At 70.2% G+C, this 85,012-nt stretch carries 82 protein-coding genes and 1 tRNA gene; 42 read left to right on the plus strand and 41 right to left on the minus strand.

All coding sequences use genetic code 11. The features are described 5' to 3' along the window. From CTKZ_RS04375 to CTKZ_RS04405, 7 genes are all read left to right on the plus strand, one after another. The coding region (locus CTKZ_RS04375) for an FtsB family cell division protein (protein ID WP_235843332.1) at positions 1-598 on the plus strand (598 nt) is incomplete at its 5' end. Positions 599-713: 115 nt separating this feature from the next. Beyond that, the gene (locus CTKZ_RS04380; RefSeq protein WP_124341800.1) at positions 714-1,217 is read left to right on the plus strand and encodes a DUF501 domain-containing protein; all 504 of its coding nucleotides are present in this window, start codon (positions 714-716) and stop codon (positions 1,215-1,217) included. 96 nt (positions 1,218-1,313) lie between these two features. Continuing rightward, on the plus strand, positions 1,314-2,267 hold the full coding sequence (locus tag CTKZ_RS04385) for a Ppx/GppA phosphatase family protein (RefSeq protein ID WP_124341801.1): 954 nt from the start codon (positions 1,314-1,316) through the stop codon (positions 2,265-2,267). 157 nt (positions 2,268-2,424) lie between these two features. Further along, entirely contained in the window at positions 2,425-2,781 is a 357-nt protein-coding gene (locus CTKZ_RS04390; protein ID WP_124341802.1) for a PadR family transcriptional regulator, read from the plus strand. Continuing rightward, complete coding sequence (locus CTKZ_RS04395) at positions 2,778-3,959, plus strand: hypothetical protein (protein ID WP_124341803.1); 1,182 nt, start codon at positions 2,778-2,780, stop codon at positions 3,957-3,959. The genes CTKZ_RS04390 and CTKZ_RS04395 overlap by 4 nt, the downstream gene beginning before the upstream one ends. A 92-nt stretch (positions 3,960-4,051) precedes the next feature. Beyond that, the gene (locus CTKZ_RS04400; protein WP_235843337.1) at positions 4,052-5,557 is read left to right on the plus strand and encodes a GH1 family beta-glucosidase; all 1,506 of its coding nucleotides are present in this window, start codon (positions 4,052-4,054) and stop codon (positions 5,555-5,557) included. A 133-nt stretch (positions 5,558-5,690) separates the two neighbouring features. After that, the gene (locus CTKZ_RS04405) at positions 5,691-7,193 is read left to right on the plus strand and encodes an NAD(P)/FAD-dependent oxidoreductase (RefSeq protein WP_124341805.1); all 1,503 of its coding nucleotides are present in this window, start codon (positions 5,691-5,693) and stop codon (positions 7,191-7,193) included. Positions 7,194-7,251: 58 nt separating this feature from the next. Here the strand turns inward: CTKZ_RS04405 and CTKZ_RS04410 are convergent, their stop codons facing one another. After that, complete coding sequence (locus CTKZ_RS04410) at positions 7,252-8,052, minus strand: alpha/beta fold hydrolase (protein WP_235843338.1); 801 nt, start codon at positions 8,050-8,052, stop codon at positions 7,252-7,254. Between the two features lie 98 nt (positions 8,053-8,150). On the opposite strand from CTKZ_RS04410, the gene CTKZ_RS04415 reads away from it, so the two are divergent. The 3 genes from CTKZ_RS04415 to CTKZ_RS04425 all read left to right on the plus strand — a co-directional run bounded on the left by CTKZ_RS04415 (position 8,151) and on the right by CTKZ_RS04425 (position 10,761). Further along, positions 8,151-8,224 (plus strand) — tRNA-Leu (locus CTKZ_RS04415). 283 nt (positions 8,225-8,507) lie between these two features. Then, positions 8,508-9,614: an ImmA/IrrE family metallo-endopeptidase gene (locus CTKZ_RS04420; protein WP_124341807.1), complete on the plus strand. Its 1,107-nt coding sequence runs from the start codon at positions 8,508-8,510 to the stop codon at positions 9,612-9,614. A 187-nt stretch (positions 9,615-9,801) separates the two neighbouring features. Then, on the plus strand, positions 9,802-10,761 hold the full coding sequence (locus CTKZ_RS04425) for a hypothetical protein (RefSeq protein ID WP_124341808.1): 960 nt from the start codon (positions 9,802-9,804) through the stop codon (positions 10,759-10,761). On the opposite strand, the gene CTKZ_RS04430 is transcribed toward CTKZ_RS04425, so the two are convergent. Continuing rightward, positions 10,758-10,946 (minus strand): hypothetical protein, encoded by a 189-nt coding sequence (locus tag CTKZ_RS04430; protein WP_124341809.1) that lies wholly within the window; start codon positions 10,944-10,946, stop codon positions 10,758-10,760. The genes CTKZ_RS04425 and CTKZ_RS04430 overlap by 4 nt on opposite strands. Before the next feature lie 645 nt (positions 10,947-11,591). Between CTKZ_RS04430 and CTKZ_RS04435 the strand changes: the two genes are divergently transcribed. Then, complete coding sequence (locus tag CTKZ_RS04435) at positions 11,592-12,926, plus strand: YopA family protein (protein ID WP_124341810.1); 1,335 nt, start codon at positions 11,592-11,594, stop codon at positions 12,924-12,926. Positions 12,927-13,111: 185 nt separating this feature from the next. Here the strand turns inward: CTKZ_RS04435 and CTKZ_RS04440 are convergent, their stop codons facing one another. The 3 genes from CTKZ_RS04440 to CTKZ_RS04450 form a co-directional block, all read right to left on the minus strand. Next, positions 13,112-13,306, minus strand: coding sequence for a YegP family protein (locus tag CTKZ_RS04440; protein WP_124341811.1), 195 nt, complete (start codon positions 13,304-13,306; stop codon positions 13,112-13,114). A 431-nt stretch (positions 13,307-13,737) separates the two neighbouring features. Beyond that, complete coding sequence (locus CTKZ_RS04445; protein ID WP_124341812.1) at positions 13,738-14,208, minus strand: hypothetical protein; 471 nt, start codon at positions 14,206-14,208, stop codon at positions 13,738-13,740. 137 nt (positions 14,209-14,345) lie between these two features. Further along, positions 14,346-15,647 (minus strand): AlbA family DNA-binding domain-containing protein, encoded by a 1,302-nt coding sequence (locus CTKZ_RS04450; RefSeq protein ID WP_124341813.1) that lies wholly within the window; start codon positions 15,645-15,647, stop codon positions 14,346-14,348. Between the two features lie 1,236 nt (positions 15,648-16,883). Here CTKZ_RS04450 and CTKZ_RS04455 point away from each other — a divergent pair. Both CTKZ_RS04455 and CTKZ_RS04460 read left to right on the plus strand, forming a co-directional pair. Beyond that, positions 16,884-18,074: an ATP-binding protein gene (locus CTKZ_RS04455; RefSeq protein ID WP_160142824.1), complete on the plus strand. Its 1,191-nt coding sequence runs from the start codon at positions 16,884-16,886 to the stop codon at positions 18,072-18,074. A 233-nt stretch (positions 18,075-18,307) separates the two neighbouring features. Continuing rightward, complete coding sequence (locus CTKZ_RS04460; RefSeq protein ID WP_503825968.1) at positions 18,308-19,201, plus strand: DUF6615 family protein; 894 nt, start codon at positions 18,308-18,310, stop codon at positions 19,199-19,201. A gap of 315 nt (positions 19,202-19,516) precedes the next feature. Here the strand turns inward: CTKZ_RS04460 and CTKZ_RS21400 are convergent, their stop codons facing one another. The 5 genes from CTKZ_RS21400 to CTKZ_RS04480 all read right to left on the minus strand — a co-directional run bounded on the left by CTKZ_RS21400 (position 19,517) and on the right by CTKZ_RS04480 (position 28,121). Further along, positions 19,517-19,672, minus strand: a complete 156-nt coding sequence (locus CTKZ_RS21400; RefSeq protein ID WP_160142825.1) for a hypothetical protein — start codon at positions 19,670-19,672, stop codon at positions 19,517-19,519. Between the two features lie 313 nt (positions 19,673-19,985). Next, on the minus strand, positions 19,986-21,275 hold the full coding sequence (locus CTKZ_RS04465) for a DUF2399 domain-containing protein (protein ID WP_124341816.1): 1,290 nt from the start codon (positions 21,273-21,275) through the stop codon (positions 19,986-19,988). Further along, positions 21,272-25,399 carry an SbcC/MukB-like Walker B domain-containing protein gene (locus tag CTKZ_RS04470; protein ID WP_124341817.1) on the minus strand — a complete coding sequence of 1,376 codons (4,128 nt, stop codon included), beginning with the start codon at positions 25,397-25,399 and terminating at the stop codon, positions 21,272-21,274. The genes CTKZ_RS04465 and CTKZ_RS04470 overlap by 4 nt, the downstream gene beginning before the upstream one ends. After that, a complete protein-coding gene (locus CTKZ_RS04475) occupies positions 25,396-26,592 on the minus strand; it encodes a DUF2398 family protein (RefSeq protein WP_124341818.1) in 1,197 nt (398 codons plus the stop codon). Before CTKZ_RS04475 ends, CTKZ_RS04470 begins: the two co-directional genes overlap by 4 nt. Then, positions 26,589-28,121, minus strand: a complete 1,533-nt coding sequence (locus CTKZ_RS04480) for a DUF2397 family protein (RefSeq protein WP_124341819.1) — start codon at positions 28,119-28,121, stop codon at positions 26,589-26,591. Before CTKZ_RS04480 ends, CTKZ_RS04475 begins: the two co-directional genes overlap by 4 nt. A 627-nt stretch (positions 28,122-28,748) precedes the next feature. On the opposite strand from CTKZ_RS04480, the gene CTKZ_RS04485 reads away from it, so the two are divergent. Together CTKZ_RS04485 and CTKZ_RS04490 are read left to right on the plus strand one after the other, a co-directional pair. Then, positions 28,749-29,294, plus strand: a complete 546-nt coding sequence (locus tag CTKZ_RS04485) for a KwaA family protein (RefSeq protein WP_124341820.1) — start codon at positions 28,749-28,751, stop codon at positions 29,292-29,294. Positions 29,295-29,302: 8 nt separating this feature from the next. Then, positions 29,303-30,283, plus strand: a complete 981-nt coding sequence (locus CTKZ_RS04490; protein ID WP_124341821.1) for a hypothetical protein — start codon at positions 29,303-29,305, stop codon at positions 30,281-30,283. Positions 30,284-30,901: 618 nt separating this feature from the next. Here the strand turns inward: CTKZ_RS04490 and CTKZ_RS04495 are convergent. The 3 genes from CTKZ_RS04495 to CTKZ_RS04505 form a co-directional block, all read right to left on the minus strand. Next, positions 30,902-31,213 (minus strand): histone-like nucleoid-structuring protein Lsr2, encoded by a 312-nt coding sequence (locus tag CTKZ_RS04495; RefSeq protein ID WP_160142826.1) that lies wholly within the window; start codon positions 31,211-31,213, stop codon positions 30,902-30,904. A gap of 727 nt (positions 31,214-31,940) precedes the next feature. Beyond that, positions 31,941-32,426, minus strand: a complete 486-nt coding sequence (locus tag CTKZ_RS04500) for a hypothetical protein (protein WP_124341823.1) — start codon at positions 32,424-32,426, stop codon at positions 31,941-31,943. 30 nt (positions 32,427-32,456) lie between these two features. After that, the gene (locus tag CTKZ_RS04505) at positions 32,457-33,656 is read right to left on the minus strand and encodes a NucA/NucB deoxyribonuclease domain-containing protein (protein ID WP_124341824.1); all 1,200 of its coding nucleotides are present in this window, start codon (positions 33,654-33,656) and stop codon (positions 32,457-32,459) included. Between the two features lie 1,138 nt (positions 33,657-34,794). On the opposite strand from CTKZ_RS04505, the gene CTKZ_RS04510 reads away from it, so the two are divergent. Further along, a complete protein-coding gene (locus CTKZ_RS04510; protein WP_124341825.1) occupies positions 34,795-35,205 on the plus strand; it encodes a hypothetical protein in 411 nt (136 codons plus the stop codon). A 623-nt stretch (positions 35,206-35,828) separates the two neighbouring features. Here the strand turns inward: CTKZ_RS04510 and CTKZ_RS04515 are convergent. After that, on the minus strand, positions 35,829-36,077 hold the full coding sequence (locus CTKZ_RS04515; protein WP_124341826.1) for a helix-turn-helix domain-containing protein: 249 nt from the start codon (positions 36,075-36,077) through the stop codon (positions 35,829-35,831). Positions 36,078-36,596: 519 nt separating this feature from the next. Between CTKZ_RS04515 and CTKZ_RS04520 the strand changes: the two genes are divergently transcribed. Genes CTKZ_RS04520 through CTKZ_RS04540 form a run of 5 tightly spaced genes read left to right on the plus strand, consistent with a single transcriptional unit; the run spans position 36,597 to position 39,201 of the window. Continuing rightward, entirely contained in the window at positions 36,597-37,319 is a 723-nt protein-coding gene (locus CTKZ_RS04520; protein WP_124341827.1) for a hypothetical protein, read from the plus strand. Beyond that, complete coding sequence (locus tag CTKZ_RS04525; protein ID WP_124341828.1) at positions 37,309-37,755, plus strand: hypothetical protein; 447 nt, start codon at positions 37,309-37,311, stop codon at positions 37,753-37,755. Before CTKZ_RS04520 ends, CTKZ_RS04525 begins: the two co-directional genes overlap by 11 nt. Continuing rightward, positions 37,755-38,435: a hypothetical protein gene (locus CTKZ_RS04530; RefSeq protein WP_124341829.1), complete on the plus strand. Its 681-nt coding sequence runs from the start codon at positions 37,755-37,757 to the stop codon at positions 38,433-38,435. The genes CTKZ_RS04525 and CTKZ_RS04530 overlap by 1 nt, the downstream gene beginning before the upstream one ends. Next, complete coding sequence (locus CTKZ_RS04535) at positions 38,428-38,964, plus strand: hypothetical protein (protein WP_124341830.1); 537 nt, start codon at positions 38,428-38,430, stop codon at positions 38,962-38,964. Before CTKZ_RS04530 ends, CTKZ_RS04535 begins: the two co-directional genes overlap by 8 nt. A gap of 33 nt (positions 38,965-38,997) precedes the next feature. Further along, the gene (locus CTKZ_RS04540) at positions 38,998-39,201 is read left to right on the plus strand and encodes a hypothetical protein (RefSeq protein ID WP_124341831.1); all 204 of its coding nucleotides are present in this window, start codon (positions 38,998-39,000) and stop codon (positions 39,199-39,201) included. A 360-nt stretch (positions 39,202-39,561) separates the two neighbouring features. Here CTKZ_RS04540 and CTKZ_RS04545 read toward each other — a convergent pair whose 3' ends face one another. From CTKZ_RS04545 to CTKZ_RS04560, 4 genes are all read right to left on the minus strand, one after another. Next, a complete protein-coding gene (locus tag CTKZ_RS04545) occupies positions 39,562-39,873 on the minus strand; it encodes a histone-like nucleoid-structuring protein Lsr2 (protein ID WP_124341832.1) in 312 nt (103 codons plus the stop codon). A gap of 181 nt (positions 39,874-40,054) precedes the next feature. Beyond that, complete coding sequence (locus CTKZ_RS04550; RefSeq protein WP_124341833.1) at positions 40,055-41,017, minus strand: hypothetical protein; 963 nt, start codon at positions 41,015-41,017, stop codon at positions 40,055-40,057. Positions 41,018-41,025: 8 nt separating this feature from the next. Then, positions 41,026-41,463, minus strand: coding sequence for a hypothetical protein (locus tag CTKZ_RS04555; protein WP_124341834.1), 438 nt, complete (start codon positions 41,461-41,463; stop codon positions 41,026-41,028). Positions 41,464-41,780: 317 nt separating this feature from the next. Continuing rightward, positions 41,781-42,224, minus strand: coding sequence for a hypothetical protein (locus CTKZ_RS04560; RefSeq protein WP_200829636.1), 444 nt, complete (start codon positions 42,222-42,224; stop codon positions 41,781-41,783). Between the two features lie 195 nt (positions 42,225-42,419). Between CTKZ_RS04560 and CTKZ_RS04565 the strand changes: the two genes are divergently transcribed. Then, positions 42,420-42,920 carry a hypothetical protein gene (locus CTKZ_RS04565; RefSeq protein WP_124341836.1) on the plus strand — a complete coding sequence of 167 codons (501 nt, stop codon included), beginning with the start codon at positions 42,420-42,422 and terminating at the stop codon, positions 42,918-42,920. 265 nt (positions 42,921-43,185) lie between these two features. Here CTKZ_RS04565 and CTKZ_RS04570 read toward each other — a convergent pair whose 3' ends face one another. The 4 genes from CTKZ_RS04570 to CTKZ_RS22580 all read right to left on the minus strand — a co-directional run bounded on the left by CTKZ_RS04570 (position 43,186) and on the right by CTKZ_RS22580 (position 47,923). Then, on the minus strand, positions 43,186-43,563 hold the full coding sequence (locus CTKZ_RS04570; RefSeq protein ID WP_124341837.1) for a hypothetical protein: 378 nt from the start codon (positions 43,561-43,563) through the stop codon (positions 43,186-43,188). A gap of 439 nt (positions 43,564-44,002) precedes the next feature. Then, on the minus strand, positions 44,003-44,554 hold the full coding sequence (locus CTKZ_RS04575; protein WP_124341838.1) for a hypothetical protein: 552 nt from the start codon (positions 44,552-44,554) through the stop codon (positions 44,003-44,005). Beyond that, positions 44,541-46,787: a DNA/RNA non-specific endonuclease gene (locus CTKZ_RS04580; protein WP_124341839.1), complete on the minus strand. Its 2,247-nt coding sequence runs from the start codon at positions 46,785-46,787 to the stop codon at positions 44,541-44,543. The genes CTKZ_RS04575 and CTKZ_RS04580 overlap by 14 nt, the downstream gene beginning before the upstream one ends. Positions 46,788-47,590: 803 nt before the next feature. Next, the gene (locus CTKZ_RS22580) at positions 47,591-47,923 is read right to left on the minus strand and encodes a MerR family transcriptional regulator (protein ID WP_124341840.1); all 333 of its coding nucleotides are present in this window, start codon (positions 47,921-47,923) and stop codon (positions 47,591-47,593) included. A gap of 214 nt (positions 47,924-48,137) precedes the next feature. On the opposite strand from CTKZ_RS22580, the gene CTKZ_RS04590 reads away from it, so the two are divergent. The 5 genes from CTKZ_RS04590 to CTKZ_RS04610 all read left to right on the plus strand — a co-directional run bounded on the left by CTKZ_RS04590 (position 48,138) and on the right by CTKZ_RS04610 (position 51,809). Continuing rightward, positions 48,138-48,452: a hypothetical protein gene (locus tag CTKZ_RS04590; RefSeq protein WP_124341841.1), complete on the plus strand. Its 315-nt coding sequence runs from the start codon at positions 48,138-48,140 to the stop codon at positions 48,450-48,452. A gap of 15 nt (positions 48,453-48,467) precedes the next feature. Next, positions 48,468-49,028 (plus strand): hypothetical protein, encoded by a 561-nt coding sequence (locus CTKZ_RS04595; protein ID WP_124341842.1) that lies wholly within the window; start codon positions 48,468-48,470, stop codon positions 49,026-49,028. Between the two features lie 281 nt (positions 49,029-49,309). Beyond that, positions 49,310-50,083: a peptidoglycan-binding domain-containing protein gene (locus tag CTKZ_RS04600; protein WP_160142827.1), complete on the plus strand. Its 774-nt coding sequence runs from the start codon at positions 49,310-49,312 to the stop codon at positions 50,081-50,083. After that, entirely contained in the window at positions 50,080-50,715 is a 636-nt protein-coding gene (locus CTKZ_RS04605; RefSeq protein ID WP_124341844.1) for an ABC transporter ATP-binding protein, read from the plus strand. Before CTKZ_RS04600 ends, CTKZ_RS04605 begins: the two co-directional genes overlap by 4 nt. Then, positions 50,712-51,809, plus strand: a complete 1,098-nt coding sequence (locus CTKZ_RS04610; protein WP_124341845.1) for an FtsX-like permease family protein — start codon at positions 50,712-50,714, stop codon at positions 51,807-51,809. Before CTKZ_RS04605 ends, CTKZ_RS04610 begins: the two co-directional genes overlap by 4 nt. Before the next feature lie 23 nt (positions 51,810-51,832). Here the strand turns inward: CTKZ_RS04610 and CTKZ_RS04615 are convergent, their stop codons facing one another. From CTKZ_RS04615 to CTKZ_RS22715, 3 genes are read right to left on the minus strand one after another with little or no spacing between them, the layout of a single operon-like run. Continuing rightward, a complete protein-coding gene (locus CTKZ_RS04615; RefSeq protein WP_124341846.1) occupies positions 51,833-52,897 on the minus strand; it encodes a CU044_5270 family protein in 1,065 nt (354 codons plus the stop codon). After that, positions 52,894-53,430, minus strand: coding sequence for an RNA polymerase sigma factor (locus CTKZ_RS04620; protein ID WP_160142828.1), 537 nt, complete (start codon positions 53,428-53,430; stop codon positions 52,894-52,896). The genes CTKZ_RS04615 and CTKZ_RS04620 overlap by 4 nt, the downstream gene beginning before the upstream one ends. An 18-nt stretch (positions 53,431-53,448) precedes the next feature. Then, positions 53,449-53,976 (minus strand): peptidase inhibitor family I36 protein, encoded by a 528-nt coding sequence (locus tag CTKZ_RS22715; protein WP_124341848.1) that lies wholly within the window; start codon positions 53,974-53,976, stop codon positions 53,449-53,451. A gap of 104 nt (positions 53,977-54,080) precedes the next feature. On the opposite strand from CTKZ_RS22715, the gene CTKZ_RS04630 reads away from it, so the two are divergent. Further along, positions 54,081-55,240 (plus strand): IS3 family transposase gene (locus tag CTKZ_RS04630; RefSeq protein WP_124341879.1). Its coding sequence is split into 2 segments (ribosomal slippage): positions 54,081-54,359 and positions 54,362-55,240, totalling 1,158 coding nucleotides; the frame shifts between segments, so codons are not numbered across the junction. Between the two features lie 258 nt (positions 55,241-55,498). Here the strand turns inward: CTKZ_RS04630 and CTKZ_RS04635 are convergent. The 4 genes from CTKZ_RS04635 to CTKZ_RS04650 form a co-directional block, all read right to left on the minus strand. Next, on the minus strand, positions 55,499-56,281 hold the full coding sequence (locus CTKZ_RS04635) for a hypothetical protein (RefSeq protein ID WP_124341849.1): 783 nt from the start codon (positions 56,279-56,281) through the stop codon (positions 55,499-55,501). Next, positions 56,278-56,862 carry an RNA polymerase sigma factor gene (locus tag CTKZ_RS04640; protein WP_124341850.1) on the minus strand — a complete coding sequence of 195 codons (585 nt, stop codon included), beginning with the start codon at positions 56,860-56,862 and terminating at the stop codon, positions 56,278-56,280. Before CTKZ_RS04640 ends, CTKZ_RS04635 begins: the two co-directional genes overlap by 4 nt. Positions 56,863-57,514: 652 nt before the next feature. After that, a complete protein-coding gene (locus tag CTKZ_RS04645) occupies positions 57,515-57,829 on the minus strand; it encodes a YegP family protein (protein WP_124341851.1) in 315 nt (104 codons plus the stop codon). Between the two features lie 48 nt (positions 57,830-57,877). After that, a complete protein-coding gene (locus CTKZ_RS04650; RefSeq protein WP_124341852.1) occupies positions 57,878-58,528 on the minus strand; it encodes a DUF4352 domain-containing protein in 651 nt (216 codons plus the stop codon). Between the two features lie 295 nt (positions 58,529-58,823). Here CTKZ_RS04650 and CTKZ_RS04655 point away from each other — a divergent pair, with 295 nt between their 5' ends. The 4 genes from CTKZ_RS04655 to CTKZ_RS04670 all read left to right on the plus strand — a co-directional run bounded on the left by CTKZ_RS04655 (position 58,824) and on the right by CTKZ_RS04670 (position 62,070). After that, a complete protein-coding gene (locus CTKZ_RS04655) occupies positions 58,824-59,984 on the plus strand; it encodes a sensor histidine kinase (RefSeq protein WP_160142830.1) in 1,161 nt (386 codons plus the stop codon). An 18-nt stretch (positions 59,985-60,002) separates the two neighbouring features. Further along, positions 60,003-60,665 carry a response regulator transcription factor gene (locus CTKZ_RS04660; protein ID WP_124341854.1) on the plus strand — a complete coding sequence of 221 codons (663 nt, stop codon included), beginning with the start codon at positions 60,003-60,005 and terminating at the stop codon, positions 60,663-60,665. A gap of 92 nt (positions 60,666-60,757) precedes the next feature. Next, complete coding sequence (locus CTKZ_RS04665; protein WP_124341855.1) at positions 60,758-61,201, plus strand: PASTA domain-containing protein; 444 nt, start codon at positions 60,758-60,760, stop codon at positions 61,199-61,201. 92 nt (positions 61,202-61,293) lie between these two features. Further along, positions 61,294-62,070: an Ltp family lipoprotein gene (locus tag CTKZ_RS04670; RefSeq protein WP_124341856.1), complete on the plus strand. Its 777-nt coding sequence runs from the start codon at positions 61,294-61,296 to the stop codon at positions 62,068-62,070. A gap of 482 nt (positions 62,071-62,552) precedes the next feature. Here CTKZ_RS04670 and CTKZ_RS04675 read toward each other — a convergent pair whose 3' ends face one another. Continuing rightward, on the minus strand, positions 62,553-62,903 hold the full coding sequence (locus CTKZ_RS04675; RefSeq protein WP_124341857.1) for a hypothetical protein: 351 nt from the start codon (positions 62,901-62,903) through the stop codon (positions 62,553-62,555). A 1,020-nt stretch (positions 62,904-63,923) separates the two neighbouring features. On the opposite strand from CTKZ_RS04675, the gene CTKZ_RS04680 reads away from it, so the two are divergent. From CTKZ_RS04680 to CTKZ_RS04690, 3 genes are all read left to right on the plus strand, one after another. Beyond that, the gene (locus tag CTKZ_RS04680; RefSeq protein ID WP_124341858.1) at positions 63,924-64,376 is read left to right on the plus strand and encodes a hypothetical protein; all 453 of its coding nucleotides are present in this window, start codon (positions 63,924-63,926) and stop codon (positions 64,374-64,376) included. Between the two features lie 171 nt (positions 64,377-64,547). Then, positions 64,548-65,600 carry a hypothetical protein gene (locus CTKZ_RS04685; protein WP_124341859.1) on the plus strand — a complete coding sequence of 351 codons (1,053 nt, stop codon included), beginning with the start codon at positions 64,548-64,550 and terminating at the stop codon, positions 65,598-65,600. Positions 65,601-65,608: 8 nt separating this feature from the next. Next, a complete protein-coding gene (locus tag CTKZ_RS04690; RefSeq protein ID WP_124341860.1) occupies positions 65,609-67,360 on the plus strand; it encodes a hypothetical protein in 1,752 nt (583 codons plus the stop codon). A 263-nt stretch (positions 67,361-67,623) separates the two neighbouring features. On the opposite strand, the gene CTKZ_RS04695 is transcribed toward CTKZ_RS04690, so the two are convergent. After that, positions 67,624-68,022 carry a VOC family protein gene (locus CTKZ_RS04695; RefSeq protein ID WP_124341861.1) on the minus strand — a complete coding sequence of 133 codons (399 nt, stop codon included), beginning with the start codon at positions 68,020-68,022 and terminating at the stop codon, positions 67,624-67,626. Positions 68,023-68,102: 80 nt separating this feature from the next. Between CTKZ_RS04695 and CTKZ_RS04700 the strand changes: the two genes are divergently transcribed. Beyond that, positions 68,103-68,624 (plus strand): flavodoxin family protein, encoded by a 522-nt coding sequence (locus CTKZ_RS04700; protein WP_124341862.1) that lies wholly within the window; start codon positions 68,103-68,105, stop codon positions 68,622-68,624. Between the two features lie 98 nt (positions 68,625-68,722). Here the strand turns inward: CTKZ_RS04700 and CTKZ_RS04705 are convergent, their stop codons facing one another. The 4 genes from CTKZ_RS04705 to CTKZ_RS04720 all read right to left on the minus strand — a co-directional run bounded on the left by CTKZ_RS04705 (position 68,723) and on the right by CTKZ_RS04720 (position 71,954). Beyond that, positions 68,723-69,949, minus strand: coding sequence for a saccharopine dehydrogenase family protein (locus CTKZ_RS04705; RefSeq protein ID WP_124341863.1), 1,227 nt, complete (start codon positions 69,947-69,949; stop codon positions 68,723-68,725). Then, positions 69,946-70,305 (minus strand): HNH endonuclease, encoded by a 360-nt coding sequence (locus CTKZ_RS04710; RefSeq protein WP_124341864.1) that lies wholly within the window; start codon positions 70,303-70,305, stop codon positions 69,946-69,948. The genes CTKZ_RS04705 and CTKZ_RS04710 overlap by 4 nt, the downstream gene beginning before the upstream one ends. A 158-nt stretch (positions 70,306-70,463) precedes the next feature. After that, complete coding sequence (locus CTKZ_RS04715; protein WP_124341865.1) at positions 70,464-71,330, minus strand: siderophore-interacting protein; 867 nt, start codon at positions 71,328-71,330, stop codon at positions 70,464-70,466. A gap of 168 nt (positions 71,331-71,498) precedes the next feature. Next, positions 71,499-71,954, minus strand: coding sequence for a MarR family winged helix-turn-helix transcriptional regulator (locus tag CTKZ_RS04720; protein WP_124341866.1), 456 nt, complete (start codon positions 71,952-71,954; stop codon positions 71,499-71,501). A gap of 73 nt (positions 71,955-72,027) precedes the next feature. Here CTKZ_RS04720 and CTKZ_RS04725 point away from each other — a divergent pair, with 73 nt between their 5' ends. Further along, positions 72,028-73,266 carry an MFS transporter gene (locus CTKZ_RS04725; protein WP_124341867.1) on the plus strand — a complete coding sequence of 413 codons (1,239 nt, stop codon included), beginning with the start codon at positions 72,028-72,030 and terminating at the stop codon, positions 73,264-73,266. Positions 73,267-73,268: 2 nt separating this feature from the next. Here the strand turns inward: CTKZ_RS04725 and CTKZ_RS04730 are convergent, their stop codons facing one another. The 3 genes from CTKZ_RS04730 to CTKZ_RS04740 all read right to left on the minus strand — a co-directional run bounded on the left by CTKZ_RS04730 (position 73,269) and on the right by CTKZ_RS04740 (position 76,333). Next, positions 73,269-74,375 carry a serine hydrolase domain-containing protein gene (locus tag CTKZ_RS04730; RefSeq protein WP_124341868.1) on the minus strand — a complete coding sequence of 369 codons (1,107 nt, stop codon included), beginning with the start codon at positions 74,373-74,375 and terminating at the stop codon, positions 73,269-73,271. Between the two features lie 150 nt (positions 74,376-74,525). Continuing rightward, positions 74,526-75,392 carry an ABC transporter permease subunit gene (locus CTKZ_RS04735; RefSeq protein WP_124341869.1) on the minus strand — a complete coding sequence of 289 codons (867 nt, stop codon included), beginning with the start codon at positions 75,390-75,392 and terminating at the stop codon, positions 74,526-74,528. Further along, positions 75,389-76,333 carry an ABC transporter ATP-binding protein gene (locus CTKZ_RS04740; protein WP_124341870.1) on the minus strand — a complete coding sequence of 315 codons (945 nt, stop codon included), beginning with the start codon at positions 76,331-76,333 and terminating at the stop codon, positions 75,389-75,391. The genes CTKZ_RS04735 and CTKZ_RS04740 overlap by 4 nt, the downstream gene beginning before the upstream one ends. 241 nt (positions 76,334-76,574) lie before the next feature. On the opposite strand from CTKZ_RS04740, the gene CTKZ_RS04745 reads away from it, so the two are divergent. The 4 genes from CTKZ_RS04745 (at position 76,575) to CTKZ_RS04760 (ending at position 81,943) form a co-directional block, all read left to right on the plus strand. Further along, entirely contained in the window at positions 76,575-77,399 is an 825-nt protein-coding gene (locus tag CTKZ_RS04745; protein WP_124341871.1) for a Bax inhibitor-1/YccA family protein, read from the plus strand. A gap of 88 nt (positions 77,400-77,487) precedes the next feature. Beyond that, complete coding sequence (locus CTKZ_RS04750; RefSeq protein ID WP_124341872.1) at positions 77,488-78,894, plus strand: cystathionine beta-synthase; 1,407 nt, start codon at positions 77,488-77,490, stop codon at positions 78,892-78,894. A gap of 206 nt (positions 78,895-79,100) precedes the next feature. Then, positions 79,101-80,135, plus strand: a complete 1,035-nt coding sequence (locus CTKZ_RS04755; protein WP_124341873.1) for an acetylxylan esterase — start codon at positions 79,101-79,103, stop codon at positions 80,133-80,135. Positions 80,136-80,251: 116 nt separating this feature from the next. Further along, positions 80,252-81,943 carry an AMP-binding protein gene (locus CTKZ_RS04760; RefSeq protein ID WP_124341874.1) on the plus strand — a complete coding sequence of 564 codons (1,692 nt, stop codon included), beginning with the start codon at positions 80,252-80,254 and terminating at the stop codon, positions 81,941-81,943. Between the two features lie 128 nt (positions 81,944-82,071). Here the strand turns inward: CTKZ_RS04760 and CTKZ_RS04765 are convergent, their stop codons facing one another. Beyond that, the gene (locus tag CTKZ_RS04765) at positions 82,072-82,668 is read right to left on the minus strand and encodes a TetR/AcrR family transcriptional regulator (protein ID WP_124341875.1); all 597 of its coding nucleotides are present in this window, start codon (positions 82,666-82,668) and stop codon (positions 82,072-82,074) included. After that, a complete protein-coding gene (locus tag CTKZ_RS04770) occupies positions 82,661-83,503 on the minus strand; it encodes an alpha/beta fold hydrolase (RefSeq protein ID WP_124341876.1) in 843 nt (280 codons plus the stop codon). The genes CTKZ_RS04765 and CTKZ_RS04770 overlap by 8 nt, the downstream gene beginning before the upstream one ends. A gap of 114 nt (positions 83,504-83,617) precedes the next feature. Here CTKZ_RS04770 and CTKZ_RS04775 point away from each other — a divergent pair, with 114 nt between their 5' ends. Continuing rightward, the gene (locus CTKZ_RS04775; RefSeq protein WP_124341877.1) at positions 83,618-84,025 is read left to right on the plus strand and encodes an FKBP-type peptidyl-prolyl cis-trans isomerase; all 408 of its coding nucleotides are present in this window, start codon (positions 83,618-83,620) and stop codon (positions 84,023-84,025) included. Positions 84,026-84,171: 146 nt separating this feature from the next. On the opposite strand, the gene CTKZ_RS04780 is transcribed toward CTKZ_RS04775, so the two are convergent. After that, positions 84,172-85,012 (minus strand): D-arabinono-1,4-lactone oxidase (locus CTKZ_RS04780; protein ID WP_124341878.1); only part of this gene is annotated, 841 nt, incomplete at its 5' end.

Here is an 85,012-nt window from a genome sequence, read left to right on the forward strand (position 1 = left end):
CGTCGGATCGCCGCCCAGCAGCTCGCGTCCGGCCGCACGGCCTGGCGCGTCCGCCCGCCCGGCGTCGCGCGGGCCGTCGTCGACGCCGCCGCGCGGCACGCCCCGCGCCGAGCGGGTGCAGGTGCGCCTGCCGCGGCTGTTCACCGTGCGGGTCCTCGTCTTCTCGCTCGTGCTGCTGCTCGCGTTCGTGCTCGTCTACCCGACGCTGCACTCCTACCTCCAGCAGCAGCAGGAGCTCGCGCAGCTCCGTGCGCAGGTCGCCGCGGCCGAGCAGCGCAACGGCGACCTCGAGGCCGAGAAGGGCCGCTGGGACGACCCGGCGTACGTCGCCGCGCAGGCCCGTGAGCGGCTGTCGTTCGTGCTGCCGGGGGAGAAGGCGTTCCGCGTCCTCGACCCCGAGACGGTGCCGGACACACCCGCCGTCGACCCGGGGCCGTCGTCGACCGTGCTCGACGAGAGCGCGACGCAGCCCTGGTACACCTCGGTGTGGCAGTCGGTCGAGATTGCCGGGACGGCACCGAGCCAGGAGCGCGCGCCGACCACCGAGCAGCCCGCGACGCCCGAGGGTGGCGGCCAGGAGCCGGCGCCCACACCGTAGGGACGCGTCGCGGCGTGCCCCTGGCGGTACGGCTGCGGGTCGGCGTCGGGGGAGAATGCGTGCAGCGGGTGCCGCGTCGGCGCCCGGACCCCGTCCCCGACCCGATCGGACCGTCGTGACCCCGACCGCCGCCACCGCCGTGACCGACCAGGACCTCGTCGTGCTGGCCGAGCAGCTCGGCCGTCCCCCGCGCGGCGTCGTCGGGATCGCCGCGCGCTGCGTCTGCGGGCGCCCGCTCGTCGTGCGCACGGCGCCCCGGCTCGACGACGGCACGCCCTTCCCGACGACGTACTACCTCACGTGCCCGCCCGCGGTCGCGGCCGTGAGCACGCTCGAGGCGTCGGGGCTGATGAAGGACCTCACCGCGCGGCTCGCCGAGGACGAGGAGCTCGCGGCGGCCTACCGGCGCGCCCACGAGGCCTACCTCGCGGACCGCGAGGAGCTCGGGCACGTCGAGGAGATCGCCGGGATCTCGGCGGGGGGCATGCCGACGCGCGTGAAGTGCCTGCACGTCCTCGCGGGGCACGCGCTCGCGGCGGGACCGGGCGTCAACCCGATCGGCGACGAGGTGCTCGACCTGGTCCGCGACGAGTGGCGCCCCGACCGCTGCACCTGCTGACGACGACCGTCGACGTCGCGGGCGACGCATGACACGGACCTCGTGACGCCCTGCGACGGGCGCGAGGACCCGCGCGCCGGATGGGAGGATGTGCCGGTGACGCGTGTGGCTGCCATCGACTGCGGGACCAACTCCATCCGGCTCCTGGTGGCCGACGTCGACCCCGACGCCGGGACGCTGGTCGACCTCGACCGGCGCATGGAGGTCGTGCGGCTCGGCCAGGGCGTCGACCGCACCGGCCGGATCGCCCCCGAGGCGCTCGCGCGCACGCTCGACGCGGCCCGCCGCTACGCGGACGTGTGCGACGACCTGGGGGTCGAGGCCGTCCGGTTCGTCGCGACGTCGGCGTCACGCGATGCCGAGAACCGCGGGGACTTCGTCGACGGCGTGCGCTCCCTGCTGGGCGTCGAGCCGGAGGTCGTCGGGGGCGAGGAGGAGGCCGCGCTGTCGTTCCGCGGTGCGACGGGCGTCCTCGCCGCGACGCACCCCGGGCCGTTCCTCGTGGTCGACCTGGGCGGCGGCTCGACCGAGCTCGTGCTCGGCACGTCGGCGCCCGAGGCCGCGTACTCGATGGACGTCGGCTGCGTCCGGCTGACCGAGCGGCACCTGCTGTCCGACCCGCCGACGGCCCACGAGGTCGCGGGTGCGCGTGCCGACGTCGCCGCCGCGCTCGACGTGGCCGCGGGCGTCGTGCCGCTCGGCAAGGCCGTGACGCTCGTCGGGCTCGCCGGGTCGGTGACGACGGTGACCGCGCACGCGCTGGGGCTCGACCGCTACCGGCCGGAGCGCATCGACGGCGCGGTGCTGCCCGTCGACACCGTGCTCGCGGCCTGCGACGACCTGCTGGGGCGGTCCCGTGCGGACCGCGCGGCGCTCGGCTTCATGCACCCCGGCCGCGTCGACGTCATCGGTGCGGGCGCGCTGGTGTGGCACGACGTCGTGACGCGCGTGCGCGACGAGGTGGCCGCGGTGGGCGGTGAGCTCAGCGAGGTCGTGACGTCGGAGCACGACATCCTCGACGGCATCGCCTGGAGCGCCGTCCCCGCCTGATCGGGTTCCCGCGGAGGCCCCGCACGACACGCTGCGGAAACCCACCGCTAGTGCGCACTGTGTACTAGTGTGCGCCGTGCGGGAGCCTGGAGGGAGGTTCCCGCACCAGACACGACGGCCCCGCGCCACGGGAGCCGTGACGGGACGGAGGCGGCCGATGGACACGACCCAGCTGCTCAAGGGGGTGCTCGACCTCGCGGTGCTCGCGGTCGTCGCCGACGAGGACGGGTACGGGTACGACGTCGTCCGCCGGCTGCGAGCCGCGGGCATCGAGGAGGTCGGCGACGCGTCCGTCTACGGCACGCTCCGCCGCCTGTACTCGTCCGGCGCGCTGACCTCGTACGTGGTCCCGAGCGACGAGGGGCCGCACCGCAAGTACTACGGCATCAACGCGCAGGGCCGGGCGATGCTCGAGGCCCAGCGCAAGGACTGGCAGGAGTTCGCGGGCACCATGGCCCGCCTGCTGGACACGGACGTCCCGGGCGCTGCGCGGGGCCGGAAGGGAACGCGATGAGCACGCAGGCCGTCACCTCGGACGTCGCGCAGTACGCCGCGGCGGTCCGCCAGCACCTCGCGGGACTCACGCCCGAGCAGGTCGAGGACCTGACCGACGACCTCGAGCTCGACCTCCAGGACGCGCTCGACGACGACCGCCGCGTCGGCCACGGCCGCACGCTCGCGGACCTGCTCGGGACGCCCGAGGCGTACGCGACCGACCTGCGCACCGCCGCGGGCCTCGACGCGCCCGCGCCGCAGCGTGCGCGTCGTCCGGTCCGCGACGCGCTCATCTGGCCGGTCCGCCGCGGGCGCGAGCTCGGGCGCCGTGTCCTCGCGACACTCCGGCAGCACGCGTGGTGGTCGCCCGTCGAGTCGTTCGCCCTGTCCCTGCGGCCGGTGTGGTGGGTCGCGCGCGCCTGGGTCGTCTACGTGCTGGTCGTCGCGCTGCTCGTCGGCGGCTATCAGTGGGTCCCGCACACGGCCTGGACGTGGCTGCTGCTCGGGGCCGCCGTGGTCGCGAGCGTGCAGTGGGGACGCGGCTCATGGGTGGCGTCCCGGCGGACCAGGTGGATGCCGCTCGTCGCGAACGCCGTCGCCGTCGTCGCGATCCTGCCCGTCCTGTCGACGCTGCAGAGCGACGTCCGGACCGCCCGCTGGTACCCGACGACCTCCGCGGGGACCGCGGTCGAGTACCGCGACCAGATGGTCGACGGCGTGGTCGTCGACGGCGTCCAGGTGAGCAACCTGTTCGTCTACGACGCCGAGGGCAACCCGCTGAGCGACGTGCAGATCTTCGACGACCGCGGGCGGCCCGTCCGCACGACGTTCGACGAGGGCTGGGAGCCGTGGACGCTCCCGGGTGTCGACGAGCCGTGGCAGTTCGTCGGTGCGACGGCCGAGGACGGTCGGACGCGGTGGAACGTCTACCCGCTGCGCGGCGGCCCGTCGTCGCAGTTCACGTACGACGACGAGGGCGGCCGCATGGTGCTCAGCGTCGGCTCCCGCGCGGGCCTCCCGCCGCTCCCGTTCGCGAAGGCGCCCGCGGTCGACGTGCCCGCGGCGCAGGGCGCGACGTCGTCGGGCGGGACGGTCGTCGCGGACGGTCAGGACGGCGCTGCCGACGCGGGTGCCGACGCCGGGACGCCGTCGCCGCAGCCGACCGGCCCGGTCGTCGGTGAGACGTCCGGCCCCTGACGCACCCACCTCGCGCCGGTCGGCCCGCCGACGGCGTCTCTGGTCCCGCCGGGCTCTGGACGGCGGGTCGTCGCGGCGGGAGCATGCGGGACGTGCCCGATCGCCGCGCCCGCCCGACGTGGACGTCCGCCCGGCCCGTCTCCCGCCGCGACGTCCTGCGGCTCGGCGGGGGAGCGCTCGCGCTCGGCGCGCTCGCCGCCTGCACGCCCGGGTCCGACGGGTCGCCGCCGGTCGTGAGCGCCACGCCGACCTGGACGCCGCCCGCGGAACCGATGCGGCTGCCGGACGGGTTCGTGCTCGGCGCGGCCACCTCGGCGTTCCAGGTCGAGGGCTCGACGACGGCCGACGGCCGCGGCACCTCGATCTGGGACACGTTCGCCGCGCAGCCGGGGAACGTCCGCGGCGGTGCGACGGGCGACCCGGCCGCGGACCACTACCGCCACTGGGCGCAGGACGTCGACCTCATGGCGGACCTCGGCCTCGACGGGTACCGGTTCTCGGTCGCGTGGCCGCGCATCCAGCCGACGGGCTCGGGGGCGGTGAACCAGGCGGGCGTCGACTTCTACCGGCGCCTCGTCGACCTGCTGCTGGAGCGCGGCATCGAGCCCGCGGTCACGCTGTACCACTGGGACCTGCCGCAGCCGCTGCAGGACCGCGGGGGCTGGGCAGCGCGGGACACGGCGTCGCGGTTCGCCGACTACGCGGCGATCGTCGTCGACGCCCTGCCGGACGTCACGGGCCCGTGGCTGACGATCAACGAGCCGAAGACCACCGCCTACGTCGGCTACGGCAGCGGGTACCACGCGCCGGGCGTCAGCGACGTCGACCAGATGGTGGCGGCCGTCCACCACCAGCTGCTGGGCCACGGGCTGGCGGTGCAGGCGTTCCGCGCGTCGGGCGTGGCCGGGCGGATCGGCATCGCGCTCAACCTGCAGCCCGTCTACGCCGCCGGGGCGGGCGCGGACGACGCGGCCGTGCGCGCGGACGCGGTCGAGAACCGGCTCTTCCTCGACCCCGTCCTGGTCGGCGCCTACCCGGACGACGCGCTCGGCGACCGGCCCGGTCAGATCCCGGCCGACCCGGCCGTCCTGGACGCGCTCGTGCGCGAGGGCGACCTCGCGACGATCAGCGCCCCGCTCGACGTGCTCGCGATCCAGTACTACGGGGTCACTGGCGTCGACAGCGGCGGGCAGAACGTGCAGCTGTACCCGACGTCGGACGCGCCCTGGCAGCAGGTCCACCCCGAAGGGCTCTACGAGACGCTGACCCGCGTCCGCGACGACTACCCCGGCGCGCCGCCGCTCGTGATCACGGAGAACGGCATCCCCGACCGCACGCCCGAGGGTACGACGGACGACCCCGAGCGTGTCGCGTTCCTGCGCGCGCACCTCCAGCAGGTGGCCCGGGCGGTCGACGACGGCGTCGACGTGCGGGCGTACTACGCGTGGTCGCTGCTGGACAACGTCGAGTGGGCCGAGGGGCTGGACCAGCGCTGGGGGCTCGTGCACGTCGACTTCGAGTCGCAGGAGCGCACGCCGAAGGCGAGCGCGCGCTGGTACGCCGACGTCGTCGCGCAGCACGCCGTCCCGCTGGCCTGACCGGCGTCGACGCGGCGCCGCAGCCGCCGGGCGGCAGCCGTGAGACCAGGCTCACAGCCGTTTCCCAGGCCGTGTGCGCAGCGTCACCGTCCACCGGACGGCATGGTTCGACGGTGGCGGATACCGTGGAGATATGCCGACTTCTGCCCAGACCCCGGTCGACGCCGCACCCGCGGCCGGTGCGGTCGTCCCCCGTGGCAAGCCCCGCAAGGTCCCGCGCGTCGTGATCCTCGGCGGCGGCTCGGTCGGTCTCACGACCGCCCGCCGTCTGCGCAAGCGACTCGGCAAGCGCGAGGCTGCGATCGTCGTCGTGGACCCGCGCCCGTACATGACGTACGCGCCGTTCCTGCCCGAGGCCGCGGCCGGCTCGATCGACGCGCGCAACGTCGTCGCCCCGCACCGCCGCGCTCTCAAGGGCGTCGACGTGCTGCAGGGCAAGGTGTCGCAGATCCACCACGCCGAGCGCACGGTCGAGATCACGCCCGAGGAGGGCGACCCGTACTGGATCACGTACGACCACCTGGTCGTCGGTCTCGGCTCGGTCGCCCGCACGCTGCCCATCCCCGGCCTCGCGGAGCAGGGCATCGGCTTCAAGAACGTGGAGGAGGCCATCGCGGTCCGCAACCACGTGCTCAACCGGATCGACGTCGCCTCGAGCACCTGGGACCCGGAGCTGCGCAAGCGCATGCTCACGTTCGTCTTCGTCGGCGGCGGGTTCGCCGGCATCGAGGCGCTCGCCGAGGTCGAGGACATGGCGCGCTACTCGGTGCGCCACTACAACCAGATCGAGCAGGAGGAGCTGCGCTTCGTCCTGGTCGAGGGCTCGCCGCGCATCCTCCCCGAGGTCAGCGAGGAGCTCGGCGGCTACACGCTCGAGCAGCTGCGCAAGCGCGACATCGAGATCTTCCTGTCGACGTTCCTCAACTCGTGCGTCGACGGGCACGTCGTGCTCTCGAACGGCCAGGAGTTCGACGCCGAGACGATCATCTGGACCGCGGGTGTCAAGGCCAACCCCGTCCTGCAGCAGTCCGACCTGCCGCTCGACAAGATGGGCCGCGTCACCTGCAACCCCTTCCTCCAGGTCGTCGACGCCGACGGCACGCCCGTCCCCGACGCGTACGCCGCGGGTGACTGCGCGGCCGTGCCCGACCTGTTCAACCCCGGCCAGTTCTGCCCGCCGAACGCGCAGCACGCGGTCCGCGAGGGCAAGCACCTCGGTGACAACCTCGCGCGTGTGCTCCGCTCGGCCGAGCTCACCGAGTACAAGCACAAGAACATCGGCGCCGTCGCGTCCCTCGGCATGTACAAGGGCGTCGCGCAGATGTTCGGCAAGATCAAGGTCCGCGGTGTGCTGGCGTGGTTCCTGCACCGCACGTACCACGTGTACGCGATGCCGACGATCAACCGGAAGCTGCGCATCATGGCCGGCTGGACCGGATCGATCCTGCTGCGCCGCGAGGTCGTCGCGCTCGGCTCGGTGCACGACCCGCGCGCCGAGTTCCGTGCCGCCGCCGTCCCGCCGAAGCCGCGCGCCGTCGACACGGCCGCGCTGCCGCCGCAGAAGGCCGAGGCGGGCTCGCCCGCCGAGAAGCAGCAGGCGACGGGCAGCGGCCAGGCCGCCAAGAGCGCCAGCTGACGCACGCCGTCCGCCGACGAGGCCCGGCTCCCCACGACGGGGGCCGGGCCTCGTCGCGTCAGGACCGCTCCGCCGCCTCGACCGCGACCTCGTCGAGCCACGCCGCGAGCGCGGCCGCCGTCGCGCGCGGCTGGTCGAGGTGCACGTTGTGCCCGGCGGCGTCGAGCACGACGTACGACGCGCGCGGGTAGTGGTCGAGCCGCCGCCACGCGTCGGCGTACCCGACGACGTGGTCCTGCCGCCCGCACAGCACCAGCGTCGGTGCCGTGAACGGCTCGGGCGACGCGTCCTCGGGCTCGACGTCGAACGGGTACCGCGCGCGCAGGACGTCGAGCGCGTCCTGGTCGGCGTCGTCCTCGCCTGGCTGCACGAACCGCCGGTACGCGTCGAGGCCCGCCGCGGACTCGACGACCGCCATCGCGCGGTATCCGCTCGCGACCACCGGGTCGACGCCGGTCAGCGCCGCCGGGTCCTCCCGCAGGACGGTCCGCGGGGGCAGGACGCGCGCGTCGACCTCCCCGGCCCAGAGTCCCGCGACCGTCGCGAGCCCGAGCACCTGGTCGCGCAGGTCGTGCGCGAGGCGCCGCGCCATCATCCCGCCGTACGAGCTGCCGACGACCGCGAACGGCTCGTCACCGAGGCGCTCGCGCACCGCGTCGCGCACCGCGCCCGCCACGTCCTCGCTGCTGCGGACGCTGCCGAGCGGCGTGCGGGCGGTCCAGGGCAGCGACACGTAGAGGCGACGCCACGGCCCGTGCGCCGCGAGCACGGGGTCGAGCGGCAGCATGATCCGGTGGTCGACGCCGAACCCGTGGATCATCACGACCGGGATCCCGGCTCCGCGCTCCTCGATGTGCACGCGCAGGACCCTAGGACGGACCACCGACAGCGCCGGGTACGGCGCTGGCAGGATGAGCGTGCACGTCGCCCGCCGCGCTCCCATGACGCTCGGGCGGCGCCCCCGTAGCCCAATCGGCAGAGGCAGCCGGCTTAAACCCGGCCCAGTCCGGGTTCGAGCCCCGGCGGGGGCACGGACGTGTGGTTGGGGAAACGCGCGCATTGGGGTTGGCGAAACTCAAACACGCCGTGACCTGCGGAAATGCCCGTTCGCTGCCTGCGCCAAAGACGTTGGCGGTCGGCGCTGAGGCACCCAGATGTCCCGCTGCGCTCGATCGAGCCGTAGTCGACGGACCCTTCTGCATGGCGTGTCAGGAACCAGTTGGCTAGCTGCGCCTCGTCAGGATTGCGGCGGATGCCCGGCAAATATGCCGCGGATGATGCCAATGTGATGCCAGCTGTAGTACTGTCCTCTTCATGAACGTACCCAGCGCGGATCCCGCCGTGCTCACATCGAGCGCCGACCGGCGCACGCTGTGCTTGGTGCGCGAGGCGAAGGGCTGGACGCAGCGGGAGCTCGCGTCGCGCGCGAACGTGAACCAGTCGACGATCTCCAAGTCGGAGAACGGTCTGATGGAGCTCAAGGGGCAGGCGCTGCGCGCGGTGGCCGATGCTCTTGATTGCCCCCCGCAGCTGCTGACGCACCCCGCCCCGCTCTTGGGGCTCGACGTCTCCTGTCTGCATCACCGGCGTCGTTCGTCGCGGCTGACGGTCGCGTCCAAGAACAAGATCGAGGCGGTCGCGCACCTGTCTCGGCTGTCCGTCGAGAACCTCCTGTCGGGCTACCACGAGCAGACCGTTGCTGTGGAGCGCGTCGCCGAACTCGACCCGCCGGACCCCGTGGACGTCGCGGCTGACGTTCGAGGCCGTCTCGGCTTGGCGCCCGGGCCGGTACCCAACCTGGTCGCGGCGCTGGAGCACGCGGGTGTCGTCGTGTTCGAGCGGCCCCTGGGGTCGAGCGCTCAGGATGCGGTGTCGTCCTGGCCGCATGGTTCTGACCAGTTCCCGCTGCTGATCGTGAACAGCGGCCTGAGCGGCGACCGGCAGCGGTTCACCATCGCGCACGAGCTCGGGCATGTGGTCATGCACCGCATCCCGGGCGAGGACCAGGAGGCCCAGGCGGACCAGTTCGCCGCGTCGCTCCTCGCCCCTCCCGAGCAGATCCGGCCCGCCCTGACCGGTCTGACGACGGCGCAGTTCCGTCGCCTCGTCGAGCTCAAGCCGGTGTGGGGAATGTCGGTGGCTGCCCTCGTGCGGCGCGCTCGCGACCTGGGCGAGATCTCCGACCGGCAGTACCGCGAGTTCCAGCTCCGTCTCACCAGCCTGGGGTGGAAGACGTCCGAGCCGATCGACATCCCCGCCGAGCACCCGACGACCCTGCGGAACGTTCTGGCGCGTCGCCTGGCGGCCGGGCAGCCGGTCGCGGATCTGGCGCGGACGGCGCTGATGACCGAGAGCAGCTTCCGCCGGTACTTCCCGATCCCAACGCGCTGCGGCGCGCTGACCGCCGAGAACGGTGCCTGACATGGCTGATGCTGCGACACCGACCCCTCCCGTTTCGTTCGCACCGACGCGTCGTGCGCGTCTGGTGCCGGGCCGTGAGCTGTACGCGGGCCGTCCCGCTCTGTCAGTCCAGATGGAGGCGACTGCGACGGAAGTCGTGAGGGGGGCTCGTCTGTGTGTCGAGTCGGCCCTCGGTGGGGTCATCACGATGCCGTCAGGCCGTCAGCCGAGCCTCGAGCGCCTCACCGAGACGCTGACGGCATTCGGGGCTGTCACCGGTGACGTCAGCGACACCCTCGTCGACGCGAACCGGTACGCGGGGAAGAAGCGCATCAGCGGCCCGAGCAGCCTGGACGTCGCCTGGGTCGACGCCCAGCTGCGCAACGGGCAGCGGTACGCGCTCACGGACTCGCCGTACATCCCCGACGGCGACTTCGCTGCGCTGAACAGCACCCTCAGTCAGGGCCGGGACATGCGCCGGGCCGTAGTCGTGAACCTGCCGATCAGCTACCTGTGGCTGAAGAACAGGGCCCGCGAGCTGCGGGAGGCCATCAACCGGGCGGGCGTGCCGGTGGCGCTCACGGTCGAGCACGCCAGCGACTCGATGGGTGTGCAAGCTGTCGTCCGGGGTCTCGTGCACGTGCTCGGCGCCGAACCCCCGGTCCTGCTGCTGCGCTGTGACGCGTCCGCTGTCGTCGCGATCCCGTACGGCGCCGCCGGCGGCGCGATCGGCACCAAGACGAGCCTGCGTCACCTGTACCCGCTGCCCGCACCAGGGGCGAAGGGTGGAGGTCGCCCGGCGCGTGTGGCCGTATGGGTTCCTCGGCTGCTGTCGTACAAATCGCTCGAGGTGGTCGCCGACGTGGTGCAGTACCCGGGCATCCCGCAGTATCTCGTGTGCGACTGCACGTCCTGCGATGGACTCACCCTGGACCGGGTCACCGACGAAGCCCAGGCGTACGACCACTCTCTGCGGGCTCTGATGGAGTTCGCGACCACTCGGTTGGGGGTCGAGCGGTCGCCTGCGCTGCAGCGCCTTGCGTTCTACGAGGCGGGGAAGTCGGCTCAGTTCGCGCACATGGACATCGAGTCGTCCACCGGTGTGCCGTTCGAAGCGCCGGCTTTCCTGGGGGCGTGGAAGGTGGCCTATGAGGAGCTGAACGCTTAGGCGGAACGTAGTGCGATGTCGAACAGTTGCTCTTCGCGCAGCATGCGTTGGAAGTGCACGTGACCGCCTGGCGGCTTCCACTGACCGCCGTCCACAAGCAGGTCGGCACTGCCGCCTAGCGCGGCGACCACGCTGTACCCGTAGAGGTCGCAGTGCATCAACTCGACCGTGTCCAGCGCATCCATCGCGGGTAGGAGCGCAGCGACAGGGCCTGTCGTGTGTAGTCGACCCAGCGCACTACGGAGACGCCTGCCCGAACTCAGGACAAGGAATCCTTCGATCCTTAAGGGTCGGGCGGGCGCTGCCACGTAAGAGTCATCGGAAGCTCCCGACCACCAGCCGCGATCCAGGATCGGTCCTAGGCGGTGCGCGCTACGGGCATGCCATGCCGACGCGTCAATCGATACGACAGGGACGACGGGAGCATCAGCGAGCCACACCATAGGCAGCGGGTAGCCCCGCCACTTGAGTGTTCGGATCGCTGCTGCCACCGCGCCCTCGACCTGAAGCCGAGACCACAGACCAACTGGTGCCGAGGCCCGACGGAGCGCCTCGGTGCCTGTTCCGGCGTTCACGAGCGCGTCCCGCACTGTGCGGTCAAGCGTTGGTGTCATCGTCCGGCGGAACGGGTCGGCGTACTCATGGTCGGCACGGTACCTGCTGACGCGTACGCTCACGCGGTTGAGAGTGATGTTCACGCCCTGCGGTGCGTGTCATGGTTGCGAACAGATGCCCGCGTGCGGGTCCGAAAGCTAGGTCTGGCGATGGCGCGAGACCGGGGAGGGGGTCGATGAGCATCGTGACCCGCATGAGCGCAACAGTGTCCTGCGATGACTGCTGATGCTGTCGAGTTGGCGTACCCGCCTATCACTGGCCTCTTGCCGTATGGGCCGCCTTCCGACCTGATCCAGCTCTTCCGCGGAGACATCCGCTTGAAGTCCTCGCAAGGCTCCTCGGACGTGCGGCCGGGGGAGATCGTCCTCATGATCCGGTCAGGGTCGCACCTGCTGTGGTCGATCGACGACGACGGGAACAGCCATCTTCCACGTAGTTGGACCTATCGCGGCAGCCGCGAGTCCACGGCTCTCGCCCTGACTTTCCTGGGCACGCCGATGGAGCTGGAAGTCCACCACAATGGTCATGGGCGTGGGTTCATCGGTGGCGCGACGGTCGGCGGCGACGACGTTGATATCGACGAAGTGATCGTCCAGTGGGGCAACCTTGAGCCGCTACGCGGCGCGACCATGCTGCGCGCCGAACAGCCGGACGGGGGATGGGTGGAGTGGCCCGGACGTTGGTCGCGGGACTTCGCGGGCTGGTCCGTCAGCCTCGACGAGCGCCACGATGTGCGCGCTGCACTCGCCAGCGCCAAGGAGAACCGCCTGAACGTGCTCACGCACACGATGCGTGTGAGGCGTTCGGATGGTGCAACGTTTCGCCGTGACGACGTCACGCAGTTCCTCGACGGGCTGCAGATCGCGTTGAGCTTCGCGCTAGGTCGATGGGTAGCGCCAGTGCTCCCCGTTGGCCGCATGGACGGGCGCGCAGTTTGGGCGCTGTTTGCCGCGCCACACGTCGACACGCCCGCAAAAGCCCACAGTCGATGGTGGGTGGAGTACCGGCCCGAGGACCTCGACGAGTACCTTGAGCTCTTCCTCGCACGCTGGATGAACCCGACCCGGAGGCACTCCCTGCAGTTCCTGACGGCGTCCGTCATCGCCGCCGGCGAGTCGGGCTTCGTTGAGCAGCGAATCATGACGGCTGTCGCCGCGCTCGAGCACCTAAGTGATCTCGCGGAGACGAACCGCAGTTCGGACCGAAACCGGCAAGCGGACAAGCGTCTGCGACGCCTACTTACTTCAGCCCATGTGCCCTGCCAGATCTCCAGGCTCCATCAGCCGCTGCTAGCCGCCTACGCCGGGCAGGACGATGGCCCGAAGGTGCTGCTTCGCATCCGCCACGCCATCACCCACGGAGGCAGCCCTGCCTCTTTGTACGAGACGCGCGGGATGCTTGGTGAAGCTTCGAGACTCGCCAGCAGGTATCTCGAACTCGCACTCCTGCACCATCTGGGCTACATGGGTCACGTCACCGACCGCACCATCACCACGCGATGGAGCGGCGACAGTGAACTCGTCCCGTGGGCCAGGTCCGAGGCCCTGTGATGTCGGGCATGGCCAGAGCGTCGGACGCGACTCTCACCCCGCCCGTGCGCGGTGCATTCGCTGGTGCGCGGACCGCTCCTGCGCGTACCACCCGACGGGAATCGGCATTGCCCTCGCACAGGTGGCATGAGAGCGGCTCACGAGTCGTCAGGAATCCGGCATACGATCCGCCGCGGGGCGAAGCCCTACGTCGTCGGCCGAATGATCCGCTTGTCGGCGTCGCGATAGGCACCCCCGATAACGGCGTCGGCCATCGCGCGAGCATCCTTCTCGTTCGAGTAGCCCTGCCCGCCATCGGTCGCGATGATCTGGCCGTTGTCGGCAGTCAGACGCCACGCCCACCGTCCGTCGGCGCGCGTGTAGAGCAATCGAGTCGCCATGGAAATCTCCTCTATTCAGTGGAACCACCGTAGATCGGAGATTTACCCTGCGGCATCGCCTCGACGGGTGGTGTGCGATGGCGTTGCGGACCGAAAGTACTCTTCGATACTCGCGCGGGTAGGTCGAGCGCCACCCTGATTGACGAGAGCGATGTAGGCGAGGGTGCGGTGGGCGTCATCCGACACGATTTCCATGGGGCGAGGTAGGAGGCATTCCGGGTTGGGTAGCGCACGCCCACGTAGCGTCGACCGCACCGCCCGCCGCCGTCCACACTGGCTCCGGGCGACGAGAGCGTGCCGTCGCGGAGTATGTCCTTGAGAGTAGGCCGGTAGAGGGAACCGCTGGGCCCTGGACGCAACGGACCCGGGCGCGCTGTACGTCGAGTCGCGCGCTCGTGGGTGCTGGCCTCGACGGGCCTGTGTTGCGCCGCTCAGCGGATGCGGTTCCAGAGGGCCGCGCCTCGTAGGGCGTCGAGCACCGCGCGCTCAAGTGCGACTGACTGCGCCGCGTCGATGACTGAGGTCCAGCACACGTCAAGTTCGGCTCGCCGGACGGCCATCGCGCTCCAGTCTTGAACTGTCAGACGCGTGCCCGCCTCGATCTCGACGAGCCGTGCGCGAACCCACTCCGTGTCCTGAAGAGCGCGCTCGAGTGCGAGGTTGCCCAGGCCGCTGTGCGGGGCGCGGCCCGACACGTAGATCGTGAGACGACCACGAAGTCCCCTGCCGCTGCGTTCGCCGGCGCGGCCGGCGTAGACCAGGACCGAACCTTGGCGAAAGAGGTAAACCCCGGGCGTGGGTGGCGCCGTGCGAACGACGTCGGGAGTGAATGGCGACCAAGCCGACCATGCGGCTAGCTGTGCGACGTTGTTTGGAAGGGGGCCGCTCGACGTCTCTGTCACGACGTAGACGGTAGGGCCACCACGCGCGTGGCGATCAAAAGATCGGGGGTACTGCCTTCTAGCACCGCGGCGTCCGGTCGCTGCAGCCGGCCGACATGTCCGCCACGCAACCGTTCACAACGTCCAGCCGTCTCAAGTCACGGCACGCGCGTGAGCACTTCCCGAGCCCGCGCGAAGTCCAGATCCACGAGACTAACCTCGTCGTCGACCTGCAGGTCGATGTACAGCCGCTCCATCGGCGCCCGGAAGCGCGCCATGAGGTCGCCTTCGTCAGCCAGTGGGCCGAGTTGACGGACTGAACCGGTCCACGGGTTCCCAGGCGTGGGCAACGTGTCGGCGTCCGTCAGGTCGATCGCGCGATCGAACGGGCGGTTGGCGGTCGTGACCCAGCAGTCGAGGTCGTCAACGGCGGCTGGCGTGCCTCCCATCCAGGACGCGACGACGGGAAGCAAACCATCTTCGACTGTACGCACGGCACATCCAGCGGCTGCGATGAAGTCGTGCCGCTGCACAACCGGTAGCGTCGATGCGTCTTGCGGGGTCGATGGGACGTTCGCACTGAAGTCCACCGCGAACGCGACCTGGCGCCCGCTGACGCGGACGTCCAACGAGATTCGGTGAGGGTTCGGCTCGCTGGGAACGGCAAGGTGTGCCGCGTATCGGCTCGCGCTGCGTGAGTCGTCGGTCATCGTCGGACGCTCGGAGAGGTTTCGCACGAGGTGAGGCGCGTTGAGCCCCGCGAACGTGGCCAGTGGCGACTCTTCGATGATGTTGGCGAGAGTTGCCCGTTCGCGTCGTCCTAGCGTGATTGTTCGGGCGGGCGCTAGCCGTGCGTATGCAGCGGTCGCTACTCGGACGGTGAAGGACGGCGTGGGGTCTTGCGACCGGACGTCGCCGTCAGGTGCGAAAGTCGTTTGAACGCTGTACATCGGGGCATCCGTCGGTGAAGTGGAGCGTCGTGCGACGAGTTCGAGGATCTGGTCGTGCGTGGCGTTGACAGTTCGGCCCGGCTGACGGATGGGCACCTGCCCGTTGAGCGCGACCGGAAGGAGCGCAGGCTGCGCTTGAACGCGAATCACCAGCACGACCCGATCGGTTCCCGGGATCGGCACTGGCGCGATCTCCGGGCTGAACCTCGGCGTGAGGGACGACTGGCACTGGTTCAGCACCCGCATGGCCGTGTCGGCCGGGACGCCGGGCGCGTTGTCAAAGTCTGGTTCGTTCTCGTCGACTCCGAGGAGCACGATCCCGCCTGCTGTGTTCGCTAGCGCGGCGATCGCCCGCACGACGTTCGTCGAGTGGATTTCACGCTTGAACTCCAAAGCCGCGCTCTCCTGAAAGAGGCGATCCGCAAGCTGTCCACGCATGAACGAGCGCAGAAGGTCGGCGTCGATGTCGTCGATGTCGGCGGTGAAGATCGTCCATGGCTGCGCAGCCATCGCATACTCCTGGCGAGTTGTGTCCCGGGGACATGAGCATCATGTCGAATCAGGCCCCCTTCCGAGTGCCGAACTGGCACACCGGCGCCGCACTCGAGGGAAGAACGGCACCCGAACACTCGCATCGTCGACGCGAGGTAGGTCCAAGTCATGCCAGATGCGTCGCGTCGGGACCGCGCGGATCGCTCGGGTGCCGAGCGCGATGCTCGGCAACGAGCCACCACTCCCGGCCTGACGCCGGCTCGGTTCGACGCACTAGCCATGCAGTCAAGCCAGTCGCCGAGATGGTCGGCGGAGCAACCCCGAGAGCTTCCGGACCTGTGCTGCGGCGGGATAACGCTGGTCGAGGCCCCAGCCGCGGTGGGCCGAGTGAGACGCGATGCCGACGCCGGCCCCATCCCCGCGGACGGCTGCCGTGAGGGTGCGTGCGCACGTCGTGCCCTCGCGTGGCAGCGTGCTGACCTGTAATAACGCTCCGCACAACTGGGAAGGCGAGCGTCACCCCGACGCGCGTTGGGAAGGCCCGAGCGTTCACGTGGCGCTCCTGTGGGTGGGGGGTAGGGACTCTTGTGCCGGGCGGCCACCCGTGCAGTTCGCCCGCGCGCCTTCCATCCGGCGCCGTAGGGATTCGTCCGAACTTCTTGACGTGGGTGCGCACAATCGAGCCCGTTAAGGGTGCTCGTAGCGGTTCGCCGAGGAGCGGCTCGCCCGCATAAGCTGCCCAGTCGACCGATCGCACCCACGCAGCAATCCTGTGCGGTGGCGCGCCAGCGCACGACCGACCGTCGAGGCCGACAGGCCGAGTCGGCGCCCGATCCAGACCGGAACCCGACGGCTGAGCATCCGCTCGATTCGCACCCGTTGCTCGACGCACGGCGAGGTGCGGCCGGGTGGTCGCGCGCCATGCCGTGGTGCGTGAGGCGCCCATCTCCGCGGTCACGTGCGCGACCGGGCGACCGGCCGCGAACCGCGAGACGAGCACGAACGTGTCTGCCGGGGTCAACCGGGCATTGGCATGAGACACGAGAGACCTCCGTTGGCCACACGGGGTTCCGTCAGCAGTTTCGGCTCGACCCGGAGGTCTCTCGTCACATCAAAGAATGCTCGTGGTCAGTGCAACGAGGCGGGCCGCGTGCTACGGCGACCGTGAACCAGCGCGGAATGAAGTCGACGACTCGTCTGAGGTTGTATAGTCGCGTCTATGGGAAAATATAGAGTTACCTGGGGTGGTGGTACGTGGACGACGCCCGCAATCCCTACACGCCCGGAGCGGGGCTAAAACCCGTCGAACTCGTTGGGCGCGACCCACAACTGCGCGCGGTAGCTGTGCTCCGCGAACGAACCGCGAACCAGCTCGTCGGGCGTTCGGTCATGCTTCATGGCCTTCGAGGCGTGGGCAAGACCGTGCTGCTGCGCGAGATGCAGAACCGGCTGGAAGCAGCCGACTGGCTGACGGTGGCAATCGAAGCCCAATCGGAGAGACGCGCAGGGCAGCAGGTGCGGCGTCAGCTGGAGCGCGGCCTCGTTGCGGGCGCGCGTCGCATGCAGACCCGGGCCGAGCGGTTCAGCGACAAGCTGCACACGGCCCTCGCTACGATCTCGTCGTTCACCGTCGACGTGGGCGTGAAGCTGAAGGTCGACCTGGAGCCGACCAAAGGCAGGGCTGACTCTGGCGATCTCGAGCTCGATCTCCCCGAGCTCGTCGCCGACATCACGCCTGCACTACAGGCGGCTGGGATCGGATTCGCCGTCTTCGCGGACGAGATTCAAGATCTTGACCGCGAGACCCTCGCTGCGTTGCTCTCGACGCAGCACCAGGCAGTGCAGCAGGGATGGCCGTTCTACCTGTTCGGTGCGGGCCTCCCGAGCGTCCCAGCCACACTGGCTGATGTCCGGCCTTACGCCGAGCGCCAGTTCGAGTACCACTCCATCGGTCAACTATCGAAGGCCGAGGCCGCAGAGGCTTACGCGGGTCCGGCTGCTCGCAGCGGGGCACGCTTCGACACCGATGCGCTCAGTTCGTTGGTGGATGCCTCCGCGGGCTACCCATACTTCGTTCAGGAGTTCGGCGCACACACGTGGCGTGCGGCCGCAGGACCCGAGGTCATCACGGTCCAGGACGCGATTCTTGGACGCCTATCCGGTGGCGAGGCACTTGACTCGGGTTTCTTCCTCGCTCGCTGGGAACGGGCCACAAAGTCTGAGCAACGGCTCATGCAGGCAATGGCGCTCGACAGCGGGCCTTCCGCGGTGCAGGACCTTGTGAGCCGACTCGGCAAGCGGAAGTTGCAGGACTTGTCGGTGACGCGCAGTGCCCTGATCGCCAAGGGCTTGCTGTACGCGCCGGCACGAGGCGAACTGGCGTTCACCGTCCCTCATATGGCTACCTACATCATGCGTCGCGACGACTGGTCCGTTCACGGCTGACCACCCGTCGTATCCACGCCAGCTGGGTCATGGACCGCTGCTGCAGCAGTAGCGTTGTCGGCGCTGGGAACGACGCAACAGCTAGCGGTGCCGTCGATGACCGCTGGTGCCTCAGAGCGAGCCCGCAGATTGCGGCAGGGCGTGTCGGCCGTGTCTCACCTGGTCGCTCCATCTAGGTGACTGGGACGAGGATCTGGGTCGCAGGCGCGCACGGGTGCTGCACGCTGGGTGTCGTGACTGCGCACCTACTCTCTCCGGCTGGGCTATCGCTCAAGCAAGCGTTGGCGTTCCAAGAGCAACAAGCCGGTCATGACATCGCGTGCGCGCGAATGCTCAGGACGCCCTACCAAGAGGAGACGGTCACCGAGAGACTTCTTCTCGGTCTCGCTCAGGACCGCCGTGCTAGCGGGATCACCGCGACCGCCTACAGCAAGCCCGTTGAGGGCCGAATCGGTGCGGACTGGCTGTGGACGTTCCGTGGACGAACTGGTGGGATGACCGGCCTCCTGGTGCAGGCGAAGCTTCTGACCGTGCGTCCTCACCATGCGTACGCGATCGGGCAGGCAGCGTCGCGGGGCGCTCGCACCAGAGCCGGCAACGAGGATCTAACTCAGTTGCAGGTGCTTCTCGACCACGCGGCGCAACTTGGACTGCCTGCGGCCTACGCCCTGTACAACGACTCGGCATCCGCCTCGCATTACGCCCAGCAGTGCCCATGGCAGCGCGTGTTAGGACCACTGGGAGGTATCGCGCTGTGTGGTGCGAATCTCGCAGCCGCACTAGTCGAGGCCTCGGCGCCCTGCGTGCCCGCTCACGCCTTCGAGACCTTGGCGCGACCGCTGTCGTGCGCGCTCGCGTGCCAGGACCACGTCAGCGGCCGTCAACTGGCTGAACCCCTCGACGAGACGGTGCATAGCGCGTTGCGAGCACAGTTCTATGCGTACGGCGGGCCGGGCGTCGAGTCGAGCCAACAGGAGTTCAGTCAAGGCCTACTGCGAAGACTCTTTGAGGCCAGCCGGACGTTCGACGAACCCGAAGCGGGCGAGGAGTTCCTGAACGCGGTGCTCGACGACACCGGACTCGCTGGCGTGGTGTGGGTGTCGGAGGGTGACCCGAGCAATAGCTAGAGACGCGCTCTCGACCCCCACCGCCGCACACGCACAGCACTCGGCGGCGCCGTGCTCATCGACCGGGGCAACGACCTCACGCCGCCGCGGTCTGGTCGGCAACGAGTCCCAGGTGCGCTACCGCCGCGTCCGGCGTGCCGTCATAGTGGACATGTATCGATGTAGCTCAACGCCGTATTCTGCGTTCGCCAGTCCAGGTTCGTTACCGCACGATTAGTCCGAGCTGACTCGACACAGCCCTCGCGCCATCCCCTTCACGCGCTCCTTGCGCGCCACATGTAGTGCCGGGAGTCGCCCTCCCGTATCGGCACGCGGTCAGCCCTTGTTCCGGCAGTGCTCGCAACGGCGGTAGCCGTTGGTCCCGCTGCGCTTGTTCTGCCAGGGGATCTGCTGCCCCGACGGGCAGTCGTCGTGGTCGTGGTAGACGTCGGGGTCGGTCGGGTTGGTCGAGTGGTACGGGTTGACCTTCACGGCTTCGGCCTCCTTGCCGAGCGCACCCGCCCTGTGCGGGGCGTTGTCCCGACCGTAAGGAACCAGGACGTGGGCGCGGAAGGCCTCAAACCGGGTGAAACTGGGGTGCGGCGAGGACGCTCCTCCGCGCTGTGAAGGAGGCCCGTGGCATCGTCGACCAATGGCTGACCAACGTTCGGTGGAGCATCTGCCTGCCCAGGAACAGGCGCGCGACGAGTGGCGTTGGTCGTAACCGTGTCGTGGGCTGAGTGGTCGTGGCGTTGGTGCCCGCTTGCGGGGGCGCAGTCCGTGGGCTCGGCGAGCGCTTGGTAGGTCAGTGCACGCGGCCGGCCGAGATGTCGGCCATTAGGTCATCGACGAGCACCTCCTCGTAGGCGGCCTGTCTGCGGTTGCGCATCTCTACGGCGAGGGCTGGATCCCACGGGGTCTCACCGACGACGCGGTTGAGTGCGGCAAGCGGGTCGGCTCCCGCCAGCGTCAGCGAGCGCATGTAGTCGTCCGCACCCATGCGCCAGGGGACGGCGCCAGCTATTGCCGCAAGCATGTCGCGCACGTGCCGCAGGCCTGCCTGGTCGAAGTCCGCTCGGACGGCGACGCGCCATCCCGCGACCGGCAAGAGGGCGAGCGCTCCGAGCTCGCGGGACGACGGGGTTCCGTTGATGCAGATGACCGGCGAGTCGCCCTCGACATAGCGGTCCGCGGCGGCGGTCAGGATTGACGGGTTCTCAGTCACGAAGACCAGCTGTCCAGCTGCGCGCGGTCCGCCCCAAGAAGGCGCTCGGACGAGCTCTCGGGGCGGGATGGTGACGAGGGAACCTGCGGGAATCGACCAGCCGGCGGGGAGGACGCCCAGACAGCTGACGCCGCCGATGACGTCGTCGCTGTGCACGCCGACGTACTCCCAGGCGTCGCGGTACGCCAAACCTGCCGGGACCCAGCCGCCTCCGACGAGAACCGCTTGCGCGAGGCTGGCGGTACGCATCCCTTCGTCCAGGGCGTGCGGTGAGCCGAGGGCCGCCGAGATGAAGCGCCGGTCGCGGCGGACGTTCCCCGATGGGAGCTCGGCGAGGATCGCGAACACGGAACCCATGAGCGCGCGCCAGTCGGGAAGCCTCTCGAGGCTGCCCGCCCACTTGTTGCGGCGCAGGTGCTCCCATACGCCTTCGGCGTCGAGGTGACAGGCGACGTGCGGTGGTAGTGATGCGACACCGTCGACCACGGCCTGGCGCATCTGGCTTCGCGTGACGTCACGTTGGGCGCGCGCTCGTACGCGAGCGCCCAACGTTCGACGGGTCGCGTGCGCTGCGACCATGCCCGGCGTAATCCCCGGCGCCGTCGTGCTCAGCTTGCGAGTCAGGTGCGCGAGGTCGACGCGTCGCCGTGCGTGCGCCTTCAGCGGCGTGTTCCCTGTGAGTGACTGGCCGGCGCTTCGTTCCTCCGCCGACGCGGGCGCCGTGACGGTGATGAACCCTTCGACCATGTGGATGTCGCCGCGCCTGTCGCCCGCGTCTGCTACGGCGGCCCACAGCCAGAGCAGGTCGTCATCGACGAAGCGTGTGACGTCCAGCGCGGCGCAGTCCTGCTGGCAGACACGACAGGTCACGAGAGCATCCAGGAGTCTGGGTCCCCGTTGAGCAGTTCGGTGCCACGCAGGACGCTGCGCGTCTCGATGACGGTCCCGTCGCTGGCACGCTCCAAGTCCCACGCGTCGACTCCGTCGGTGGCACCGGGCGCGCCGTCCCACCCGAAGCTCGTGCACACCAGGTCGAGGTCGAGTTCGGCGATGTAGCGCGCCAGCCCACCTCGGCCGTGCGGGTCGACCTCGGCGGGGACCTCGTCGAGCACGAGAACGCGCGCCGCCGCTGGGCCGAGCTTGTCGTACGCCGCGGCAGCCGCGGCGACCATCGGGGCCAGCGTGATGAGTCGCGCCTCACCGGTCGACACACCGATGCGGTTGCTCCACCGGGTCGGCTCCTGGTTGTTGCGCGTGATCACGTAGTGCACGGAGACCCAGCTGCGGACGTCGACCGCGTTCAGGACCTGCTCCTCGAGGGTGGCGCCGTCGTTCGAGCGGATCAGCTGGTCGAGAGCGTCCCGCAGGGTCTCGGACTCTTGGTCGGTGCGCTCGTGAACGGACTTGCGGCACGCAAGCTGGTACACCGTCCAGACCGCGTCGCCGAGCACGTCGTGGTCCTTGATGTCGACCCGGATCTGGACGCCGACGCCGGATGACGCCGTGGTGCGCGCCATCATCTTGTTCACGTCGTTGACCCAGTCGCGCATTGTGGTCCACGCGACGGAGATCGCCTTGGGCAGCGTGCCGAGGACGAACGTCTCGAGCGCCTCACGCTCCTGTTCGTTGACGGCCCGCTGGGCGCGCTCGCGCCGCTGCATGGCGAGCGTCGCCGCCTGGTGTGGGGTGTACGGGTGGCTGTCGAACGTGACCACATACGTCTCGACTCCGTGGTCCTCGCTGTTGTCGATCTGCCATGTGCCCTGGAGCGCAGCCCGTGCGACGTCGCGAGCGTTGCGCAGCACGACCCCGCTGGTCTGGGGGCGGTCCTGGGTCGCTGTCTCCAGGGCCGCCAGCAACGTGTCGTCGTCCACGTCTGTCCCGGCCCTCGTCGTGGGTAGGACCGCCCGGGCGACGCCGGCGACGGCGAGGGCGGCGCGCACGTCTGCCATGGTCTTCTGGACGGCCGGTTCCGCCTCGGTGACCTTCGCCTCGGCGGCCGCGAGCAGCGCGGTCGCACTTCCGGCCTGAACATCTCTTTCCGCCTTGGTCGTGCGTGCCCCGGTCAGCTTGGTCGCCAGTGACCGCAGCTCCTGCTCGAGCCGCTGCACCTCCTGACGTGCGGCGTCGGCCGCGATGCCGATCTGGCTGCGTGCCTGCTCGTGCCTGATGGCGCAGGTGTGCGCTTCACCGTGGGTGGTGCGGGCCTCGTCGATCAGCTCGACGGCCTCACGTCGGCGCTCCTGTGCGTCGGCGGCTTCGGTGAGCAGATCGGTGAACGTGTCCAGTAGTCGAGGGATCGGCTGGCCGGCGGCCCGCAGTGCCCGGGCGGTTGACTCTCCGCTGACCCGCAGCGCGACCAACGCAGGTTTCGACGCGGGCAGGCCGGCGGCCTCGGTGCGGCCGACCCATAGGCGAAGCGCACCGGTGGCGGCTTCTCGCAACTGCTCAGCTTCAAGACTGCGGCTGTGCGCCCGGGCCGAGAGGGCCGAGTGCGCACTCGCCGAGGCGGCCCTGCGAGCTTCAGCGGCGACGAGGGCCGTGAGCGTGGGAGCCTGCTCGATCCGGCGCTCCACCTGGCGGGCCTTGCCGGTGAGGTCACGCGCGTTGGAGGCATGCGTGGCGGCCTGCGCACGCAGGTGGAGAGCTTCTGCTCGAAGCTCCGCGGCGCGTGCGAGCGCTGCGGTGCGGCGTGCGTGCGCACCCACGAACTGCGCGGTCGGGACGGGGCTCGGCGCGGCCGCCACCATGGGCCCGCTGCGGAAGTGGCCGTCGCGGGTAATGACCAGGCCAGCCGTGTCGAGGTCGTCGAACCCGATCCTCTCCAGGACAGCTGCAGCGGTGGCCGCCTGTGGATGGTTCGGGTCGACGCCGAGCACCGCGGCGAGGTTCGGGTGGACCGGTGGCTGGTCGGTGCGGACCGTCCACGACCCGGCCTGCGCACCGTCCGGGATGAGGTGCGCGCCTAGGACGCCGGCCGACCCGAGAGCCCATTCGACCGCGTCGCGCTCGTCGCTGCTCATGATGATGTCGGGCGCCCACGTCAGTGCCGCCCCGAGGAGTTCGTCCTGGGGTCGCGCATCGGCCCACGCCGGGCGCGGCAGGTCGGTGAGCTTGCCGTCCTCGAACTCCTGCGCCTGACGGTCGCGTTCGTCGGCGTCGTCCAGGGCACGCTGCCGGGCGTCGTCCTCGCCGCTCGCTCGCGCGCGCAGCCCGGCGGCGAGGGTCGCCGCCCGCGTCTGGGAGTACGTCAGCCAGGCGGCGACCTGCTGGTGAGCGGCGCTGGGCTCCATCGAGGTCAGCTCGTCGACGTCCTGCGTGCCCCAGCCGGCCTGTTCCGCGTGGGGGGCGATCAGGTCGACGTTGTCCTGCGCCCATTCGCGCAGGTTGGCCGCCAGGGCCGTCTGGGCCGCCTGTGTGTCCTTGACGGCCTGCGACAGGTGACGTGCGGCATCGTCGGCCTGAGCGGCCAGTTGTGCGGCGTCGCGCTCGGCTGCGCCTGCCGTGGCATCGGCGGTCTCGACATCCTCGAAGTCGGTCAGCGCGAGGCTGGCACGTTCGGCGTCGACCTCGGCCTGGTTCGCGCGCCTGGCCCAGTCGTCAGCTGCCTCCCTCAGCGTCTTCGGGTCGGCGTCGAGAATGACGTCCGAGATGTGGTCGAGCGTGGCGTCGCCGACGTCACCGATGGGCGCCGTTGTCAGACCGACCGTCACGTTGGCGCCGGCAGCGTGCGGGTCGGCGTTCTGTGCTGACGCCACGGCGTGCGTGAGCTCTGCGGCGGCGCTGTTGGACTGCCGGATCAGCCGGGCGGCTTGCTTGTTGACCGTCGAGATGGCGCTACGCGCGGCGGTCAGTGCGGCGCCGGCGAGGCGCCGCGCTGAGTCCGCCTGGATCGCCAGACCGGCGATCCGCTCGCTGTCCTTGTACGCCTCGGACGCGATGAGGACGCTGTGGCGCGCCTCGTCCTCTGCGATGTGCTCCTCAAGGTTCGTGATCTCGCGCTGAGCTGCCTCGACGGCGTCCCGGGCGCTCTTGTCCTTGGTCTTGGCTTCGGCCAGGGAGCGCGTGGCCCGCTTCAGGTCGCTCACAGCGGTTCGCGCCAGGCGGGCACGTTCCGCAGCGACGGTCGACATCCGGTTCGCCCACGTGTCGGAGAACCGCACCAGGTCGTCAGCGTTGCGCTGCTCCAGCTCGTACGCCTCCCGGGTCGCCTTCGATGCGTCCAAGGCGCTGGCGGTGTCCGCAATGACCTGGGAGGCCACGGTGGGCAGGGCAGCCCGCAACGCGTCCGCAGCCTCACGGTGGTTCGTGTTCGCCAGCAGCGCCGGGTTGCGCACGATGCGCAGCCGGGCAGTCATCGCCTTGACCTGCTCGACGGACGCGCCGTCAAGCACGGTGTTGCCGAGGTGCGCGACGTAGCTGTCGTGCTCGTTGCGGTCCCAGACTGTGCCGCCGAGCCGCTGCACGGCCTCGCGAAACGTGTCCAGCCCGAGCGCCTCACCGGCGCTGGTCGTGAGCTCCAGGTCGTGCCCGCGGCCGGGCACGCCGGGCACCACGAACGGGTACACGACGACGGCCGGCGAGCTCTTCTCGGAGTACTGCATGCGGACACCGAAACTCAGCGTCTGTTCTGCGCCGGGCGAGGTGAACGTCAGCCACGCGTATCCGTACTGCTTCTTGCCCTTGCGGTCGGCGCGCGTTCCGCCCATCAGGAGGCTGAGGGTCGTGGTGCGGTTGCGGCCGGCGCGCAGCTGGTTGGCGTCCAGGTCGTACAGGTAGGTCATCAGCGCCTCGAGCAACGTCGTCTTGCCGGTGCCGTTGGGGCCGCGCAGCAGGATGCGGCCGGACGGTGCGCTGAGGGTCATCGGGCCGAAGTCCCACACGTTGTCGACGCCAGCGCCGGTCAGATGCCAGCGCCGGTCGAACCGCTCCGGGTCTCCGGACGGCAGCGTGACGTACTTCTCGAAGAGATCCGGGTCGATCTCGAGGCTCACAGCAGCGTCTCCTGAGGCTGGTCAGATGCTGTCCGGTCGATGGGTGCCCGTTCGGTGCGGGCGCGCGGCGGCGCCGGTCGTGACTTCCAGCGGCCGGTCGCGGGGGAGAACTTCCACGTGCCGTCGACGTGCAGCAGGTTGAGCGGGACCAGCAGCGCCTTGATCTTGCTGGCGAGCAGGTGGGGGTTGGCGGCGTCCTCGGCCGCCCACGCGGGGTTGGTGGCGGCGAGCTCGGCGAGAATCTCGGTGACCTGCGCGTAGGTGACCTGCCGCCACCCGGTCCACCCCTCGACGGCGTCACCTCCAGCTGCGACGAGGTCGCACAGGTCGAGCGCAGCCTGCGCGACCGTCCCGACACCCGGAAGGACCTGAGGTCCAAGCTCGCGGGGGTACCGGAAGGACTCGGCAGGCACGACCCACGCGAGGCCCTCTTCGCGCCGTTCCCGGTACAGGGCGAACGCGGCGGCGAGCGCTCGCGAGTCACGGTCACCGGCGCGCCGGCGGAGCCAGTCCGCCTCGTCAGGGTCGAGCTCGATGGTGTGGATGACGGCCTCGTCGAGAACGCGACGTCGCATCCGGCGCATGTCGTCGTTCTCACGTCGCAGGTCGCTGAGGAAGGTGTGCGGGTCGTCGAGCGGGTCCGTGAGGCTGAAGTTGGCGATGAGGTGCAGCAGGCGCTGGTGGTGGATGGCCACGAGAACCTCAGGGTCGTCGCTGGCCGCGTAGTCGTCGCTGTTGCCGTCCTTCTCCTCCAGGACGCCGCGGTCGTACAGCTCACGCAGACCGGCCAGCAGCGCGCGCCGTTCGGTGATGTCGCCGGTTACGGGGACACCTGCGGTGGCGGCTGCTTCGTGGGCGGCGACGGCGATGGCACCGAGCCGCTCCAGGGGGCGTAGCCGTTCGGCGCCGGCCGCGATGAGGAACATCCACGTGTGGGCGGCGGCCCTCAGTCCCGAGGACGACAGATGCGCGGGCGGGGCGGTCTTGCGCAGGCGCACGAAGTCGCGCGCGATGGTGATCTGCCAGCCGAGCCTGCTGAACGTGTCCTTGATGACCTTCTCGTGGCGGCGGATCGTGGCGATCTGCTCGTCATCGCGTCCGGCGACGAGCCACGGGTTCAGCATCAGCCGGCGCAGGACGGCGGCGATCTCCATCGAGGCATTCGGGTTGTACACGTCGAGGCGCTCGGTCATGACGTCCTCTCAGCTGACGCCAGCTCGTTGCCTCGGGTGGTTCGCGGAGCGCGACCCGGCAGGTGGAAGGTCACGGTGTGGTTCGGCAAGATGGCCCGCCATCCCGGCCCGCAGATGACCGCGTCGGTGCCGGCAGCAGCAATCGTGCAGGCCAGCCCATCGCTGGTACCGGTGCGCGAGCGCGTGCTGGTCGACACACGCCCGCGGATCGCTGCAAGCACGGCGGCGTGGGCGAGATGGGCGGCTGTGTGGGTGAGCTCCTGCCCGGGACGGGCACTGAGGATCTCGCGAAGCGCACGCAGGTGCTCCAAGCGTCGCAGCTCCTGCCGGGCGGCGATCTCGGCGCGGGCGTCTGCGGCATCGCGTGGTGCGGCGGCACGGCCTCGGCTCCCCGTGCGGGCAGTGCGCCGCAAGTTCTCCGGGACGGCGATCTGCGGCCCGGTGCGCCAGGACGGGACACGGTCGATGGTGTCGTCCTCGTCAGGGGCGCCGTAGAGCTTGCGCCACGGGTGGTCGCCGAGCGTGGCCGCTGCCAGCTGCTCGGCAAGCGCCGGGTGCGCGTGGCATGCGCGCGCGAGGGCGAGCGCTCGTGCACGGGTGGTCCCCTGCTCGCTGGAGCTCGTCAGCCGTCGGACGTTGGCATGCAGCGTGGGAATGGCTCGCACGAGACGCTTCACGAACCGTGCGACGCGGCCGTCGGTCTGGTCGCACCACGCGTCCAGGTCGTGCCACTCGCTGGCGGCACCGCCACGCGCGGCCCGGATGGCGCCGGCGCGGATCTTGTCGGCGTCGGGTGAGGCGGTGACGGACGCGTCGGCGAGCTGGTCGAAGCGGGGTCGGAGCTCGTCGAGAGCGGCGCGCGCCCGGGCGACGCCTCGTTCCAGGTGCATGGCGGCGCGGGTCGCGTACTCGACGAGCAGCCCCTTGAGCTCGTCGGTGGTCTGGGTGTCAAGGTCGTACCGTTCGGCCATCGCAACGATCGCGTCTTCAGCCGCGACGACGCCGGAGTCGAGGTTCTCCAGCGCGTCGAACGCAGCACGCACGTGACTGGCGACGGCGGGGATGTCCCGGAGTTGCCCGTCGCGGCTCATCGTGGCGAGCACCTCGAGAGCGGTAACCAGCGTGTTCAGGTTGGTGATCGGGATCTCGCGCAGCACCTGCTGGGTTCGCATGTCGGCGTACAAGCGATGGACACGCCGCCCAGGCCCCGTGATGGCGTAGCGGAAGTTGCGAGCGAGAAGTTGGGCGGCGGCGCGGGCATCGGACGGGTCCGGCCGGCCGGTCACCGCCCGCCACCGCTGGAGGCTTTCCAGGCGTCGCACAACGGCGTCGTCGTCGAGGGTGATCTCCTGCGTGCGCAGCCGGGCGACGATCTGGGTTGGCCGCAGGTCGTCAACGGCCGCCTCAAGGACATCGAGAATGGCGGCGTACTCATCGGCGTGCTCGCTGAGCCAATACGCGACGACCGAGCGGCCGTCGTCCACGGCGATGATGACGCTCTCGCTCGAAGCGGCCGCCTCGCTGGTCACGGGTCCTCACGGGATTGTCGATCAGTTGTCTGGAAGGTACTCGCAGCCCCCGACAACTACATCGGCATGCAGGGCCAGCACCGTTACTGGCTCGCCAGGTCAGGATGAGGAATGCGCTGACCGTCCTCATGATCTCGGCCCCTCGCAGCGACCGAACGACCGCCGTGAGGTGAGCGCCGGATGGAGTCAGCAACGCGTTGGCCGCGTTGAGCGACGACCGCGACGTTCACAGGTCGACTGCCGTTCGGTCTGCTGCTGTCGTAGATGGTGGCGATAGAGGAGTCCCGAGAGGACGCACCCCGTTCGACACCGACCGGCCGGTCTTCCGTGCGGGGTTCGTGCTCTAGGTGTGGCTCCCACAGCCACGCGTGCCGGTGTCTTGCGCTCGGCCGAATGGCGGCGGGGGGGCGGTGAGATGGGCTCCCGCTCGTGTGGTGACTCCGACCGGCGCCATAGCAGCACAGCATCGCGGATCGAATGGCCATTGTGACGCCTGGAGACAGCACGTCGTGCCGGAGGGTCCTCTTGCAACGCGAGTTATTTTGGCGGGCGCGGAGGAATGGCAACTACCACCTCGTTGCGGCCCACTGTCAGAGTCTGGCGATAGAATGGCGTCGACACTGATCGATGGAGGGCGGTGACGAAGTGCTGCGTGCAAGACTCTTTCTCATTTCTTACGTACCGCTGCTGTGGATCATCGCGCTGCAGCATTGGCCGACCGGCGTCAACGACTGGACGGGTTACCTGCCAACCAGCGGCGTACTCGCACTGAGCGTGATTGGACTGGGTGATGCGTTCAACCTGACGCTCGCCCCCGCGCGCCTCGGAGTCCTCCCAGTCCGAATCGAAAACGTCACGGATGAGGGAGCGAACGCTGCCGCGTACCTCGTGACCTACCTGCTGCCGTTCGTCTCCGTCAGCCTCGACGAGTGGAATGCGTGGGCCGCGCACGCCGTCTTCTTTATCGTGCTGTTCATCATCTTCGTCCGGTCAAACTTCGGGCTGATCAACCCAACGATGTACCTGCTCGGCTGGAAGGTTATCCAGGCTGACATTCTCGCTGGCGAATGGGGCGGACATACTCGCCGTGTCACGCTCCTCGCGAAGGAGATCCCGCCGCCTGGTAACGTGCGAGTTCGGAAGATGGCAGGTGGGTTTCGGCTCGAGGAGTGAGCGGGCGAATGAACGGTGATGCAGCGCCGGACTGGACGGGCGTCGAACTTGCGGGCGACCCGACGATGTTCATCGGATGGCGCAGGTCGAACAAGCGCCTTGAAGCTCGTCGCGTGAGCCTCCACGAGGACACGTTCGAAGCGCTGCACGAGATCGGCGCGGCTGCGATCAGTCAACTACGGACGATGAGAGGACTTCCGTACTCGCCCTACGTGCACCCCGAGCTTGGTGAGGAGTACATCTATCTGCCGCTCGCCGCCGACGTGCCCGACTCCGACGGGCGTGGAAGCGATCTTGCGGGGCTGTGCCGAAACCTTGACGCCGTGCAGGAGATCACCGCCGAGGAGCTGCGCACGCATGACTTCCAGTTCTACGGCATTGCATACGCCAGTGGGGAGAACCTGGTCGCGTTCGTGCGCAAGAGCAACCCGCGCCGCACGTTGCAGGGGGCGCACAAGTTCTTCAAGTTCAGCGGCTCGCTGAAGCGAGTCGCGCGGCCCGACATCGTGCTGGAAGACACGGTTGATCTCGTCGTCACCCAGCGTGCGTTGGCGGTGTTGCGTTCGTTCTCGTTCGAGATGCTCGCTCCCGACGTTAACTTCTCGGAAGAGAACGTCCAACGGTATGTCGACGATCTTGTCGGTGCGCTGCAGGGCAAAGTCGTACTCTCCGCGGGGTCCATCGAGGCGCTCAGGGAGGTCAGCGGACGCAAGACATCACTGGTAAAGCGGCTTAAGAACCTCCATTCCCGTGCATCGCAACTGCAAATCACGCCCGCATCCGTCCAAGAGATCCTACGAAGGCACGACCTCGCGGAAGTCGTGCAGTTCGACGCAGACGGCAACGTGGTCCTCAATGTGGAGTCGGTAGAGGTGTTCGTGGACCTACTCGAAGGACGCTACTTCGAACAGGACTTCACCGGAGACGCGGTTCGCGCTGACCGCTTCCGTCGCCGGACGGTCCGCTCTTCGCCTCGCGAGGAGGCGTAAGGAGCCGGCGAAACGAACGCTGAACCGGCAAGATGCCTAGGTCCGCGTGTACCGGGCCACGCCAATCGGCGTTGGCGGCCTGTGTGGTCGTCACCGAATGTGCTCCAAAGTGACAGTGTCCTTGGCGCCCAATAGCGGCGAGACGGTACGGTCCGTTGAGTCGTCACCGCTTCTGGATCGGCCAGCGAGTCACTGCACCGCACGGCAGGGGCCGTGAAAACGACATGCCGCGTCGTCGCGTGAGGTGAGGGCGACTGACTCACGACCAGCAAGACCACTCCGTCCCGGTTAGCGCTCGGCATGCCGTTCTCGTGGTTCTCAGGAAGAGGTCGGCGTCGCGCTGGTCGCGGCGCACGATCCGAAGGTTGCGAGCAGCACACGGGGTGAAAGGGGCCGTCCGGGCGCGGCATGGCCGCCTTGCTGACCTCCTCGCACGGTTGGGACGTAATCGCCTGAAGTGAGCGGCCCGCCGTGGCGACTTGGTGCAGTCGCAGCCATTTCTACGGTCGCGTCGTCCGAGGACCGGTATTCGCGTCGGTCGTGCCCGCGGCGGATCCAGACCTACTCGGCCGACCTGCCCACCGGCAGCCTGTGATCGGTGAATCAGGCGGTGAACCATCACCGCTTGTCGTATGCGGCCAGCACCTCAGGGGGGATATGTCCACGGGTCTTCAACTCAAAGCCGTTCTTCGACGCCCACGCCTGGACGGCGGCTGTGTCAGCCTGACTGCGGCGCGAAGGCGACGACAAACGCCGACCAGTGCGACGCGCTGCGGTGATGTAGGGCTCGAGCGCACGCAAGAACTCGTCGCGGTTCGCGTCGCTGAGGTCGATCTCGTACGACGTCGACTGCCAGGCGAACCGATAGGTCTGCGCACCTTCGCTGCCATCTAGGTCGTCGGCGACAATCACGATCTGCTTCTGCGCCATTGAACAAGCATGCAGGAAACAGCGGCGTTCGTCTGCGTCGCAGGTCCCACTTCCTCGCATGAGGCCGACCGGTCGATTCAGCGCGCAAATGCACCGCGGGCGTTGTCCGTGCGACGCCCGTCGCCTGTCGACCCGCCGCGTGCTCCGCCCTCCAACGGCCGCGCGCCCGTGGTCCGCAGAGCGGCGGGAGGTCTGGGACTCCTGTGTGACCGACGAGCCCGAAAGTCAGCCACCTGAGGCTCGCGCAGCCGGCGCACCGAGGGTGCGGCCGACGCCGCCAGACGAGCCGAGAGACCGCGGCGCGGTGCACCGTCGACGGTGGCCGACGTGCGCGCCGCCATCGAACGCGCTAAGGAAACTCGCGAACGTGCGGACGGCGCACTCGACGCCGTGCGCGCATTACCGATGCGACGACTGGCCCAGCGGAACTCCTTGAGGTCGGATGGTGCCACTAATGCGGGACCGTGCAGCTGAAGGACGAGATGCCGTCCGAGTGGCTGGCATAGAGACAACTGGTCGAGCCGGTTTGGGGTGCCGACGGGTACGCCGAGCCGTGGGGCTGGGCGTCTGGCGCAACGGCCCGCATAAGCCAGCGTGCAGTGCGGTAGCTGCGGCCCGCGAACGGGTCGTCGACTGGACGCCCGACTTCCGGGGATGCTGCGACGACTGACGCGCACGACCCCGTGACCGAGCCCAGCAGGGTGAAGGCCCGGTCACGGGGTCGCTCTCAGCCTGACAGCTCCTCGAGCGCCTTCGTGCTACGTGACCGCAGCGACCGCGGTGGTTCAGCCGGCGCCGGCCACGCAACGATCAGGTACTGCTCGACAGGCTCCCCGACGGCAAGATCTGAGGAGCGGTCGCGGCCGTTCGCGTGGACCCTCACCCGGTAGCTGCCCGGTCCGGCGGCGTTGAGTCGCCCGAGGGCGGCCCCCTCGGTCCCGCCCCAGCCGGACACCTCCAAGCTGTTCGCGACCTCGAGGGAGACCTCTGCGACGTCCTCCCATGTGTCGTCGACTGCGATCGGCGGTGAGGTAAGCGCGGCGACCGTCACCTTGACGGGCCCGGTGGCGATGCCGGTGAGCACGGCGGCGCGAGTTGTCCGCGGCTCGAACAACAGTGCCAGAGGGCCAGGACTCGGTTGCAGCGGGACCTCGTCAGACCAAGCGTCGTCGGCGACCACGGTGAACTGGTGGAAGTCGACGTAGATGTTCACGTCACCCATCGGACGACCTTCTCACCGTCGTCAAGCGCCGAACCGGACGTAGAACGCGTCCATGTGCAGGACTCGCTGGGACCTGTAGAAGGAGCCGAGCAGTCCCCCGGCGCGGGAGTTGTCCGTGTCCTTGATCATGCAGATGCTGTACCCCATGGGTCCTAGCGATGTGGTCTGGCCGGCCAGCGAGACCTGGCACCAGGAGTGCGTCCGGGGGTAGATCGTGTACCCACCGCCGGTGTACGCGCCCTCGTAGGTCGAACGGAACGGGTACTCGTCGCACTCGTGGGCGTAGGGCGTCTTCGGCCTCGGCAGCGACGCGGGGCACGCCTTGTCGCCGTTCTTCCGGATGTCGATCTCGTCCACGATCCGGTGGAGCGGTGTGCTCAGGCCGGGAAGCCCGGAAGCTTGCGCGGCCTCGACGTGCCTGGCGAACTGCGGGACCGCAGCGCGCGAGTACGTGATGGTCGGGTCGAAGTACGGGTTGACGCACCCCGGTGTGGTGGTCGCCTGGGTGTCGCACCGCACGTTCGAGGCGTACAGGTTGGTGGCCACGGGGGTCGCCGTGGGGTGCGTGAAGCTCAGCCTCCAGGCGCCTCGTCCCGTCGACAGGTTCGAGCCGCGGAAGGTGTAGAACGCCTCTGCGGCAACCGTGCGTCCAACGATCATCGGCTGGGTCGGGATGGTGGTAGCGGCGTCGATGCCGCACGCGCCGCTCTGCCACCCTGGAACGATGTTGCACGCGCTCACGGCGGAGTACGACGTGCCGGGTGCCTCTCCGGTCAAGGACGTCGGGGTGATCTGAACCTGGTGCGCCCAGGTCGCGAGGGTCGTCGAGCTGTAGACGTAGAACGTCGCGACGAAGTTCATCGTCCCCACGATCGTGTCGACTCCGTTGATCTTCTGGCGCACGTTGAGTCGGTAGGCGGCCCTGGCGCACGCTTCCGTCCGGGACACGTCGACCCAGAAGGAGTCAGCCGAGCCTTGACAGCGCTGCGGTACCGGCTGAATCGCGTTGATCCCGGCGTTGGTGTCGGCTCGAACCTCGGGGGACTGGGCGGCTGCTGCGAGGGCGGCCTTGAGCTCGCGGTCGACGACCTGGAGGCTGGCCGGTTCGATCGTTAGGCAGTCGGTTGTCGCGGCGTCGCAGGGCGGGCTCTCGAGTTCGAGCTCCAGCGGTCGCGGCGTCTTCTTGCTGTCAGCGAGCAACTGTAGCGGTCGGGGCTGCACCCGGTTCGTTAGCGCCGACCCGCCGGTGGTTTCGTCAGCGGCGTGAGCGGTGGCCGCGGTGGTGAGTAGAAGTGCCGTGGCCGCCGTCAGTGCAGCGACCAGCCCCCGGTTTCGGCGATTCCTCACAAGGGTCCCTTCGTGGTGATGGGTGGGGCACGCACATTCCCACAGCAAGTGCCCTGTACACAGGCAAATGAAACGATTAGGTGGGTTGCGCTCTGTCGCGGTCGACGGGGAATGTGCCGGCGGGGCGGCGTCGACCCGCCGAAGCCGGGGCCTCCGCGGCTGACTGACGGGCTGGGATGGCCGCCATGGAAAAGAGCGGCCGGCGTACCCGGGAGCAGATACTGGCGAAGCGCGGGCCTCACCGGGGGACCAGCGTTTGCGTCGTTTAGCGCGAACGTCCGGGGGGTGATCGTGTACCTGGACGACGTGAACGCGCACCTCTCCGGCGGGGATGGCTGTTCGAGGAGGAGTTTGCCCTGGCAGGCATGCTCTCCTGGCGCTGGCCACCTCCGGAGGTTTCAGAGCAGAGGGACAGCCCCGAGCGTTGCTCCGTCACCAGCACCCAGCCGAGGGCCGCGTCCCTGGAGGCCGCGACGAGGTGGTGCGAGCCTGGCTTGGTGTGTCTCGTCGCGCGTTGCTCACGCGCGCCCAATGGGAGCGGATCGCACACCTGGTTCCGTCCAGCGCTGGGCCGACAGGGCCGTCCGTTCCGCGACCATAGCCAGGTTGTCGAGGGCATCGTGTAGCGCTATCGCACCGGGGTTGCCGGGCGCGATCTGCCGGTGGAGTTCGGGCCGTGGCAGACCGTGTAGGAGAGCCAACGTAACGTCCTCACTGCGCTGCTCGTGCAAGCAGATGCCGCGGGAGACATCGATTGGGCGGTGCCGCTCGACTCCACGATCAACCGCGCGCATCGGCACGCCGCGACACTGCCGCGTACCGCGGGGCGCGAACGAATCATCATGAAGCAGGAATCCGAACCGGCTGACCACGCGATCGCCCTCGTCGGGCTGTGGACACGGCGGGCCGGGCGCTGGCGGTCGAACGAAGTCTGTCGGTTATTTCGGGCACGCCGCATGACGTGCGCTGCTAGGTTCACACAGGCCAGGCAAATCGACACAGCGGAGTTTCCATGCGGGTCAAGCGTCTCGTTCCGGTCGTCGCTGCGGCAGCAGCCCTCTTCCTCGCCTCGGCTGTCCCCGCCCAAGCGTGGACTCCAGCGTCATTCACGTTCTCCAAGCGCTTCAGCGAATCGTGGTCGACCGCGGGGTTCAACGTCGACAAGAACTTCGACGCCAAGGTCATCGCGATGGACGTCAAGTGCACCGAGGGTTACGGCAATCAGTTTGCCGTGTCATTGATCAAGGACAGCTGGCCATGGGACCTCGGCCACGGAAGCGCCACCTTCATGTGCGCCGCTGGCAAGACCTATTACCCGACGTTCGCCATCAACTCCGAAGGTAAGTTCCACTTCAAGTTCAGCAAGGTGGACAACGGCAAGTTCATCAAGCTCTCCGGAACGGTCTCCTACCCCAAGCAGTGAGGCGTAGGCGGGCTCGTCGACCCTGCGACACGGGGCGGCGCGAGACGATCTGGACCGACGCGTCCCGGCGGGGAGGTGTGCCCTTCGCGTGCGCGGTGAGCGGCATCGACGGTATGCCACCATCGGCCGCGATAGCGACGGCGGCCGTGCCGCCATCGTCGTCCGACGCGTCCTCATTCTTACTCTGCGCTGTTGGTTGGTGGGTACCTTGTCACGGCACGTTCGGGAGCGGCCGGACAGCGAAGGTCTGATCGTCGACTACAACCTGCAAGGAAGCTGCGTCGGGCGCATCGTTCGGGAGTCGCAATGCGGTGTGCTCTGGGCAGTATCCGCCGTGCCAGGCTCGCCCTGATGGGCATCCAAAGCCACTCCCAGACGCAAGACGTGATCGTTGCTGTCCCACTCGACGTGACGGGGAGGGGGACGGGACGAGTTGCCCAACGTGACGACGAATACAGCCGCGACGTCATGAAGAAGGCGTGGGTTGATGCCCAGGTTTCCGTCAGCAGGGCCGCTGCTGTGTTGGGGCGCTGGCGGAGCGGTGCGGGGCGCGCCGAGGCAGCGCTGACGTGCTCGCGTGCCGGGCGCCTTCGGCGCTGGTATGGCACCAAGAGGAGCGGCGTTTATGGGTGCTTCGTGGTTGGCTGCTCGACGAAGAACTCAGCGGGTGTTGTCTCAAGTGCATGCGCGAGCTGCCACATGGCGTGCAGCGAGAGGTTGCGTCTGCCGTTCTCGACGGCGCCGATGTAGGTGCGGTCGAGTTCGGATGCGTGAGCGAGCCGTTCCTGGCTCAGGCCGGCCGCATTGCGGATGCCTCTCAGTCGTGCCCCGAATGCGCGTCGTTGCGCGGCTTGCTCGTTCGGATCTGACACGCCGGTGACGCTAGGTCCGGGCCGTCCATGGGTCGACGGACTATGAGTCGACGGACGATAAGTCACTGCGCCAGTGTCACACGTTGTATAGACGTTTGTGTCTAGCGCGAGGTCGGGGCGGCGTCGCGTTGTGGCGTGCGGCGCGGTCGCGGGAGACGTCGTTCGCGCAGAGCGGTGGTGGCGCGGGCGGTAGATGTGCGTACGATCGAGTGTTGACGATCAGTCGCCGGACTATCAGTCGCATCGACGTTCGGAGGCCGCCATGGCCATCACCACCCGCAAGCCCGTCCGGCAGCGTTTCGTGCCCACAGGTCGACGTCGACGACGCGAAGGCGGTGCCACGACGCCGGCCAGCCTGCGTAGCGGGCTGCAACGTCCCGCCCCCGAGAGGCCGCCACGCTCGACCGCCGGCAGCGTCTCGGTCGGGTGGCGTGCCAGCGCGGGACGCGCACCCCGGCGCACGACCGGTCAGGCGACGCCACCAGTGCTCCTCTCACCGAGTCCCGGCCAGGGGTCACGGTGACCGCGCCGAAGGGCAGCCGCGACCTGCGCCCCGCCGCACGTGCGTTCCTGTCGCCGGAAGCGGCCGTCACGCTGCACGACGCAGCGGCCGAACCCCTCACCCTCGAGCACGACACCGTGCAGAACCTGTTCGCCCTAGGGGTTCAGCTGGCAGCGCGTGATCGACGTCGGCGCACCACCAACAAGCCGAGGCTCACCCTCGAGGGACACGCGCAGTTCCTGGTGGGGCACGTCGACCTCGGACGCAAGCGAGGCCTACGTGCTGTCCGCGACGGTCTTGAACACTGCATCGGCGCCTTCGCTGGCGAACAGTTGCAGACCGCGACGGCCGAGCCGGACGCGTCACACAGCCCTCACAGGTCCGGCCGCGACCCCGCGTCGACGGACCCGATGCCCGAGCCTGCTGGCCTTATCGACGGCGGACTGTACGTCGAGAGGTCGCGGGCCGGCGACAACTTCGACGCGATCGTCGACCTCGCCCTCGGTGAAGGCATCGTCGTGCTCACCCGCCACGGCGCCCCGCAGCTTGTGCTCCTCGCATGGGAGGAGCACTGCCTGCAGCGAGAACGCGACGCTCAGCTGCGTGCGGCGTACTGGTCCGCTGTCCGCACCGGCGAGCGACCGTCCCAACCGCCGGACCCGACTGCGGCCCCGCCTGGCGCGGGTCCCGCAGCGCCGCAGCCCGACACGGACGAGGTCGGGAGCGGACATGACCGGTGACCGCAATAAGGAACCGACGTCCGCCGCGGACGCCCTGGCGTCCCTGTTGGAGATCGATCCGTTCACCAGGGCTGGCGTCTGGGCGGTCGTCACGGCAAGCGGTGCCGTGCACCTCATCAACAGCACTGACGCCGACTCGGCGGTGACGGTCACTCGCCTCACCGGAGCGCTCGACACCGCAGATGCAGAGCAGGGCTTCCCGCTCGCGCATCTGCGCCGTGACGGCCACCCCGTGCAAGTCCTCGCGCTCGAGCACCTCACCAGCGACGGGCATCGCGCAGCGGGCGTCCTGGTCGGGGCCGACCTGCTCATGGCGCTCGAACCGCTCGGACCGAACGCACTGGTGACGTTCCGAGGAACGACGCCGGTGCGGTTGATCCACGTCCTTCCGCCCGACGCCAGGTCGAGCATGTCAAAGCCGTCCGGGGGATCGTGATGCTGACCCGACTGATCCTTCCCGGCGTGACGAGGGTGTGGCTGCGCCTGCCGGGCGAGGACGAACCAGCAACGATCGCGGCGTCGACGGCGCGAGCACTGTTCGCGCTCGGCGTCGGGCTCGGGCCACGACATGCCGTTCCTCGGTCCAAACGCGACCTTCCCGAGGTGACGGTCGACGGTCCCGCACGGTTCTTCGTGAGCGGCGTCGAGGTCGGCGAGAAACGAGGTCTGCGCACGATCCGAGTCGGCCTCGGCCACGTCCTCGACCTGCTCTCGGAGGTCGGCGCGCTGAACGAGGTCAGGCGGCGCGCCTACCCGGTGCCGGGATCGACCGGCCGTGCGTCCCACCTGGCTGGAGGTGTGGCTGGAGACGTGCCCGCCGAGGAGTTCGTCGACGTGGCCACTGCCCAGCAGCGGTTCGACGACATGATCGCCGCGATCGGCCAGGGACGTCGAGCTGTCCTCGTCCAGGACGGGACGCCAGTCGCGGTGATGTTGCCGTGGTCGCTTTGGCGCGACATGAACGCTGAACTGGCCTGGGCGCAGTACGTGCGCTGGGCGACGTGGGGCGAGGACGGCGTGTTCGACGCAGAGACTCACGTCGCTCTCCTGAGGGGTGGCCCGCCCTCGACCGAGGACCTTCGCGCACACAAGCTGGGCCGGGAGCGTCATGAATGACGACCACCGCCGGCCCCGGCCGACGCGGCCAACCTCGCCCGAACGCGCTAGCGGTATCCCGGACGACGTGGGTTGCGCTCACGAGGTCGCATTCGAGACCGACCAGCGGCTGGCCGACATCCGGGCAGCGATGGCCGCCAGCAAGGCAGAGATCACCGACGCTGCGAGGCGGCTGGGCGTCGACGCCCGACAGCTGATTCCCGCCGCGCCCTGGGTGATCACCGGCACGGTGGACGACCGTGCCTTCTACATGCGTGAGCGCGGGGACCAGTACACGATCGTCATCGCGTCCGACGAGGAGCCCACCGTGCAGCCGTGGGGACGCCCTGACGCGCGTGCTATCACGGTACGAACTGGCGACGCCGACGACATCTACATCGGAACGCCGCCGGACTACGGCCGAGCGATGGACTTCATCGTCGGAGTGATCCGCCAGCACCTTCGTCGCGCGTCGTGCCCGCACCCTCACCGGTCCGGCGACCGGTACTGCGCGGCCTGCGGGATCGCGTTCGACGACGCCGATGTCTAGGGGAGACTCGGCAGCGCGGTCAGAAGACGTCGTGTGAAGGACGCCGACGGCAGTCGCGCCGATCTTCGCGTAGACGATGACGACGGCGATCGACCGGGCCGCGAAAGCCGGATCATGTGCACCACCGCACCGGTACAGGCTGGGGCGATCGATCGCGAGCTGCTGGGCGCGGCCCTGCAGGTCGGTGTGCGCGTATCGGGTCCTCGCCGGGAGCACGAAGACGTTCGTGAGCATTGAGGCCGACAGGGAGGCTCCGGGAGTGCTTCTCCAGCGGAGTCCTTCTCCAGCGCGAGTGCCGCGCTGGACGCCGCTGAGAACGTCCGCCGCAACGCAGGGAACGCCGTCCTTTAGGACTTCGCCCGGGAACGGGGCACTTTGGTCCGCCCCAGCTGGCATCTGCATGCTGGACGGACGGTCTGGCACCGCCGGCCGCTCGCGGCATGTTGTGCCGACTTGGGAGTTGACGACTCTGGTCGAGACCCTGGGCTCGTCGAACACCTCGGCTCTCCTCGAGAGCCGGCGGCGAGCTGGCGCCTGCGGCGCACAGCGCCGCCTTGCGCCCGTCGGTTGCGCGACGCCTTTTCACCCGGAAGGCTCCTACCGCTTGTCGTACGCAGCTTGCACCTCGGCAGGAATACGCCCTCGGCCCTTGAGCGCGAAGCCGTTCGCCGCAGCCCAAGCGCGCACCGCGGCTGCATCAGACTGGCTGCGCCGCGCAACGGGAGCCGTTCGACTGCTGGTACGCCGCGCTGCGTTGATGTACGGCTCAAGCGCGCGGAGGAGCCCGTCGCGGTTGGTGTCCGAGAGGTCGATCTCATAGGACGTCGACTGCCAGGAGAACCGGTAAGTTCGCGCGCCTTCGCTGCCGTCTAGGTCGTCGGTAGTAACCACAAGCTGCTTCTGTGCCATTCGACAAGCATGCAGGAAGAACAGGTCACAGTCCGTGAAGCACAAGACTCTCATTATGGCGCGCTGGTGCGGGTCGGTCTCTCGGTGAAGACAGCGACGCTTGCCCGGAGCGCGATGAACGCGGCAGCGATAACTGTGGCGCGCGACAGACGCCCAGCTACGGAGATCGCCGGCGAGTAACTCAGTGCCTTCGAGTTCTCGTGGGTGCGACAATCGGGCGACTCGCGAGCGAGCGCAGGCGAGTCACCTTGTGCGGTACCGCTTTGGACTCGGAGTACTCATAGGGCCGGCGTACGAAGGTGTTCACGACCCGCCACATCTCTCGTTCGGACTCAACATTCGACGGGATGGTCAGGCCGTACGCCTTGGCTACGTCCGCACGCGACAGGTCGATCAGCGCGGTCACGGTCGACGCCCACTCGTCCGTAGCAAGTACAGCGGATCGGTACCAGACAACGACGAGCGCAGCGGAGCAGGCGACGGTGAGCAGCAACGGGATGGTCAGGCCCGCGCGGAGGGTTGTGGCGGCCGCGGCGAGTGCGAGCGCGGCCGAACCGTAGAGCGCCGCGACGAAGAAGTCGACGTTGGCTCGTGCGTTGGTCATCGCCGTGACGGAACGTTCGGGCGCGACGCTGAGAAGGCGATGCCACAAGAGCTGTGAGTCGAGCCGGTAGCGGTCGTTCGCGTACATCTCGAATCGGCGGATCGCGTTGCCGAGCTGCGTGGGCGCGAACTGTGCCGGCGCCGCGGGGTATCGCGCGGCACGCTCGTACGCGAGGCCGGTGCGCACGCCTCGGTCTGCGGCTGGCGCACCCTCGAACTTGTCGTTCAGGCGACGCCACCGTCGCCGGTGTGCTTCGACGCGGCTGTCGAAGAGCCATCGGGGCCACAGGAGGTACCCCTCGAGGAGTCGGTACAGCGGAGCCTGGTTGGCGGCGAGAACCAGTCCGATGACGGCGGCGGCCGCGGCAAGCAGCAGTTGTTGGGTGCTCCATGCCAACGTACCGAAGCGGAGCGCGGCCTCGGGCGACGCGGCAGGCAGGAGAACGAACGCAGCCACCTCCACTGTGAGGAGCGCCGGCAGGATCCACCCGACGACCAAGCCCCATCCGCCGCCAAGGACCCCTTTGATCACGTCACCCACGTGCGGTCCTACAGGTCGCCGTCGGGGTCGCCCGGCCCGGGCGGGGTCGACATCGCGCCCTCACTGCCAGTTCCTGGCGCGCTGTCGCCGGTGAAGGTGCCCTCGCCTTGCTCGTACAGCGCGGAGAGCTGCTCGACCAGCCCCGCAGGAATGCGTTCGTGAACCGCGAAAAGGCGCCCCGTGAGCGTGCCCGAAATCGCCGGCGCAGCGAACTGGGTGCCCGACCACTTGGCGAAGTCCCGCACCCGAGCCCCCTCCACCACCCACATCGCGACTCGCTGAGACAGCACATCGCGGACGTTGAGAGCGATCATCGCGGTGTCTGCCGTTATGAAGACCGCCCTTACCTCCGCGATTGGTGCGCCGGTGCGGTCGAGAAGCACCGGCCTGTCCTCAGAGCTCACATCTGTCCGGGCGTCGTCGCTCCGTGCTTCCTCGTCGTTCACGATGCGCTCCCCAGGCTCTCGTCGTGCGAGGATCGTTCGATGTCCTGAATGTACCGAATGACCGGTTCGTAGTGCATGGGCCGACGGGTGAACCGGTACTCCGGAACTTCCTCAGGACCGTCGCCTGCGCCCTGTGTGATCGCTTCGGCCGACTGGCTGGTCAGCGTCGGCGCACGGGACCCACTCTGCTCGAATCCGCACACGGTTGGCGGCGATCAGCCGGACCTATCAACGCGCGTAGCGCGCTCGCCGAGGGCGACTCCCGGACAACCGACTTGTTTGGGAAACCTACGGAGTTCCGCGACGTCCGGCAGGCGTCACGACGCGCGCTTGTGCGCCATCGCCGCAGAGAGGACCTCGAGGACCAGGTCGAGAAGTCCGGATGATGCCCACGTCGAACTCTCAGCATCCCGCTCAATCGCGAAGGCGCGCTGATCGAGGGCGGCCAACGCGTCGCGGACGCGAGTGGGCTCATCGAACTGGTCGAACCAGCCGTCCTTCGCGACATCATCCAGGACGTCGTCGTCGACCCAGATCACGGCTGTGCCACGAGGGACGGGCGGGCGGTACATCGCGGGCAGCTCGACGTCATAGCGGTCACCGACGCCCGGTCGCGCTGCGCACACCCGTCCGAGCGAGCCCAGCGTGTCGTCGATGGCGGCGGTGAGCAGGGCGTGCACGACGACGTCGATGGAGCGATTCGCGTTCACGCGTACTGCTGCTGCCAGGTGCTCGGCGTCGCGTGCGAGGTCCTCGAACACATTGGTCCCGCGGCTTGTGTACGACACGATTACCTCCAAGGGAGAGGGAAACGGGCTCCGGTCGGGGTCCGTACCTCTAGAGCCACGAACTGCAGGGAGTTCCGGCCGGACCCGCTGCCTTCGGGCGACACGCCCTTATCGGGAGGTGCTCCACACGCTCTGACGAGTCGCGCAGGTCCGGCTACGGTCCGTGGCGTGCCGAGAATCACCCCCGTCTATGCGCTCCTGACGACCACGCTCCTCCTCGCGACGCTAGCCGGATGCGCGACTGACGACGCGAACCCGACAGCCCAGTCCAGCGACGACGCCGTTGCTACGGCAACACCGACGACGACCGAGCCGGACACGTTCGAAGGCAGCGTGACCGTGCAGTTCGTGAGCGACACGTTCGTCTCGGAGTCACCAACTGAAGGATGCGTGTTCCTCGCTCCTGGGGGTCTCCCCGACGGCGGGTGGATCGGCGACCTCGACCAGCTCGTGGTGCGCGACGCGAACGGGACGATTGTCGCCACGGCCGACGGCAGCGCACCGGCGTTCACTGAGACTCCGGTGAAAACATGCTCCCGGACGTACGAACTTGCGGGGCTACCCGGCCAGATGGAGTTCTTCGCGATCACGACCGGGCCGTACACCTCCGAAGAAGTGATCGATGCCGCCGACCTGGCTGGGGGCTACACCTGGCAGCTCAACGGCTGACCAGGTCGGGCAACGTCGGCACGTGGGCGGAATCGATCCGCGCCCGGCTGCGGACACAGTCCCTCGTGCTCGCGCGCACGAAGCGCCCCGCCAGCGGGCCGGAGCAGAGGAGAGACGGCCGCAGGGATCCGCCTCCGGTTTAGCCTGGTGGACGGTTCGGGCAAGCTACCCACATAGGAGCTCGCACCGTCACGCCGGGACCGGAGCCGATGACGTCTATGTCTCGATCAGGGTTGCGGTCCGGACCGATCCGTTTATCGGGGGCCTATTCGACAAGGAATCCGTCGTCGCCGATGAAGTCAGAGTATTCGTCGATCGGCATCTCGACGATGGACCGAACCGCACTGGTGACGCGCAGCGACCACGCACCGCCCCGGCCCAGAATGTGCAGGCGCATTGGCGCGCCGATGGCGATGCCTCTGCGACGCTCGTTGCCGACCGCGTAGTGCACTGAAAGCAGCGGAAGTGCGTCACCGTCATCGTCCCGGCGCTGGAAGCGGTCAAAGTCGGCGTCAAGGGTGAGCGGTGCCCAACGTGTCACGACCACGTTGGGCCGCTGACAGACGAACAGGTGACGCGCCCCACGCTCGGTGACGACATCCCACGCACCGGAGCGACTGAACGGGTCAAGGACGCTCGTCACGGCGTTCCTCCTCGGCGAGGTCACGCGACGGAGGGACCGGTGATCGCGCTGCACGAAGTGGGCTGTCGTCCTGCGGGGCCGGCTCGGTCAGCGGTCGCCCGCATTGGAACTACCGGTCGCCGACTTGGTGCTGATGGAGACAAGCGTCCCGGATGAGGTGCTTGCGGACAACTCCGACGATGACCGCACCGTGTGGCCGTAGTGGGTGGCGTCCCTCAGTGGGGTCGCAACGTCCGCGCTGCGGATCGTGAACCTCTCGGCGTCGTCGGCTGCACCCCACTGCTGGACGCGGGGTCGGCGCCGGTCGAGATGACGATCGTGCACCTCTCGTGCCGCTCCCGCACGTACCAGGCGACGAGTCTCGTCACCATTCTCGGTCGAACACCTTGCGCGGCGACGTGCTCAGGGACGGTCATCGGGGCCGGGGTAGGACCCGCGCTCAGGAAAGTTCGGCCAGACCAGCGGGCGTCAGCACGTGTGTGCCAGCAGTGAGCCGCTTCTCCACCCATACCGGCATGCGGTCTGGGGTCAGGTCGTTGATGCGGGCCCAGCCTTCCGCCAGTCTGTCCTGCAGCCACGGCGGCTGGTGCTCGACGTCGCGCGGGTGGGTGTGCTGGTCAGTGACATAGACGATTGGGTCAACCGCGACGTCCCAGGCAGGCTCGTGGTCGTAGTCGAATCGCGACGTCACCGCCGACGGGGGTGTCACCTGCAGGGTGAAGGTGTACCAGGTCCCCGCCCCCTCGCGGTACATGACGTCGCGCAGCTGCTTGGCAAGCTTCGCGACATCGCGCGGTGCGAGTGGTTGCGCTTGACGGTCCGGGTACGACACCTGCAGGCGTCCCTCGCTGGTGGACGAGACCGCGATGCGGCGATAGTCGAGAACCGTCCAGCCCGGCGCGACGGAACCGACCAGCGACCGCGCGATGGCGTCGATGAGCCGGGCCTGCGCAAGCATCGGCGGGAGACCTTCGACGTCAGTCGACGACATTCTCGAACACCTTGTCCTTCCAGGCACCGTTCTCGGACCACTCCACGAGGATGCTGTCCGGGACCCGGCTCGATCCTACGTAGTCGGGTGTGATCCTCACGCTGACGTGGACGGGAGGGTGCCCGTCGATGAGCGAGCGCCACTGCTGCTCGAGCTCGTAGAAGCTGCCGGGACCGGAGCGGTTGACGCGTTCGAGCATCGCGACGATGTTGACGTACTCGCCGCCGCCGCCGTACATGTTCGCGTACAGGTGGCCGCCGTCGTACCCAGGACCGCCCTCGGCGCCGACGCGCGTCTGTACAGACTCGGACCGGTCCGCCGCCCCGAGGGCCAGGTCGTCTGTATATGCGACCTCCGTGCGCCCGTCGAGGCCGATCTCGAAGACGTGCGCGCCGCCGTGGTGCGGGTGGACGACGTAGGTGACGCCGTCCTGAGGGTTGTTCAGGTCGGCGTTGAGGTTGTTCAAGCCGCCGTAGGTCGTCTCGACGTACCGGACTCTCCCGTCGGCGTCGGTGTAGAAGTCCCCGCGGCCTTCCACGCGGTAGAGCGTCGAGGGGGCGAGGTCGGTGCGGGCGGCGAACGGCGTCCGCGACCCCGGGAAGCCGGAGTCGTCCGGTCGCACAGTGACCTCGAGCTCGGACGCGGGCCGCGGATACAGGTCCGGCACCGTCCGACCGTGCAGGGCGCCTGGCGCTGCGCCGGTCGGCGGCACGTCCGCGCGGGGCGCGGTCGCGTCCGGGGGCGGGCCTCCAGGGGAGCCCGCACCCCCGACGTGAGGCGTACCTCCGTCGAGCAGGCCACCACTGTGCGGAGCGTCGGCCCTGTGGCCGCCTCCCGGGCTCCCGTCGCCGCCGGTCCCACCAGAGGCCTGGTCGGCACGACCGTCGGCGGTGACGAGCTCCCGCTCGGGCACGTGGGCGCGCTCGGGCGCGTGTGTGCCGTCGACAGTCGCACGGCTCTGCGGCATGGCGTCGACGTCGCGGACCGCGACGCCGCCGAGGCCGTCGTGGACGGTTCCCGAAGGCAGGTCGTCGAGCGTGCTGGTCGCGGGCGGCAGGTCGAGGGTGAGCGTCTCGTCCAGGCCCTCGACTCCGCGCAGGCCGGCGACGAGGTCGTCGAGCCGCGGGAGCGCGCCCCGCAGGCCGCGTGCCCCGAGGGCGAGCGGGTCCGTGAGGTCGACGATCTCGGCGCCGCGGGCCAGCCACGCCGAGACCTTGGCACCCTTGCCCGCCGCGTTGGCGGCGGTCGCGGCGCCCTTCGTCCCGGACACCGCAGCACCGGCGGGCAGGAGGACGGTCGCGATATTGAAGACCGCACCGCCGGCCGCGCGGCCCGGGTCGTCGTCCCAGGTGTCCCACGAGACCATGCCCTTGCCGAGCCCGATCCACGCGGTGCCGGTGCGCTGGGCGGAGTACACGCCGCTGCCGTCCGACAGGTGCATGACGACACCCATGACGGTGAACGGGAACAGGTCCGACATGCCCATCCAGGTCTCGCGCAGCGTCGCGTTCGAGTACCGCCAGTCCCGGAACCCCACGAACCCCGCGAGCCCGGTCACGGTGCCCCACAGCCCGTCGACCACGACTCCGTCCCACACGAACCGCTTGACCTGGACCGCCGCCGCCTTCGGGCAGGCGTCCTCCCGCTTCACCGCCGAGCCCCACGGCATCGCCGCCTCCGCCGGCAACGCGGCGTAGCCATACCCGAGCGGGTCGTCCTCGCCGGTCGACGCATGCCACGGCGCCGCGCAGTACAGCGCCCGGATCTCGTTCGCGCACGCCCGCTCGGCCTCCCACAGGGCGACCTGCTGAGCGTTGACGCGCTCGACCAGGTCGGTGTTCGCGTCCACCAGGCCCTGGTCCTGCCGCCACTCGCTGTTCGACGCGATCGAGCTCCGGAACGCGCGCGCGTCGGTGCGGGTCCGGGCGAGCGACGCCTTGATCGGCCGGATCGCCTCCGCGTACCGGCGCAGCGCCGCGGCCAGCAGTTCGACCCCGTCGCCGACGTCGCGCGCACCCGTCTCCACGGGATCCATCACCGTGAACAACCGGCCGGCCTCGGGCGCCTCGTAGACCGCCGACAGCCCACGCCACCGAGCGACGGCCTGCGCGCCGTGCTCCCGGAGCGCCGCACCCTGCGCCGCGAGCGCGTCCGCCGCGGCCAGCACGCCGTCCGGGTCGAGGGCGTCGCCCGGGATCGTGGTCGGGTCGATCGCGCGGTGGAGCGTCGACATCGTGGCCCCCGGCGGATCGGACGAAACGAACGCGCTGACCCTAGCGGCTGCCATCCTGACCGTGAGGCTGATGACCGGTGCACCACACGATCGCAGGACCCCGCCGGAGTTGGCTCCCGATGACGCCATGCCGGACGGGGCATCGCCGTCGCGGAGGCGACGACATCGTGGATCCAACCCGGGAGGGGAGTTGGCGCTGCAAGGGGCAAGAGCGCGCGGGACATCGGCAGCGGCGCCAATGCTTTGCCCGCCGCTGCGTGCGATTCCCGCTCTCGCGTCGCTGACAGCGCGGACGTTCGCGAAGGCGCCATTGGGCGCGCGGTTCGGCCGCTTCATCGCCGGTCTTGCGACCCCGGTGTGGGCCACCAGCCTTTTCATGACGCGACGCCGGCTCTACCACGCTGCGGGTCGCGCCGGACGCGCTGTTGTCGTCGTTCAGCCGACAAGCCGGCGCCGACCAGACCAGGTGCGCGGTGTCCTGGAGTTCGCCGCAGTGGCACTTGCGGTGGCCGTCTCGTTCGCCATCGTGCGCGCGGCTGTCGATTCCCGCTGGGGGTCGACGTCGCACCGATCGTCTTCATTGCACTTCTCGTCAGTGCATTGGCCTACGTGTCGACGATGTACGCCCCCTACACGGGGCGGATCTGGAATGCCGGCCCTCACGTTCAGTCGGACTGGACTGTCTCGCTGGCGGCCGCCGATTACGCCGCCGGGCTGTTGACGATCCGACGCCAGATCGCGCGTACGACACAGGCAGGCGATCTCATCGAGCTCTGCGCCCACGATGGGCGCTTGGTCAGCGTCTACTCGCAACTGGGGTTCGAGCAAGCTACGCCAGACGCTGCACGCATGACACTGAGGGCTTCAGCGGGCAGCAACCTTCCAGTCGGTTCGTCGCGCGTCGCGAGGCGGGCCGCCAGGCCCTGGCGCGCTTCTGCGTCGGCGAGCGCACTTCGCGCGCGCAACGCGGCCTCGACGTCCGTGGCGCGATAGCGGCGGTGCCCGCCCGCGGTGCGTTCTGCCGGAAGCAGGCCCGCGTCCGTCCATCGCCGGACGGTGCCGATCGAGACCGAGAAGCGAGTCGCTACGTGCTTGATCGACAGCAGGTTCTCTGCATCATTGCCTCGGCTGACCACAGCCGCACCCTAGAGGCCAGACACGCATGACATGTGACCGGTGTCACAGCGACCGTGAGTGACAATCGGTACTCGGGCGGGAACTCACAGGTGGTGTCGCACAGCGGCCCCTCCGACTGACACGGCGACTGGCCGTGTCAGTTCGGAGTTGCGGACGGCGGGCGTAACGGTCGCTGTCCGCCACCTAGGTAGTTCCGATCAGACTGGAGGAACGATGAGGAGAGCTGGAGCCGCGTTCGCCGCGGTGCTGCTGCTCACGATCGCGGTGGCCTCGCCTGCCGCAGCAGTCGTCAGCAAGTCCGGCAGCAAGACCTGCTACGCCCCGAACTCGAACTCGTACACAGTGGGCCTCGCGAACGGCAACGTGAACATCAAGGGCCCCGGCGGCACCACTGCGTACTACGTCGGCGACTCCACCTGGGTGACGCGGACGCGCGCTGGCGCCTACGGCGGTGGCAGCTGGTTCGTGAACTCCGATCGGTCGCTGAACGACCCCGGCACCTACGCCGGATGCACAGGAGCGGTCTGACCGTTGCGAACGACGATGCGTGACCACGTCCGACTGATCGTCGTGGTTGGCGCCGTCACGGCGCTGACGGGGTGCACTACCCCGTCAGCGCCATCGCCGGAGCCGACTGCCGGGACCGCCGCACCCACGACGGGCGCTGAAGGTGCGCCGGTCTACCCGGCGTACGAAGGATCGTGGGACGAGTGGTCGCAGGACTTCATGACCTGCATGCGGGACGAGGGATGGCAGATCGAGCCCGGTGATCCCAACGACGGCATCAGCTTCGAGTACGGCGTGGTCGACGACGACCAGATGGACTCGTTGATGGCGTCGCAGGACACCTGCAACATGTCCGTCGGTCGGATCGTCGCTCCCGAACTGGACGACGCGGCGCTCACGGAGTTCTACGGTCGTTTGGTTGATCACTACGACTGTCTGGTGTCGGCGGGTTTCAGTGCTGAGGCGCCTCCGACAGTCGAGGTGTACATCGACCGCCAACGTTCCGGCGCGGCGACGTGGGATCCCATGAGCGGCGTCCCGTCGGAGGACTACACATCGGCCCTGTCTGCATGCCCGCGGCCGGTATTCGGGCAATGAGTCGCGCATGGCGAGCTCGCGCGGCGTGGGCGATCAGCCTCGTCGCGGTAGGAGCCCTCGCGTTCTGGGCGGGGGGCCGGTTCGCCGAACCGCCGCCGCCCCCTGCGGCCGAGCCGACGGACGTCGCGTACGAGGTCATCGACGGACAGGTTGGCTTCTCCCAGAGCTTCGCAGGACGTGCTCAATGGGACCGGTCGCCCGGTACACCGGCGGCGGTCAGTGGAACGGTCACGTCGGTCAGTCTCCCCGCGGATGGCGTGGTGAGCGCAGGACAGGTCGTGATGACGGTAAACCTGCGCCCGGTCGTCGTCGCGCAGGGCGCCGTGCCGGCCTTCCGGGCGATGCAGCGCGGCGACCGAGGCCCAGACGTCGCCCAACTGCAGCAGCTGCTACGGCAGCTCGGGTATGCCGCGCCGGAAAGCTCGGCATACGACGCAGCAACGGCGTCCGCGGTTCGCTCGTGGCAGCGCGCGATCGGCTTGCCGGTCGACGGCGTCGTAGCTGCGGGTGACGTGTTGTTCTTGCCTACGCTCCCAGGTCGGCTCGCTCTCGCTGAGGATGTGCGTGTCGGTGCAGTGGTCGCGGCCGGCGAGGCCTTGTTCGACGTTCTGTCCGCAGAACCCAAGGTGACGGTGACTCTTGACGCTGCTCAGGTTGCGACCGTGCCGCAGGACGCGGCAGTGACGGTTCGAGTCGGCGACCGCCGATGGGAGGGCGTCATCGCGAGCTCTACGACCGTCGATGACGGCTCAATGGTGCTGGCCCTCACTGCTGTGGACGGCACGCCGGTGTGTGGAGAGGACTGCGCCGCGATCCCTCCGATAGGGGTGCTCAACGTCTCTGTGGACGTCATCGTCACCCCAGCAACTGACGGGCCGGTCGTACCGACCTCGGCCGTAAGAACGACGCCCTCAGGGGCCACGGTCGTAAGGGCGGCGCCCGATGGCCAGGAGAAGCCCGTGGAGGTGCTGGCGAGTGCTCGAGGACTTGCCGTCGTCGAGGGCATCGAGGTCGGCGACCTCATCCTCGTTCCCGCTGCCTCGGCGGGCGCGTGATCAGCGTCGACGCGTTGACGTTCGGCTACGGGCCGCGAACCGGGCCCGTACTGAACGACCTGACCTGCAAGTTCAGCGAGGGTGCGCTCACGACCATCACGGGGCCGTCGGGCGGGGGGAAGTCGACGCTTCTGTATCTGCTCGGGCTGATGCTGACGCCGACGGCTGGAACGGTGGTGCTGGACGGCGTGGCGACCGCGCGCCTGCCCGATGGTGAGCGAGCGAGGTTGCGGGCAACACAGATCGGATTCGTTTTCCAGGACGCGGTTCTCGACCCCGCGCGAACCGTGCTGGACAACGTGATGGAGGGAGCGCTGTTCACGGGCACCTCACGTCGTGTGGCGGAGCGCCGAGCGCGTGACCTGCTCGGGGCGCTCGGCGTTGAGCATCGACACGACCATCGGCCCGGTCAGATCTCAGGAGGGCAAGCGCAGCGCGTCGCGCTGTGCCGCGCACTGATGAAGAGCCCCACGATCATCTTGGCGGACGAGCCGTCTGGCAATCTCGACCCCGCATCTGCGGACGTCGTGTGGGACACCCTCCGGGAACGTGCCCAATCCGGAGCCACGGTCATCGTGGCAACGCACGACCCACTGCGGGCGCCCACCGGGGACGCCCGGGTGCAGCTGTGACCTCGCTGCGGAGTCTGCTTGGCGAATCAGGACGGGTCGCGTTCGCCAACCGTGCCAGCTCTCTCGTCGTCGTCGCAGTAACGGCAGCAACCTGCCTACTCGCGCTTGCGACGGCCGGAAGGTCGGCGGCGACTGAGTCGGCCGTCGTCGCTTCCATCGACCGCGCGGGTTCGCGTCTCATCGTGGTGACCAGCGCCTCGCCAGAAGACAGGCCACCCCCGGACTTCGTGCGCCGCGCGACGGCACTCGCGGACGTCGACTGGGCGCTCGCTGTCGGACCGGCGATCGACGTCCGCAACGCCGCAGTGTCCGCCGCCGCTGCGGTGCCGGCACGAGCGATGTACGGCGACCCGCCCCCAGACTTGCGGCTGTTGGCCGGCCGATGGCCAGCGCAAGGTGAGGTCATCGTGAGTTCAGCCGTTGCGCCGCAGCTCGGCCTGACGGCCGCCGCAGGCTCTCTTGTCGCTACCGACGGGAAGGGCAGCTGGGACGTCGTCGGCACATTCGAAGCGGAGGGCGCTCTCACCGATCTCGATCGAGTCGTCCTGCTCGGCCCCGACCGCGATCAGTCGGTGGGCGTCTTGTACGCCGTAGCCAGCACCCCGCAGAGCGTTGCGCCCGTGTCTCGGCTTTTGCGACAGATTGCTGACGTGCGCGATCCGACGACGCTGAGCGTCACTACGTCCGACGAGCTCGTCGAGCTGTCCGCGGTGGTCACCGGCCAGCTCGGGGTTGTCGCTCGGCAGCAGGCTTCCGGAGCGATGGCCGCTGGCCTGATCTTCACTGCGGTGACTTTGTACGCATCGATCGGTGCGCGGCGACGCGACTTCGGACGCCGTCGCGCGCTTGGGGCAAGCCGGTCGGCGCTCGTGGTTCTCGTCGTCGGTCAGGCGATGTGGCCCGCGCTGGTCGGCGTCGCCCTCGGAACGGCCGGCGGGCTCGCTGTGGTTGCCCGAATCACCGGTGGACAACCTCCCGTGCCCTTCACAGCGGCGGTGAGCGTGCTCGCGGTCATCAGTGCGGTCGTCGCGAGCGTTCCCGCTGCGCTCGCGGCGGCCATGCGGGACCCGGTGCAGATCCTGCGAGTGCCGTGATCGTTCGCCCCTGATCCGGGGCGCTAGTCGACCCAGCGGGCGCTAGTGATCGCTTGGAACGCGGTAACTGTCGGCTCGTTGATCTGCAGGTCGGGGATCGACATCGAAACCTGCTCCCAGGAGAGCAACTGACCGGTGCCTGCGTCTATCACCAGGACCAGCGACTGATTGGCGCCGGCCGGGTCGGGGGGCACTGCGACTGCACGGCCGGAGCGTCCAAGACGATCGGTGACCTCTCCGAGATCCGCCAACGCCGGTTCGGCGGCGAGCATCGCCCACACGGTGGCGCTCAGGTCGGCCGGCACGACCCAGCGGCCATACAAGTCCGCGACTGCCGCGCCGAGGCACGACGCGGCGGCGACGTCGGACGTTCCGCACAGTTCCGGACCGCCTTGCGACGCGGTGAGGCTTTCTCGCAGCAGGTGCGGGTCTCGGGGCAGGTTCGCCGCGTAGGCCGCGTCGAACGTTCCTGCGGGCAGTTCGTCTCCTGAGTGCGCACCACCTACGGGGTAGCGATCGGGATCGACCACCCGTCCGTCCGGTGAGAGTGCCGGTGTGCGTGTCTCCTGACTGGAGAACGAGCCGTCCGGCCCGATCGTTGTCGCCTGCCGGGTGGGGGCGAGTTCGACCTCTGTGTTGCCCTCGTCGTCGACGACAGTGTTGATGTACCAGGCGAACGACAGGACTTGCTGCGCGCCGTGGCCTTCTTCGACGGGTTGCCGACGTGCTTCTGCGGCGATGGCACGCAACGCCTCCGAGGCTGGCGGAGCACTGCCGGCGGCAACGGCCTGAATGTTCGACATTGAGTACGTCAGCATCGGCGGAGCAGCAAGCGCGGGTGCCTGCGCACCGCGCACGACGAATCCTGCGACCGCGATTGCCGTCACGATGCCGAACGCAACCGCAATCCGCACGGGCAGGCGAATCCGGCGACGGGACGCCGAGACGCGGTCCTGACCGCCTGCGACGATCCGACGCAGGATCGCCTCGTCCCGCGCCGTCACCGGGTCGTGGTGGATGTGCACTTCGACTCCGAGCACGTCGCGCAGGCGCGCGACCTCGTCCTCAGCTCGACGTTCTGGATTCATGAGCGCACCTCCTCACCCTGCTCGTCGAGGTTGCTGATTCCGGCAACGAGGCGTTGCCGCGCACGCGTCAGGCGCGAGCTCAGCGCTGTGACAGAGCATTCGAGAGCGAATGCGGCCTGTTGCGGTGTCAGGTCCTCCCACACCACGAGCGCCATCGCCTCACGCTCGCGGAACGGAAGAGCGAGAAGCACCTGCTTGACGTGGTCGTCGCCGACCACACGGTCCGCTGGATCAGGAGGGTGCGACTCGGTCGCCATCTGTCCCGCCCACCGCAGCAACCGACCGCGGCGTACCTGGGAGCGGACGTGATGCGCCATCACGTTGTGCGCGATCCTGAACAGCCACGCGCGCCTCACACCTTCGGCAGCGGGAGCGTCGGACCACTTACGCCACGCGATCGTGAATGTCTCGCTCACCACGTCGTCCGCGTACATGTCGCCCACGGAGCGGCAAGCAAACCTCCGAACACTTGCTACGTGCTGGCGAAAGAACCCTTCGAAGGAGTCGACGGGCGTGCGGTCGCCGGAAGTCACCGCACCCCCATCACTCAACTAGCACGTTGCCGTGCTGAGGATACGGAACGACGCCGCCCCGGCAGTGGTCGACGCGACCATCGCACCCGGCGCATAGCACTTCGCCGTTCCTGTGCCGCCTGTACCCGAGTACACGACAGCTGCGCGGGCCGAGCGATTCCACACCGACTTCGCCGTCGAGACGCCGGTCGACGACACGGACGTGCTCGTTGTGCTCGCGAACGTCCCCGCGTACCCGGTGGCTCCCCAGACACAGAACGCTGCGGCTGCGCATTGCGATGTCGACGTCGGCCCGATGTCGCTCGCGACGGCGGGACCTCCTGAAGTCGAGCCGAGCAGTACGGCGGCAGCGATTGCGATGAGGCCACGATGCGATGTCTTCACGCGTACATGATCGGGTATCAGACGAGGGCCTGTGACCAGGACTACTACTGCGACGGAACGGTTTGCCCAGTCGTGCGTGTGTCGCCAGTCGCGCTGCAGCGTGCCAGAGGTCCTCTGGGGCGAAGGTCGGCGCGACGCTCTCAACTCGTCGCACCAGTCCATCGGGAGAACCGCCTCCGAGTCGCATGGACGCTAAGGGGGTCTGCTGCACGGATGGGTGACACCTGACCTGTGGGGACGCGGTCCCCGCTGGAAGGATGTGCACCGTGCCCAGGCCCTATCCCATGGAGTTCCGCCGGGACGTCGTGGCGGTCGCCCGCCGTGGCGAGGCCCCGATCAAGCAGATCGCGCACGACTTCGGGATCGCCGAGTCGTGTCTGCGCAACTGGCTGCGTGACGCGGACGTCGAGGACGGCAACCGTCCGGGCGTGACCGCCTCGGAGTCGGTCGAGCTGCGTGAGGCGCGTCGGCGGATCCGGCTGCTGGAGCAGGAGAACGAGGTGCTGCGTCGCGCAGCGGCGTATCTCTCGCAGGCGCAGCTGCCGGGAAAAGGCTCTACCCGCTCGTGAGTGAGCTCGCCGCCGACGGGGTGCCTGTGGCGGTGACGTGTCGGGTTCTCAAGCTCGCCAGACAGCCCTACTACCGCTGGCTCGCAGCGCCTGTCGGTGCGCGTGAGCTCAAGCAGGCGCACCTCGCGAACGCGCTGTTTGACGCCCACTGCGACGACCCCGAGTTCGGCCACCGGCTGCTCGCCGACGAGGCGGCCCGGGCCGGTCTGGTGGCTTGCGACCGCACGGTGTGGCGGATCTGCTCGTCCAACGGCTGGTGGTCGGTGTTCGGCAAGAAGCGCCCCCGAGGTGGCAAGAAGGCCGGGCCGCCGGCGCACGACGACCTTGTGCTGCGCGTGTTCACCGCCGACGGACCGAACCGGTTGTGGCTGTGGGACATCACCGAGCACCCCACGAGCGAGGGCAAGGTCTACCTCTGCGCGATCAAGGACGTGTTCTCCAACCGGACCGTCGGGTACTCGATCAGTGACCGCATGACGTCCCACATCGCGGTGAACGCCCTGGCCAGCGCCGTGCAACGTCGCGGTGACGTGGCCGGGTGCATCGTTCACGGGGACCGTGGGAGCCAGTTCCGAAGCCGCAAGGTCCTGCGCGAGCTGGCCCGCCACGACCTGGTCGGGTCGATGGGCCAGGTCGCCTCCGCGGGCGACAACGCCGCGATGGAGTCGTTCTTCTCACTCCTGCAGAACAACGTCCTGAACCGGCGCCGCTGGACCACCCGCGACGAGCTGCGCCTGGCGATCATCGTCTGGATCGAACGGACCTACCACCGCCGCCGACGCCAAGCGCGACTCGGTCGCCTGACCCCCATCGAGTACGAGACCATCAACACCCCTCAGGTCGCACTCGCCGCCTGAGACCCGCTGTCACCTACTCGTGCAGCAGACCCCACCGCACACGGCGACCGGTTGCTCCGGGGTATCGGTCGGTTTCGGTTCCGGTGCTGGTTTCGGGAGGGCAGCTGCCGAAATGCAAGATCGCTAGAGGTCAGGCATCGGCACCACGTACGGCGACTTGCCGCGACGGCCGATGTGGTACCTGTCGTGACCGATGCCCCCCGGCCTGGGAGCCCGGTGGTGGCGGTGGCGATGGGCCGCCCGGCGCTCCTTGCCGGGCTACAGCGTTACGTCTTGGTGCCCCGCCTCGGTGCCGTCGCTGAGGTACCAGGTGATGGTGAAGTTCTCCATCCTGCCGCCGGCCTTCGCGGGCACGGGCCACCAGCCGGCGAAGTAGCCGTCGGAGACGGTTGTCTCGATGACGACCCCGTCGGCCCGGGTGAGAGTGACTCGATCGACGTCAGCGCCGACGTGACCGTAGGCGGATCGCCACCCATCGTGGCTGAGTCCACCGCTCCACTCCGCCTCGGTCGCGGATGGCTGCACCACGCCGCCCGCAGTCGCCGTGCCGCCCGAGCCGCCACCAAGATCGGCAGTGTCGGGCGTGAGGCACTCGTGCACCGATCCGACGCTTCGTCCCGAGACTTCGCTGCTCAGTAGCGTGTAGGTCCAGGCTCCACGGCGCTCAGCCAGGACGGGCTTCGCGTTCTGGACATCCAGGGCCGCGCCGCCGCTCGAATCGGCGATGAGGCGCCGGCACTCGGCTGCGCTCTGCGCAACGTCGATCCCCGTGACGGGCTCCGGGATCGCCGTCCAGCTGGCGAAGGCCGTGGACGCACCGATCCCGGGCACCACGGCGACGGCCACGGCTAGGGCAACGGCAGCCGCGGCCGGTAGCGCGAGCGATCGCCACGCTGAACGTCGGCGATCGACGTCGACCTTCGAGTCGGCCTCGTCGGCGATGCAGGCATCGAGAAGCGCCCTCGCTGCCGACAGGCCCTCAGTTTGGGTGGGGGCAGGAGCGAGCGCATCGAGGACGTCGTACGCGTCAGGACGGGTCATGGCCTGCTCCTCAAGGGGATCGCTGTCGGGTCGACGGAATGAGCGGCCCGCCGCTCAGAAGGCTCGTCGTCACCTGCGGACTGCGCGAGTCGCCGCCGGGCTCGTGAGAGGCGAGCTCGGAACGCCTCGGGCGAGCAGCCGGCTACGTCGGCTGCTGCTGTGGTCGACAAGCCGTCCCAGGCCGTGAGCAGCAGCGCTTCTCGGTCGCGAGCATCCAGGCCGGCCAACGCGGTCAGCACCCGCGTCCGCTCACCGGCGGCGACGTCCGCCCCTGCAGCTGGCGCGGCTAGGTGGGCAATGCGCGCGAGCTCCACTTCGACTGCACGCTTGCGGTACAGCGACCGGCGCTGGTTGGCGATGGTGTTCTTGGCCACGACGAGCAGCCAGGGCAGCGGCTCGCCAGGTACATCGGCGAGCCGGCGCCATGCGACCAGAAAGGTCTCTGCCACCACTTCCTGAGCGGTGTGCGGATCGACGTGCCGCAGCGCGTACGCGTGAACACGTCCAGCGTTCGCCCCCCACAGCAACTCGAAGCGCTGGGCCTCGAACTGGGCGGTCCCGTCCGGGGGGTCTGTGTTCACACAAGGAAGTGTCCGGACCCCGCCCAGATGTGACAGGGAGGCGCGCACCACCCTCCTGTGGGAAGCCACAAGCCGCCGGAACTGATGGCGCTCTCAACCGGTCAACGCACCATCTGTCAGCTGGACGGTAGCGCTCGGCGGGCGCCGCTGCTGGTGGCGGAGCGGAGTCCTCGTGTGCGCTCTCAAGGGCGTCCTGAACTGAGCGCGCACGACGTGGCTCGCCCGGCCGGTCCTGCTTGCCAAACGTCCGGATCATCGTCCTAGCCAAGCCCTACAACGTTGGCGGAGTGGGCACGATCTAGCGCTGCCTGGGGTGGACCGACCGGCGTGGGCGGATCCGGGGGTAAGCAGGTTTCGGTAGCGCGGCTAGAACCCACCTGAACGTCGGGCGTCCCTTTGCCCTCTTGTGGTCATCGGCCGGGTGTGGTTACTCGTGAGTCGTCCGGGGTCCCTGCCCCGCTGCACGTCATCTCCGATTGCGGCCTCGGCGGGCGGCCCCCGTGCTGGACGTGACCGAGAGGTCGCCTCGTCCCGGTGGGCGCGTCGCTCACCGACCACAAGACCGGCACACTGCTCGCGGCGGCGTCCCGGACCCGACATGTGCCCTGCCTGGGTCCGGGACGCCATCGTTGACGCCCGCACGGACGTCCAGCTACAGAACGGCGTTGCCCGCGTTGCGACGAACGTTCTCGGCGGCATCCTGTGCGGCGTTCTTGCTGGAGAACGACTCCCCGGAGGCGGCGACCTTGTCCGACGAGCGCCAGGCGCGCCATCGCCACGCGCCACCGGCGTCGGTGTAGACCTCGTAGCGGGCCGTGAACGCTCCGCTCTTGAACGCGGCTGCCGCGCGACGGGCGTTGCTGGTCGAGTCGAACGTCTCCCCGGCCCAGGCGACGAGCCGGTTGTTGTTGGCGTAGAGCCACCAGGACGGGGCTCCGGACTGGGTGTTGGCGATCTTGAAGTACACGGCTGTGCTCCTTCGGTTCGGTGTTGCGGCGGTTGACGGGCTCGTGGACTACAGGGCGACCTCCGTTCCGCCGGAGAACGGCGAGTCGTGCAGCTCGAGTCGGGTGAGGGTTGCGTCCGTCGGGATGTCGAAGACGACGGTCCCGGTGACGGTGTTGCCGGGGTTGATCTCGTTGAGGAACGAGTTCGAGTCCGGCAGGTAGATCGCGGCGCCGGAGTCGGCGGAGAACTGCCGGTCCTGGGCGTCGAACGCCTTCTGCGAGGACCCGTCGAAGTACTGGGCCTCGGCGCCGATGTTCGTCACCGTCATGTGCACGAGGACGAACTGGCCCTGGGCTGTCTGCCCGAACGAGTCGGTGCCGATCAGCGGCACGCCGGGCTCGATCGCGGTGACGGTGAACTCGAACTTGCCGTCGCGCACCGGTGTGCCGATCCCGGGGGCGGCGGCCGGCTGGTCGTTGTCGACGGGCGGCTGCGTCTGCTCGTCTTCTGCGGCCGAGGTGGGGGCCGCCGGGTTGCCGGCGCCTCCGCCGGAGGTCGCGATCGAGACCACCGTCAGGGCGACCACCGCGACACCGATGCTCGTAAGGACCTTGTGCCGGGCGAACCACGAGCGCTTCGCGGCGGGCTGAGCGGTTCCAGGAACCGGGTAGGGCGCGGTGGGTGCTGGCTGGTGTTCGGGGAGTGTGGGGTCGGACATCGTGGGCTCCTTGTCGGTGCAACTGGGCTTTGGTGATGTCTCAGAACCTTGCTCGTGGGTACTGGGGGGACGCGTCGGCGAACCGGTCAGACCTGCGGTGCCCGATCGGGTACGTGTGCCCGTCTCAGAGGTGACCGGTCGGCCGAAGAGGCTGGCGTCGAGAGGTCCGTACCCTGGCGCCATGTCCTACGCGCCGCCGCCCTACGGCCAGCCGCCGCCGGCCGCGGTTCGTGCCCACCGGGCACACCCGGGAAGCCCGGGAACCGGTCGCGGTCGGGGGTCGAGGGCAGGCACGGTGGGAGCCGTCACACTCGCCGCGTTCAGCTCGATGGTGGCTGTCTCCTTCAACGCCCAGGCCCGCGCGGAGCCGGGGACGCTGCACCCCGTCGACGGGATCGCGATGCTGGTCGGCCTGACCGCAGCAGGGTTCCTTGTCGCGCGGCGCAGATGGCCCGTGCCCCTCACGCTCGCGGCCGCGGCGTCGGCGGTAGTTCTCCCGTTGGATACCGTCACGGCGCTGATCGCTCTGCCGTGGGTGTTCGCGACGGCGGCGCGTCGAGTGGCGTGGTGGTGCACCGGCGCGGTCGCAGTCGCGACGGCGATCGCCCTATGGCGTGACGGGTCGCGCGACCCGGCCGACATGGTGCTGTCGACAAGGAACGTGGAGACCGGTCAGCTCACCAGCTTCAACACGGTCGGGCTGATCCTCGTGGGGCTGGTGTGCGTGGGAGCTGCCGTGGCGGCCGGGCTCGTGCGGTCGTCAGGCGTGCTGGCGCGGCAGGCCGTCGCGGCATACGAGGGGCAGAGCGCACAGGTCGAGACGTTGCACGACCGGATGACACGGCAGGAGGAACGTGAGCTGATCGCCCGCGAGGTCCACGACACGGTGGCGCACCACATCTCGCGCATCTCTTTGCAGGCCTCCGCACTCGAGGTGCAGAACGGGGCGACCAGCGACGACGTGAAGGCCGCCGCCCAGCAGCGCTCGTCAGCCCAGCAGGCGATCGCCGAGATGCGTGGGCTGATCACGACGCTCCGCACCGGGGACGACGCGTCGATGGCAGGCACCACGCTCGACGACCTGGCGACACTGCTTGACGGTGCACGCAGGCAAGGCCGGTGGGTCACCAGCTCGGTGTTCGTCACCGACGCTCACACCGCACCGCCCGCCCTGACACGTGCGACGTTCCGCATCGTCCAGGAGGGCCTGACGAACGCGCTTAAGCACGCGCCCGGAGAGCCGGTCGAGGTGACGATCCGAGCCGGCTCGATGACCGGCGTCGACGTGCGCATCATCAATCCGATGCCCGCGACGGCTCCGGTCGGGGTAGTCGGTACCGGTTCAGGACTGACCGGCATGAGGGAACGTGCCGCGCTTCTCGGCGGAACCGTCGTCACCCGCATCGACGGCGGATGGCACGTCCTCGAGGCACACCTGCCGTGGGTGTCGCCGTAGCCCGACTACCATCGGCCCGTGGTCCGGGTCTTGGTCGTCGACGACGACGCGTTCGTGCGCAACTTGCTCACGACGATCCTGACAGCCCAAGACATCGACGTCGTCGGGCACGCCACGGACGGTGACGAGGTTGTCGCCGCCGTTCTCGCTCACCGCCCCGACGTCGTCCTGATGGACCTTCACATGCGACGCATGTCTGGCCTCGAGGCCATCGCAGCGGTCAACCAGCTCCCTACGCCTCCCGCGGTCATCGCAGTGACCTCGTTCGGAACCGACGACACGGTTCTGGCGGCCGTCCGGGCCGGGGCTGCCGGGTTCCTCTCCAAGGATGATGACCCGGGACCGATCGCTGACGCGGTCCGCAAGGTCGCCGCTGGTGACGGCGCCCTCGACCACGCCGCGGCGGGAAGCGTGCTACGCCATGTGGCCGCGACCTCACACAACGACCGCACCACCGAGGCACGAGCTCAGCTCGCAGTGCTCACCGCAGCCGAGTTGGAGACGGCAACCTTCGTGCCGAGCGGCATGTCGAACCAGGCGATCGCGCAGCGCACGTTCCGCTCCGAGTCGACCGTGAAGGCGCAACTGAGCAGCGCGATGAGCAAGCTCGGAGTGACCAGCCGTGCCCAGCTCGCCGTCCTGATCGACCGTGCAGGACTTACTGCCGCAGACACCGACTAGCACCGACTCTCGCACCGCACGTGTCGGTGGCGTGACCAGCGTCATCACCCGTCGACGTTCAGGCTCACCCGTCAGCGGCCGATGAGTCGGGCATGACCGCACGTCCCGCACGGTTTTGGCTCGTCTCGCTGACCGCTGCCGCTGCCGCGTCCGTTTCCGCCTGCACGACGACGACCGCTCCGGCTGACCCCACCCCGCCACCCGTAACGGTCACTGTCACCGCCCCGGCACCTGAGGCCACACCCACACCGCCGGCCGAGACTGCGCCTACCGACGCCGCGCCCGCTCCCGCCCCCGCGCACGAGACGTTCACCATGCCGGCGCTCATCGGGGTCAACCTGCAACTCGCGCAGGACCAGCTTCAGGCGCTCGGGTCCTTCGTGCTCGACCAGACAGACGCCAGCACTCTCGGGCGGGTGCAGGTCCTGGACTCGAACTGGCAGGTCTGCGGTCAAGACCCCGCGGCAGGGACGGTCGTGCCGGTCGAGACGGTCGTGGTGCTGGCATCCGTGAAGCTCGACGAGGTGTGCCCGTAGCCGCGCCCGGAGACGGATACGACCGAGGTCCGTACCGGATCGGTTCAGGCGACACCGCATCGCCCCTACCAGCTGACTCGCAAGGAGACGTCATGACCCAGCAGTTCCCCGGGCCGCAGCCGCAGCCTGGTCCGCACCCAGCACCCATGAGCGACGAGCACGCGCCTCACCCTGCTCTTCCGCCCTACGGTGTGCCGCCCACCGCCGCGACCTCTCCGGTTGACCCCAACGCGCCGAAGCGCCCGTGGTACACGAAGAAGCGCGTCATCATTCCCGGTGCCCTCCTTCTGCTCTTCATCATCATCGGGGCGCTGGGTGGGGGCGGTGACGAGGACAGCGATCGCGTCGCCGGCGCGACCCAGTCCGCCGCGCCGACGGAGAAGACCGCGGCGGAGATCGCCGCCGACGCCGAGGCGGAAGCCGAGCGGAAGGCCCAGGAAGAGGCGGACGCCGCCGCCAAGGCCGAAGAGGCGCGCCTCGCCGAGGAGCAGCGTCTGGCTGAGGAAGCAGCAGCCGCCGAGGCCGCAGCCGCTGAGGCTGCCCGCGTCGGGACGGTGTCCCAGCAGAACGCGTACGCCTCCGCCAAGTCCTACCTGGACTTCAAGGGCTTCTCGCGTGCGGGGATCATCGAGCAGCTCACGAGCGAGTACGGCGAGGGCTTCCCGCCCGCCGACGCCGAGTTCGCCATTGCGCGGCTTGAGGCCGAAGGCGGTGTGGACTGGAACGCGGAGGCGGCGCAGGCCGCGCAGTCGTACCTGGAGTTCAAGGCCTTCTCTCGGCAGGGACTGATCGAGCAGCTGACAAGCGAGTACGGCGAGGGCTTCACGCGTGAGCAGGCCGAGTACGGCGTGAACACAACCGGTCTGTGACCTTACGAACCGCCCAGAAGGCTCCTTCCCCGGTCGGGACGGGGCCTTCTGGCCATCAGCTTCTTCGGCACGATCGTGTGCGGCGGCATGTCCGACCTCTGATGGGCCTGGTTCGTCGGGCCGACATGCAGGCTCGCACTTCGTTGGCGCGGATCTCTCGGATGCCGTCGTGGGGGGCAGGTTGAGGCCGCGTACCTCGGACGCCCCGTGACTGCCCGACGGCGACACTGTCTTTCGGGTGTACGGGGGCGACGGCATCCGCTAGACGAGGCGAGCTCGACCGGCGGTTCCCCGGGCTGCGAGCCGCGGCGGACGACCGACCCGGACGGGCTGCGGGCGGCATGCGACGCGCTGCAGCGGACGTGGGACGCGACGGACGCTCGGACCGGCGGCCCGCTGGACGACACCGTGGACGAGCCGGTCGACGGCGAGTGGTCGTTCGCACAGACGCTGCGGCCGCGTGGTTTTCGCGACCGACACGTTCAGGATCCCCGACCCGCATTGCGGCGTGCCCGGACCAACCTGATGTGAACCTCGTCGCGACCGGTGATGCGTCTGTCGTACGCCAGTTCCAGTCGAGCGACCGTCTCCAGTCCAACCCAACGATCGCCTTGGTAGACGTGCCGCAACTGGGTCCATGCGATGCCGCACTCCTCCTCCATCTGTCGGAGAGGTCCCTCGATCCCCGGGTTCACCCGCCTCTTCATCGGTTCCCGGTCCGCCGTGCTCGCCGTGGTGGAGCCTCGTTGTTCAGCCCGCGTCGTCTCCTCGGCGATGAGCGCGTCTACACGTTCATGGACGAACGCGGACACGAGCGCGGCGTAGAGGACCACGTCGCTTGCACCCTGTCGCGGTGAACCGTCAGGCCACTGGTCGTCATCGAAGTAGTCCCGTGGCGCGAGTCTTCGCGGTCCAGTCTGATCAACCGACACACCGCCGTTATAGCAGGTGACCAGCGCCGCTAGCCATCACCAAACGGGTAGCCGGCGTCAATGTCGCTCAACTGTCGCCGCGCGAGCTTCCGGACGAGCGGCTGAGTGTCGAGTCGAAGGCTTTGTCGAATGTCGACAGTCGCCGACGGCGCTGCGGAGGGATACCTACCTGTATAGACGCGGCAAGAGCTGACCTCGCCAAACAAACTTCTGCATCACTATGCATCCGGACAGATGGGTCGGAGGGCAGTGATCGAGGTCGACGCGCGCGGCCCCAGACGTTGTGGACTAACCAATCGGTGAGGCGTAGCGTGCGAAGCGAGGTACAGCACAGTGACCGACTGCCCGGCGTCACTGCTGGCCCGCCGGCGGCAACCGACGGACCAGCAGGCGGGCTCGTCGGCCCGCGACGCTCGACCCCACCTTGATTGGGAGCGACCGCATGACCACCCTCGCACAGACCGCCGACACTGCCTGGCAGTCGCAGCACCAGACAGCGCGCGCCCCCCCGAACCTCGCGGCACCGGGTAGAGCCAGTCGCGCCACGCGCTCCGCAACCAGCGCGGTCCCCGGCAGCACCGTCCTCGCGGGTCACTCCATGACCGCCTGTGTCCGAAGGCAGCACGGCGTCCGGGATCAGCCAGAAGCCACCCTCACTGTTGGGAGTAAGCACCATGGTGAAGCCTGTGTTCCACATCGCCAGCCCCGGGGGCGTGACGCCCTCGACCGCTACACGTCAACCTGAGCCGGAGCCGTGGGTGCAGAACTTGCTCACACTCGGTTCGCGCGCCCACCACGCTGCCGTCCCGGCACGCCGCCCTCGAGCGACGTGCACCGCCCGCCCGAACACCGCGGTGAAGTCGACGCCGGCGAGCTGGACCCGTCGTCCGGGTCAGCCGTATCCGCGACGGTGACACCATCGTGGCGAGAGATCGGCTGTTCAAGGACATCCACGGGCCGCTCTTCCTGACTGCGTTGCAGGACCGCACGGTCACAACCTTCACCCGCCGGGTGGAGAAGGACCTGGCGGCACGGGCGATACCGGTGCGCGGAGGTCCGTACACCGTCGCTGCGCTGGTGGTTCTCGCGTACATGCACGCGGCGGAAGCCAAGCGTGAGCCATCTGAGCGGTGGGCAGGGCACGCCGCCCCACTGACGGCGGAGCAGACTCGCGACATGGCGTTCGCGCTGACCGACGAAGAACTCACGTTCGTCTCGATGTCGATCACACCGGAGCGCCGCGCCGCCGCCGCTCTCGACCCGTCACTCGAGGTCGCTGCGATCAACATGCTCGCTCTGCCGGTGGGGTACGTGCTGCGGGCGAACTCGTCACTCTTGTTCCCAAGGTCGCCTTCCGACAAGACGAGCCGCTAACGCCGGTCACCCTGCAGGGCGCGGTAAGCGCCCGCGCCCTGCAGCGGACCGAGAGCCGGCAAGGGGGCGCGAACCGGCAGAGCCGCTCGCCGCCTACCCACCAGCGTTCGCACACAAACACTCCCATCGGGGCCACTCGCCAGGTCATCAGGTTCAGCCGTTGGAGCGAGCATGCCGACCGCCCAGTACCGAACCGGTCGCAACCGTGAACGTCTCGACCGCGCCTCCAGGGACCGGCACGAGCGAGCCGTGCAGGCCGCCGCGGCCCCGCCTCCGCACCGCCGCACGCAACCCGAGCAACGCGCGCACATCATCGCGACGTACGTGCCCGCAGGGATCGACTCCGCCGAGTGGGAACCCATCCGACAGTTCATGGCGCCACTGCTCGAACGTGCCGCACTGACACCGGCATCCACCCGTCGGATCCTCGCGACCGTTGCCACGACCGCGTTGCGCCCGCAGCGCGCTGGTGCCCCACTGACCGTGGAAACGGTGATCGGTAAGGACGCCGTCGGCTTGTTCCTCAGCACGCGAGGCGCGGGCCTGTCCAACAAGGACCGACGCGACTTCAAGGGCGCCGCAGCCCAGCTCGGGCGCGCGCTCGGACTTCGCGACTACGTGCCAGTCCAGGTCCACCCGGTCGGTCGTACCCGCGCCGCACTGCCGTACACAGCGACCGAGGAACGCCTGTACTACGAAGCGGTCGCCGAGATCCCCAGCCCGGCCGCTCGTGACGACGCGCTCACGCTGCTCAACCTGACCTTCGGTGCCGGGCTGACGTCTGGTCAGGCAGTGGACCTGTGCGGCACGGACGTTCAGAAGTGGGCCAGGCACGTGATCGTGCGGGTCCCTGGTCGTGACGGTCTCATCGACCGGCTCGCTCGCAGCGAGGCCGCCGACCAGCTGCTCGAACGAGCCGCCCACGTCGACACCGCCCACATGGTGCGCCCCAACCTTTCGCGTGGTCGCTGCATCGAGGAGGTCGCAAACGCTATCGAACGTGCCGACCCGTGGCTCCCACGGTTCCGAGTCACCAGCGCGTCCAACGCGTACTGGGTCGAGTTCCTCACGCGCATCGGTGTCGCAGCAGCGTTCGGCGCCCTCGACATCGACTTCTCCAGCCACCGCCTCAACGACCTGCTGCGCGACCACGACACACCAACCCGCGACGCCGTCCTGAATGCCATGTCCGTCATGGCGCCGCACCTACGACAGCACCCGTAGGAGTGGCCATGGCTCTTGGACCGTTCCACCTCATCCCACGCAACGTCGAAGCACGTCTGGAGGCCCGCACCCTCATCACCACGTCCTCGCTGGATGTCTTCTTCGAGCAGCACCTCGAGCGTGTGACGGGTCGTCCCTCCCAGGTCTGGTACACGGTCCGGGCGGTGCTGTCTGGGATGTATATGTCGGTGCGGTTGGCGATGCCGAACGTGAAGGCCATGACACAGCTGCTGTGGCAGATCCGTGACTCGGACTGGCTGCACTGGGCTGGCATGGCCCGCGTCCTCAAGGAGGCCGACTCTCTCGACTACGGCGGGTTCTGCGTCGAGGTCGACAGGTTCCGCTACCTGTACGACGAGATGCACAACCTGATCGACGCGTGCCCCCACCCGCGCGGTGTCCGTGAGGTCCAAGGGGTGCGCTTCGAACGGGAACGAGCCATGACGGCGGAACAACGCGCGGAACAGGCCCGCAAGGACGACCTGCTGCACGAAGCCGCGAACATGTTCCTCGCCGCCAGTCTCGATGGGCTGCGCCCCGCGGACCACAACGGCAGCATCGCCGTCGACGAGATGTACGTCAGATCCCGCATGAAGGCGGGCCGACGGGGATCGGGTATGGGGCCCGACAACTGGGGCTCCGCCGACCCTGACACCGCGTACCTGCCTGACAAGGACAACCCGAAGGACTACCACTGGGAACACCGGGTCGAGACCGCAGTCCTCGGCCAAGACCCCTACAAGCGCCTCATGCCCGCGTACGTCGTCGGCCTCGGCTCACGCCGCGCGACCGGTCAAGACCCAGGCGAAGCAGCGTTGCTCGCCGTCAAAGCTGCCATCCGCAACGGATGGGGGCCGTCGGCTCACGGTCGTGCCCGCTGCTACGTCGACCGGGGCATCGGAATGATGGACGCGTTCGTCAGCCGCATCCTCCAGCACGGGTACCGCCCGTGCATGGCGAACGACCAGCTGGAACCGGTTGACCGCATCATCCCGAAGATGGTCATCGAAGAGGTGACGAGCTTCGGTGTCACACGCACCCGTCAGGTCCCGATCGGCCCGGAACTCATCCGCGGGCTGTGGATCTGCGCAGGAGGCCGATTCCTTGCGGCGCACCGCAACTTGATCGCCCCCGACATGTATGACGAGAACGTCACCGACGAAGACCTCGCCGCTCACCAGGACATCGTCGACCTGCTCAACACCCACACCATGCGGCAGAACCGCCGCCCCATCGTGAACGACAGCTCACCGGACCCGTCGAAGTGGACCGTCACGTTCGAGCTCGAATGCCCCGGCTACGCCGCGCGATGCAACCTCCTGCCGTTCACGATGGACCGCGACCCAGCGAAGTTCCCCACGATCCTGCAACCCCCACCAGCAGAGTCCGCACCGTTGTCCTGCCGTCAACGGATCACCCGCGTCACGATCCCCGCGACGTTCGTGAAGCACACCGACGTCGTCGCCCGTGCCTCGTTCGAGCACGACGACGCGTACGGGTCGAACCGCAACGCCAACGAACGCCCCCACGCCTACTACCGGCGACCCACCATGGGTGCTCTACGGCCGCAGGAGATCGAAGTCATCGGCCGCGCACGCAACTTCATGCTCATCGCCATGGCGTTCGCCGGCACCAACCTCGACCTCACCGCCACCGCACGACGCACCTGGGGCACCGACTGCCATCCCCTCGGGCCACGACACCGCGGACGTGCCCACCGCAACATCCGAATCGCCCGCGCCCGCGCGAAGCGTCCGTGAGTTCCTGGCTGTCGTTCTGACAGTTTGAGGAATGCGCATTCGCGTACCCGGCCGCGCCAGAAACGCCCACATCCCCGATCGCCTCAGCGTTACTGCAGGTGACGACGGTCGCCCGACCGCGGTCTGACAACTTGAGAAATGAGTTCTGGGAGCCGCGAAGGACACCCGCGCTGACCAGGCCGTCCAACCATTCACGGACGGATGCCCGGACGCCACGGGTGATACCGGTCGGCGCACCGACGGCGGACGCGGCAGACCGCGGCTCACGCCACGCAGAACTCGTTGCCCTCGGGGTCGAGCATCACGACGTGGCCGAGCACGGTGCGCCCGGTGTCGTCGCCGTACCGCTCCTCCCGCACGACCGTCGCCCCGGCATCGACCAGGACGTCGACCTTCGCGCGGATCGCGGCCTCCCGCTCGGTCCAGTCCCACGGCGGCTCGCCCGCGACGCGGATGTCGACGTGCAGGCGGTTCTTCGCGGTCTTGGGCTCGGGCACGCGGAGCCAGCTGATCGCCGGGCCGACGCCGTCGGGGTCGACGATCGACGCGCCGTCCGGCTCGTCGTAGCCCGGCTCCGGGACGTACCCCAGCGCGAGCGCCCAGAACGCGGCGAGACGGTGCGGGTCGGCCGCGTCGCCGCCCAGGGTCCAGCGGGTCGCCATGCCCGCACGCTACGACGACGTGCTGACACCCGGGACCAACGGCCGCGGCGCCCGGTGCACCCGGCGAGGAGCGTGGGGGCATGACAGCGATCGTGGTGTTCGAGTCGATGTTCGGCGGCACCCAGGCCGTCGCGGAGTCCGTCGGGGCCGGTATCGCGTCGTGCGGGCTGCCCGCCGACGTCGTCGAGGTCGGGCGCGTCGTGGGCGACGGCGAGCGCGCGCCGTGGTGGCCGGACGACGTGCTGCTCCTGGTCGTCGGCGGCCCGACGCACCGGCGGGGCCTCAGCACGGAGGCGACGCGCGCCGCCGCGCGCGCGCACGGCGACGTCGTCTCGGGCCTGACCGGGCTGGACCGGTGGCTCGCGGCGGCCCCCGCCCGCACGGTCGGGACGCTGCCCGTCGCCGCGTTCGACACCGCGTGGGGGACCTCCGACGGCGGGTCGGCGTCGACGGAGATCGCCGAGCGTCTGCGCGCGCTGCGCGGCCGGCTCGTCGTCCCGCCGGAGACGTTCCGCGTCGTCGGCACGTCGGGCGGACCCGCGCAGGGCGAGGTCGACCGGGCGTGGGAGTGGGGTCGGGGGCTGGTGTCGGCCGTGCGTTGACGGTGGTCGTCGCGCCACCCTCACCCGAGACCGGTACCGGGACTGGGGCGGCCGGCCGGTCACCCGGGCGGCGACATCACGCGGCGTCGCCCGCGTCGTCAGCGCGCGCGGACCGCGTACGTCTGCCCCGCTGCGCGCAGCCGCTCGACGAGGACGTCGCCGAGGCCCGCCGCGGGGGTGAGCGAGCCGGCGCGGTCCGGCAGGCGTCCCTCGTCGTGCGCGAGCGCGAGCGCGGCCTGCCCGAGCATGACGGCCGTGGCGGCGTAGCCGGGGTCGCCGGGACCGGACGCCTGCGCGCGGTAGTGCCGGCCGCCCGCGGTCACGGCGACGAGGTCCATGCGGAACCAGCCGGACTCCCGGGTGGTCGCGTCCGGCCCGGTACCGGCGGCGGGCAGCACGCGGCGCACGAGCGCGCGCGTCGGCGGCAGGGCGAGGGCGGCGACGGCGACACCGAGCCCGGCGGTGAGGCCGAGCGCGGCCACGCCCCCGCGCAGGCCGTGACCGATGCCCATCGCCTCGGCGTACCGCAGGTCGCGGCCGTAGGCCCAGCCCTGCAGCGCGTTGCTGCGCCGCACGACGCGCGTGTTGAACGACGCCATCGGGAACGGCGCGGTCCACCGGCCGCCGGGCAGCACGCGCACCGGCTGCGTGTCGGGCGGCTGGGGCGTCGACGGCTCGGCGGCGCGGTCGGGGCTGAGCGCGTACGGGTCGGCCAGCAGGTGGCGCACGGCCGACGACCGGGCGGCCTGCTCCACGATCCCGACCACGGAGTCGACGGTGCCGCCGGAGACCCCGCCGCGCGCCCGAGCGAGCAGGCGCACGTCGCGCAGCGGCCCGGCGTCGTCGGCGGTGGCCCGCCGGTGCAGGACGAGGACGCCGAGGTCGGACGGCACGGAGTCGTAGCCGCACGCGTGCACGATCCGCGCACCCGAGGCCCGGGCGGCAGGGTCGAACCGGTCGGCGGCCTCCCGGACGAACGGCGTCTCGCCGGTGAGGTCGGCGTAGTGCGTCCCGGCGCGGGCGCACGCCGCCACGAGGGGCAGCCCGTGGCGGGAGTAGGGGCCGACGGTGCTGACGACGACGCGCGCGGACGCAGCGAGTCGCGCGAGCGCGGCGTCGTCGTGGGAGTCCGCGACGACGAGCGGCCAGCCGTGCGCGGACGGCGGGAGGCTGTCGCGGACCTCCGCGAGCCGGTCGGCCGACCGTCCGGCGAGCGCGACGCGGGTCCCGGCGGGTGCGTGCTCCGCGAGGTGCCGTGCGACGAGCCGGCCGACGAACCCGGTCGCGCCGAGCAGGACGACGTCGTGCTCGCGGTCGGTGCTCACGGTTCGACCGCCACCGCGGTCAGCAGGGCCACGACCTGCGCCTGACGGACCAGGAACGCGCCCTCGTCGAGGCGCTTGCGGCGCATCCACGTGGTCACCTCGGCGTTGCACTTGCTCGCGTTGCACGCCCGGCAGGCGGGGACGACGTTGCCGAGCGTGTAGCGGCCGCCGCGCGAGATCGGCAGCACGCAGTCGCGCTGCAGGTCGCCCGTGGTCGCGCCGCAGTAGGCGCAGCCCGCCCACGCGTCGCGCAGGGCCGCCCAGTCCGCCGTGGTGAGGTCGTGGTCGACCTGCGCGAGTCGCCGACGTCGGCGACGGTCCGCGCGGACGCGCCGGGTGCTGCGGGTGGTGGCCATCGGCCCGACCCTACGAGGCCACGGCGTGCGGAGCCCGGCGACATCCCGAGCGACGCCGTCCCGAGCGAGGACCTCCTGGGCGAGCCGACGTCGTGGGTGCGGGCGTCGCCACGCGCGCCGGGCGCGCCGCGCGGTCGACGACGTCCGGGCCGACCCTCTCAGACGAGGCCTGCGGCGACCTCCGCCTGCTCGATGTCGGCGAGCCACGCGCGCTTGCCCGCGCGCCACCCCTCGTCGTCGGTGCCGAGCCGCCAGTAGCCGGAGACCGAGAGCTGCTCGCGGCCCACGCGCCGGTCGGTGCGCAGGTGGCGGCGCAGCTCGCGCACGGCACCGGCCTCGCCGTGCAGGAACGCGCTGACCGGTCCGGGCAGCGGCGGCAGGGCGAGCACGGCCTCGACGAGCGCGACGCCGGGGACCCCGAGCCCGCTGTGCACCCACTGCACGCGGACGCCGTCGGGCGCCGCGAGGGGCAGCTCGTCCTGCGGGTCGTGGACCTCGACGACGACGTGCCCGACGGCGTCCCTGGGCAGCCGCTCGAGCGCGACGGCGATCGCGGGGAGGGCGCTCGCGTCGCCGACGAGCAGGTGTGACGCGGCGGCCGGGTCGGGCGACCAGGCGCCGCCCGGGCCGATCAGGAGGACCTCGTCGCCGGGCTCGGCGGCCGCGGCCCACGGTCCGGCGACGCCCTCGTCGCCGTGCACGACGAAGTCGAGGGTGAGCTCGCGCGTCGCGGGGTCGAACGCCCGGACGGTGTAGGAGCGCAGGCGCGGTGCGTCGGTGGGGTCGAGCGCGGCGCGCACGGTGTCGAGGTCGAGGCGTCCGTCGTCGCGGCGGGGGCGGTGACCGTCGGCGGCGGGCGGGAGGAACACGAGCTTGACGTAGGAGTCGGCGTGCGGCGACGGCTCGAAGGTGTCGAGCCCGGGTCCGCCGACGACGACGCGCACGAACGACGGCGAGAGGCTCTCGGTGCGCAGCACCTCGGCGACGAGCGGGGCGGGACGGGGACGGGCGGGCGCGTCGGTCACCGGGTCACCGTAGTCGTCGCGCCTGTGCGCCGCCGGGTCGCTGCGCCGAGCGCGCGCATCCCACGGGCCGCGCCGGTCCCGGGCGGGGTCGGCGGGAGCGCCCGGGGCAGGGCGTCGTCGCGCGCGCGACCACGCGTGACGCCGGAGCCCGGCCACGCGCGCCCGGCGTCAGCGGTCCTCGGCGGCGCGGTCGAGGTCGGCGTCGAGGTCGGCGTTGAGACGGATGAGCGCGTCGGCGAGGGCGCGGCGGTCCGCGGTCGACCAGCGCCGGAGGATCTCGTCGTACACCTCGGCGCGGACCGCCCGGGTGCGTGCGAGCGCCTCCTCGCCGGCGGGTGTCGCGGTGACGACCGCGCGGCGGCCGTCGGTGCTGTCGCGGCCCCGCGTGACGTACCCGTCCTCCTCCATCGCGACGACCTGGCGCGTGACGGTCGACGCGTCGAGCCGCAGGCGGTCGGCGAGGTCGTTGATGCCCGACGGTCCGGCCACCGTGAGGTGGCGCAGCGCGATGTAGGCGGACCGGTCGAGCGTGCCCTCGAGGCGGCTGCTGCGGCGCCGGTTGCGGTCGGCGAGGCGGAGCAGGAGTGCGACCTGCTCCTCGACGTCGGGGACGGCGTCGTCCATGTCGGCGACTCCTTCACTAGATAGATGTATGATACAGATAATCCCACCGACGCTCGTCTACCCGAGGATCCGCATGGCCTCCCGCCACCACGAACCGCACCGCACCGCCATCTACGCCACCGCCCTCACCGCGTTCTTCGCGATCGCCGGCATCGCGATCGTCGACCCGATCCTGCCCGCCATCGGCGCCGCGATGGGAGCCACGACCTGGCAGGTCGAGCTCCTGTTCACCGCGTACATCGCCGTCATGGCCCTCGGCATGATCCCCGCCGTGCTGCTCACGGGGAAGTTCGGCTACAAGAAGATCCTCGCGACGGGCGTGAGCGTCGTCGCGGTCGCCGCCGTCGCCGCGTCGCTGACCGGCGGGATCGGCGCCCTGGCCGCGCTGCGCGGCCTGTGGGGCCTCGGCAACGCGATGTTCTTCGCGACCGCCATGGTGCTGCTCGTGTCCCTCGCGCAGGACCGCGAGTGGGTCGTCGAGCTCTTCGAGACGTGCGTCGGACTCGGCTTCGCCGTGGGCCCGCTGCTGGGCGGGCTGCTCGGCCAGATCTCGTGGCGCGTGCCGTTCCTGCTGTGCGGCCTCTTCATGCTCGTGGCGCTCACGCTCTCGGTGACCCGGCTCAAGGACCCCGCCGAGCCGCCCGCGCCGCTGCGCCTCCGCGAGGTGTTCACGCCGTTCCGCCGCCCCGCGTTCGTCGCGCTGTGCGTCGTCACCGCCACCTACAACTTCGTGTTCTTCGTCGTCCTCGGCTACACGCCCGTGTTCCTCGGCCTCGACGTCGTCCCGCTCGGGCTCGTCTTCACCGCGTGGGGCATCGGCCTCGCGGTCGGCATCCTCGTCGTCGGGCACCGGCTCGCGCACCGCCTCGGCGCGGTGCAGACCGTCGGGCTCGCCGTCGTCGTCCTGCTCGTCGCGCTCGTCGGCCTCGCCACGTCCGGCGGCACCGCGCAGTCCGTCGCCGTGCTCGTCGTCGCGGGCGTCGCGATGGGCGTCGCCAACGCCAACCTCACCGACCTCGCGCTCGCGACCGGCTCGCCCGACCGCCGCGTCACGACCGGCGCGTTCAACCTGGTCCGCTGGGGCTTCGCCGCCCCTGCGCCGGTCGTCGCCGGGCTGCTCGCGGAGCACGCGAGCCCGACCTCGCCGTTCTGGGTCGGCGTCGGCGTGCTCGGCGTGGGCGTCGTCGCGTTCCTCGTCACCGGGCACGTCATGGCACGCAGCGTCGGGGAGCGCGTGCTGTGGCAGCGCTGGGACCGCGGCGCGCGCGCCGTCGAGCGGACGCCCGAGGAGGCGCTGGGCGAGGTCGTCTGACCTCACACGCGCTCGCCGGCCAGGAGCCGCGTGCCGACCGCGTCGACGCTCGACGCCACGTCGGACAGCACGACGACGCCGCGCCGCGCGGCGCGGTCCAGGCCGACGAACGACGCGAACCCGCCCGTCATGCCGTTGTGCCACGTCGTCGTGCCGACCTCGGTCGAGCGGGTCAGCCAGAACAGGCCGACCCGCTCGGTCGCGTCCAGCTCGGCGCGCGGGTCGAGCGCCCACGTGCTCGGTGCCGCACCGTCGAGCAGCGCCGTCAGCAGCACCGCGAGGTCGGCCGTCGTCGACCGCACGCCGCCGGCGGGTGCGAAGCCGTCCATGGTCCACGGCTCCTGCGGCCGGCCGCGGCGACTCGTCCCGGGCTGCATCAGGTCGTCGGCGTGCGCCGCGGCGGGCGCCGTGGTCGCCGTCATCCCGAGCGGGCCCGTGAGGCGGTCGGCCAGCAGCTGCGCGTAGGTCGTGCCCGCGCGCGCGGCGAGGGCCTGACCGACGAGCGCAGCCCCGAGGTTGGAGTACTGCGGCGTGGCGGTCGTGGCGAGCGGGGTGCGGGCGGCGGCCGTGAGCAGCGCCGCGACGTCGACGCCGTCGTACGGGTTGCGGCCCGCCACCGACGCCCAGGTGCCACGCACCAGCAGACCCGGGTCGACGGGCAGCCGGGGGAGGCGGCCCGCGTGCGCCGCCGCGTCGCCGAGCCGCACGCCCGCCACGTCGCCGCCGCCGAGATCGAGGTGGTCGCCGAGCCGGTCGTCGAGCGTCACCTCGCCGCGGTCGACCGCATCGGCCAGCAGCAACCCGGTCATCGCCTTCGACACCGAGCCGACCTCGAACACCGTCCGCTCGTCGGCGCCGAACCCCGCGAACGTCACGCGTCCGTCCTCCACGAGCGCGACCGCGAGGCGGTGCGTCCGCACACCCGGCAGGGCGTCACGCACCGCCGCGGCCAGCGCGACGTCGCCCGTCATCCCGGCCGCGAGCACCGGGCGCCGTGCCCGCGCCGCGAGCGCCGTCACGACGGCCATGAGCACGAGCACGACGGCGGCCACGACGACGGCGGTCGGCACGGGGCCGTCCGCGGTCGGCACGGCGAGCGCCTCGGTCATCGGACGGTCCTCCGGTCGAGGGCTGCGGGTGTGGGGCGGGGACGCGACGGGCGCGCCACCGCTGGATCGAGCCGGGGCTCGATGACGGTGGTGCGCCAGTGCGTGGGACGGCCGGTCGTCGCGAGGAGGCGACGACCGGCCGTGAGGACGTCAGACGTCGCGTCGCTTCATGAGCACCGCGGCCACGCCGAGCAGCACGACCACCCAGGCCACGAGGACGCCGTAGCCCTGCCACGCGGTGAGGTTCGCGCCGTGCTCGGACATCGAGTTGACCATGTCGACCGTCATGTCGGTCTGCGTGATCTTCGACCCCGCGGTGGCCGGCAGGAACGGGCTCACGTACTGCAGCGGCTCCCACGGGATGGCCGCGACGACGTTCTCGACGACGAGCAGCAGCGCCAGGATCGTCGCGAGCGCCGCGGCCGAGTGGCGCAGCAGCGCACCGATCGCGAACGCGAACGCCGCGATCGTCGCGAGGTACAGCGCGCACCCTCCGAGGACCCGCAGGACCTGCGGGTCGGACAGCTCGGGCGCCAGGTCGATGCGCGACAGGAAGAGGTACGCGACCGCGTAGCCGAGCGCGACCGCGACGGCCGCGACGACGAGGATCGTCGCGGTCAGCACCGCGAGCTTCGACCACAGCACGGGCGTGCGGCGCGGGGCCGCGGCGACGCTCGACCGGATCATGCCCGTCGTGTACTCGCCGGAGATCGCGAGCACGCCGAGCACGACGACCGCGATCGACGCCATCTGCACGGCCGGCAGGAACGGCGTCAGGCCGAGGTCGACCGCCTCGGCACCCGTGGGCGCGTCGTCGATCTGCGTCGACATGACGCCCGCGACGGCGGCGACCAGGCCGACCATCACGACGACGGTCATCGCGAGCGTCCAGATGGTCGAGCGGACCGTCCAGAGCTTGATCCACTCGGCGCGCAGCAGGTGCCCGAACGTCACCCGGTACGGGCTCGCCGACGGCGCCTTGGCCGGCGCGGTGGGGGACAGGGTCGCGGTGCTCATGCGGACTGCTCCTGGGCGGTCGTGGCCGTGCCGGGCACGGTGGCGGAGTGGTACTCGACGGCGTCCTGCGTGAGGCTCATGTACGCGTCCTCGAGCGAGCCGGTCACGGGCGTGAGCTCGTGCAGGACGATGCGCGCGGCGGCCGCGGTCTCGCCGACGCCCTCCGACGTCGCCCCCAGCACCTCGAGCACACCCGGCTCGACGGGGTTGACGGTGACCTCGGGACCGGCGAGGAGCTGTGCGAGCTGCGTCGCCTGCGGCGAGCGGACCCGGACGGTCGAGCGCGTCGCGCGGGCGACGACGTCGGACACCGGACCGTCGGCGATGATCCGCCCCTTGCCGATGACGACGAGGTGGTCGGCCGTGAGCGCCATCTCGCTCATGAGGTGCGACGACAGGAAGACCGTCCGCCCCTCGGAGGCGAGGTACTTGACGAGGTTGCGGACCCACAGCACGCCCTCGGGGTCGAGGCCGTTGACGGGCTCGTCGAGGATGAGGGTGCGCGGGTCGCCGAGCAGGGCGGCCGCGATGCCGAGGCGCTGGCCCATGCCGAGCGAGAAGCCGCCGACGCGCCGCCTGGCGACGCCGTCGAGGCCGGTCATCGCGACGACCTCGGTCACGCGCTTCTCGGGGATGCCGTGCGTCGCCGCGAGCGCCCGCAGGTGGTTGCGCGCCGAGCGGCCCGTGTGGACGGCCTTCGCCTCGAGCAGCGCGCCCACCTCGGTGAGCGGCGACCGGTGCTGCGCGTACGGGCGGCCGTTGACCGTCACCGTGCCGTGCGTCGGGCGGTCGAGGCCCACGATCATGCGCATCGTCGTCGACTTGCCCGCACCGTTCGGGCCCAGGAAGCCCGTCACCTTGCCGGGCTGGACCGTGAACGAGATGTCGTTCACCGCGGTCTTGCTGCCGTATCTCTTCGTCAGGCCCTGTGCCTCGATCATCGTCTTTCCTCAAGTCGGGAGCGTTGTGGCCGTGATCGACCCTAGGCCCGTGCAGACGCGCAGGTCATCCGTCAGAAGACCTGAGATCGAGGTCAGGGTCACCCTGAGGTCGCATCAGGGAGATCGCCCTCCTCCTCCCTTGGAACGATCCGGGCTCCTGCGGCGTTCCGTACGATGGACGCCCGATCTCGGCGCGTCCGACAGTGACCGACCGCCTGCCCAAGCCGTCCCGGAGGACGCCATGAGCAACCCCGTCTTCAGCAACAGTCCCGTCTTCGGGGACCCGAACGACCGGCGCAACCGCGCCCGCGCCCAGGCAGGTGCCGGCAACGGCGCCATGGCGACCCAGACGATCGACGCGGTGACGCTCGACAAGATGTACGAGGCGCCGTCCGCGACCGCGCGTGACACCGGACGCCTCACCTACGACGACGTCATCATCAAGACGGCGGGCCTGTTCGCGCTCCTCGTGGTGAGCGCCGCGGTCACGTGGACGCTCGTGCCCGGCCTGTGGGTCGTGGGCGCGGTCGTCGGCCTGGTGCTCGGCCTGGTCAACGCGTTCAAGCGCGAGCCCAGCCCGGTCCTCATCTCGCTGTACGCCGTCGCGCAGGGCGTGTTCCTCGGCGGCATCAGCCTGTACTTCGAGCAGCGCTCGCCGGGCCTCGTCGTGCAGGCCGTGCTGGCGACGTTCGCGGTGTTCGCCGCGTCGCTGTTCCTGTTCCGCTCGGGCCGGGTCCGGGTCACGCCGAAGTTCACGCGCTGGCTGATCGTCGCGCTCGTCGGCTACCTCGTCTTCTCGCTGGTCAACGTCGTCCTCATGATCTTCAACGTCGGCGGCGGCGAGTTCGGCCCGCTCCGCAGCGGCCCGCTCGGGATCGTCGTCGGCCTCGTGGCCGTCGGCCTCGCGGCGGCGAGCCTCATCGTCGACTTCGACTCGATCAAGCGCGGCGTCGAGATGGGCGCCCCCCGCAAGCTCGCGTGGTCGGCCGCGTTCGGCCTGGTCGTCACGCTGGTGTGGCTCTACCTCGAGCTGCTCCGCCTGCTCGCGATCCTGCGCGGAGACTGATCCCGGGCCGTCGCCCGCGACGACCCCTCGCACGACCTCACCGGCCGGTAGCGCACCTCCTGCGCTACCGGCCGGTAACGTCGTGTCGGTGAAGTACGCCGAGCACATCTCCGAGCTGGTCGGCGGCACGCCGCTCGTCCGGCTGTCGTCGGTCACCGCGGGCCTGAGCGCCACGATCCTGGCGAAGGTCGAGTACATGAACCCCGGCGGGTCCGTGAAGGACCGGATCGCGCTCAAGATGGTCGAGGCCGCCGAGGCGACCGGTGCGCTGCGCCCGGGCGGCACGATCGTCGAGCCGACCTCCGGCAACACGGGGGTCGGGCTCGCGCTGGTCGCGCAGCGCAAGGGCTACCGGTGCGTGTTCGTGTGCCCCGACAAGGTGAGCCAGGACAAGCGCGACGTGCTCCGCGCGTACGGCGCCGAGGTCGTCGTCACGCCCACCGCGGTGCCTCCGGACCACCCCGACTCGTACTACTCGGTGTCCGACCGGCTCACGCGCGAGATCGAGGGCGCCTGGAAGCCCAACCAGTACGCGAACCCGAACGGCCCGGCGAGCCACTACGAGTCGACCGGCCCGGAGATCTGGGCCGACACCGACGGGCGGGTCACGCACCTCGTCACGGGTGTCGGCACGGGCGGCACGATCACGGGCACCGGCCGCTACCTGCACGACGTGTCCGCGGACCGGTCCGAGGCCGACGGCGGTCGCGTGGTCGTCATCGGTGCCGACCCGGCCGGCTCGGTCTACTCGGGCGGCGACGGCCGGCCCTACCTGGTCGAGGGCGTCGGGGAGGACTTCTGGCCCGCCGCGTACGACCCGACCGTCCCCGACGAGATCATCGCGGTGTCCGACGCCGACTCCTTCGCGATGACGCGGCGACTCGCGCGCGAGGAGGGACTGCTCGTCGGCGGCTCGTGCGGCATGGCCGTCGAGGCGACGCTGCGGTACGCCCGCGAGCTGCAGGAGCGCGACCCCGAGGCCGCCGCACGGGCCGTGATCGTCGTGATCCTGCCGGACAGCGGGCGCGGCTACCTGTCGAAGATCTTCAACGACTCGTGGATGCGGTCGTACGGGTTCCTCGCCGACGACCAGGGTGCGACCGTCGCCGACGTGCTGCGCACCAAGACGGGCTCGCTACCGTCGCTCGTGCACACGCACCCGACCGAGACCGTGCGCGACGCGATCGAGATCCTGCACGAGTACGGCGTCTCGCAGATGCCCGTCGTCGGGGCCGAGCCGCCCGTCAAGGTCGGCGAGGTCGCCGGGTCGGTGAGCGAGCGCGACCTGCTCGACGCGGTCTTCTCCGGGGCCGCGGCGCTGTCCGACCGGGTCGACCGGCACATGTCGGCGCCGTTCCCGCTCATCGGGTCGGGGGAGTCCGTGCAGGACGCGCGCGAGGCCCTCCAGAAGGCGGACGCGCTCATGGTCGTCGACGACGGCGAGCCTGTCGGCGTCCTCACGCGCCACGACCTCTTGGGCTTCCTGGCCCGCTGACGCGCCACCCGGCCCCCGCCCTCCCGCGACGACGGGGCGACCCGGGTCTGGGTACCGCTCAGGGGCGTGTCCCGGTCGCCAGGCCCGGGTCGGCGGCCGGTCTCGGCGGGAGGCGGTTTCCTGAGGTCGGCGCGGGCGGGGTAGCGTCCCGACGTGCGCCGTCCGCGGCGCGCTGCGCGTCCGCACGTCATCGCCGAAGGAGCACGATGGCCCTGTTCGACCTGCCCCTGCCCGAGCTCGAGCGGTACCTCCCGGAGCTCGACGAGCCCGCGGACCTCGACGACTTCTGGGCGACCACGCTCGCCGAGGCCCGCCGTCACGAGGTCCTGGTCGACGTGACGCGGACCGACGCGGGCCTGCGCCTGGTCGACGTCGACGACCTGACGTTCGCGGGCTTCGACGGCCAGCCGGTGCGCGCGTGGGTGACCCGCCCGGCGGGCAGTGCGGAGTCGGGCGAGCTGCTGCCCGCGGTGGTCGAGTACATCGGCTACGGCGGCGGGCGCGGGTTCGCGCACGAGCGGCTCGCGTGGGCGACGGCGGGCTTCGTGCACGTCGTCATGGACACGCGCGGGCAGGGCTCGACGTGGGGCAACGGCGGCCACACGCCCGACCCGGCGGGTTCCGGACCGGCGTCGCCGGGCGTCATGACGCGCGGCATCCAGGACCCCGAGCAGCACTACTACCGCCGGCTCATGACGGACGCGGTGCGTGCGGTCGACGCGGTGCGGGCGCTGCCGGGCGTCGACCCGCGGCGCGTGACCGTGGCGGGCATCAGCCAGGGCGGCGGCGTCGCGCTCGCGGCCGCGGGACTGTCCGACGGGCTCGCGGCGGCCATGCCGGACGTGCCGTTCCTGTGCCACTACCGCCGGGCGGTCGACATCACCGACGCGTTCCCGTACGGCGAGCTCGTCCAGTACCTCGCGGTGCACCGCGGCGCCGAGGAGCGCGTGTTCCGCACGATGGCGTACTTCGACGGCGTGCACCTGGCCCGACGGGCGACCGCGCCCGCGCTGTTCTCGGTCGCGCTGCGCGACATGACGTGCCCGCCGTCGACGGTGTTCGCGGCGTACAACCACTACGCGGGCCTGACCGGTGACCGGCCGCGCACGGACATCGAGGTCTACACCTTCAACCAGCACGAGGGCGGCCAGGCCCACCAGCTCGAGCGCCAGCTGCGGTGGCTCCCGTCGGTGCTGTGCGCGTCGGAGGGTGCCGCGTTGGAGACCGCGACAGTCCGCTGACAGGGGTCCGCGGCCCCATCGCGTCGGGATGGCACGGGCGTCGCCGCCGGCTCCGGACCGGGTGACATCTAAGTTACGCACTAGTAACTTACGGTTGCGTAGGTTACGGTCGTGCGATGGACAGCGCGCCGCCTCTCTCGTTCGACCTCCCCCGCGGGGTCCCGCGGGACGTCGACGTCCCCGACGAGCCGCTCACCGCCGCCCTCGACCGCGCCGCCGCGACCTGGCCCGACCGCGTCGCGCTCGACTTCCTCGGCGCCACCACGACGTACCGCGCGCTCGCCGACCGCGTCGCGCGCGCCGCGCAGGTGCTGCTCGACCTCGGCGTCCGCCCCGGTGACCGCGTCGCGCTCGCGCTGCCCAACTGCCCCGCGCACGTCGTCGCGTTCCAGGCCGCGCTGCGGGTCGGGGCGGTCGTCGTCGAGCACAACCCGACCTACACGGCCGACGAGCTCGCGCACCAGCTCGCCGACTCCGGCGCGGTCGTCGCGCTCGTCTGGCAGAAGGCGGTCCCGGCCGTGCTCGCCGGACGCGACCGCACCGACGTGCGCACCGTCGTCGCCGTCGACCTCGCGGCCGACCTCCCGTGGCGCAAGCGGCTCGCGCTGCGACTGCCCGTCGCGAAGGCCCGTCGGACGCGTGCCGCCATGCAGGGCCCCGTCCCGGCCGACATCCCCTCCTGGCACCGCCTCGTCGCCGGCGCGCGACCGCTCGACCCGGCGACCCCGCAGCCCCAGGCGCACGACGTCGCGCTCCTGCAGTACACCGGCGGCACGACGGGGACGCCCAAGGCCGCGGTGCTCAGCCACCGCAACCTCGTCGCGAACGCGATCCAGGGGCACGCCTGGACCGGCGTCGCACCCGGCACGGAGGTCGTCTACGGCGTCCTGCCGTTCTTCCACGCGTTCGGCCTCACGCTGTGCCTCACGTACGCGGTGCGCGTGGGCGCGACGCTCGTCGTGTTCCCGTCGTTCGACCCCGCCCTGGTGGTCGCGGCGCAGCGCCGCCGTCCCGGCACGTTCCTCCCCGCCGTCCCGCCGATGCTCGACCGGCTCGTCACGGCCGCCGAGTCCGCGGGTGCGGACCTCACGTCGTTCACGCACGCGATCTCCGGCGCCATGGCGCTCCCGGCCGAGACCGCGCGTCGCTGGGAGGCCGCGACCGGCGGGCTCGTCGTCGAGGGGTACGGCATGACGGAGACGTCGCCCGTCGCGCTCGGCAACCCGCTCACGCCCGAGCGTCGCCCCGGCACGCTCGGCCTGCCGTTCCCGAGCACCGAGGTGCGGGTCGTCGACCAGGAGGACCCGACGCGCGACGTCGACCCGGCCACCGGCGGCGAGCTGCTGATCCGCGGGCCGCAGGTGTTCCAGGGCTACTGGCAGCGCCCTGACGAGACCGCCGCGCAGCTCCTGCCCGGCGGCTGGCTGCGCACCGGTGACGTCGTGCAGGTCGTCGACGGCAGCGTCGTCCTGGTCGACCGCATGAAGGAGATGATCGTCACCGGCGGCTTCAAGGTGTACCCGTCGCAGGTCGAGGACCACCTGCGCGGCATGCCGGGGATCGCCGACGTGGCGGTCGTCGGGGTGCCGGGCGGCGCGATGGGCGAGTCGGTCGTCGCCGCGGTCGTGCTGGCCGACGACGCGTCCGGGGTCGACCTCGCGGCCGTCCGCGCGTGGTGCGAGCAGCGGCTCGCCCGGTACGCGCTGCCGCGCCGGCTCGTCGTGCTCACCGAGCTCCCGCGCTCGCAGGTCGGCAAGGTCCTGCGCCGGGTCGTGCGCGAGCAGGTGCTCGCGGGCGGCGCCGCCTGACCCCTCGACCCGTGAGGGGCGGTCGTCGGCGAGTCGTGCGTCCGGGCCGACGCCCACACCGGCGTCCGCGGCGAGCGCCGCCCCTGACGTCCCGGCCGCCGTGACGTGCGCGTGCCACCCCGAGCGGGTCAGGCGACGGGGGTGTCCGCCGTCGCGAGCAGGCCGCGGACGAGGCCGTCGACGAGGTAGCGGTAGCTGACGTCGACGTCGTTGGGCATCCCGAAGCCGCCGTCGAGCTCGAGCACGACGAACCCGTGCAGCGCGGCGCGCACCGCGCGGACCGCGTCGACGTGCCGTGCGGCCGGGACACCGAGCCCCGCGACCGTCTCCGACATCAGCGACACGGTCCGGGCCGCGGCCACCTGCACCGCGGTCGCGTCGGCGTCCTGCGGCCAGCCGCCCACCTGCACGGCCCGGTAGCGGCCGGGGTGACGACGCGCGTAGTCGCGCAGGGCGTCGGCCATCGCGCGCAGGCGCTGCTCCGGCTCGGCATCCGCCGGAGCCGCCTCGTCGAGGGTCTCCGTGAAGTCCTCGACGCACGCGCGCGCGACGTCGCGCCGCAGGCCGGGCAGGCCGTCCACGTGCTTGTAGAGGCTCGGCACGGCGACGCCGGCGCGCGCGGCGACGGCGGCGAGCGTGAGGTCGGCGAGCCCGCCGGGGGACTCGTCGAGGACCGCGAGCGCGAGCCCGACGACCGCCGACCGGTCGAGGCCCGCCCTAGGCACGCCGGTCCACCCCGCCCGCGACGCGGTCCACGAGCGCGACGAGGTGCTCGGCGACGGCGGCGGGTGCCTCGTGCTGCGGGTAGTGCCCGACACCGTCGAGCAGGACGGGGGTCACGTGGGGTGCGGTCTGGGCCACGCCGCGCAGCGTAGCCGCCGGGTCCTTCGACTCGGGGTCCGCGCTGCCGGTGATCGCGAGCACGGGGACGGTGACGTCGGCGAGGCGCGTGTCCTCGTGGCCCTCGAGCAGCCGCAGGGCGAGGGTGCGGAGCTGCTCGAGGTGACCGGGCCGGGCGAGGTCCCGTCGCAGGGCGTCGAGGTGGGACCGCACGTCGACCGGTGCCTTGACGAGGGTGCTGTAGAACCACGCCCAGGCACGAGGGCCCCACGGGCGGCGGAGCAGGACGTGGACCTGGGCGCGCACGGCACCCGGCGCGGCGCCGTCGTTGGCGGCGTAGGCGAGCAGCGCGACGCCCGCGACGAGGTCGGGGCGGTCGGCGGCCGCGCGTGCGACACCACCGGCGCCGACCGAGCTGCCGACCAGGACCGCGGGCCGCTGAGGTGTCGCGCCGAGGTGCTCGGCGAGCGCGAGCGCGTCGCCGGCGATCCCCTCGACGCCATGACCCTCGGGGTCGACGGGGTCGGTCTCGCCGTGGCCGCGCAGGTCGAGCGCCGCGGTGCGGTAGCCGTGCGCGTGGAGCTCCGGCAGGACCGGGGCCCAGGTCGAGCGCAGGTCGCCCATGCCCGGCACGAGCACCACGAGGGGCCCGTCGGTGGGGCCGTCGACGGTGTAGGCGAGCCGCCCGAACGGGCGCCGGAGGTGCTGTGTCGTCGTCATGCGGCCAAAGCTAATGCCATTAGCCAACGCGCCGCAAGGGGGTGTGCGCAGCGCGTCACCCCGCGAGGTGCGGCACGATGGACCGGCACTGTCACCCACCGAAGGAGTTCCGTCATGTCCGCAGCGCTGCCCGAGGTCTCGGGGTCGTTCGGCGACAAGCCCACGCTGACGTTCCCCGACGCGCAGCCGTCCGGCGAGCTCGAGGTGGTCGTGCTGTCGCGCGGCGACGGCGAGCTGGTCGAGGCCGGCGACGACATCGAGGTGCACTACCTCGGCCAGTCGTGGCAGGGAGGCGTCTTCGACAACTCGTACGACCGCCGCTCGACGATCTCGTTCGGGATCGGCGTCGGCCAGGTCATCGCCGGCTGGGACGAGGGCCTCGTCGGCCAGCAGGTCGGCTCGCGCGTGCTCCTGTCGATCCCGTCGCACCTCGGCTACGGCGACCGTGGCGTGCCGCAGGCCGGCATCAAGGGCGGCGACACGCTCGTCTTCGTCGTCGACATCGTCGGCACCAGCCGCTGACGTCGACGCGCACCGGCCGCTGACGCGCCGGTCGCCGAGCACGACACGGCCCCCGTCGCCAGCGAGCGACGGGGGCCGTGTCGTGCCCGGACGGGTGTCAGCGGTGCCCGAGCGGTGGCAGCCCTGGCAGCCGTGGCCCGACCGTGTCAGCCGCGCAGCACGTGCCGCGCGATGAAGTCGTTGCGGAACTTACCGTCCGGGTCGGTCCGCGCGACCAACGCGGCGAAGTCGTCCCACCGGGGGTACAGGCGGGCCAGGTCGCGGCCAGGGTCGGCGAACAGCTTGCCCCAGTGCGGCCGCGCGTCGAACGGCTGGAGGGCGGACTCGAGCGTCGGGAGCACCGCCTCGACCTGCGGCTGGAGCGGCTTCCACGTGAAGTGCAGCCCGACCCGGTCGTCGCCGTAGGCCGTGGACAACCACAGGTCGTCGGCGGCGATCGTGCGGACCTCGCTGACCTGGAGCAGCGGCGACACGACGTCGGCGAGGCCGCGCACGGCCGCGAGCGCGTCGACCGCGTGCGCGCGCGGCACGAGGTACTCGGACTGCAGCTCGTCACCGTTGCTCGGCGTGAACTCGAGGCGGAAGTGCGGCAGCCGCTCGTGCCACGGGCCGGGGACGCCGAGCTGCTGCGTGCAGCTCACGGGGTCGATGCCCGGCAGGGGGTGGCGCGGACCGTCGGCGGGCGCCGCGCCGAACAGCTCGGTCCGGCGCTCGTACCCGTCCGCACCGACACGCGTCTTGCGCCACACCTGCTGCACGGCGTCGCCGGTCCAGTCGGTGAAGAGGCTCACGGAGTCGGCGCTCGACGTGATCGCGTCGAGGTCGGTCAGCACCGCGTCCCACGGCAGGTCGACGTGCACCTCCTGCGCGACGAGGAACGTCGGCTCGACGTCGAGCGTCACGCGGGCCGCCACCCCGAGGGCACCGAGCGCGACGACGGACCCGGCGAAGTCGTCGTCGCCACGGGCGACGTGCCGCAGCGACCCG

The sequence above is a fragment of the Cellulomonas algicola genome (genome assembly GCF_003851725.1).
GTDB lineage: Bacteria > Actinomycetota > Actinomycetes > Actinomycetales > Cellulomonadaceae > Cellulomonas > Cellulomonas algicola.

Coding starts and splice junctions, on each gene's coding strand:
- CTKZ_RS04390 (WP_124341802.1), top strand. CDS start 2,425: ATGGACACGACCCAGCTGCTCAAGGGGGTGCTCGACCTCGCGGTGCTC.
- CTKZ_RS04395 (WP_124341803.1), top strand. CDS start 2,778: ATGAGCACGCAGGCCGTCACCTCGGACGTCGCGCAGTACGCCGCGGCG.
- CTKZ_RS04405 (WP_124341805.1), top strand. CDS start 5,691: ATGCCGACTTCTGCCCAGACCCCGGTCGACGCCGCACCCGCGGCCGGT.
- CTKZ_RS04420 (WP_124341807.1), top strand. CDS start 8,508: ATGAACGTACCCAGCGCGGATCCCGCCGTGCTCACATCGAGCGCCGAC.
- CTKZ_RS04425 (WP_124341808.1), top strand. CDS start 9,802: ATGCCGTCAGGCCGTCAGCCGAGCCTCGAGCGCCTCACCGAGACGCTG.
- CTKZ_RS04430 (WP_124341809.1), bottom strand. CDS start 10,946: ATGGATGCGCTGGACACGGTCGAGTTGATGCACTGCGACCTCTACGGG.
- CTKZ_RS04435 (WP_124341810.1), top strand. CDS start 11,592: ATGACTGCTGATGCTGTCGAGTTGGCGTACCCGCCTATCACTGGCCTC.
- CTKZ_RS04440 (WP_124341811.1), bottom strand. CDS start 13,306: ATGGCGACTCGATTGCTCTACACGCGCGCCGACGGACGGTGGGCGTGG.
- CTKZ_RS04450 (WP_124341813.1), bottom strand. CDS start 15,647: ATGGCTGCGCAGCCATGGACGATCTTCACCGCCGACATCGACGACATC.
- CTKZ_RS04475 (WP_124341818.1), bottom strand. CDS start 26,592: ATGACCGAGCGCCTCGACGTGTACAACCCGAATGCCTCGATGGAGATC.
- CTKZ_RS04485 (WP_124341820.1), top strand. CDS start 28,749: ATGGAGGGCGGTGACGAAGTGCTGCGTGCAAGACTCTTTCTCATTTCT.
- CTKZ_RS04490 (WP_124341821.1), top strand. CDS start 29,303: ATGAACGGTGATGCAGCGCCGGACTGGACGGGCGTCGAACTTGCGGGC.
- CTKZ_RS04495 (WP_160142826.1), bottom strand. CDS start 31,213: ATGGCGCAGAAGCAGATCGTGATTGTCGCCGACGACCTAGATGGCAGC.
- CTKZ_RS04510 (WP_124341825.1), top strand. CDS start 34,795: ATGCGGGTCAAGCGTCTCGTTCCGGTCGTCGCTGCGGCAGCAGCCCTC.
- CTKZ_RS04525 (WP_124341828.1), top strand. CDS start 37,309: ATGACCGGTGACCGCAATAAGGAACCGACGTCCGCCGCGGACGCCCTG.
- CTKZ_RS04530 (WP_124341829.1), top strand. CDS start 37,755: ATGCTGACCCGACTGATCCTTCCCGGCGTGACGAGGGTGTGGCTGCGC.
- CTKZ_RS04535 (WP_124341830.1), top strand. CDS start 38,428: ATGAATGACGACCACCGCCGGCCCCGGCCGACGCGGCCAACCTCGCCC.
- CTKZ_RS04545 (WP_124341832.1), bottom strand. CDS start 39,873: ATGGCACAGAAGCAGCTTGTGGTTACTACCGACGACCTAGACGGCAGC.
- CTKZ_RS04575 (WP_124341838.1), bottom strand. CDS start 44,554: ATGTCGTCGACTGACGTCGAAGGTCTCCCGCCGATGCTTGCGCAGGCC.
- CTKZ_RS04580 (WP_124341839.1), bottom strand. CDS start 46,787: ATGTCGACGCTCCACCGCGCGATCGACCCGACCACGATCCCGGGCGAC.
- CTKZ_RS04590 (WP_124341841.1), top strand. CDS start 48,138: ATGAGGAGAGCTGGAGCCGCGTTCGCCGCGGTGCTGCTGCTCACGATC.
- CTKZ_RS04595 (WP_124341842.1), top strand. CDS start 48,468: ATGCGTGACCACGTCCGACTGATCGTCGTGGTTGGCGCCGTCACGGCG.
- CTKZ_RS04600 (WP_160142827.1), top strand. CDS start 49,310: ATGACGGTAAACCTGCGCCCGGTCGTCGTCGCGCAGGGCGCCGTGCCG.
- CTKZ_RS04615 (WP_124341846.1), bottom strand. CDS start 52,897: ATGAATCCAGAACGTCGAGCTGAGGACGAGGTCGCGCGCCTGCGCGAC.
- CTKZ_RS22715 (WP_124341848.1), bottom strand. CDS start 53,976: ATGGACTGGTGCGACGAGTTGAGAGCGTCGCGCCGACCTTCGCCCCAG.
- CTKZ_RS04635 (WP_124341849.1), bottom strand. CDS start 56,281: ATGACCCGTCCTGACGCGTACGACGTCCTCGATGCGCTCGCTCCTGCC.
- CTKZ_RS04650 (WP_124341852.1), bottom strand. CDS start 58,528: ATGTCCGACCCCACACTCCCCGAACACCAGCCAGCACCCACCGCGCCC.
- CTKZ_RS04665 (WP_124341855.1), top strand. CDS start 60,758: ATGACCGCACGTCCCGCACGGTTTTGGCTCGTCTCGCTGACCGCTGCC.
- CTKZ_RS04670 (WP_124341856.1), top strand. CDS start 61,294: ATGACCCAGCAGTTCCCCGGGCCGCAGCCGCAGCCTGGTCCGCACCCA.
- CTKZ_RS04685 (WP_124341859.1), top strand. CDS start 64,548: ATGCCGACCGCCCAGTACCGAACCGGTCGCAACCGTGAACGTCTCGAC.
- CTKZ_RS04690 (WP_124341860.1), top strand. CDS start 65,609: ATGGCTCTTGGACCGTTCCACCTCATCCCACGCAACGTCGAAGCACGT.
- CTKZ_RS04695 (WP_124341861.1), bottom strand. CDS start 68,022: ATGGCGACCCGCTGGACCCTGGGCGGCGACGCGGCCGACCCGCACCGT.
- CTKZ_RS04700 (WP_124341862.1), top strand. CDS start 68,103: ATGACAGCGATCGTGGTGTTCGAGTCGATGTTCGGCGGCACCCAGGCC.
- CTKZ_RS04710 (WP_124341864.1), bottom strand. CDS start 70,305: ATGGCCACCACCCGCAGCACCCGGCGCGTCCGCGCGGACCGTCGCCGA.
- CTKZ_RS04720 (WP_124341866.1), bottom strand. CDS start 71,954: ATGGACGACGCCGTCCCCGACGTCGAGGAGCAGGTCGCACTCCTGCTC.
- CTKZ_RS04725 (WP_124341867.1), top strand. CDS start 72,028: ATGGCCTCCCGCCACCACGAACCGCACCGCACCGCCATCTACGCCACC.
- CTKZ_RS04730 (WP_124341868.1), bottom strand. CDS start 74,375: ATGACCGAGGCGCTCGCCGTGCCGACCGCGGACGGCCCCGTGCCGACC.
- CTKZ_RS04735 (WP_124341869.1), bottom strand. CDS start 75,392: ATGAGCACCGCGACCCTGTCCCCCACCGCGCCGGCCAAGGCGCCGTCG.
- CTKZ_RS04740 (WP_124341870.1), bottom strand. CDS start 76,333: ATGATCGAGGCACAGGGCCTGACGAAGAGATACGGCAGCAAGACCGCG.
- CTKZ_RS04745 (WP_124341871.1), top strand. CDS start 76,575: ATGAGCAACCCCGTCTTCAGCAACAGTCCCGTCTTCGGGGACCCGAAC.
- CTKZ_RS04755 (WP_124341873.1), top strand. CDS start 79,101: ATGGCCCTGTTCGACCTGCCCCTGCCCGAGCTCGAGCGGTACCTCCCG.
- CTKZ_RS04760 (WP_124341874.1), top strand. CDS start 80,252: ATGGACAGCGCGCCGCCTCTCTCGTTCGACCTCCCCCGCGGGGTCCCG.
- CTKZ_RS04770 (WP_124341876.1), bottom strand. CDS start 83,503: ATGACGACGACACAGCACCTCCGGCGCCCGTTCGGGCGGCTCGCCTAC.
- CTKZ_RS04775 (WP_124341877.1), top strand. CDS start 83,618: ATGTCCGCAGCGCTGCCCGAGGTCTCGGGGTCGTTCGGCGACAAGCCC.